Source organism: Acidovorax sp., assembly GCF_046294525.1.
In the GTDB taxonomy this organism is placed as follows: Bacteria; Pseudomonadota; Gammaproteobacteria; order Burkholderiales; family Burkholderiaceae_C; genus Acidovorax.
The window spans coordinates 110,504-224,988 of record NZ_JBKBKQ010000002.1 but is presented as its reverse complement, the minus strand read 5'-3'; the positions used below and the strand labels follow the sequence as shown (position 1 = coordinate 224,988).

The window sequence follows — 114,485 nt, the reverse complement described above, 5'->3', positions numbered from 1 at the left end:
GCCAACGCGGCACGGGCGCCGAGGCGGGCATGGTCTTGCACCGCAAAATGGTTGATGTGCTCCGGGTCGAAATAGTAGAACGGCACGTTGGGGTGTTCGCCATAGCCCTGGCGGTCCGGGGTTTCGACATACAGCACGCCGGTGGGTTTCAGCAGGGTGGCGGCTTGCGCCATGCCTTCGAGCGGCGACCATAGATGTTCCAGTACGTGGCTGAGCAGCACGGCGTCGGCCTGGCCTGCCAAGTTGGCGGGCAGGTCGTCCAGCGACCCCAGCCGCGCATCGAGGCCGCTGGCCTGCAGGGCCGCAACGCAGCGCGGATCGGGGTCGAGTGCCACCCGGCGCACATCGGGGCGCAGCCCGCTCAGGACCTGTAGGAAGTCGCCACTGCCCGCGCCAATGTCCACCAGTGTTGCACTGGGCGGCAATTGCGGGAGAAAGCGGTGCGCCCGCTCCACCAGCGGGGCCTGGGCCTGCGGCGTCAGGCCGGCCCTGACCTCGTGCGTCGCAGCGTAGATGGAGTTGCGCCGGTAGTGGGCCAGGTAGTCTTGGGCGGTGGCTTCCGAATCTGCATAGACGAAGCCACAGCCCTGGCACAGAGTGATCCGGGTGTAGCGCGGCAGGGTCGAGTCATCGAACAGGGCGTAGCGCATGGTGCGCAGAACGCGCCCCTGGGCGGCGCCGCAGGCTGGGCAGGTGCGGCTCATCGCTTACGTTGCGGGCAAAGGCTGCACATACAGCACAACGTCGAAGGAGTTGTGGGCATGGGCACGCAGAAAGTAGCGGTGACGAGGCAGCCAGCGCTGAAGGAGCAGCGGGATCTCCCACAAGTGGCGGTAGTGGTGGTACACCGCGATGGCGAGGCCGGGCTGGAAGCGGCGGATCAGTTCCGAGGCGCCCTCCAGCGCGTCCGGTTCTGCGCCTTCGATGTCCATTTTCAGCAGGCTGGGGGCGAAGGCCGGCAATGCTTCGTCGAGGCCCAGCGCTTGCACCTGCACCGCGCCATCGGCGCGCACATGGCTGGAGCCTGCCCCTTGCGCCTCGAAATGCAGCAGGCACGCGTGGCGCGCCACCGCACAGGGCAGGCAGATGGCGGGAATGCGCTGGTCGCGGACGAGCGACACCAGCTGGCGATAGTTCCGCGGGTCAGGCTCCAGGCACAGGGCCTGGTCGATGGCGTAGCCCGCAGCCTGTGCTGCCAGCAGGGTGTCGCCATCGAAGGCACCGCAATCCACCAGACGCAGTGGGGTGGGCCAGCGCGGCAGCGATGCGGGAAAGTACTGGCTGGCCTCTGGCGCGCCCAGCGCCGCATACCGGCCTTCGGCGCGCAGGGCCACGATGCCCTGCAGAACGGCGCGGCTGGCATCGTCGGCCAGCACCGCGCTCAATGCATTCAGGTCTGCGGTGTGCTCCGCATAGACACGCGGGTCTGTAAGCCAATAACTGTCAGGCAATGCATCGGGGAACCAGCGGCAGACGTCCACCAGTGTGTGCACGGGGCCGAACCCTTGCGCCTGCAAATCCTGCTGCACCTGGGCCACGGAATGCGCGGGGTTGTGAATGGCGATGACGACGGGTGGCGTGGCGCCCCGCGCGTGCCGGGCTGCCAGCCAGTGCTGGGGCGATACGACGGGCAGGCCTTCCAGCACGCTGCCCGGTTGCGCCTGGCGGTCTAGCAGGGCCAGCACTTCCATGCCCCGTTGGCGCAGCGCACGCACGGTGCGCAGGCCCATGCCTCCGGCGCCATAGACCAGTACGGATGAAGGTTTGTCGGCTTGGCTAAGGTTCATGGCGGAGTCTCGATCGCCATCGCCTGGCGCAGTTCTTCGGCCGGGAGGAAGGGGTAGAGGTCTTCAAGTGACGGCGAAATGATCGACCCATCGGGCAACTGCCGTGAGCTCATGCGCGGCTCGAAGCCTTGCTGGCCGTCTAGCATGGCTTCGATGATGGCGGGGCCGGGCTCGGCCAGTGCGGTTTTTAGCGCTTGGGCAAACTCCGGGCCGGCAATGCGGTGTGCAGCCAAACCATAGGCGGCGCCAAGGCGCACGTAGTCGGGCAGCGTGACACCACTGGACGGGCTTTCGCCGGAGGTGCGCTTGAAAAAGTTCTGCTGGCTCGACCGGATGGAGAGGTAGCCGTCGTTGGCCAGCACGACGATCTTGATGGGCAGTTGATAGTGCGCGATGGTCTGCAGCTCCTGGATGTTGAGCTGTGCGCTGCCGTCGCCAGCCAGGCAGATGACGCGCTGCCCCGGGCTTGCGAAGGCGGCGCCGATGGCGGCCGGGATGTCATAGCCCATGGAGGCCGAGCCCGAATTGGAGAACAGGCGCATGCCAGAGCGGATGGGGCCGACCTGGAAGGGAATGATGCAGGCGCTGGCGTTGCCGGTGACAAAAATGTCGTTGTCCTGTGCGTGGGCAAACAGGGTTTCGATAAACCAGTAAGGGTTGATACGCTGGTCGCGCAGGCTGTGCAGGTGCGGGGCGACCAAGGGGTAGCGCCGGCGCCGGTCGGCGATCCATTGCAGCCAGCCTGCGCGGTGCTGCGGCAGGGGCTGGCGGCGCTCATTTGCGCGTGCCAGCAGCACGGGTGCGATGTCGCGCAGATCCGCCACAAGAGCCTGATGAGGGCTTATTGTGGGTTTACGCATTTCTGCGGGATCAATGTCGATTTGAACTATGCGGGCATTGCGCGCAAAGCTATCAAAATTGTAGCTGGTCTGGCGGATGTTGAGACGGCTGCCCAGCACCACCAGCAGGTCGGCGTTTTGCAGCACGAAGTTGCCTGCGCGGGTGCCTATGGTGCCGGGGCGGCCGGCAAAGAGGGGATGGGTGCTTTCAATGGTGTCATGCGTCCAGCCGGTGGCCACAGGCACTTGCAGGAGTTCTGCCAGGGTCAGCAAGGTTTGCTGTTGGTCTGCGAGGCGCACGCCCGTACCCCAGAACAAGAGGGGGCGCTGCGCGGCCTGGATCTGGTCGAGAATGTCGTCCGCAGCGGCTTGCAGCGCTTGCGCGCTGACAAGGCGGCCCTCGATAGCGGGTAAGCTGCCATCCCACGGGGGGCATTGGTCGGGGTCGATGTCTGCGGACTGTACGTCGATGGGAACGTCGATCCACACCGGGCCGGGTCGGCCATGCTGGCTCAGAGCCCAGGCGCGCTCGAGGGTGGCGGGGGCGTCTTGCGGATCAAGCAGGCTGATGACGTCTTTGCAGACCGGGCGGGCCATGGCGGCGATGTTCACTTCCTGGTCTCCCAGCTGGCGCAGGCCGGGCACCGGGTTGGAGACGAGGTGGGTGGCGCGTTTGACCTGGCCCGAAATGACCAGCATGGGAATGGAGTCGGTGAAGGCCCCATAGACGCCATTGAGCGCGTTGATGCCGCCCGGCCCGGTGGTGACGTTGACGATGCCCGGCTGGTTGTGCATGCGTGCATAGCCTTCGGCGGCCATGGCGCAGGCTTGCTCGTGGTGGCAATAGACTGGCACCAAGCGCCCTTCGTGGGCGAAAGCGTCGTTGAGAAACATGGCGCCGCCGCCGGTCAGCGTGAACACATGGCGGGCCCCCAGGTCGGCCAGACGGCGGGCGATGAACTCGGCAACTCTCATGATGTGGCAGGAAGGGGTGACAGGGGGTGGTGGGTGGAGGCTGCACTGCGTGCCCATTGCAGCATATCGGCAATGGCGCTGTGGCGGTCAATGACAAGGGAGAGGCCGTGGGATTGAGCCAGGGTGGTGTCGGGCCAATAGGCGGATGGGTCGGCCCCGTCGGCTGGGCCGCCCATGATCCGGGGGACCGGGCCGCCAGCCTGGGCAGCAATTTCTGCGGCCAGTGCGGCAATGCTGACGGGTTGCGAGGATCCGATGTTGATCGCCTGACCCCGCAGGGGGCTGGCGAGCAAGGCCAGCAGCCAGGCGGCCAGATCGGCGGGGTGCATATAAGAGCGGACGGGCGTGCCATCGCCCTGCACGATGATGCTTTGACCAGTGGCAGCATCCCGTACGAAGTTGCCTGCGGCAAAGTGCTGATCGAGCGGCAGCCCCGGCCCAAGGAAGGCAAAGGGCCGAGAAATGCAATAGTCTGCGCTGGCGCAGGCCACCAGGGCTTCGGCCATGCGCTTGGCGTTGCCGTATGCGGACATGCGTTCCAGCGGGTGCGGGGCGCCGGTGGCGATGTGCGCCTCCTGGGTCGGGCCCATGGAAAGCCGCCGCGCCCCATACACCGCACCACTGCTGACGAGGTGCAGGTGCGCTCCACTGCGCTGTGCCAGGGCCAGTGCACCGAAGGTGCCGTCCAGAATGACCTGCGCGGCCTTCAGCGGGTTGTGGGCGTAGTCGCGGCTGTCGGAGCTGGCGGCCATGTGCAGCACGTGGGTCGTGCCTGGGTGGATGGGTAACTGAGCGAAGTCTTGCGCTCCGCCGCGCAGCCAAGTAAGCCCTGGATCGCTGGTGGACTGGCGCCGGCGGCTGACGCATTGCGCGGTGAGGGCGATGCCGCGCTGGCGCAGGCGCTGCAATGCCAGTTGCACCCACTGTCCAAAAAAACCGGTGGCCCCTGTGATGAGCAGGCGCGCACCTTGCAGCCCGGCCCAGCGTGTCGCGGGGGTAGCGTCCAGCGCGCGGTCGAGCAGATCGCCGGTCGCCATCAGTCGCTCCAGGCCGTGCCCAGATAAGCGGCGATGGTGCGAGCCATGTAGTCGATTTGCACGCTGTCGATGCCGGGCCAGATGCCGATCCAAAAGGCCTGCTCCATAAGGATGTCGGCCTGCGTCAAGGGGCCGACCACGCGGTAGTGGTGCTGGGCGAAGTAGGGCTGGCGCGTCAGGTTGCCCGCAAACAGCAGGCGGGTGCCTATGCCTTGTTGCTCCAGGTAGGCCGTGAGGGCGTTGCGGGTGCAGGGGCCACCGGGCTTGAGCACCATCAGGAAGCCGAACCAGGAAGGGTCGGCACCGGGCAGCACTTCGGGCAGCAGCAGGTGCTGGTCGGCACCGTGTGCCCGCAGCGCCTGGGCCAGCGCGGCATGGTTGCGCTTGCGCGCTTCAATGAAGCCGTCTAGCCGCTGGAGCTGGGCAAGACCTACGGCCGCCTGCATGTCGGTGATTTTGAGGTTGTAGCCGGCGTGGCTGTAGGTGTATTTGTGGTCGTAGCCTTCAGGCAGTTGGCCCAGCTTCCAGCAAAAGCGTTTGCCGCAGGTGTTGTCTTTGCCGGGCGGGCAGTAGCAGTCGCGGCCCCAGTCGCGGAACGATTCGGCGATTTTCATGAGCAGCGGGTCGCGGCTGAAGACGGCGCCGCCTTCGCCCATGGTGATGTGGTGCGCGGGGTAGAACGACAGCGTGCCGATGTCGCCAAAAGTGCCGCACGGTTGCCCGTTCAGCGTGGAGCCGAAGGCGTCGCAGCAGTCCTCGACCACCCACAACCCATGCTGGCGGGCGATGCGCATGATTTCGCGCATGTCCATGGGGTTGCCCAGTGTGTGGGCCGCCATGACGGCCTTGGTGCGTGGCGAAATGGCCGCCTCGATCAGCGCCGGGTCGATGTTGCCGGTGGCCAGGTCCGAGTCCACAAAAACGGGCACCAAGCCGTTCTGGAGAATGGGGTTGACCGTGGTGGGAAAACCGGCGGCCGCCGTGATCACTTCGTCGCCCGGCTGCAGCGCGCGCAAGCCCAACAGAGGTGAGGTCAAGGTGGACAGCGCGATCAGGTTGGCGGACGACCCAGAATTGACGGCGATGGACCGTACTGCGCCGAAGTAGCGCGCGATGTCCTGCTCGAACTGGTCGGAATACCGGCCGGCCGTGAGCCACAGGTCCAGGCTGGCGTCCACCAGGTTCTCGGCCTCGGGCTCGCCCACCACCTTGCCGGACGGCGGAATCTTGCTTTTGCCGGCCTCGAACGGGGCTCGGTTCAGTTGTGCGCCGCGTGCGTGTTCACGGGCATTCTGGCGCGCAAAGGCGCGTAGCAGGCGGTCGGCCTCGATCCAGGGCAGACGGGCTGTTGCCTCCAGAGCGTCCACGGGAAGCACTTCGAGCTTCTGCAGGCCGCGTGCGGCATCGTCCGCGCCCAGCGGTTGGCCGGCAGGAAGGGCGAAGCCCATGGCATGCTGGCCGATGACCTGGCACACGATGAATTCGCGGCCGTCGCGGTGCTTGGCGCGGGAATGGTGGAGGGTGGCGCCAGTGGCGGGGGTAATGTCTGCAACTGCCATTTTTGTCAATTCGGCGCCCGATCAGCGCGCGGAAACGTAAGAACGTCCCTGGGTGTAGTGCTCGATCTGCCGCAGGGTCTCGGCGGTGGTCTCGGCAGGCTGGCCCTTCAGCCAGGCGCGCTGCCAGTCGATGGTCGCCAGTACGGCCTCGCGCGCCGTCCAGCGGGGAGACCAGCCCAGTTCCTGGCGGGCCTTGGCGCTGTCCAGCATCAGCGTTCCCGCCTCGTGGGGTTGTTGGCCTGCGGGTGGGTACTGCACGGCCGCGCCATCGCCCCATTGCACGGCTGCCACTTCGGCCAGCCAGCGCGTTGTGCAGGCATCGCCTGCAGGGGGTCCGAAATTGTAGGCCTGGGCATAGGAATCGCCCTGCTCATGCAGAATGCGTGCCAATCGCAGATAGCCCGACAGTGGTTCCAATACATGCTGATAAGGGCGCACGGAATCTGGTCGGCGCACAAGTGCAGGCTTGCCGCTGGAGAACGCGTCCATCAAGTCGGGCAGGAGGCGATGGGCTGCTCCATCGCCTCCACCAATCACATTGCCAGCGCGAGCGCTTGCCACCCGAATCCCCGTCTTGGGCCCGAATGAACTGCGCCAACTGGCCAGCAGAATTTCCATGGCAGCCTTGCTGGCTGAGTAGGGGTCATGTCCCCCCAGCACATCATTTTCTCGATAGCCCCAGGCCCATTCGCGGTTCTCATAGCACTTGTCGCTGGTGACGCCAATGATGACAGCAGGGCGGCCATGGCGCGCCATCGCTTGCAAGACGTTGAGCGTGCCCATGACATTGGTGTTCCAGGTCTGCTCGGGCAGGGCATATGAGTCCAACACGATGGCCTGTGCAGCCAAGTGCAGCACCACGCTCGCGTTGGTTTGTTGCACAGCCGCATGCAGCGCTGCCTGGTCGCACACGTCACCACGCAAGTCCGTGAAGCCACCTTTGCCCAACATCGGCCACAAAGCTTGCCAAGCCGGCGATTCATAGGCCGGAGCTGGCAGGCTGAAGCCTGTCACCTCGGCACCCATGTAATGCAGCCAAGCCGCAAGCCACGCCCCCTTGAAGCCGGTGTGGCCGGTCAACAGAACCCGGCGGGCATGCCAGAATTCCCGATCCGCCACGCTGTCAGAACCGCCATGATTCATGCAAACGGCCTCAACTCCAGGTTTTCCATGGTGCAGAGCTGGCGGACCATAGTTCTTCCAGTCGGATCTTATCGCGCAGCGTGTCCATGGGCTGCCAGAATCCCGCATGCCGGAAGGCCGCCAATTGGCCGTCACGCGCCAATGATTCGACGGGTTCGGCCTCCCACATGCAGTCCTTGGCAGGGATGCGCGCCAGCGCCTTGGGCGAAAGCACAAAGAATCCAGCATTGATCCAGCCGCCGTCGCCGATAGGCTTCTCGACGAAGCCACGCACATCGTCACCGTTCAAATCAACGGAGCCGAAACGTCCGGGTGGCTGCACTACCGTCACAGTCGCCTCACGCCCCTGTGCGCGATGGAAGGCCAGGAGGGCACGGATGTCGATGTCGGCCACACCGTCACCGTAAGTCAGGCAGAAGTCTTCGTGGGGATCGAGATAGTTTGCCACACGGCGCACGCGTGTAGCCGTCAGTGTGTCCTCGCCGGTCTCCACCAAGGTCACTTTCCAAGGCTCGCCCACTTGGCGGTGAATCTCGATGCCACCATCACACAGGTCCACCGTGATATCAGAGAGATGCAGGCGCTGGTTAATGAACCATTCCTTGATCTGGTAGCCCTTGTAGCCCAGGCAAACGATGAATTCATTGACACCATGCGCCGCGTAGATTTTCATGATGTGCCAGATGATCGGCATACCACCGACCTCGACCATGGGCTTGGGTTTCGCAGTGGTTTCCTCAGATAACCGAGTGCCTTTGCCTCCCGCAAGAATGATGGCTTTCATTGTTCGATACCACAGATGAATGGGGGAGCCTTGTAGTATATGTCGCATGACTAGGGATGTAGGCCCTGGAATGCCAACCCCTCTTTGACGATGCCGATCTACCTCCTCTACGCTCTACTGGCTGCTTTTGCGACGGGTGCCAACATAGTTTCTCAGGACGCACTGCTGCGCCTTTACGACGGGCCAGGACATCTATGGGCCTCCGTATTCTTTGGCACTGCTGTGGGGCTGGTGCTGAAATATGTTTTGGACAAGCGCTACATCTTCCGTTTCAGGGCACGTGATGCTGCGCACGATGGCCGCACCTTCGCCCTGTACGCCGCCATGGGATTGGTGACAACGGCCATCTTCTGGGGCTTTGAATTTGCCTTTCATGCTTGGTTCGATGGAGCGCGCAGCATGCGCTACCTGGGCGGCGTCCTCGGCTTGGCGCTGGGCTATGCCGCCAAATACCAGATGGACAAGCGCTACGTGTTCACTGGGTCGGCGGCATGATTCCCATCCGCTCCTGGGGGCGGCTGAATGCGGGTGCGCATCACGTTGTTCCGCTGCACGACCCGGCGCGCGTTCCGCACGAACTGCGGACACACGGCCCCGGAATCGCCTACGGCAACGGACGCAGCTATGGCGACGAATGCCTCAATCCCGGCGGGGTCTTGTGGCACACGGCCGGCCTGGACCGTCTGAGCCACTGGAACCCGGATACCGGAGTGCTGACCTGCGAGGCCGGTGTGCTCCTGCAAGACATCCAACGCCTTTGCGCGCCCCGCGGCTGGATGCTGCCTGTCACGCCGGGCACTCAGCTGGTAACGGTGGGCGGCGCTATTGCCAACGACGTGCATGGCAAGAATCACCACGCCCTGGGCAGCTTTGGCGACCATGTGCTGCGGCTATGGCTGGCACGCAGCAACGGCGATCTGATCGAATGCAGTCCCACACAGCAATCATCATGGTTTGCCGCCACCGTGAGCGGAATGGGGTTGACCGGCGTGATCGTGGGCGCCGAACTGCAACTGCGCCGCGTGGCCGGGCCATGGCTGGATACCGAAACCATTCCGTACGGCGGCCTCGACGAGTTCTTTGCACTGGCCGATGGCAGCGAGGCGGGTTGGGAACACACCGTGGGGTGGATCGACTGCCTTGCGGGTAGTTCTTCTTCGGACATACGTGGCATCTTCATGCGGGCGAACCCCTCGGTGGCCACAAGGGGGCCGATGCCTCGGGCAGCAGAGCGGCGCATGCCATTCACACCGCCCGTCTCGCTGGTCAACCCGCTGACGCTCCGGCCTCTCAATGCCTCCTACTACCATCTGCAGCGCAGGCGGGCGGGCCAGGCACTGCAGCACTACGAGCCATTTTCATACCCGCTGGATGGCTTGCTGGAGTGGAATCGCATGTACGGCCCGCATGGCTTCTACCAATACCAGAGTGTGGTGCCTTCCCATGCGAGGCGGGACGCCACCCATGCCATGCTGCGCGAGATTGCGCGCAGCGGCGAGGGTTCTTTCCTGGCGGTTCTCAAGACGTTTGGCCAGCGCAGTGCGCGGGGCATGTTGAGCTTTCCCCGGCCAGGAACCACTCTGGCACTGGATTTTCCCAACCGGGACGAGCGCACCTTGCGCTTGTTCGACCGCCTGGATGCTATCGTCCTGGAAGCGGGCGGTGCCCTGTATCCGGCGAAGGACGCGCGCATGCCGCGTCACGTCTTTGAGGCAGGCTATCCACGCTTGCATGAATTTTTGCCGATGCGCGATGCAGGCATGTCATCCGCCATGTCGCGACGGCTTCTCGGGAGTTGAGTTTGAAGCCATCCGATTCGCAGCCTGCGCAGACACTCTCACAACCAAGGCGCATCGTCATCGTGGGCGCTACTTCAGCCATCGCCGAACATTGCGCGCGCTTGTGGATACAGGATGGCGCCGTCGATTTGATGCTCATCGGGCGCAACGACGAGCGCTTGCGCCGTGTGGCCGACGATCTTGCCGTACGTTCGCCCGCATCCCGTATCGAGTGCCTGAGGGCTGACTTTAGCGATGACGCAGCCATCGAGCGTGCCGTAGCCACGGCCTGCGCCCGGGGAAAGCCCGATGTCGTACTGATCGCACACGGCGTGCTGCCCGACCAGGCGGCCTGCCAGGCCGATTTGCATGCATGCCACAATGCCCTGGCAATCAATGGCATCTCGCCCGCATTGTTTGCCGAAGCGTTTGTCTCTCACATGCACAGCGCTGGCCCGGCCAGCCTAGTTTTGATCGGCTCGGTAGCAGGAGATCGAGGCCGACAGTCCAACTACGTCTATGGGTCAGCCAAGGGCTTGCTGGACCGCTATGCGCAGGGTTTGCGGCACCGGCTGGCCTTGGGCCGCAGCTCCCTCAAGGTCATACTGGTCAAGCCAGGCCCCACAGCCACGCCCATGACGGCACACCTGGTCGCGCAGGGCCAGTCGCTGGCGCCGGTGGAGGCAGTGGCCCAGGCAATCTCTACGGGGGTGGCGCAAGGCCGTGCCGTGATTTACGCACCGGGCAAGTGGCGCATCATCATGCTGGTGATTCGCTGCTTGCCCAGCATGATCTTCCATCGACTGAAAATCTGAATGATGGGAATGGATATGGCGTGCGCTGAAATACCAATGGGCCGATGCCAATATGCGCCCTGTGAACCGGTTGCCCCTTGGATGGCGCCGGCCGTCATGGATGCCATCAGGGAACTGCGATGAACCAGTTGCCTGGACTGTGGAAACTGGTGCGGCCGCGGCAATGGATCAAGAACAGTTTCGTACTCGCGCCACTCGTGTTTGCAGGAGAGTTTGCGAACCGCCATGCCATTGGACAGGCGCTGCTTGCAATGGTGCTGTTCTGCGTGGCGTCCTCAGCGGTGTACATCGTCAATGACATCCGGGATATTGAGCGCGACCGACGCCATGCCAAGAAGCGCCACACCCGCCCACTGGCCTCGGGCGCTGCGTCGGTGCCGGCCGCACTGGCGCTGCTTGCCGTGCTGTACGGCGCGCTGGTGCTGGGCTGGTTCGTGCAACCAGCCGCCGTTGCCGTGATCTGCGGCTACCTGGCGCTCAACCTGGCCTACAGCTTCTGGCTCAAGCACCAGCCGGTACTGGACATCTTCAGCATCGCTTTCGGCTTTGTGCTGCGTGTGTATGCGGGCGCGCAGGCCCTGGCCGTGCCCGTGTCGTCCTGGATGTTCGTCACCACGCTGTGTCTTGCGCTGTACCTGGCAGCCGTCAAGCGGCGGCAGGAGTTGAGCCAGAGCGGCAGCGAGGGACGTGAAGTGCTGCAACGCTATACCGTCGCATTGGTGGACCGGTATGCCGAGATGGCAGCCACAGGGGCGCTGGTGTTCTACAGCATGTTTGTCATGTCAACACAGCCCGCGCTGGTGATTACCGTGCCGGTGGTGTTGTTCGGACTGTTTCGGTACTGGTACGTGGTCGAAAAACTCGAGGGCGGCGAATCACCAACCGACGCCTTGCTCTCCGACGGGCCGCTGCTAGCGACAGTGGTGATCTGGGTGGGCGCGTGCATGTGGGTTTTGTGGCCTGCCGCTCAGGGGTAACGGATGGACTGGTCTTATGCCCTGACACCGTTCCTCGCCTGGCTGGTGGCGGGTGTGCTGAAGTTCGGCATCAACAGCCTGCGCCATGGCAAGTTGGCATTCGGCCTGATTGGCTACGGGGGCTTGCCAAGCAATCACAGCGCCATTGTCAGCAGCATGGCCATGCTCATCGCGCTGCGTGACGGCATCCAGCATCCAGCTTTCGGGGTGGCGCTGACGTTGGCTTTCATCGTGATACTGGATGCGGCCAGTCTGCGCCGCCAGGTCGGCAAGCAGGCACAAGCCATCAACCGCTTGGCGCAGCAGGATGAAACCCACATCCCCTTGCGCGAACGCATGGGGCATTCTCGTTTGGAAATTGCCGCTGGAATCGCCGTGGGCATCGGCGCAGCAGCAGCGGTCCATTCGCTTGGAGTTGGTTAAGTGCGCACCCGTCAGTACCTATCGCTTTTGCCTCCACGCTTTTGGGTCACACGCACACCCTCTATGGCCATGTTCCGGTCCACAGCCTTGCACATATCGTAGATCGTCAGCAAGGCCACTTGTACAGCGGTCAGCGCTTCCATCTCCACCCCCGTCGGCCCTACCGTTTCGACGGTAGCAGTACATTGCACGGCCTGACCGGAGGGCGCCAGTTCAAACTCAACCGCCACCCGCGTCAAGGCCAAAGGGTGGCACAAAGGAATGAGGTCGCTGGTCTTCTTGGCAGCCATGATGCCCGCGATGCGGGCGACGCCCAGCACGTCCCCTTTCTTTGCGGTGCCGGCCTTGATGATGGCTAGCGTAGCGGGGTGCATCTCGATGCGGCCGTTGGCGACGGCGATGCGGTGGGTGGCGGGCTTGGCGCTCACATCCACCATGTGGGCCTGGCCCTGGGCGTCGAAGTGGGTGAGGGTGGGTGCAGTGGCTGGGTCGGGCTTGGACATGGGGATCGGATCAGGGAAGGCAATTTCTTGGTAACCAGTTGAATCGCCGGGAAACACTGGAGTGTCAGGGCATCATACGGTCCATGCGGAAAATCCCAAGCAAGGCGGCCTTCCCTGACAGCACCGAGCGGGCGCGGTTGCGTGCGGCGCTGGCACCCCTGCTGCTTGCCCTGGCTTGCAGCGTGGCGCTCGTTCTTCCCGTGCGCATGGCCCATGCCCAGTTGCCCACGCTGGGCGATGGCAGCGAACTCACCACCAGCGGCGAACGCCGCCTGGGGGACCGTATCATCCGCGAACTCTACCGCGACCCGGACTACATCGACGATGCCGTGCTGTCCGAGTATGTCCAGGGCCTGTGGCTGCCGCTGATGGACGCGGCGCGCAAGCGCGGTGAACTGTCGCCGGAGCTCGACGAGCGCTTTGCCTGGGAGATCCTGCTCGGGCGCGACCGCACGGTGAACGCCTTTGCGTTGCCCGGCGGCTACCTAGGTGTTCATCTGGGACTAATCGGCGTGGTTACTACGCGCGACGAGCTGGCCTCGGTGCTAGCCCACGAGCTCAGCCACGTCACGCAGCGCCACATCTCACGCCTGATCACGCAGCAGAGCAAGCAGACGCCGCTGCTGCTCGGTGCCATGATCCTTGGGGCACTTGCAGCCAGCAAGAATCCGGGGGCGACGCAGGCCCTGGTAGTGGGCGGGCAGGCGTTGGCGATGCAGAACCAGCTCAACTTCTCACGCGACATGGAACGCGAGGCAGACCGCATCGGCTACGGCTTGATGGCGCCTGCGGGGTTTGCGCCGCAGGGTTTTGTGACCATGTTCGACAAGCTGCAGCAGGCCAATCGGCTCAACGACAACGGTTCGTGGCCATACCTGCGCAGCCACCCGCTGACGACTGAGCGCATGGCAGACATGCAGTCGCGGATCCCCCCGAGCGGTCCCGCGGCCGCCGCCACTTCCACAGCGAGCCTGGAGCACGCCATGGTGGCGGCGCGGGCGCGCGTGTTGTCCAACCCTGGAGTGGACGCACTCAGGCAGTGGATGGCGGAACCCCAGAGCACCGGCTTTGCCAGCCAGCCCGCGTCACGCAAGGCTGCCGCGCTGTATGCAGCAGCCTTGGGTGCAAGCCAGCTGCGCGACTTTGGGGCTGCGCGCACAGCAGCCCAGGGGCTGGACGATGCGGTTCGGCAGGACGCGGCCGCGCAGCGCCTAGCGCGCCTTCTGAGGGCTGAGATTGAACTGGCTGCCGGCGACGCAGAGACCGCATTGAAGACTCTGGCCGAAGCACCCGCTGCGCCAGCCCTGCGCCGGCCTGAACTGGCGCTGCGCACGCAAGCGCTGCTGCGCGTCGGCAAAGCGAGTGAGGGCACGGGCGCGTTGCAAACCTGGGTTGCGACGCATCCTCGTGATGCGAGCGCTTGGCAGTGGCTGGCTTCAGCCTGGCAGGCACTGAATCAGCCCCTGCGCGCCGTACGCGCCGAGGCCGAGGCCCACGCTGCGCGGTACGACTACGCAGCCGCCGTCGATCGATTCAAGGCGGGGCAGGAACTGGCGCGGCGCGGCGGTGCTGGGGCGGACCACATCGAAGCGTCCATCATCGACACCCGCTTGCGGGCGACGGAGCTACTTCTTCGCGAACAGGCCGCCGAGCGCTGATTCGATCAGCACGCCCAGCAGCGAATAGATGAGCGAGCCCAGTAGCGCCGCGCCAAAGCCGGTGACGTGAAAGCCGTCCAGCACCCCGGCCGCTGCCCAGAACATGAGCGCGTTGATCACAAATAGGAACAGACCCAGGGTGACGATGGTGACAGGCAGCGTGAGCACCACCAGCACGGGCCGCAGCACCACGTTGAACAGGCCAATGACAAAGGCCGCAATGAGGGCCGACGTGAAACTCTGCACCTCCACACCGCTGTAGACGTAGGCCACGAACAACAGGGCGGCGGCGCTGAGCAGCCATTTGATGAGAATTTTCATTGGCAAAGAATAGCACCGGGCATCATCCTCGTGCACTGGCAGCGAGGCTGCGCCCTCCTTTGACCCTGCCTGAAGCGGTTACTCCACGGCCAGAGCCCAGAACGCGCCGCAGCCAGTGAGCAGGCTGCCCAGCGTCCCCGGCACCGACCCCCAGCGGGGTGTGGCCGGCTTCGGGGTGGCTGCAGAAGCCTGGACCGTTGCATCCATCTTGGGGCGGCGTGCGTCCAGCACCTGGGCAGGTGTCGCCTCTTCAGCTTGCAGCTGGTCGGTGAGTTCGGCCAGCGGTCCTTTGGCGATCACTGTAGACACCGTAGCGGCGGCCACAGGCAGCTGGGGAATGATCTGCGCAAACAGCTTGTCGGCCCACTTCGTGCGCCAGTTCTCGCGGGCGCTGTGGCTGACCCATTTGCTGATGCGGTGAGTCATGCGCGGTGCGCAGGCCACCAGCACCCAGCGGGTTTGGGCGGCCGCCTCGCGCGCAAGCAGTGGGGCAAGGATTTGCTGCGCATAGTCTGCGTCGTCCACGTACACGATGACTCTGTCCATAGCACCTCCAAAAGCTCATACGCCAGAAACAAAAAGGGGCACCAACACCTGCTGCCCCTTTTTAATAGTTGTCAGCCCCCGGTCGACCCGCCCATGAAAAGCGGCCGCGCCGAGGGGTTATCAAGCTGTCAGCCCTGTGCGGGCGTTGCGGCTGCACGGCGTGCCAGCACGGCCTTGCCAGCGGCCAGCACCAGCAGGGCGCCCACAATGTGCGAGCCCCAGTACAGGGCATCGGAGATGACGGCGATGCCCTTCTCGTCCACACCGCCCCACTTGGGCATCCAGTCCACGATGGCGGGGTTGACGAACGCAGGGTCGGTCACCAGCATGCCGCCCGCAATCCAGCCCAGCAGCATGCCGCCCAGCGTGATGATCATGGGGAAGCGCTCCATCAGCTTGATGACCAGTTGGCTGCCCCACACGATGATCGGGATGGAGATCAAGAGGCCCAGCACTACCAGCAGAAGCTGGTGCTCGCCAGCGTTCTGTGCGGCGCCGGCAATCGCGATCACGTTGTCCACGCTCATGACCAGGTCGGCCACGATGATTGTTTTGATGGCAGCCAGCAGCTTGTCGCTGCCTTGCACATCGCCGTGGCCTTCTTCGTCAGGTGCCAGCAGCTTGATGCCGATCCAGACCAGCAGTAGTGCCCCAACGAACTTGAGGAAGGGCAGTGCCAACAGCGTCATGGCAAAGGCGATAAGGATGACGCGCAGGATGATGGCGCCAGCGGTGCCCCAGATGATGCCCTTGGTGCGCTGCGCCGGGGGGAGCTTGCGGCAGGCCAGGGCGATGACGACGGCGTTGTCGCCCCCCAGCAGGATGTCGATGATGATGATCTGGCCGAGTGCGATCCAGAATGCAGGCGAAGCCAAAAAGTCCATAAATTCCTCAGTATCAATGGGCACAAGGGCGGGCCGGCTGCCACTGTAGCGCCGAGTCTGCCCTGCGGATAGAGGGCCTGCGATGGGCGGACCAAGGACGTGCCGCGGGGGCAGAGGATGCGTGGGGACGGCCTTGATCAGCCCACAACGGGCCCATCAAAGGTCTTGCTCGGCCCCATCCGCACCGCAGGGATGGGATGTGGCCCGGACCGCCGGAAGCGATGCTTCGCTTCGTACTGACGACGGTGCCGTTGCCGCGCCCCGGCGGGCGCATGGGCATGCGCCGGGGAGCACGTCGGGAGCTACTCCCCTTCGAAGCAGCGATTGGAACATTGCCCGCGCAGCCGCGCAAGGCCGCAGTGATTGTGGATAGTGCGTATGCAACGAACGCTGCGGCTGCGGCGCCAGCCCCCGGCCATTTGGGGCAAAAGCCGCGATGCAGACCCGGGCACCCAAACCGTACCCGCCCGAGCTGGCGGCTATGATGCGGGCCCTTTGCGCCCCCGCGTCCCCATGGCTGCCATCCACATCACCGACATCGAAGCTGCGATCAACCATTGGCGCAGCCGCGCTCCGTCGCCCGATGGCGTGGCACTGGCGCCCGAGTTGCGGGCACTGGGCGAGGCCTACGCGCTGCTGGTATATGCCCACCAGGATGCGGTGGACGAAAACCATCTGGTACCTGCTGCGCTTGCGGCGTGGCAGGCCTGGTACGACACTACGCCCGACACGCCCTGCATCGCGATCTGCTCCACCAGCCAAGGCGATGACCTGTGCAAAGGCTGCGGCCGCACCTTTGATGAAGTACAGCTCTGGCCCGGGATGTCGCCTGCAGAAAAACGCACGGTATGGCGCCGCATCACCCTGGAGCATTCGGCCTGGCGCTTCAACCGCTACGCAGAGCGCGCGGCGGAAGGTCCGACGTCCGGGTCTGTGCCGCTGCGTGCCGGCACGACAACGTCCTGAGCGCCGCCCTACGCGCCAGCCCCCCGGCGCCCAGCCAAACCCCGGGCTGTACGCGCAGCCCGCAAACCGTTAAGGTGGCCGCACCATGCTGCGTCTGACCCAAGCCCCTAACATCGCCATCGCCACGCTGTGGGCCGACCTGCTCTGCGAGGCGGGCATGACGGCATCTGTGCAGCGGCAGTACCTGGGCGCTGTGGCCGGGCACCTGCCACCCGACCAATGCCTGCCCGAGATCTGGCTTGACTACGACGAACACGCGCCACGGGCGCGCGCGCTGCTGCAGGAGTTGCAGGACATCCCGCAGCGCCGCTGGGCGTGCCGGTGCGGCGAAACGGTCGAAGGCGGCTTTGAGCAGTGCTGGCACTGCGGCGCCCTCATGCCTCCGGACTGAATACGCTATCGATTAAATAGCTATTAGCGCTTATCAAATAAGCGCTAGAGCCGTTTTTCGCCAAATGTTCCGATCACTTCCAACGCACCGGCTCGACATGCACGCTCCCGAGGCTGCTGCCTAGCATGAGGGCGCCTTCCTGCACCGTGGCCTGCAGTTGCATGCTTCGTTCGGCCAGCTGAGCCAGGGCTTGCGAAGCGTCGGTGGGGATGCGCCAGACTTGCAGCTTGTCCAACCGTGACAGCTTGCTCTCAATGCCCTTCCACCAGATCTCGGCGGCGTGGTTGAAGCAGTAAACGATGACCGAATCAGCCTTGCTGCAGGCCTTGGTCAGCGGCTTGTCTTCGGGCTGGCCCACCTCGATCCAGACGCGCTTGCGACCGGTGAAGTCGGTGAGCGAAGCGTCGGGGTCGTCCGGATCCGACAACCCTGCACCAAAAGCCAGGGTGCCGTCTCCATTGCACAGGTCATTGAGTTGGTGCGCCTGGATGGCCAGCGCCGCCAGCCGGACCATCATGCGCTCGTCGGTTTCGCTGGGGTGCCGCGCCAGGGTGAGGGCGTGATCGGCGTAGTAGCCGTGGTCAATGTCGGCGATCTGCAGGTTCGCCTTGAAGATGGTGGATTTGATGGCCATGCGAGTAAAAAGGATGAGGTGTGACGTCGGCGCGCGAGCACATGGAGCTCGATCGGCTTCCGCTTACACCGAGAGCTCAAGCCGCTACAGGTCTGCGAGGCTTCCAGCGCAGGGCAGGTTTTTCTACCCCGTGCCAAGACATCACTGCCAGCGCCAGCGCACCCAGCACGCTAAGTGCGAATGCAACCGGAAAACTAAGCTGGTTCGCAAAGCTCCATATCACCAGTTGCTGCACCGGGAACCCGTAAATGTAGAGCCCATAGGAGAAATCGCCAAAGCGCCCCGCGCTAGCAAATCCCGAAGTGCGGCAACTGCCCCAGATCACCGCCAGAGCTCCAGCCGCCCACAGCGGCGCCTGGCCACCCAGTAGCGGCGGTCCCCAGCGAAACCACACCCCGCACGCTACCACCACCGCTGCGGCTGCCAGGGCGGCGCGGGGTCTCCATAGGTGCTGCCACTGCGCCAGCACCGCGCCCAGTGCAAAGATGATGGCGTACTGCAAAGCGAACGACCATTCGGGAACTGTGAGCCCGCTGTAGCGCCAGTGCAGCGCCGCAGCCAGCAGCGCGAATACGACCAGGGAGGCCCATCTCCAGCGCAGCACGCCTACGGCACCTAGCAAGGCGAGCCCAGCGTAGCAGCCCACTTCCAGCGGAATGGTCCACAGTGGCCCATTGACAGACCCCGGGTGCGGGCTGGATGTAAACACTCCCGGCAAACTGGTATGCGTGCTGAGCACTAAGTTGGTCAGATGCTGTCGCGTCAGCGGATGGAAAAAATACTCCGTCAATGGCAGCTCTGTCAGCAGCGGGCCCAGCACCAGCACTGCCAGCAGGACGACCACCGCGAGCCCCGGCCAGATCCGCAGCGCCCGGCGCAAAGCAAACCGCCCCAAATGCGGGTCGGCCCGCCACGACTGACTAACCAAGCACCCACTGATCGCGAAAAACATGACCACGCCCACAGCGCCAGGCTCATTGCCAAAGAACAGCGGGCTCGGCCGGCCCATCAGCGCGAACTGATGGCTCCAGATCACCAGCAGCGCCGCCAGCATGCGCAGCGCATCGAAGTTGTTTGCGCGATGGACCGTGCTGCTAGCCTGCGGGGGGCGCCGGTCCTTTAAGCCCTGGGGCAGCACGTGGGGGTCAGACTCGGCGCGCCAGCACAGCCGCCTTGCCCACATAGCTGCCCGGCGTCATCGCCAGCAGGCGGTCCTTCTCAGTCTGGGGGATGTCCAGCGACTGGACCAAGCCATGTAGCGCTTCGGCCGTCACGGTCTTGCCGCGGGTGACTTCCTTGAGCTTTTCGTAGGCGCCCTGCACCGCATAGCGGCGCATCACTGTTTGGATGGGCTCGGCCAGCACTTCCCAGGCAGCGTCCAGGTCTTCGGCCAGGGCTTCTTCGTTGATTTCGAGTTTGTTCAGGCCGGTGAGCAGCGAGGCGTAGGCCAGCGCGGCGTAGCCCAGAGCCACGCCCATGTTGCGCAGCACGGTGCTGTCGGTCAGGTCGCGCTGCCAGCGGCTGATGGGCAGCTTTTCGGACAGGTGCTTGAGCAGTGCGTTGGCCAGGCCCAGGTTGCCTTCGGCGTTCTCGAAGTCGATGGGGTTGACCTTGTGCGGCATGGTGGATGAGCCGATCTCGCCGGCCTTCAGCCGCTGCTTGAAATAGCCCAGGCTCACATAGCCCCAGATGTCGCGCGAGAGGTCGATCAGGATGGTGTTGGCGCGCGCCACGGCGTCGAACAGCTCGGCCATGTAGTCGTGCGGCTCGATCTGGATGCTGTAGGGCTGGAAGGTCAGGCCCAGGCCCAGGGGCTCGGGCGTTTCGATGACCTTCTTGCTGAAGGCTTCCCAGTCAAACTCGGGCCAGGCAGACAGATGGGCGTTGTAGTTGCCCACGGCGCCGTTCATCTTGCCCATGATTTTGACGGCGGCGATCTTCTCGCAGGCCGTCTGCAGGCGCATCACCACGTTGGCCATTTCCTTGCCCACGGTGGTGGGGCTGGCGGTCTGGCCGTGGGTGCGGCTGAGCATGGGCACGTCGGCAAAGGCGTGGGCCATCTCGCGCAGCTTGAGCACGATGCGGTCCAGGCCCGGCAGGATGACCTGGTCGCGGCCCGAGCGCAGCTGCAGCGCGTGGCTGGTGTTGTTGATGTCCTCGCTGGTGCAGGCAAAGTGCACAAACTCGGACGCCTTTTCCAGCTCGGGGCGCGCCTCAAACTTGCTCTTGATCCAGTATTCGACTGCCTTGACGTCGTGGTTTGTTGTTTTTTCGATCTCCTTGATGGCGGCGGCGTCCGCCTCGGAGAAGTTCTTGATCAGGCCCAGCAGGTAGGCGCGTGCGCCGGTGGTCAGGGGTTTGAACTCCGCAAAGCCTGCGTCCGACAGGGCGATGAACCAAGCCACCTCGACCTGCACGCGGCGGTGCATGTAGCCGTGCTCGCTCATGATGGGGCGCAGAGCGGCAAGTTTGCTGGCATAACGGCCGTCAAGCGGCGACAGGGCGGTGATGGTGGACAGGCTCATGGCGCGTCATTGTAGGCGGGGCGTGCCGGGAGCCCGCCCTGGTCGCGTCAGCTTGGGGTGGGCGCCTGCCGATAGAATCCAAAGCAACTTGTTCAGCTATCCCGCGCACGGGAAGACCCACCATGAAATTGATCGGAGCCATCGCCAGCCCCTACGTCCGCAAGGTGCGGATCGTGATGGCCGAAAAAAAACTCGACTACCAGTTTGTGCAGGAGAACGTCTGGGCGGACGACACCCACATCGCCACCTCCAACCCGCTGGGCAAGGTGCCCTGCCTGGTGATGGAAGGCGGCGAGGCGGTGTTCGACTCCCGGGTGATCGTCGAATACCTCGACACCTTGTCGCCCGTGGGCAAGCTGATCCCGTCGCAGGGCCGTGAGCGGGCCGAGGTCAAGACCTGGGAGGCGTTGGCCGATGGCGTGATGGACGCGGCCATCCTGGCCCGCCTGGAAGCCACCTGGGCTCACCGCAAGGACAGCGAACGCAGCCAGGCCTGGATCGACCGCCAATTGGTCAAGGTCAACGACGGCCTCAGGTCCATGAGCCAGGGCCTGGGCGACAAGCCTTATTGCAGCGGCATTCACCTGAGTCTGTCCGACATCGCCGTGGGCTGCGCCCTGGGCTGGCTGGAGTTCCGCTTCCCCGACATCGCCTGGCGCAGCGAGTACCCCAACCTGGGCAAACTGCTTGACAAGCTGATGCTGCGCCCGAGCTTCGCGGACACCAAGCCAAACTGAGCCCGTAGCGGCGCACGCAGGCTGCGGCGTCGCCCCCCGGCCTGCCGTATGCTCGGGCCCTCATGAACGAAATGGTTCAAACACCTCCAGACGCCCGCCCTCCTGCACCGCGCGCCCCTCGGCCTCGTGCGGTGCGCAGCGCAGCGGCTGCCCCTGCTGTTGCAGGCCCCGACCGGGTCCGCATCAACGACCCCGACCGCACCATGGCCAACATCCTGCAGGTGGCCACGGCGGAGTTTGCGGACAAGGGCCTGGCCGGGGCACGCATCGACGAAATCGCCGCGCTGACCAACACCAGCAAGCGCATGATCTACTACTACTTCGGTAGCAAGGAGGGCTTGTACGTCGCCGTGCTGGAGGAGGCCTACAGGCGCATCCGCCGCATCGAGGCTGAGTTGCACCTCGAAGACCTCGCGCCCGAGCAGGCGTTGCGCACTCTGGTGGGCTTCACGGTGGACTACCAGCTTGCCAACCCCGATTTCATCCGGCTCGTGATGAACGAGAACATCCACCGCGGAGAGTTCATCAGCCAGTCCACCACCATCCAGGAACTCAACATCCCCGTCATCCACGCAGTACGCGACGTGTACGAACGCGGCGTCGCGGCGGGCGTGTTCCGGCCCGATGTGGACCCGGTTGATCTGCACATGTCCATCTCGGCGTTGTGCTTTTTCAATGTGTCTAACCGGCACACTTTCGGCGCCATTTTCAAGCGCTCGCTCGACACGCCCGCCGCCACGGCGCAACGCCGTGAATCGATCATCGAAATGATCGTGCGCTTCCTGCGGCCCTGACCCTCCCGGCCCGGACGGACGCGCGCCAGCGCGTACCAAGAAGTCTCCCGCTCCTCACACCGTCGCCCCATGGGCGCCCCCCGCAAGGCCGCACCCTGCCATGACAAGCTATACAGGGTTTGCACCAACGCAAAATACTAACCAGTTCGTACAAAATTATTTCAGCTTTCCGCAATACAACGACTGGAGACACCATGTTTGCACTGGCCGACCGCGTGCTGCGGGGATACACCCGCGTGCTGGATGCACTGTCCGGCCTGTGTCTGGCGGTGATGGTGGTGCTGGTGTTTGGCAACGTGGTGCTGCGCTACACCCTGAACTCCGGCATCACGGTATCGGAAGAGCTTTCGCGTTGGCTGTTTGTGTGGCTGACCTTCATGGGCGCCGTGGTGGCGCTGCGCGAACACGGCCACCTGGGCACCGATGCGCTGGTGGCGCGCCTGCCCGCCGTGGGCAAGAAGGCCTGCCTGGTGCTGGCGCAGCTCGCCATGCTGTATGTGTCGTGGTTGCTGCTGAGCGGCAGCTGGGCCCAGATGCTCATCAACTGGGAAACAGAAGCGCCCGTGACCGGCGCCTCGGTGGGCATCTTCTACGCCAGTGGCGTGCTGATGGGCGGGTCGGGGATTGCCATCTTGCTGCACGACCTGCTGCGCACGCTGTTCGTTCCGCTGGCTGAGCACGAGCTGGTCATGGTGCAGGAGAGCGAAGAACTGGCGGCCCTGGCGCACCGCTCTGCGGGCACCGATGCATCCCACGAAGCGCCCGGCAGCCACCGCCCCTGAACCCTCCGCACAGGCTCTCCACCATGACCGTCACCATCTTCCTCGGCTCCCTGCTGCTCGCCATGGCGATCGGCATTCCCATCGCGTTTGCGCTGCTCATCAGCGGCGTGGCGCTGATGTGGCACTTGGACCTGTTCGATGCGCAGATCCTGGCGCAGAACGTGATCAACGGTGCCGACAGCTTTCCGCTGCTGGCCGTGCCCTTCTTCATGCTCGCGGGCGAGATCATGAATGTGGGCGGCCTGTCCAAGCGCATCGTGAAGCTGGCACTCACGCTGGTCGGCCACGTGCCCGGCGGACTGGGTTATGTGGCCATCATGGCGGCAGTGATCCTGGCTGCCGTGTCGGGCTCGGCCGTGGCCGATGCTGCAGCGCTGGCCTCCCTGCTGCTGCCCATGATGGTGGCAGCAGGCCACAACAAGGAGCGCTCGGCCGGGCTCATTGCGTCGGCCGGCATCATCGCCCCGGTAATTCCACCGTCCATCGGTTTCGTGATCTTTGGCGTGGCAGCCAACGTATCTATCAGCAAGCTGTTTCTGGCAGGCATCGTGCCGGGCATCCTGCTGGGCTTGGCGCTGGCCCTCACTTGGTGGTGGCTGGTGCGGCGCGAAGATGTGGCGCCCCCCAAGCGCGCCACCCGCGCCGAACTGGGCGTGGCCCTGCGCGAAGCCGTGTGGGCGCTGGGCCTGCCCATCATCATCCTGGTGGGGCTGCGCATGGGTGTCTTCACCCCCACCGAAGCCGCCGTGGTGGCCGCCGTGTATGCGCTGTTCGTGTCCATGGTGGTCTACCGCGAGCTGAGCTGGCGCCAGCTGGCCGACGTCTTCCGCGCCTCGGCCCGCACCAGCGCGGTGGTGATGTTCCTGGTGGCGGCCGCCATGGTGTCCGCCTGGCTGATCACCGTGGCCGACCTGCCCTCCAAGGTCATCGGCATGCTGAAGCCCTTCATGGGCAACCAGACGCTGCTGCTGATCGCCATCATGCTGCTGGTCATGGTGGTGGGCACGGCGATGGACATGACGCCCACCATCCTCATCCTTACACCGGTGCTGATGCCTGTGGTCAAGGCCGCAGGCATCGACCCGGTGTATTTCGGCGTGCTCTTCATCATCAACAACGCCATTGGACTCATCACGCCGCCGGTGGGCACGGTGCTCAACGTGGTGGCCGGGGTAGGTCGCATTTCCATGTCGCAGGTCACCCGGGGTGTCATGCCGTTCATGCTGGCCCAGTTGGTCGTGATGTTCCTGCTGGTGCTGTTCCCCTCCATCGTCATGGTGCCGCTGCGCTGGCTGAGTGGTTGACCCCGTCTGCGCCCCGGCCCTTTTCTTTCCGCTCCGTTTCTGCCCCGCCTAAAAACCCAAGGAGACATTTCCATGAAGCTGCTCAAAACCCTGTTCGCCACGGCCCTGGTTGCCACCTCGCTGCTGTCCGCCGCACATGCCCAGGAACGCACCATCAAGTTCGCCTTCCAGAACCAGAAGGACCACCCGCAGGCGCAGGGTGCACAAAAGTTTGCCGACCTGGTGGCGGCCAAGACCAATGGCCGCATCGCCGTCAAACTCTTCCCCGGCGGCACGCTGGGCGGCGACCTGCAGACCGTGTCGGCACTGCAAGGTGGCACGGTGGAGATGACGGTGCTCAACGCCGGCATCCTGTCCGCTCAGGCCAAGGAATTTGGCATCTACGACTTCCCGTTCCTGTTCGCCACACCGCAAGAGGCTGACGCCGTGACGGACGGCCCGTTCGGCAAGAAGCTGCTCGACAAACTGCAGGCCAAAAATCTGGTGGGCCTGGGCTACTGGGAGCTGGGTTTCCGCAACCTCACCAACAGCAAGCGCCCGATTACCAAAGCCGAAGACATTGCAGGGCTCAAGATCCGCGTGATCCAGTCGCCGATCTACATCGACCTCTTCAACGCGCTGGGCGCCAATGCCGTGCCCATGCCTTTCCCCGAGCTGTATACCGCCATGGAACAGAAGGCCGTGGACGGCCAGGAGAACCCGTTCTCCACCATCCTGTCGTCCAAGTTTGCCGAGGTGCAGAAGTACCTCACTGTGACGCGCCACATGTACAACCCCCAGGCCGTGCTCGTGAGCAAGAAGTTCTGGGACAGTCTGAACCCCGCTGACCAGAAGGCGCTGAACGAGGCCATGGCCGAAGCCACGACCTTCCAGCGCGGCGTGTCGCGCGTGCAGGCCAACGTGGCGCTCGAAGACCTCAAGAAGGCGGGCATGCAGGTGTCCGAGTTCTCGCCCGCCGAGCTGGACAAGCTGCGCGCCAAGGTGAAACCCGTCGTTGAAAAACACAGCGAGAAGGTGGGCGCCGAGACCGTGCAAGAGGTCTATTCCACGCTGGCCAAACTGCGCGGCGGCAAGTAAGCCACCGCCGCCACCCCTGTGCTGCCGTGCGGTGAACACACCACCAACCCGGCAGCGCGCTCACCCCGTATTCCGCCCGCCCCATGAGCCTCCAGCTCCTCGATCCCCCGGTCATCCCCACCACGTCCACCATGTCCACCATGTCTTCCACTAGCCCCCGCAAGGTGCTGATCGGGCTGATCGGTGCCGGCATCCAGAAGTCGCTGTCGCCGGCCCTGCACGAAGAAGAAGCACGCCACCACGGCATGCGTCTGCACTACCAGCTCATCGACCTGGACCGCTCGGCCTCCTCGGTGGAGCATCTGCCCACGCTGCTGTCGGCGGCACGCATCATGGGCTATGCAGGTTGCAATGTGACCTACCCCTGCAAGCAGGCCGTCATCCCGCACCTTGACAGCCTGTCGGAGGAAGCACAGGCCATGGGCGCCGTGAACACCGTGGTCATCCAGGGCGGAAAACTCGTGGGACACAACACCGACGGATCGGGTTGGGCCTGGGGCTTTACCCGCGCGCTGCCCGGTGCCGACCTGCGCCGCGTGGTGCTGCTGGGAGCGGGTGGCGCGGGCGCTGCGATTGCCCATGCCGTGCTGCGCCTGGGCGCCGAGCACCTGAGCATCGTCGATGCGCAGCCTGAGCGTGCGGCACACCTGGCGGCCGACGTGAATGCGCTCTATGGGGCCCGTGCCGAAGCGGCTGACATCCAAACAGCCATGGCGCAAGCCACCGGCCTGATCCACGCCACGCCCACCGGCATGGACAAGCTGCCCGGCCTGCCGCTGGATGTGGCGCTGTTGCGGCCCACGATGTGGGTGTCCGAGGTGGTGTATTTCCCGCTCGACACCGCGCTGGTGCAGGCCGCGCGCGCACTGGGCTGCCGCGTGTCGGACGGTGGCGGCATGGCCGTAGGCCAGGCCGTGGGCGCGTTCAAGCTGTTCACCGGCGAGGCGCCCGACGCGGCACGCATGGACGCACATTTTCGCCGCCTGGTCAGCGCCCGCTGACCCGTTCCGTGCACGACAACACAAGGAGCTGAACCCATGAGCACCCCGATGGTGGCCACCCGCGAAGCGCTGGGCGACATGCCCAACCCCCTGGGCCTGCAGGGCATCGAGTTCATCGAATACGCCACCAGCCGCCCGCAGGCGCTGGGTCAGGCGCTAGGGCGCATGGGCTTCCAGCCCGTGGCACGCCACCGCTCGCGCGAAGTGCTGCTGTACCGCCAGGGCGACATGAACATCATCGTCAACGCCCACCAGGACACCGAACGCACCGGCGTGCATGCGCCGCCCGCACTCACCGAAACACCGGTGCTGGCCGCCATCGCCTTCCGCGTGGGCAATGCGGCCGCAGCATTTCGCCGCGTGCTGGAATTGGGCGCGTGGGCCGTGCACACCGAGGTCGAGGTGATGGAGCTGAACATCCCCGCCATCCACGGCGTGGGCGCGAGCCGCATCTATTTTGTGGACCGCTGGAAGGAGTTTTCGATCTACGACGTGGACTTTGTGCCCATCCCCTCCGTCAGCCCGCACCCGCCCGCACTGCAGGGCCTGCATCTGTTTGGCGTGGTGCAGTACATCGGCCTGGGCCGCGCAGCAGACTGGATTCACTTCTACGCGGAGTTGTTCGGCTTTGCCGAGCTGGCACCCGACCAGTCGTTTGGCGTGCTCACCCATGGCCGCATTTTGGCCAGCCCCTGCGGCACGCTGCACTGGCAGCTGATTGAACCGCTGGTCGATGCGCTGGATGCCGACCACGAGGAGCTGCTGCAGCGCGTGGCCTTTGGCACGCCCGATGTGCTGGCGACCGTGAATGCACTGCGCGCGCGCGGCGTGGAGTTTGTCGAGTCGCCCAAGGGCGTGCACACCGGCACGCGCGGCGCATTGACGCGTGCCGATGCGGCCTCGCCCAGCTTCGAGCTGGTGCGCAGCGCCCGCTGAGCCTGGAGACCGCCCATGCGTCAATCCACCATGCAACGCAACGTCGCCGATTTCGGCATGGACACCATCAGCTTGGCCGGCCCGCTGGAGGCCAAGCTCGCCGCCGTCAAGGCCGCAGGCTTTGGCCAAATCATGCTGGCCGCGCGCGACATCGTGGGCCATCCGCAGGGCATCGAAGCCGCTGTGCACGCGGTGCGCAACAGTGGCCTGCGCGTCACGGGCTTTCAGGTGCTGCGCGATTTCGAGGGCCTGTCGGGCCACCTGCACAGCTACAAGGCGGACATTGCCAAGCAGATGATCCTGATGGCGCGCGACCTGGGCGCACCCGTGCTGCTGGCCTGCAGCTCCACGTCATCGCACGCCACGGCGGATGCCGAGGCCATTGCGCGCGACCTGCGCAAGCTGGCGCTGCTGGCGTTGCCACACGGCATCCGTGTGGCGTTTGAAGGCCTCTCGTGGGGCCGCCACATCAACGAGGTGCACCAGGCGTGGGCGGCCGTGGAGCAGGCCGATTGCCCCAACCTCGGGTTGGCCATCGACTCGTACCACCAGTTCGCCACCAGCACGCCGCTCTCGGCCCTGGAGGATGTGGACCCGGCCAAGATCTACCTCGTGCAGCTTTCGGACTTCATGTGGCAGGAGACCCGCACGGTGCAGGAGCGCATCGAGACCGCGCGGCACTTTCGCGTGTTCCCTGGCGAGGGCGTGCACAGCCAGGCGCTGGCCGAGCTGGTGCGCACGCTGGACGGCATGGGCTACCAGGGCGACTACAGCTTTGAAGTCTTCAACGACGACTACCAGCAGCTGCCGCTGCCCTATGTGGCGCAACGGGCGTGGAACAGTGCGCTGTGGCTGGCCGAAGGCGTGCTGCGGCGCGCGGTGCCGCTGCCGGGGCATCCGCGCATCCGTGCGGCCGGATAAAGGCCCATACCAAGGCCCAGGCTTTCAGCTGTTGGCGCGTTTCTTCAGCCAGCGCATCAGCGCGCCCACCACGGGCAGCTTTTCATACAGCTCTTCGGCCGCGTCCCAGTAATCGCGGTGCAAGGTCACCAGACCTTGCTCGTCGAGCACCAGGTGCGAGGCGCCGCGTACGGTCTGGGTCTCGCCCTTGTCAAAGTTTTTGAACGCAAACAGAAAGTCCCAGGTCAGAAAGCACTGCTGCCCCTGCACCACCCGGCCCGTGACCACGAAACGCGGCTGCTCCAGTGCCTCGAACATGTGGGCAAAGATGCCCTGGATGGCAGGCACGCCCGCCACCTCGTTGAACGGGTCTTTGAAACGCGCCTGGGGCGCGTAGAACTGACCGATGGTCGCCACATCGGCGGGCGACAGGTTCTCGAAAAACGCAATGACGCGTGTGACGGCTTCTTCGGTGGCGGGGGCGGTGTAAGGGGGCTGCATGGAAACTCAGAGTCCCGTGAACTTGCGGACGGCTGGAAAGTACCACCGGTAGGGGAGCAGCCGCAGCAGCTTCATCACGCGCGTAAAACGCTTGGGAAAGTGGATGTCGAACTGCCCGCGCGCCCAGCCCTGCAGGATGGCGTCGGCTGCCGCTTCGGGCGAGATGAGCGCAGGCATGGTGAAGTCGTTGCCCGCCGTGAGCGGCGTGGCCACAAAGCCGGGGTTGATCACGCTCACGCCCAGGCCCAGGTCGTGCAGGTCCAGGTACAGCGCCTCGGCCAGGTTGATGAGCGCGGCCTTGGTGGGGCCGTAGGCCAAGCTCTTGGGCAGGCCCCGGAACCCCGCCACGCTGCTGATGAGGCTCACATGCCCTGGGCGACTCGCCTGGGCAGCGGTGAGCATGGCGGGCAGCACGGCGGCCAGTACATGCAGTGCGCCGTTGTAGTTGATCTGCTCGTGGCGCAGCATCACGGTCAGGTCGAAGTCGGTCGCGCGCATGTCGCGGTAGTAGCCCGCGCAGTAGCACACCAGGTCGGGTGCGCCAGCCGCCAGCACCTGCGCGGCGGCGGCTTGCACCTGGGCGGGCTCGCCCGTGTCAAAAGCCAGCGCCGTGCTGCCGGGGTGCTGCACCACAAAGGCATTCAGTGCATCGCCGCTGCGGGCCGAGACGATGACCTGCGCGCCGCGCGCATGCAGCGCCGCCGCCGTGGCCCGGCCAATGCCGCTGCTGGCCCCGATGAGCCAGGCCCGGCGGCCCTTCCAATCGCGCAAGGGGGGGTTGAGTTTCATGGTGCGCGCTTGGTAAAGGACAGGGTGATTTCGCCGAGCCGCACGCCGAACTTGCTCATGGTGGCGCGGTTGAGCATCACGCGGTCGTCGATGAGGTACATCCAGTCGTCCAGATCCACGTTGTAGACCTTGCCGTCCACGGGCAGGGCCAGCGTGTAGTTCCAGCGGAAGGCGTTACCGCGCGTCTGGCCGTTGGCCGTGCCCACCACATCGTCGGCAGTGCCGGTGTAGCGGCCGTCGGCATGCTTCACCAGGCGCCAGATGCGGCGCTGCGTGGTGCCGTCGGAATAGGTGAAGGCTTCATCCAGCACGCCCTCGTTGCCCTGCCAGCTGCAGTCCATCACCACGGTGAAGCGTTTGACGATCTGGCCGCTGCGGTCCTGGAAGATGCCGTAGGCGTCGATCTTGCCGTTGAAATACTGGGCCAGATCGAGCACCGGTTTTTCGCTGGCGTAGCTATCGAGGTTCTGGCTGGCGCAGCCGGACAGCACCACGGGCGCGGCCACAGCGGCCGAAAGGAGGAGGCGTCTTTGCATCATGGTGGTGGGCCTTGGTCGGTTCGAATTTAGACAAGCGCTGCGCCACGCGGGCGCCGCAGGATGAGGAGATAAAGCGCTGCCGCAGCGGTGAGCTTGAGCACGCAGGGCAGCACGGCATAGGCCAGCCCCAGGGTGTGCAGGCCGTCGTCGCTGCGTGTGCCCGGCGTGTAGCCCCACCAGCCCAGCAGCGGCAGCGCCAGGCCTGCGGCCAGTGCCAGGTTGAGCTTGGTGGCAAAGTTCCACCAGCCAAAGTAGGCGCCCTCGTGCTGGCCGCTGTCGCCCTCGGCGGCAATCACGCCGGCGAGCAAGGCGCTGGGCAGGGCCAGGTCGGTGCCCAGCGCCACGCCCGACAGCGCACAGACGATGAGGAACGGCACCACATCACCCGCGCCCAGAAACGCGGTCCACACAAACACGGCAATCGCCAGCAGCATGCCCGCCAGCCAGGTGCGCGCCAGGCCCCAGCGCGCCACGGCGCGCAGCCACAACGGAATGGACAGCGCAGCGCACACAAAGTAGGCCGCGAGGAACATCGGCTCCTGCGCGGGCGGAGCCTGCAGGCGGTCCTGGATGAAGAACAGCACCAGCGTGGCCGGGATGGCGCTCGCAATGCCGTTGAGCATGAACACCGCTAGCAGGCGGCGGAAGGCGGGCCGCCCCCAGGGCCGCCACAGGCTGGCGCGTTGGGGCGGGCGGTACACGCCGGCCACGGCGCCCGCGTGGCTTTGGGGGCGCGGGGCGCGCGTCCACGCCCACCAGCCCAGCAGCAAGGTGGACGCAAACACGCTGAGCATGACCGGCAGGCCCAGCAGCGCGGGCAGTACCGACGCCGTCACCACGCCCACCAGTGCAGCACCCTCGCGCCAGGCCACGATGCGGCCGCGCTGCAGCTCGTCGCCGCCCAGGCGTGCGCCCCAGGACTGGTGCGCAATGCCCAGTTGGCTGTAGGCCGTGTAGGTGATGAGCAGCGCCACCAGTGCCCACGCAATCAGCGCATCGGGCCCGCGCACCTGCGGGAAGAACAGGCTCGTCAGCCCCAGCGTCAGCACCACCGCCGACATCGCGCCCACTGCCAGCACGGCGCGCACCGAGCGGCCAAAAAGGTAGTCCGACAAGCGGCCAAGCAGCGGGTCCGACACCGCATCAAACAGCCGCGCCGCCAGAAGCACCCAGCCCAGCGTGGCCAGTGGCATGCCGAACTCGCGCGCATAGTGGTTGGGCAGAAGCACGTACAGCGGCAGCGCCACAAACGCCAGCGGCAGGCCCAGCAGCCCATAGGCCAGGCCTGCGCTGGCGCGGATGGGCTGCGTGAAGGTCATGGTTGGCCTGCAGTGCGGGTGGCGGCCAGCAGCTGTTGCCGAAGGCTGGGCTCGGAGGTCTGGGGCGAGAGCCAGATGCCGAAGAAGAGGCGCGAGAACTCGGCGTCCGCCACCTCACCCACCACGCGCCCACCCATCTTGAACGTAGCACCCACGCCGGGCTGGTGGATGCCCAGCAGGCGGTCGCCCGATGTCACGTCCGGCAGTGCGGCCTGCAGGGCCTGCTGCCAGCGCGCGGCCTGCTCGGGTATGAAGCTGCCCGCGCGGCGCATCTCTTCCAGCGACCGCTTGGCGATGGCCTGCGCTGAAAAGTCGCGGTGGTAGGTCAACTCCAGGGCCAGGGGCTGCGCGCTGTAGTTGGCAGCGTCAAAACCGGGGGACACCCACAGCCGCGCCCTGTACACCTCAAAACCCAGAAAGCGCAGCACGCCCTGGCCCGACAGGCGCAGGCCGGACAGCGGGGCCGCAGCGCCATGTTCGGCCGCGTGCGCCGGTCGCGGTTGCTGCGCCATGGCAAAACTTGAATAAAAACACGTACTAGCGCTTACCAATAAAGCGCTGATAGCTATGCTTTTCATAGCATCAGTCCTTGACCAAGGTGTATTGCACCAGGTCGATATTGCGCATCGCAAACGCCGCTTCGCAGTACGCAAGGTAGAACTCCCAGATGTGCATGAAACGCTGGTCAAACCCCAGCTGCAGGATTTGCGTGCGCTGTGCCAGAAAGCGCTCGCGCCAGCGTTTGAGGGTTTCGGCGTAGTCCGGGCCAAAGGCGAACTCGTCCACCACACGCAGGCCCGCCGCCTCGGCCTCGCGGCGGAATTCGCGCGGGCAGGGCAGGCAGCCGCCGGGGAAGATGTATTGCTGGATGAAGTCGGTGGAGCTGATGTAGCGGTCGAACAGGCTGTCGTCGATGACGATGCTCTGGATGCAGGCCTTGCCACCGGGCTTGAGCAGGCGGTTCACCGACTCGAAATAGGTGGGCCAGTATTCGCGGCCCACGGCCTCGACCATCTCGATGGAGCAGATTGCGTCGTACGGGCCGTCCTGGATGTCGCGGTAATCCTGCAGGCGCAGGTCGGCATGCTCGGCCACCCCTTGCTGCACCATGCGCTTTTGCGCAAACGCGAGCTGCTCGGTGGAGAGCGTCACCCCCGTCAGGCGGGCGCCGAATTCCACGGTCGCCATCTCGGCCAGCGCGCCCCAGCCGCAGCCGATCTCCAGCACCCGGGAACCGGACTCCACCCCCGCCATGCGCAAGGCGCGGCGCACCTTGGCGTGCTGCGCGGTGCGCATGTCACCGCCCGCATCGCCCTCGAACCAGGCGGACGAGTAGTTCATCGTGTCGTCCAGCCAGAGTTCATAGAACGCGTTGCCCAGGTCGTAGTGGGCGTGGATGTTTTTCTGGCTGTTGGCGCGGGTGTTGCGGTTGAGCAGGTGTTTGATGCGGTACAGCAGCCGGCCCGCCCAAGTGCCATAGATCACGCCTTCCACCTGCTGGCGGTTGGCGATGAAGAGCTTGAGCAAGTCGGTGAGGTGCGGCGTGGTCCAGTCGCCCGCGATGTAGCTCTCAGCAAAGCCGATGTCGCCGGACTTGAGCGCGGCGCTGCACACGTTCCAGTTCTTGAGCGTGATCGCGGCCGAGGGGCCCTCACCATGGCCGAAATGCTGCAAGGTGCCGTCGGGCAGCTGCACCGTGAGGTGGCCATGCTGCAGACGCTGCAGCAGCTTGAGCGCCGTGCGGGCGGCAGCCGGGGTGCCTGCGGGCAGGGCCAGGGCGGTGCGGGGGGCGGTGGTGGAGTTCATGGCGGCGTTCTCGTTCGTCATGGAATTCAGCGGGTCACGATGGATGCAGGCGCCTCGGGCTTGCGGTGAAAACGCACGCGCTTGAGCCACAGCTGCAGCGCGTGCCAGTGGATGCGGGCAATGACGGCCAGAGTCATCGCGGGGTAGCCCCAGAGCGCCTGGCGCAGGGTTTGGGGGGTGATGGGCTGGAGGGTGCCGCTCACGCTGGTCTGGATGAGCGGGCCTGTGTCGTCGTCGTGGTCGATGCGCACCACGGTGCGGCCTGCATCCTGTGCACTGGCTTCGGTGCGCATGAAGCGGAAACGGTAGCCACCGCTCACCGCGCAGAACGGCGACACATGGAACACCTTGCGCGCCTGCTGTTCCACGCCGTACTGCGGCGCATCCAGCAGGTAGCAATGGCGCTCGCCAAAGGTGTTGTTCACCTCGACCACGATGGCGCGCAGGGGGCCGTCCGCACGGTGGCAGTACCAGAAGCTCACGGGCTTGAAGGTGTAGCCCAGCACACGCGGGTAGCAGTGCAGCCAGACCTCGCCCGTGGCGTCGGTGATGCCTTCGGTGTGCAGAAGCTCGTCCAGCCAGGCCAGCGCACCGCCCTGCGCGGCGCTGCGGCCGTCGCCGTGGTCCACGTCATGGAAGCTGATGGCACCGCTGCGGTTCACGGCTAGCGGAGTTTGGGCACCCGACAAGCTGCGCATCGGCAGCATCAAAAAAAACGTGGGGTAGGCGAACGCATGCCGCCGGGGCCGCAGCCGCGTGTGGCGCACCTGGCCGAAGCCGATGAGGGGCGCTGCGGTGGGGGCCGGGGCGTGGCTCACGCGGCCTCCGCCAGGGGAGCGGGCAGGGCCGCCCGCAATTGCTCGGCCACCGCCAACCCGGATTTCAGGCCGTCTTCATGGAAGCCATAGCCCGTCCAGGCGCCACAGAACCAGGTGTGCTGCTGCCCTTGCAGCTTGCCCACCTGCTGCTGGGCACGGATGGCGGCCATGTCGAACACCGGGTGGGCGTACTCGTAGCTGCCGATCACGTGCTCGGGCGCAATGTCGCGCACCGGGTTCAGCGACACGACCACGGGTTGCGCAAACGGCACGGGCTGCAGCTGGTTGATGAGGTAGTGCAGGCACACGCGGGCCGACTCGCGGCTGCGCTGCTGGGCGCGCTCGTAGTTCCAGGCGGCCCAGGCGGCGCGGCGCTGGGGCAGCACAGACGTATCGGTGTGCAGCACGGCGCGGTTGGCCTGGTAGCGGATGGCGCCGAGCACGGCGCGCTCCTGATTGGTCGGCTGGGCCAGCAGCGCGAGGGACTGGTCGGAGTGTGTGGCCAGCACCACCTTGTCAAAGTGTTCGGTGTGGCCTGCGGTCACCACGCGCACACCGGCGGCGTCGCGTTCGATGCGGCGCACGGGGGTGTTCAGGCGCTTGTCGGCAATGCCCGCCACGATCTTCTCTACATAGTGGCGCGCGCCGCCGGACACCGTCCACCACTGCGGCCGGTTGCTCACCTGGATCAGGCCGTGGTTGTGGCAGAACCGGATCATGGTGGCCACGGGAAACTTCAGCATCTGGTCGGTGGGGCAGCTCCAGATGCAGCCCAGCATGGGCAAGAAGTACCAGTCGCGGAACGCGTCGCCAAAACGGTGCTCGCGCAGGAAGTCGCCCAGGGGCTGCATCAGCGCGGCCTCGGCCTGCTTTTCGGCAATGCGCGTGCAGAGCTTGTTGAAGCGCAGCAGGTCGCGCAGCATGCCCAGAAAGCGCGGGTTGACCAGGTTGGAGCGCTGGGCGAATACGGTGCTGAGGTTGGTGCCGCTCCACTCCAGCGCGCGGCCACCGCCGAGGGCTGCGGGCACCTGCACCGAAAACGACATGTCGGATTGGGCCGTCTCCACGCCCAGCTCAGCCAGCAGGCGGATCAGGTTGGGGTAGGTGCGCTCGTTGAACACCAGAAACCCGGTGTCCACGCCGTGGGTGACGGGGGTGCCCGACGCATCGGGCAAGGTGACATCGACGGTGTGGGTGTGGCCACCGAAGTAGTCGCCGGCCTCAAACAGCGTGATGTCCGCCTGGCCGCGCAGCTGGTGCGCGACGGAGAGCCCAGAGATGCCGGAGCCGATGATGGCGATTTTCATGGCCGGCCCCCTCTGGCCGACTCACGGAATAAAAAGGTTGCGAAGCGTCCCGAAACGAATAAGAGAGGGAGGGAGGAGAAGCGCTCCAGGAGGTCAGTCGGAACCCAGGGGCCCGAAAGGCTTCGCAACGTTAAAACTGTACGGCGCACCTTGGCGTCGCGCAAGGAATAGAGTGAGGCCACTCGCGCGAAGTTCCAGGCCTGAAACCGGTTTTTTTTAAAGAAACGTAAAGAAAACATGGCGGTCACCGGGGTGTGGGGGCGGCAAGCTGCTGCTCGATAGCCCGCACCAGGCCTTTGTTGTCTAGCGCCGTCAGGCTGGAGTACTGGTCCACCACCTTTCCGTCACGCGCCAGCAGGTATTTATGAAAGTTCCAGCGCGGCGCCGTGCCCGACAGCTCGGCCAGTTGACGGAACAGGGGCGATGCTTCTGCCCCCTTCACGCTGCTCTTGGCAAACATGGGGAATTTCACGCCGAAGGTGTTTTCGCAGAAATCAGCGATCTCCTTGTTGCTGCCTTTTTCCTGGGAAAAATCGTTGGACGGAAAGCCGAGCACCACCAGACCCTTGTCCTTGTAGCGGGCATACAGCTCTTCCAGCCCCTTGTACTGACCGGTAAATCCACAGAAGCTGGCCGTGTTGACAACCAGCACCACACGCCCCGCGTACTGGCACAAAGACTGGGGCTTTTCATCCTGAAGGCGAGGGAACGTGTGCTGCAGGGTGGCGGGGCAGGTGGCAGGGCCGTCGGCCGTCTGCGCGATGGCCGGCAAAGATGCAGCGAACGTGACGACGGCCAGCAGGGAGCGAAGGAGGGGTTTCATAGGGGCCTCGACGGAAAGTGCGCTCAATTTAACCGTTCCATCATTTTTTGTCCACATGAGTTTTTATTTGTACTAAGCGGTTTACGTCACAAATTCTGGATTGACATTGGAGCCGTGCGTACGCGGACACACGCTTGCAAGCACACGCGACGGCAACGAGGAGGGGGGGGTAGAAGGCGACGGACCGCAGAGGCGCAACCACGGGCGCTCTGGCGGGCGATGAGCTGCAGCGGCCGTGGACAGGGCGCTGGGCGTGGTCAGTACCAGGAGCCCGGCGGACTTGGAAATCGTCGGCTGCAAATTGACCGCAGCGGCCCCTTTTCGCCGTCTTTTTGCCCCATAGCCGGGCTATAGGGCTGCGAACCCGGCAAAAACTGTCCTCACTGGGGGTCAATTTTTGCTTTCGACGCTCCGAAGTCCGACGGGCTGCTAGGCCAGGCTGAGCAGGCGTTCCAGCGGGAGCTTGACACGCACGTCCTTGAAGGCCACCACGCCGGTGATCTTCCAGGGTGGCATGCCGGATTCGCGGGGAATGGGCTCGCCCGTGGGCATGCCGTCGCGATTGGTCACTACGGCCACGCGCGGAGTGGTGGCGGTGGTACCGCGGCGCACCACCACGCCGACTTCCTGGCTGGCCAGACGCACGAAGGCGCCGGGCGGGTAGACGCCGAGGGTCTTGACGAGGGCAGCGCCCATTTCGTCCACCTGGTGTTCCTCGTCGTAATAGCTGGCCTGCATGGCGGCCGTGACGGGCATGGGCAGGCGGGCCACGCGCGGGGCCAGGCGGGCGCCAAAGATGTCGGCGCGCTGCACCAGCCGGGCCATTTGCTGGGCCTCGGTCTTTTTGGCCAGCGGGCCGGGGGTACGGTGGTGGTGGCAGCGCACGGCCTCCAGCCACAGGGGGTCGGCCACGCCGAGCTGGCGCAGCAGTGCCTCGGAGCGTGCGGCATGGTCTTCCACCGCGGCGATCTGCGCGGCCGTGAGGGGGTGCGTCTGCTGCGCGAGCTGGTCCTGCAACTCGGTCATGGCGATGTTCATGCTCAGCCCCGCGTGCCCGACCTGCTGCACCCGCGCCTCGGGCCAGCGCAGCATTTCCCGCGCGACCACCATGCACACGCAGCTCACCAGCATGGCGTGTGTGGCACTGTACATGCGCGTTTCCTGCGCGGAAAGATAGATCAGTGCCAGCAAGGTGGCGTCGGGGGTCTGCTCCACATGGCGGGTCAGCTCGTCGTGCAGCGCCTGGAAACGCGCGCCAAAGTCGCCCGCCGTGGGCGACCGCAGCAGTTGGGTAGCGCGCAGCTGCAGCTCAGGCCAGTCCGGCGGCAGGCGGCCGGCGCGGGTGCGGCTGTCCTGCTCGGCGGCGGTCATCTTCATGGCCGCGATCTCGCCCAGGCTGGTATCGGCAATCAGCATGCGCTGCAACTGCGCGAGGTAGGCGCGGTGGCTGCCGCCGGACTCATCCGTGTCCACGCACAGCGCGCGCCCGCGGGCCACCAGGCTGGCCAGTTCTTCGCGCGTGCGGATCACATAGCCCTTCTGGGCCAGCAGCACGCCGTCGGACCCGCGCAGCACAAAAGGCAGCGGGTGGCCGAGCTGGATGGATTCGATGTTGAGGCTGACGAGGTTCATGTGCGGCTTGCATTATCCAACGCGCACACCTGTGGCCAAAGTCCGCGCAACGCAGAGGATTGCCCGGCTTTTCAAGGGACAGCAAGGCCCTGCGCCTTGCCGTCCCCCTCCTACGGCCTAGGGAACCGGAGCGGTGGGCGCTGGGGAACCCGGCGGTTCTGCCCGCGCTGCGCCCGTGTCGGGCGCGGCGTGACGGCCCCGGATGCGCCGCAGCAGCCTGCCAAAGCTCTGGCCCACGTCATCCACTCCGGTGAAGACGGCGGGGATGACTAGCAGGCTCAACAGCGTGGAGGTGATGAGCCCCCCGATCACCGCCACCGCCATGGGCGAACGGAAGCTGGCATCCGCCGCACCAAAGCCGATGGCGATGGGCAGCATGCCCGCGCCCATGGCCAGCGTGGTCATGATGATGGGCCGCGCGCGCTTGTGGCAGGCGTCAATGAGCGCCTCGAAGCGCGTCATGCCATGCTCGCGCCGCGCCAGGATGGCGTACTCCACCAGCAGGATGGAGTTCTTCGTGGCAATCCCCATCAGCATGATGAGCCCGATGAGCGACGGCATGGAAAAGCTCTTCTGCGCAATCAGCAGGCCCACAAAAGCCCCACCCAGCGACAGAGGCAGCGCCGCAAGGATGGTCACCGGGTGCAGGAAGTCCTTGAACAGCAGCACCAGCACGATATAGATACAGAGGACGCCGGTGAGCATGGCCAGGCCGAAGCTGGCAAACAGCTCGCCCATCATTTCCGCGTCGCCAATCGTCACCTGGCGCACGCCGGGCGGCAGGTTGCGGATGGAGGGCAGCGCCTCCACGGCCTTGGTCACCTCGCCCAGCGGCAGTCCAGACAGCTCGATCTCGAAGTTCACGTTGCGCGCGCGGTCATACCGGTCCACCACGGCCGGGCCGCCGCTGAACTCCAGCGTGGCCACCTGGCCGAGCATGACCGGGCCTTTGCTGCCCTGCACCGGCAGGCGCTCCAGCAGCGAGAGGTCGCGCCGGGCCTCGTCCTGCAGCTTGACCACGATGGGCACCTGCCGCGATGCCAGGTTGAGCTTGGGCAGCGACACGTCATAGTCCCCCACGGTCGCGATGCGCAGGGTTTCGGCGATGGCGCTGCTGGTCACACCCAGGTCGGCGGCACGCGCAAAGTCGGGCCGCACCGCGATCTCCGAGCGCACCAGGCTGGCGGTGGACGACACGCTGCCCAGGCCCGGTATGGAGCGCAGGTCTTTTTCCACGGCAAGCGCAGCGCTTGTCAGCGCTGCGGGGTCGTCTCCGGTGAGCACCAGCACGTACTTCTCGCCCGACCCGCCCAGGCCCACCTTGCTGCGCACGCCGGGCAGCGTCTCCAGCGCGGCACGGATCTGGTTCTCGATGCCCTGCTTGCGCGGACGCTCGCCACGCGTGGCAAGCAGGATGGTGAGCGTGGCCTTGCGCGTTTCGGCGTTGGCGCTGCCCATGAAGGGGTCGCCCCCCGCCGTGCCGCCGCCAATCGTGGTGTACACGCTTTGCACATGGTCCACCTGGGCAATGCGCTGGCGCGCGTCCTCGGCCACGGCGCGGGTCTGGGCCAGCGTGGCGCCGGGCGGCAACTCCAGGTACACCTGGGTCTGCGAGTTGTCGTCGGGTGGGATGAAGCCTGTGGGCAGCAGCGGGATCAGCGCCAGCGAACCTATGAAGAATGCCGCCGTGCCCAGGAAGGTGATCCACCGGTGCTTGATGCACCACGCCGCCCAGCGCAGGTAGGTGGCCATCCAGCGCGGGTCCTTGTGCTCCCCGACGATGGGCTTGAGCAGATAGGCCGCCATCATGGGCGTCAGCACGCGCGCCACGACCAGGCTGGCAAACACTGCCAGCGATGCGGTCCAGCCGAACTGCTTGAAGAACTTGCCCGCGATGCCGCTCATGAAGGCCGTGGGCAGGAACACCGCAATCAGCGTGAAGGTGGTGGCGACCACGGCCAGGCCGATCTCGTCGGCCGCTTCCATGGCGGCCTGGTAGGGCGACTTGCCCATGCGCAGGTGGCGCACGATGTTTTCCACCTCCACGATGGCGTCGTCCACGAGGATGCCCACCACCAGCGACATGGCCAGCAGGGTGATCACATTGATGGAAAAGCCCAGCAGATGCATGCCAATGAAGGCCGGGATGATGGACAGCGGCAGGGCAACGGCCGACACGAATGTGGCGCGCCAGTCACGCAGAAAGATCCACACCACCAGCACAGCCAGCAGCGCACCTTCATACAGCAGGTGCATGGAGCCGTCGTATTCCTCCTGCACGGGCTGCACGAAGTTGAAGGCCTCGGTCACCTCCAGGTCGGGGTGCTGCTCGCGCAGTTCCTTCAGCGCTTCCTGCACGGCCGCGCCTACCTCCACCTCGCTGGCGCCCTTGCTGCGCGCCACTTCAAAGCCCACCACCGGCTTGCCGTTGAGCAAGGCCATGGCACGCGGCTCGGCGATGGTGTCCGTGACGGTGGCCACCTGGTCCAGGCGGATGTGCCTCCCGTCCGACAGCGCGAGCGTGAGGCCTGCCAACTCTTGAGCCGACTGCACCGTGGCCAGCGTGCGTACGGGCTGTTCGCTGCCGCCCAGGTCGGTGCGGCCGCCCGCGCTTTCGGTCTGCACCAGGCGCAGCTGACGCGACACATCGGCCGCCGTGGCGTCGAGCGCCTGCAGCTTGACGGGGTCCAGCGCCACGTGCACCTGCCGGTCCACGCCGCCCACGCGGGTGACCGCGCCCACGCCGCGCACCGACAGCAGCTTCTTGGCGACGGTGTCATCCACAAACCAGGACAGCGCCTCGTCGTCCATGCGGGCCGATGCGATGGTGAAAGCCAGAACGGGCTGCGCGGCCAGGTCCATCTTGGTCACGATGGGGTCGCGCACGTCGCCAGGCAGGTCGCCGCGCACGCGGGCCACGGCGGAGCGCACGTCGTCCAGCGCCTCCTGCGTGGGCTTCTCCAGCCGGAACTCAGCCGTGATGGTCGCGCCGCCGTCCTGCACCTTGGTGTAGATGTGCTTCAGATCCTGCAGCGTGGCGATGCTGTTTTCGATCTTGCGCGCCACGTCGTTTTCCAGCTGCGCGGGCGATGCGCCGGGCAGCGCCACGGTCACGGAAATGGTGGGCAGGTCAATGTCCGGAAAGTTCTGCACCTTCATGGCGTTGAAGGACAGCAGTCCGCCGAAGGTCAGCAGCACAAACAGCATCAGCGCCGGTATCGGGTTCTTGATAGACCAGGTGGATACATTCATGAAGAACGCTCCTTAATTGATAGCTTCTAGCGCTTGTCCAGTAAGCGCTAAGGCCGTTTTTTGCTTGAAATCGGGCGTCATCGACGTGGGGGACGACCCGGCTGCAGGGGTCGTGCCGCTGACCACGCGCACCAGATCACCGTCGTTCAGGAACCCCGCGCCGCGCACCGCCACGGCCGCGTTCGCGTCCAGGCCCGCAAGGATCTCCACCCGGTCGGCAACGCGGCGGCCGGTCTGCACCTTGCGCATCTGCACGCGCTGCTCGCCGCCCACCACAAACACGTAAGAGAAACCGTCACGCACGACCAGCGACTCCTGCGGCACGGTGAGCGCATCGCTCGTGCCCAGCCCGAAGTCGCCGCGCGCGAACATACCGGCGCGGAAGTCGGTGCCGGGCGGCAGGTCCACGTACACCAGCGCATTGCGGGTCTGCGGGTCCACCGTGGGCGCGACCATGCGCACCGTGCCTTCGGCCTTGGCGCCACTGTCGGCCACCACCTGGACCTTGGCGCCAGGCTGGATGCGTCCCAGCTCGGTGGAAGTGACCTCGGCGCGCCACTCCAGCCGGCCCTTGCGCACCATGCGGAACAGCTCGGTGCCCGCGCCCACCACCGCGCCCACGGTCGCGGAGCGGGCCGAGATGACGCCGCTGTCGGGGGCCACCACCTGCGTGTGCTTCAGCCGCAGCTGCTGCGCATTGAGCGTGGCCTGCGCGGCCTCCACGCGGGCCTGGGCGGTTTTCTCGGCCGTGGTGAACTGCTGGATCTGCTGCTGGCTGAGCGCGCCCGTGGCCTGCAGCGAGCGTGCACGGTCGGCATTGGCCGCAGCCTCGGCAGCGTTGGCCTGGGCTTCGAGCAGACTGGCACGCACCTGGGCCACCTCGGCCTGCACGGTTTCGGCCGCAAAGGTGGCCAGCACCTGCCCGGCCTTGACCACGTCGCCCACGTTCACGCGCACGTCGGTGAGCCGCAGGCCATTGCTCTCTGCGCCGACGCTGGCCTCCTGCCAGGCAGCCACGTTGCCATTGGCCGCCAGGCGCACGGGCACGGCGGTGCGCTGCGGCTGCGCCGTGGTCACCGTCATCGCAGGCCGGGGCTGGCTCGCCTTGGGCTCGTCGGCCGCACGCGAAGTGCCCGAATACACCAGCGCCCCGCCCGCAGCCAGCACGCACGCAGCGATCACGGCCAGGGTGGCGGGAGACAACTTAAAGGAGAAAGAGGAATGTTGCATTTGCATCGGTCCTGAAGAGTTCATATCAGCCATGCAGCCGAGCTGCGTGGGGTCCACAACGGTTGAAACTGGCGCATCGCAGACCAGGGCAGCCGAGCAAGGGCCGCCCCGCAGCGATGGCTGTGCCCCCTGGGGGGAAGGCGCGAAGCGACTCAGGGGGGTACTCACGGCTTCCACCCACCGCCCGCCGCCCGGTACAGCGCCACCCAGGCCGCCTGGCGTTCGTGCTGCAGGGCGATCACCGCGTTTTCCGCCGCCAGCGAGGTGCGACGCGCATCCTCCAGCTCTACCAGACTGGCCAGCCCGCCGCGCCAGCGCGCCTCGGTCGCGTCGAACGACGTGCGGTAGCCCGCCGCTGCGGCCCGCGCACTGGTGTTGCGCTCGGCAGTGCTCTGCAGCCGCACCAGCGCCTGCTCCACCTCGCTCACGGCCTGGCGCACGCGGGCGCGGTACAGGGCCACGGCTTCGTCGTACCGGGCCTGGGCCGCATCCACCTGCGCCGCGCGGCGGCCGCCGTCAAACAGCGGTACGCTCAGCGCCAGCGGGCCCAGGGTCCAGGTGTTCAGGTCCGTCGTGGCACCGCCCGTGCGCACCCACGCCGTGCCGATGGACCCGCTGAGTGCAAGGCGCGGGTAGCGCTGCGCCTGGGCACTGCCTACGTCGGCGCTGGCCGCGGCCACGTCGCGCTCGGCGCTGTATACGTCGGGACGCTGCGCCAGCACCTGGGCAGGCAACACGTCCACAGTGAACAGCGCATCCGGGGCAGGCCGGGCGGGCGATGCCGCCAGGCGTGTGCGCAGGGCGGGCTCCTCCAAGCCGGTGAGCGCGACCAGCGCCTTGAGCTCCACGTCGCACTGCATGCGCTGCTGGGACACGCGCGCCTGCGCCTCGGCCGCGCTGGCGCGGGCCAGGGCCGCCGTGGCGGGCGCGGTGAAGCCGGCGCGCTCGCTCAAGTCCGACAGCCGGGAAGTTTCGGCGCGCGACTGCGCATCGCGCTCGGCCACACGCAGCTGCTCCAGGCAGGTGCGCAGGCTGCTGGTCTGCTGGGCCACCTCGGCAGCCACGCTCACGCGCGCCTCGTGCCACAGCGCCTCGGCACCCGCCAGGCGCTGGTTGGCCGCAGACTGGGCAGCGGCGTTGCCGCCAAACAGGTCGATCTCCCAACTGGCCTGCAGGCCCGCCTGGGCCGTGGTGGCAATGGCCGCCACCTGTTCATTGAAGCCCCGGCTGGCATTGGCCTGCCCGTCCACTGCGGGCAAAAGTGCCGATCGTGCCGTGGCCTGCGCTGCGCGGGCCTGTTCGATGCGCGAGCGTGCCTGGGCAATGCCGGGACTCACGCCCTGGGCGGCTTCGATCAGCTCAACCAGCAACGGGTCGTCCAGCTGGGACCACCAGTCGGACAGCCCCTGCAGGGAGCCCTGGTGTGGCAGCGGTGCTTGCCAGCTGGTGGGCACGGGGGCCACCACCTGGGAAGGTGGCGCCGTGGTGGCGCACGCGCTCAGCACCAGCGGCACGCAAGCCGCCAGAAGGAATCGGTTGCTCAACTTCATGTGTTGTTTTCCTTGTCTGAAGAGGGAAGGTGGCGCCGGGGCGCGGGCCTCGGGTGGGTCTGGCGGCGGCGCTCCATCTCGCCGTGCACCATGCTCAGGGCAAAGCCGGTGAGCCGCTGCACCCATGCGTCCACCGCGCCCGCGCCCGCCAGCTGCGGCGCCACCGCGACCAGCGGGTCCTGCTGCGTCCACAGCTGCATGACCAGGCCGGCCAGCGAAAACGCGAGCACGTGCATATCGTCGTCCACCTGTTTCACGCCCATGTGACGGCACAGTACCTGCAACAGCGCCAAGTGTGGGGCGCGGCATTCACGCTCGATCAGTTCGGGCCATACATGGGTGGGGTCGAGCAGCTCGCGCACGTGCAGGCGCAGCGACTGGGTCACCAAGCCTTCGTGCTTGAGGGGCTCCAGAAACCCTGCAAAGTAGCAGTGCAGCGCCTCTTGCAGGCTCAGGGCCGGGTCCGAAAAAACGGGGATCAGGTCGCTGCCGCTGCCAAACGGCTCGTAGAACGTGGCGGTGTACAGGCGGGCCTTGTCGCCAAAGTGGTACGCGATGGCCGCGACGTTGGTACCCGCAGCCTCGGCAATGGCGCGCACCGAGGTCTGGGCAAAGCCGCGCTCAGAGAACAGCTGGAGCGCCGCCTGCAGCAGCCGCGCGCGGGTGTCTTCTCCGTCACTGCGGGCCGTGCGCTGCGCGGCGGGAATGGGCGAGGGGAGGCCAAAACTCATGGCCCCGGATTAAACCACTCTAATTCAAACGTTTGTTTGAATTGACAAAAAATTTCAAATGAGAAGGATTTGCATGCAATGACACCCGTGCCTAGTCCACTGAATCCCAGAAATCGGCGGACCAGCGACTCAACTGCCGAACACGGCGCGCCACAGCGCGAGCACCGCCTCTCGCTCGGCCTGCAGCGTGGGCGGCGTGACCTGAGTGGGCGCCTCGTCCAGGCGGGCACGGTGCTGCACGCGTCGCAACTCGCGGTAGGCATCCGCCGCGGTCTGACCCATGCCGGGCGCAAGCAACCCCACCTGCTCGGCCCGCTGCAGCAGGGTGATGTTGCCCCGGTTCTCGCGCAGCTCGGGATGCACGGCCGAGTAGGCCAGCACCAGGTACTGCACCACAAACTCCACGTCCACCATGCCGCCGGGGCTGTGCTTGACGTCGAACTGCCCGTCCCGCACGGGGTGGGCGCTGCGCACCCGCTCGCGCATGGTGGTGATCTCGTCGCGCAGCGCGGCAGCGTCGCGCTCGGACGTGATGACGGCCTCTCGCACCGCATCGAACCGGGCCTGCAGCTCTGCGCTGCCCAGCACAAAACGCGCCCGTGTCATCGCCTGGTGCTCCCAGGTCCAGGCAGTGTTGCTGCCCCGGCGCTCCTGGTAGTTGGCATAGGCCTCGAAACGCGTCACCAGCAGGCCCGAGTTGCCGTTGGGCCGCAGCGCGGTGTCGATCTCGTACAGGTCACCTTCGCCGGTTTTTACAGTGAGCCAGTTGATGAGCTTGCGCACGAAGGCGGCGTACACCTCGGGGGCGCGCTCGTCGTCGTCGTCGAACACGAAGACGATGTCCAGGTCGCTGCCGTAACCCAGCTCTTTGCCGCCCAGCTTGCCGTAACCGATGATGCCGAACTGGGGTTCGTCGCGGTGGCGGTTCTTGAGGCGGCTCCAGCACCATTGGCTGGTGACGCGCAGCACGCTGTCGGCAAGGGCGCTCAGGTCATCCGCCACTTGCTCCACCGTGATGCGGCGCTCCACGTCCCGCGCCAGCGTGCGGAAGGTCTCGGCATGCTGCGCGCGGCGCAGCAGGTTGAGCAGTGTCTCGTCGTCGTCTTCGCCAGTGGACTGCAGCGACGCCAGGCGCAGGGCCAGCTCGCGCTCGAAATCGGCCACCACAAACCGTTCGGCCAGCAGCGCATCGCCCACCAGTTCGTCGATGACGCCGGGGTGCTGCAGCAAGTAGCGGGCAGGCCACTTGGCCGCGCCCAGCAGGTGCAGCAGTTGCTCGTGCACGGAGGGGCGCTCCAGCAGCAGCGCCAGATAGCTTTCGCGCCGCAGCAGGGGTTCGAGCCAGTTGATCAGCCGCAGCGCGGCTTCTTCGGTGACCCGGCCCTCATTGAGCCATTGCGCGGTGCGCTGCACCAAGCGGAACAACCGCGCGCGGGCCTCATCGCGCAGGCCTGCCACACGGGGGTGGTTGCGCCACTCGGCCACGCGTTCGCGAAAGCCAGCCGGCAGCTGCTCCAGCAGGCCTTCCAGCTCCGGTGGCGGGGGCGCTGCCGCCCTGGGGCCACCGCACCCGCCGCCGTTGCACTGCTTCTTGCCCGCGCCCCCCAGCAGGGTGTCGAACTCCTGCGCCACCAGCTCGCGGTGCGCATCCAGCTCGTGCAGAAACTTGCAGCAGTTCTCAAAACCCAGGGTGTGGGCAATCCAGGCCAAGTCGTCGTCGCGCGTGGGCAGCACATGGGTCTGCTGGTCATCCAGATACTGGATGCGGTGCTCCACGCGACGCAAGAACACATAGGCCTGCGCCAGTGCATCAGCCGTTTCCTGCGGCATGAGGCCGGCCTGGGCCAGGCGCTGCAGGGCGTCCAGCGTGGGGCGGCGGCGCAGCTCGGGGAACTGCCCGCCGCGCACCACCTGCAGCAGCTGCACGGTGAACTCGATCTCGCGGATGCCGCCGCGAGAGAGCTTCACGTCGTTGGCGCGCTCGGGGTGGCCGGCGCTGCGCTTGGCGGCGTGGTCGCGGATCTGGCGGTGCAGCACGCGCAGCGCGTCGAACACGCTGTAGTCCAGATAGCGGCGGAACACAAAAGGCAGCACCACGCCACGCAGGGCCTGCACCTCTGTCCCTGCCACGCAGTCGCGCGGCGCCACCACGCGGCTCTTCAGCCAGGCAAAGCGCTCCCATTCGCGCCCCTGCACCTGCAGGTACTCTTCCAGCGCCGACAGGGATACCGCTGGCGGACCCGAGTTGCCGTTGGGCCGCAGGGCCAGGTCCACGCGGAAGACAAAGCCGTGTTCCGTGGTGTCGCCCACCAGGCTGTAGATGGCCTTGACGGCGCGCGCGAAGTATTCGTGGTTGGATATGCGGCCGCGTCCATCGGCCGCGCCAGCGGTCTCGCCGTCCTGCTCGTAGACGTAGATGAGGTCGATGTCGCTGGAGACATTCAGCTCGCGCGCACCGAGCTTGCCCATGCCGATGATCCACAGCTGCACGGGCCGGCCGTCGGGGTCGCAGGGTGCGCCATGGCGCTCATCGAGTTCGCTTCGCGCCTGGTGACAGGCCTTGTCGAGCGCCAGCTCGGCCAGCTCGGTCACGGCGGTGGTGATATCGGCCAGCGGCGCACGGGCCTCGCAGTCGAGCTGGATCAGGCGCTCCATGACCAGTTGCCGGAGCACCCGCAGCGCGGTGCCGGTGTCGCACCCGCGCGCCCGCAGCGCTTCGTACGCCTGCTCCATCATGGGCCATCGGGGCACCCCGGGAGGCAGCAGGGCCAGATCGTTGTCGTAGCGCCGCCGAAGGCGCTGGTAGAAGCGCGAGTGCGCCGCACCCAGCTCGAACGCTGCCTCGGGACTGCAGGGCGTTTCAGGGCGCGGTGGGGACATGGCAGCTCTCGGGCGCAACAAACATAAGGACACCGGTTTGTAGTGAACCCGCGCCAGGGCTGCGGGTCATAATTCCTGCCACATTCAATCCCACCATGATCGATCCCACCTCACACCCCACACGCCTGCTGAAAATAGTGGCAGGTCTTGCGCGGTGGTCACTGGGTTTGCTGCTGGCCTTCTGGCTGCTGCTGACCATCGCCTGGGGGGCTCTTCACGGCTGGATTGTGCCGCGAATCGGTGATTTCCGCCCGCAGATCGAGGCGCATGCCGCACGGGCTCTGGGGGTTCCCGTGCAGATCGGCGCCATCTCCGCGCGCACCGAGGGCCTGATCCCGTCCATCGAGCTCATCAACGTGTCGCTGCTGGACGCTGCGGGCCGCGCCGCCTTGCGCCTGCCGCGCGTGGTGGTTGGGCTGTCGCCGCGCTCGCTGCTCAACGCCGGGTTTGAGCAGCTTTACATCGAGGGGCCCGAGCTGGACGTGCGGCGTACACCCGACGGACGCATCCAGGTGGCGGGCCTCGCGTTCTCCGAGAGCCAGGGCGATGACAGCGCCGCTGCCGACTGGCTGTTCTCGCAGGGCGAGGTTTTCATCAAGGGCGGCACCGTGCGCTGGACCGACGAACAGCGCCGCGCGCCGGAGCTGGCACTGGAGCAGGTGGACCTGCTGCTGCGCAACGGCAACTGGCGCCACCACATGCGCCTGGACGCCACGCCCCCTGCTGCATGGGGTGACCGGTTCACGGTGGTGGGCCAGTTCCGCGCGCCACTGCTGCGCGCCCGCGATGGCGACTGGCGGCATTGGAGCGGCCAGGTCTTCGCCCACTTTGCGCGGGTGGATGTCTCCCAGCTGCGGCACCACGCGGATGTTGGCATTGAGGTGAGCCAAGGCCGCGGCGCCCTGCGCGCCTGGGCCGATGTGCAGCGCGGGCAGATCGTGGGCGGCACGGCTGACCTCGCGCTGGCCGACGTGAACACCACACTGTCGCCGGAACTGCAGGCGCTGGTCCTGCCATCCATCCAGGGTCGGCTGGGCGGGCGCCGGCTGAACGGGGGCTTCGAGTTTTCCACCCAGGGCCTGCTGTTCCAGACCGATGACGGCCTGACTTGGCCGGGCGGCAACCTGCGCCTGGTGCATACGGCCGCCACGGGCAAGGTGCCTGAGCAGGGTGAGCTGCGTGCCGACAAACTGGACCTGGCCGCGCTGGCCGAGATCGCCAGCCGCCTGCCGCTAGGCCCCACGACCCACCAGGCCATACGCGCCTATGCGCCCAAAGGCGTAGTCGATGAGATCCAGGCCACCTGGAAGGGGCCTCTGGATGCGCTGCAGCAATACCAGCTGCGCGGACGCATACGCGGACTGGCGCTGGCGGGCGAGCCGGGCGGCACCGCCACCCCCACCCACATGGGCCTGCGGGGCGCCACGGTGGACCTGGACATGAACCAGGCAGGCGGCAAGGCGGCTCTCACCATGGCGTCCGGCGCTCTGGTGCTGCCGGGCGTGTTCGAAGACCCCGTGTTGCCCCTGGACCGCCTGAGCGCCGATGTGCGCTGGCAGCTGGACGGCGACCGCATTGCCGTGCAAGCCAACGATGTGCAGTTTGCCAATGCCGACGCGCAGGGCGAGGCCCGCGCCACCTGGCACACCAGCGACGCTGGGAAGGTGGCACACAAGTCGCGCTTTCCCGGCGTGCTGGACCTGACAGGCACGCTGAACCGCGCGGACGGCACCCGGGTGCACCGCTACCTTCCGCTGTCGATACCCGAGGACTCTCGCCACTATGTGCGCGACGCGGTGGTGGCTGGCACCGCAAGCAACGTGCAGTTCCGCGTGAAGGGTGACCTGCACCACCTGCCGTTCGACGACCCCAAGCAGGGGGAATTCCGCATTGCCGCGCGGGTGAAGGACGTGACCTATGCCTATGTTCCGCCCTCTATCCAACCTTCCAACACCCTGCCCTGGCCCGCGCTGACCGAGCTGGGCGGTGAACTGATCTTCGACCGCTCATCCATGCAGGTACGCGGGGCCAGCGGCACGTTTGCGGGACGGCAGGGGCTGCGCCTTTCCAAGGTTGAGGCGCGCATTCCCGACCTGGCCCACACCGTGGTGAGCGTGAACGCCGACGCGCGCGGCCCGCTGGCAGAGTTGCTGGGCCTCATGGCTACTTCTCCGCTGGGCGGCATGACCGGCCATGCGCTGGACCAGGCCAGCGGCAGCGGCAACGCCGACTTCCAGTTGCGCCTGAGCCTGCCCATCAGCGATATCAACCGATCGCGCGTGCAGGGCAGCGTCACGCTCGCGGGCAACAACGACCTGCGCATCACTCCCGACACGCCCGCGCTAAGCCGCGTGCGCGGCGTGGTGCAGTTCAGCGAAACCGGATTTGCGCTGAACAACGTACAGGCCCAGGCCCTGGGGGGCAGCGTGCGGCTGGAGGGCGGGATGCGCGCGCTCGCTGCCAACGCACCGGCCACCGAGTCGGCCGTGCAGGTGCGCGCGCAGGGCACAGCCACGGCCGAAGGCCTGCAGCAGACCCCGCAGCTGGGCATGGTGGCGCAGCTGGCCCGCCGCGCCACGGGCAGCGCGCCCTACACCGTGGCCCTGTCGTTTCGCCGCGGGGTGCCGGAGCTGCAGGTCTCCACCAACCTGCAGGGCCTGGCCCTGGCGCTACCCGCCCCTCTCGGAAAATCCGCCGACAGCACGCTGCCGCTGCGGTTTGAAAACCAGGTGCTGCGCGAATCACTCACCGGCCCAGCCGGGGGCAACGGGGCCACGCAGACGCCCCTGCGCGACCAGCTCACGCTGGACCTGGGTGCCCTCGGCTCGGCCACCTACGTGCGCGACCTGGGGGGCAGCCAGCCCCGCGTGCTGCGCGGCGCCATCGGCCTGGGACTGGCGGCCGGGGAGTCCGCCCCACTGCCGGCCCAGGGCGTTGCCGCGAACATCAACCAGGGCAAAGTGGACGTGAACGCCTGGGAAGAAGTGCTCAACCAGGCGTCCGCCGCCGAGCCCGCAGGAAGCACGGCCTCAAGTGCCAGCGCCACCGCTCCGCACTCCAGCGTCGCGGAAGACTACCTGCCCACCACCGTGGCGCTGCGCGCGCGCGAGCTGACGCTGCAGGGCCGTACGCTGCACAACGTGGTGGCCGGCGCCTTGCGCGACGGCGGCATCTGGCGCGCGAACCTGGACGCGACCGAACTCAATGGCTATCTGGAGTACCGCCCCCCCGGCTCGCCCGACCACGCCAACGGCCGCCTGTTTGCGCGCCTATCGCGCGTGAACATGCCGCAAAGCGAAGTCAACCAGGTGGAGTCCCTGCTGGATGAACAACCTGGCACCCTGCCCGCGCTCGACATCGTCGTAGACGATTTCGAACTGCGCGGCAAGCGCCTGGGTCGGGTCGAGATGGAAGCGCAGAACCGGGGCGGCGACGGTGCGCAGCGCGAATGGCGCCTGTCCAAGTTCAACATCCTGTCGCCCGAGGCCCAGTTCACCGCCAACGGCAACTGGGCCGTGCTCAATGCCGCAGGGCTGGGCCCGCGCACGCCAGAGCGCCGCACGGTGCTCAACTTCAAGCTCGACATCCGTGACTCGGGCGAGTTGCTCACGCGCATGGGCATGGCCGACGTGGTCAAGCGCGGCAAGGGCCGCATGGAGGGGCAGGTGGCTTGGCTGGGCGCGCCTTTCAGTCCCGACTATCGCAGCATGACCGGGCAGATCAACCTGAACATCGAGTCGGGACAGTTCCTCAAAGCCGACCCGGGCCTCGCCAAGCTGCTGGGGGTGCTGAGCCTGCAGTCGCTGCCGCGCCGCCTCACGCTCGATTTCCGCGATGTGTTCAGCGAAGGCTTTGCGTTTGACTTCGTGCGCGGAGACGTGCGCATCGAACAGGGCGTGGCCACTACCAACAACCTGCAGATGAAGGGCGTGAACGCGGCTGTGCTGATGGAGGGCAGCGCCAACATCGACCACGAAACCCAGGACCTGCGTGTCGTGGTGGTGCCCGAGATCAATGCCATGACAGCCTCGTTGGTGGCCACGGCCATCAACCCCGTGATCGGATTGGGCAGCTTCCTGGCCCAGGTGTTCCTGCGCGGCCCGCTCATCGAGGCCGCCACGCAGGAGTTCCGCATCGAAGGCACCTGGGCTGACCCGCGCATCGTGCGCGTGGCCCGCCGCGGACGCGAAGCTGCACCGGCCGCTGCGCCCGGCAGAGCGGCCGACACCCCACCCAGAACCGGAGAACCATCATGAAAGTCGCCGCCATCCAGATGGTTTCGGGGCCCCGGCTGGAGGCCAACCTGCAAGCGGCGCGCGCGCTGCTGGAGCAGGCCGCCGAGCAGGGCGCCGAGCTGGCCGTGCTGCCCGAGTACTTCTGCACCATGGGCTTCAAGGACACCGACAAGCTCGCCCTGCGCGAGGCGCATGGCGAGGGCGTGATCCAGCGGTTTCTGTCTGACACGGCCCGCGCGCTGCAAATGTGGATCGTGGGCGGCACGCTGCCGCTTCAGACCACCACGGCCGACCGTGTGCGCAACACCACGCTGGTGTTCGACCCGGCGGGCCAGTGCGTGGCACGCTACGACAAGATCCACCTGTTCCACTTCGACGATGGACGCGAGCAGTATTTCGAGAACCGCGTGATTGAGGCCGGCGCCACGCCCGTGCAGTTTGCGTTGCAGGCGCGCGACGGCGACCGCTGGCAGGTGGGCCTGTCCGTGTGTTACGACCTGCGTTTCCCCGAGCTGTACCGCGCACACGCTTTGGCCGGCGCCGATCTGATGCTGGTGCCCAGCGCCTTCACCCGCACTACGGGCCAGGCCCACTGGGAAGTGCTGCTGCGTGCGCGCGCCATCGAAAACCTGGCCTATGTGCTGGCCCCAGCCCAGGGCGGCGCACACGACAATGGCCGGCACACCTGGGGCCACAGCATGCTGGTCGATCCCTGGGGCCAGGTGCTGGCAGAGCGGGAAGAGGGCGAGGGCGTGGTGCTGGGCACCCTGGACCGAGGGCGGCTGCGAGCGGTGCGCCAGCAGCTGCCCGCCCTCACGCACCGCGTGCTGTGACCGGAGCGGCACGGCCCACCCTGCTGCAGCGCTGGCGCCGCGCCTGGAGGCGCTGGTCGCTGTGGACCGCGCTGGTGCTGCTGGTGGTGTCCATGCTGGCCACCATGGTGTGGCTGGCAGGGCGCTACGAAGCCAGCCAAGTGCAAAGCCGGCTGGAGCGCGACACGGCCGATGCCGTGTCCGACATCCGTGTGGCGCTGACCCGCAATCTGCAGAGCCTGCAGGCCCTGCACGCAGGCGACCCCGGCACGCTGGCCTGGGACATCGAAGCCCACGAACTGCTGCGCAACCACCGTGAGCTGGTGCGGGTGGAATGGCGAGAGCCCTCCATGCGGCTGCGCAGCTACGCGCAGTCGCCCTACCGCCCCGTGGCCTGGGACGCGCGCCTGCGCGAAAGCCACCAGTCCGACTCGGCCATTGCATGCGCCAATGCGCGCCGCCTGAGCAGCCCGGCCTACTCCAGCAGCTACTTCCAGCCGCACGGCGACGGCCTGGGCTCAGAGATGATGGAGCTGTGCCTGCCGCTCACCGCGGGCGGTCGACCCACCGGCTTTCTGGTGGCCACCTATTCGCTGCAGGACGTGCTGACCAACCTAGTGGCCCACAACCTCACACGCAGCCAGGAAGCCTCGTTCACCGAACCCGACGGCACCCGGCTGGCCGTGCTGGGCGCGGCGCGGCGCGGCTCGCGCATGTTTACCGCCCAGCACCTGCTGGACCTTCCGGGCACCACGCTGGTCCTGCGCATGGACACCTGGCACACCGCGCCCAGCGTGTTCCCCAACGTGCTGACGGCACTGGTCACGGCCATGTCGATTGCGCTGGTCACGGTGATGGTGGTGCTGGTGCGCGACAACCGCCGCCGCCTGCGGGCGGAGCGCGACCTGGCCGAAGCGCTGGCGTTCCGCAAGGCCATGGAGGATTCGCTGGTCACCGGTCTGCGCGCGCGCGACCTGCAAGGCCGCATCACCTATGTGAACCCCGCCTTTTGCGCCATGGTGGGCTTCAACGCTCAGGAGCTGCTGGGCCAGAGCGTGTCCGCTCCTTACTGGCCGCCCGAGCTGGTGGATGAATACCGCCAGCGCCAGGAGATCCGGCTGGCCGGGCACACGCCCCCCCGAGAAGGTTTTGAGTCGGTATTCATGCGCAAGGACGGCACGCGGTTTCCGGTGCTGATCATCGAAGCCCCGCTTATCAATGCGCAGGGGCAGCACACGGGCTGGATGAGCGCGTTTCTCGACATCAGCGAGCAGCGGCGCGTGGAGGAACTCTCCCGAGCGTCGCAAGAGCGCCTGCAGGCCACGGCGCGGCTGGCCACGGTGGGCGAAATGGCCTCGCTGCTCAGCCATGAGTTGAACCAGCCCCTGGCAGCCATCTCCAGCTACGCCACCGGCTCCATCAACCTGCTCGACACCGCAGCACCCCCTCCCGGCGCCGCTGCCGGTACTGACGCCACGCCGCTGCAGGACGTGCGCATGGCCATGCAGCAGATTGCGCGGCAGGCGGAGCGGGCGGGCAAGGTCATCAAAAGTGTGCACGACTTTGTGCGCCGTCGCGACCAGGCCCGCGAAACCGTGCACGCGCAGCAGCTGCTCGACGCCATCCTGCCGCTGGTGATCCTGCAGGCGCGCAAGCTGGGCGTGCGCGTGCACACCGCGGTAGAGCCCGACCTGCCCCCCCTGCTGTGCGACCGCACCATGGTCGAGCAGGTGCTGCTCAACCTGGCCCGCAACGCCATGCAGGCCATGGACGACCCGGCCCTGCGCACGCGCGTACTCGACATCCGCGTGCGGCGCGCTGCATCCAGCCCTCACGGCGACTGGGTGGAATTCACCGTCACCGACGAAGGATCGGGCATCCCGCCCGATGTGGCCGAAAAGCTCTTCACACCCTTCTTCACCACCCGCCAGGAAGGCATGGGCCTGGGCCTGAGCATGTGCCGCACGGTCATCGAGCAGCATGGCGGTTACCTCGGGTTTGCACCCCATGAGCCGCGTGGTACGGTATTCACCTTCACCCTGCCCCTCGCCACAGCCAAACCCCTGCCTGACGCCTGATGGAACCCGTATCCAACGCCACCGTATACATCGTGGACGACGACGCCAGCGTGCGCGAGGCGCTGGCCTGGCTGCTGCGGTCGCGGCGGCTGCCCAGCGAATCGTTTGACAGCGCCGAGGCATTCGACGCCATGCTGCAAAGCCGCCCCGCCCAGCGCCAGCCCTGCTGCCTGCTGCTGGACGTGCGCATGCCCGGCATGAGCGGGCTGGCCTTGTTTGACCTGCTGGCCGTGCGCGGCGACTTGGCCACCATGCCGGTGATCTTTCTCACCGGGCACGCCGATGTGCCCACGGCGGTGGACACGGTCAAGCGCGGCGCATTTGATTTCTGCGAGAAGCCGTTTTCCGACAACGCGCTGGTCGACCGCATCGAACAGGCCCTGGCGCAGTCGGCGCAGCGCCTGGCCGCGCTGCGCGAGCGCAGCGATCTGCAGGTGCGCCTTGGCGAACTGACCGACCGCGAGCGCGATGTGATGGACCTTGTGGTGGCAGGCCTGCCCAACAAGCTGATCGCCGATCAGCTTGACATCAGCGTGCGCACGGTGGAAGTGCACCGCTCACGCGTGTTCGACAAGATGCAGGTCAAGTCCGCCGTGGAACTGGCCAACCTGCTTCGCACGGGAAGCTAGGGCGATCCCCCTGAGGCGCTTCGCGCCTTCCCCCTTCTCTCGAATCTCTGCGCGATTCGGGAAGGGGGACGATGCCTTCGCTGCGGGGCGGCCCTTGCTCGGCATCCCGCGCATGGATCGCCACCATTCATACACCGGGGCCCTGCGCGAGGCTTTACCCGCGCGGCCGCTCGCCCACAAAGATCTCCACCCGGCGGTTGCGTGCGCGACCGTCGTTCGTGTCGTTGGACGCAATCGGGTAGCGCGAACCCACGCCGTCGATGGCGATGCGGCGGCTGTCCACGCCGCGGGCGGCCAGGTAGCTGCGCGTGTTGGCGGCGCGGTCCACCGACAGGGGGTTGTTGATGGCGTCGCTGCCCGTACTGTCCGTGTGGCCCACGATGCGTACGTCGGCGTACGGGTTGCTGCGCAGGCTGGCCGCGAACTGGTCGAGCACGGGGGCGAAGTTGGGCTGGATGTCCGAGCGGCCCACGGCAAACGAGATATCGCTCGGGATGTTGAGCATGAGCTGGTTGTCCGCCGTCTGCGTGACGGCAATACCGGTGCCGCGTGTGGCCTGCTCCATCTCGCGCTTCTGGCGCTCCATGTTCTGCGACCAGATGTAGGTGCCCAGGGCGCCCACACCTGCACCCACCACGGCGCCCGTGCCGGCGCTGCCGCCGGTGGCCGAGCCGATGACGGCGCCGGCGAGGGCACCCACACCTGCGCCCGTGGCGGTGCGGCGCTGGGTGTCGTCCATGCTGGCGCAACCGGTGGCCAGAATGACCACGGCCGTGGCGCCCATGAGAAGGTGTTTGCGCATGTGTGTGCTCCTTTGTGCAAGTGATTGACTTGGCTCCATGGTGGTGTGGCGCGGCCGCTGGCGCCATCGGCCCAGGGACTCAGGGGCTGTAGGACCAGCCCCACACTTGCGCTTCAGTCGTTCACTCGGTCACACGTGCTGCGCAGTGTGGCACGCGGCATGCGGCATGCCTCATGCGGGCGGGCGGGGGCTTGCACCATCGTCCTTGGGCTGGTCGGCGCCCGCAGCAGGTTCTTGCGGACTCTGCAGCTCGCCGCCCTTGCGGCCGGAGAACATCGTCCACCACACAATGGCCACCAGCAGCACCAGCGCCAGCAGCGCTTCAAGCAAAATCAGCCCCATGACATCGACTCTCCTGCGCCTTGTTGCGACGGCGCTGATTGTAGGAACGGTGGCCGCCTGCTCCACGCCGCCTTCCCCGCCAAGTCCCTCCCGCCCGGGGGTCATTGCGCCACCACCCGCCACAGGCACCGTGGTGTGGCCCGGCGACACCGGGCCCTTGCCGCCGCCCATGGCGCAGCCCAAGAGCCGCTGGATCCCCGTGCGCTGGGCCGAGCTGCCTGGCTTCTCCGACGATGCCCTGCACGAGGCCTGGAACGCCTGGATCAAGAGCTGCGAACGCCCCGTGCCACCGTTCACCGCCTTGTGCGGCGACGTGCGCCGCCTGAGCATTGCGACCGGGGAGGAGCAGCGCGCCTGGCTCATCGCGCGCCTGCAGCCCTACCGCATCGAAGCCACCGACGGCAACGCCGACGGCCTGCTGACCGCCTACTACGAGCCCATGATCGACGCCGCCCGGCAGCCCGGCAACGGCTACACCGTGCCGGTGTACCGCACGCCCGCCACGCTGGGCAGCCGCAAGCCCTGGTACACGCGCCAGCAGATCGACACCCTGCCCGAGGCCCAGGCCGCGCTGGCGGGGCGCGCCATTGCCTGGCTGCGCGACCCGGTCGAGTCGATGGTGCTGCACATCCAGGGTTCGGGCCGTTTGCGCATCACCGAACCCGACGGCTCGGTGTCGCTGGTGCGCGTGGCCTACGCGGGCACCAACGACCAGCCCTACCAGAGCGTGGGTCGCTGGCTTCTGGACCAGGGCCTCACGCGCGATGCCACCTGGCCCGGCATCCGCGCCTGGCTGGCGGCCAACCCGCAGCGCACCAATGAGCTGCTGTGGAGCAACCCGCGCTACGTGTTTTTCCGCGAAGAGCCGCTGAGCGGCCTGGACGCCGAGTTCGGCCCGCGGGGCGCGCAGGGCGTTCCCCTCACGCCCGGCCGCTCCATCGCCGTGGACCGCCAGAGCATCCCCTACGGCACGCCCGTGTGGCTGGCCTCCAGCGGCCCGCAGGTGCAGCTCAGCCGCATGGTGCTGGCGCAGGACACGGGCAGCGCCATCCTGGGCGCCGTTCGGGCCGACTTCTTCACCGGCTGGGGGCCGGAGGCTGGCGACATTGCGGGGCGCCTGAAGCAGAACCTGCGGCTGTGGGCGCTGTGGCCACGGGCAAATTTTTAGCTTTTTAGGGCCCCAGCGCTTGCTGGAAAAGCGCTAACAGCTATCAAAAACGAAGCAATCAAACTCAAGGGCAAGGCGTGCGCACTGCATCCGTCTCCACCCGGGGCGGTGCAGAAGACGCCGCCACCGGCCCCTTGGGCGGCGCACTCACCGTGCGCAGCTGGTCACCCTGTACCTGGTACTCGTACTCCCGTGTGGACCCGATCATCTCGGTGCGGAAGCTGCTGCCCGCCATGGTGGTGGCATAGGCGCCGGGGCGCGTGACCTCGTACCGGTAGGTGGTGACGGCCATGCCCTTGCTGGTGAGGCAGGTGGATTCGAACTGCGTCTCGCGAAAGCGCAGCGTGCAACGGCCCGACGTGTCTTCGGCCTTGGAGCCGTCCTGCGTATACAGCACGATGCGGGCCGCCCGCCAGCAGCCGAGCAAGGCCGGATCAGACGGAGCGGCGTGCGCCCAGGGGGCGGCAGCGGCCAGGGCAAGCAGGGCGAGGCGCAAGGAACGGTTCATGGGACAAGAAATGCAAAACGGTCGGACACCCGCCCTGCAGCACCAGGGAGTTATGCAGGGCATCCCCAGCCGGGCGAAGCTGCGATGGTAGGGCACCGACGCCGCCAACACGCCAACGCGCGGACGAGGGAGGGTGGGGAGTGGTGTAGGTGCGCGGCTACTCCACCGTCCAGCGCGTCACGCGCGGCGGCGCATCGCCCACATGGAAAGCCAGCTTGCGGTCCCGCAGCGCCACGTCGGACGCCGTCACGCGGTCAAAGCGGCGCAGGTGCTCGGTCCACGACTCGTCCTCGATGCGCTCTACGTAGCGCGCGGGCTGGCTGATGTCGTGCAGGAGCTGCCAGCCCAGGGCGCCCTGGCGCAGGCGGCTGCGGCGGCTTTCCTGCATCACGGCGCGGAATTCCGTCGCACGGTCGGGGTCGATGAAATATTCGATGGTGACCACCACATGGCCCGCGCCCGGCGGCACCTCGGCCACGGGCGCCTTGAATGCGCGCGAGGGGCTCAGGTCTTCTTCCATGCTGCGGTCGGCCACCAGACGCTGCACCAGCAACATGGCCAGCACCCCGGTAATGGCGGCAATGCCGAGGCTGACGTGCACATCGCTCCAGGTCGCCACCTGGCCCCACACCGCCGCGCCCAGCGCGGTGGAGCCCATGATGGCCATCTGGTAGATGGACATGCCGCGCGCCCGCACCCAGTTGGGCAGCGCCAGCTGGGCCGACACGGACAGCGAATTGGCAGTGGTGATCCACGCCATGCCAGCCACCACCATCGCGGGCACCGCGACGTACACATTGGGCGCCACGGCCATCACGCCCGTGGCGGCGGCCTGCAGCGCCGTGCCGCGGATCACCAGCACATCGCGCGCCATGGCCTGGCGCAGGCGCGGCAAAAACATGGCCGCCGTGATAGCGCCCGCGCCCATGCTGGCCAGCAGCAGCGTGAACGTGCCCGCGCCGCCGCCCTCCAGCCCTTTGGCCAGCAGCGGCAGCAGGGCCAGCAACGCTGTGGCATGCAAAAAGAAGATGGAGATGCGCCACAGCACGGCGCGCATGCGCGGCGACTGGCGCACGAACTGCACGCCCACGCGCATGGCGCTGGCGAGCCGCTCGCGGCCCAGGGGGCTGGGGGTGTGCACGCGCTTCCAGCGCATGATGACCAGGCCCGAGAGAATGGACAACGCCGCGTTGAGCACAAACACCCAGGCGCTGCCCGCGCTGGCGATGATGGCGCCCGCCAGCAGCGGACCGATGATGCGCGAGGCGTTCATGGCCACGCCGTTGAGCGCGAGCGCCGCCGGCAGCTGCTGGCGGCTGACCAGCTCGGGCACGATGGCCGCAAACACCGGCCAGCGCATGGCCAGGCCGATGCCATTGGCAAACGTGAGGGCCAGCAGCAGCGGTGCCGTCATGCCCCCGGCCAGGATGGCCACGCACAGCACCAGCGCCACCGCGGCTACCCAGAACTGCGTGGCGATGAAGTAGCGGCGCCGGTCCAGGATGTCGGCCAGCGCGCCACTGGGCAGTCCCAGCAAAAAGACGGGCAGGGTGGAGGCGGTCTGCACCAGCGCCACCAGCACGGGCGAGGTGGTCAGCGTGGTCATGAGCCAGGCGGCCGCCACGTCGTTCATCCACATGCAGGTGTTGGCCGCCACCCAGGTGAGCCACAACATGCGGAACACCGGCACCGACAAGGGCGCAAAGGGGGAGAGCGAGGCCGCCGGGTTCAGTGCGGCCGTGCCACCGCCCAACTGCGCGGCGACGGATTCCTCGGTGCCCTGCGCGCGCGCGGCGCGGTCGGCGGCCGCCGCGTCGGGGGGCGGCGGTGCGCCCGGGGTCAGGCCCGGTGAAGAATCGGGGGAAGGCGGGGGTGCAACGCTGCGCGTGCTTTCGTGGGACGGCGAAGGGGGCATGTCTGCACATTGTGCGACGGTTGGAGCAGGGGCGGGTGCGCCGGGCCCAATAGCCATGGGCGTGTCTCCACCACGCGGACCTGACGCGCGTGGAGCCCTTGTCTTCAGGGCGCGTCGTGCGGCGCGGCAGAGGCCTGCGCCCCGGCATGCCGTGTCTGCCGCAACAGCAGCCAGGCCATGATCGCAAGCGCCAGTACACCCGCCAGCAGCACACCCCACAGCACGGCGCTGCGCGTGAAGAGGCCGCCACTGCCCGCCGCTGCGGGCACCACCGCGCCGCCCGGCGGCGGGCCGGCGGTGATGTCGGCCCGGGCCACATCGGCCTGCGCCAGAGGGAAAGCGTTCTCCTGCCCCGGCTGGTAGCCCGGCACCAGGCTCGGCAAGGGTAGGAAGGCGCTGGTCAGCGCCTGCGCACCGGGCAGCCCGGCCGCCAGCGTGAAGGGCCCGGGCCCGCTGGCCAGGAACACCAGCTGCGCGGGCTCGAACTGCAGCGCGATGGCGGGCGCGGCGGCAAAGCCAGCGGTCTTGGCATCGGCTTCGATCTTGAGCTCGCGCACCGAGGCGCCGCCCAGCTCCACCGGGCCGCTGGCCTGCTCCGTGCCGCCAGTCACCATCTTGTAGACCACGGCGCTCGCCAGCGGCGACCAGGGTTGCTCGCGGTGGTTGCGACCCAACACGCGCACGGGGATGAGCACGTTGCCGCCGCTGTCCTGGGGCGTGATCTGGAGGGCCGCCACCGGGGTGGCAAAGGGCAGCGCCAGCACCAGTTCGCGCGGGTTGTTCAGGGCCACCGCCGCCACGCTGGCGCGGATGCGCTCGCGCGCCGCGGGGCCGCGCGCCGTGGCCAGCGTGGCGCCGCGCAGGGTCACACCAGCGTCGCCCCAAGTCACGCGCAGGTAGTGGTCCTTCAGGTCGGCCCGGTGCAGATCGATTTGTTCGTTGCCCAGGCGGGCCGGCGCTGTGGGTGTGGCGCCGGTATCGGCGCGGTAGAGCACGGTCTCGGCCAGCGGGCGCCAGGTTTTCAGGTCCCGGCTGGCCTGCACGCGGAAGGTCACGGGCTGGCCGGTCGGCAGGTCGGCATCCAGCGCCATGCGCACCACGGGCTGCTGCAGGCTGCGCGCATCCAGCAGCGCGCCTTGCACGGGCTGGGCGGCCTGGTCGCCCGCAGTGGTGCCGGCCGCGCCGGGGGTGTCGATCTGCACCACCCGCTGGCCGTGGCGCTCCTCGATGCGCAGCGACAGGCCTTCCAGCCCGGCCGGCCCCGCCGATCCCTTTGCGCCCAGGATGGGATAGGCGGGCAGCACCACCGATTCCTCGGGCGCGCTGGCCGCCGCCACGGCGGTGAGGGCCATGGGCACGGGCTGGTTCGCGCCGTTGAACAGGCGCACGTCGGCAAGGCCCGGGCTTTGCAGGCGCACCAGCACCTCGGCCGGCAGCACGATGCGCTGCAGGGGCGCGTCGCCGGCCGGCGTCACGGGGATGCGGATGGCATACGAGGCCGCGGCGTGGGCGTCGGCCCCAGCGTGGGCTGCACCGGCGCCGAGGGCCGCGGCAGCCGCGGCCAGCACCGCGCGGAAAGCAAGGGACCAGCGAAGGAACACAGGGGTCATGAGGGCATCTCTTCGTGCGCCGGGGCCAGCGGCGGTGCGGGGGGCGTGGGCGCGGGCGAAGCGGCGGGGGCGGCCGCCTTGGGCGGCAGGGGCGCGAAGTAGCCCACCACCAGCATCAGCACGCCCACGGCGATGAAGGCAATGATGCGTTCGGCCCCGCCGGCATTGGACAAATCGATCACCAGCAGCTTGACCACCACCAGCCCCAGCAGCCCCGCGCCCACCAGCCACAGCGGGCGCTGCGCGCGGCGGTGGGCCAGCACCATCATGCTGAGCGCCAGCAGCGTCCACAAGATGGCGTAGCCGGTCTGCACCACAAAGCTGTTGAAAAGCGCCCAGGCATCCCAGCGCACGGCAAAGAAGTGGTGGGCCACACGCAGCCACACGGTGTTGATCATGACGAAGGCCAGCAGCGCCAGCGCCACCAGCGCCTTGCGCCCCGTCACCCAGCCCGAGCGGGCTGGCGGCGGCAGCGCCGACAGCAGCACGCGCCGCCAGAACACCAGGCTGCCCAGTGCCAGCGCCAGCGTGAGGTCGGTGGGGTTGAGCAGCGGGATGTACGGCAGCGGCGCGGTGTGGCCCGAGGAATGCACGGCCGCCAGCAGCGCGCCCCAGAACACCAGCACCGCCAGGGGCAGGGCCGCCCACCAGTAGTAGGCCGGGGCGTGCGGGTTCAGCGGCCAGGGCAGTGCCGCGGCGGGCTGGTTGCCGCGGCCGGCCCACAGCGCCAGCAGCATCAGCGCCGCAATGGCGCTGACCAGCACCACCACGCCGGCCCACGAGGTGCGCCACAGCTCGGCCCGGGCGATGCCGGACCACAGGCAATCGGCCAGCAGCAGGGTGACCAGCCACGCGGTGGCGGCGTGGAGGCCGCCGAAAGGCGGGTTGGCGGCCTTCGGCGTGGCATCCGCCTGCAGGCGGTCGGTCTGCCGCAGCATCCAGACGTGCAGCGCCAGCACCACCAGCCACACGGCCCAGGCGGGCGTGGCCAGCACGCGGTGGCCGTCGCCGGCCTGCGCCACAAAACCCAGCGCCAACACCACGATGGTGGCGCGCGCGGGCCAGGTGGCCACTGCCCAGCGGGTGCGCAGGCCCAGCACCATCGACAGCGCGGCGCTGACCACAAAGGCCAGCATGCCCAGCAGCTGGGCGATGCGGTCGGTGAACACCGGCACGGGCCACTGGCCGGCTTCGGCGGCGGGCACGCTGCGCGTGATCTCCAGCCACCAGGCCACGCACCAGAAGGCAAAACCGTAGAGGTAGGCGGGGGTGGACAGCTGCGATTCCACCCGCGCATAGCCCTGGGCCCAGGCCGAGCCGCTGTGCGGCAGCGGCTGGCGCAGCCACCAGGCCAGCAGCAAGGCAGGCAGCGCGATCAGCAGCGCGCCCAGGAAGGCCGGGTTGGCCAGCGGCAGCGTTGCCACGCTGTCCACGCTGCCCGTGAAGGCCAGCATGGCCACGCCCTGCAGCAAGAGGCCGAAGGCGCGCGGCATCCAGCGCGCCTGGCGCATGCCCACCCAGAAGGCGCCCGCGCCTTCGAGCGCCCACACCGCCGAGGTCCATTGCGCGTCCAGCGCCAGCGGCACGGCCAGCGTGGCAAAGCCCACGCCGATGGCAATGAAGCATTCGACCAGCAACCGGTTGCCGGGCTGCGCACGGCGCGCGAGCACGGTGGCGGTCACCAGGTACAGCGCGGCAAAAGCCAGGGCCGAAAACGCTGCGCCCAGCTCGAAGGGCTGCACCAGGCCCGCCTGCAGCCCGAAGCCCAACAGCGGCGTGCCGAAGACCAGCATGCTGTCCACGGCGTTGCCCAGCTTCGTGGGCGTGTTGCGCGCGTAGAGGATGGCGGTGGCCAGGTAGATCAGCAGAAAGCCGGCGAGGAAGGGCTGCGTGCTGGCATAGAACTCGGGCACGTACTTGAGCGCACCCCAGGCCGTGGCCACGCCAAAGGTGGCCACAAAACCCACGACGTTGAGCACGCGCCAGGAGCGCTGGTAGGCGATGAAAAGAATCGCCAGGTTGAGCAGCGTGTAGTAGCTGAACAGGCCCACGTGGCTGCCCTGGCCGGTGGACAGCAGGATGGGCGCCGCGAAGCCGCCCGCGAAGGCCGCCACCGCCAGAGAGCGCGAGTTTTGCAGCAGCGCCAGCGCGCAGCTGGCCGCGCAGACAGCAATCATGAGCGCGAAGGCCAGCAGCGGCGGCAGCAGCCCGTACAGCCGGAAGGCGGCGAACACCGTGAGGTACATCACCGCCACGCCGCCGCCCTGCAGCGCCAGCGCAAAGCCGGGCTTGGCAGCGCGCTGGCGGAAACCCACCACCAGCAGCGCAATGCCCACGGCCGCCACGGCGGCCAGGCGCAGCTCCACCGGGAACAGCCCGGCCGACGCGGCGTACCGCGCAAGGAAGGACAGGCCAATGAACAGGATCACCAGGCCCACGCGCACGATGGTGTTGCCGCCCAGGAACCAGTTCTTGGCCGCGAGCACGGCCTGCTCGACGGGGCTGGGGCCACGGGGGGCCACAGGGGGCCGGGCCGCGGGAGCGGGTGCGGTTGCTGGGGCTTGTGCAGCGGCGGGCGACTGGGCCGCAGGCAGGCCGTTGGGCTGGAGCGCGCCCGCCCAGAACGCATCGTCGGCGTCCTCGGGCTGCGGTGCCCGGGTGGTCGGCACGGCGGGGGTCGGCTTGGCACTGACGGGCGCAAGCACCGCGGCCTCCGCCGGCTCGGCCGCAACGCGGTCTTCCTCCTGGGGCTTCGCCTGCGCTCCGGGCTTGCCAGCCTGGGCCTGCAGTTCGGTGCGCACGGCCGAGCGGACGGCCCAGCGCAGCGACAGCCCGGCAAAAAAGCCCAGGATGCCGCCGACAAACGGCCCCACGTCCCCGTAGCCCCCGAACCAGGAGCCCAGCACCGCGCCCCAGAAAATGCCCCAGATGATCATGCTGCCCGCTCCCCTCTTGAGGTGCCCCGCCGGCGGCCCGGGGTTCCGGGCGCGCAGGGGCCATTCGTCATTCGAATTTGGTGGTCCCCACCCGGCCACTGGGCCCGCGGTGGTCCAGCAGGCTTATACAACACACGGGTGATCTGCGCCCCGATTTCGAATAAAAACAGGCTCTAGCGCTTATCCATCAAGCGCTGACAGCTACATTTTTCGCAGCACGCAGCTGCGCTATTTGGCCCGCGCCAGATGCGCCAGGTGCGCCAGCGGCAATGCGCCGCCCGCCTTCACCTCGCCCAGCGAGAAGCTGGTGTGCATGTCCTTCACATTGGGCAGGTTCAAGAGCACGTCGCGCGCAAACTGCGAAAAGCTGTCCAGGTCGCGAGCCACCACCTGCAATTCGAACGTGCCGGTGCCGCTGATGTAGTGGCAGGACACGACCTCCGGGATCTGACGGATCGCCTCTTCCATCTTGCGTGTGAGGTTGCCCGTGCTGCGGTCCGCGTCCAGCCGCACGAAGGCCAGCACGCCCAGGCCGATCTTGTGGCGGTCAATCTGCGCGCGGTAGCCGGTGATGAAGCCCTGCTCCTCCAGCGCCCGCACGCGGCGCCAGCAGGGCGCGGCCGACAGGCCCACGCGCTGGGCGAGTTCGGCGTTCGTCAGACGAGCGTCAGCCTGCAACTCACCCAGGATGGCGATGTCGAATTTGTCGAGAGTGTTCACAAAGTAGGGTTCGCAAGAAAGATCCTTTCTCAGAATAGCCTAAACACGGCACAGAACGCAAAGACATATCTGCGACGCAGACATACACTTACCCGCACACTAGTGCTGCAGCCCTAAACGGGCTGCGTTGCGCTGCCCAGGTGCCCCCACAAGGAGCACATCCCTACAAAAAGCCATTGGAGACATAGCCATGAACGCGCCCCTGCCCGAAAGCATCCGCAAGGCCCTGGAGACCGTCACTCTCGACGACAAATATTCGTTAGACAGTGGCCGGGCGTTCATGAGCGGGGTGCAGGCCCTGGTGCGCCTGCCCATGCTGCAGCGCCAGCGCGATGCCATGGTGGGCCTGAACACCGCCGGTTTCATCAGCGGCTACCGCGGATCGCCGCTGGGCACGTATGACCAGGCGCTGTGGGCGGCCAAGAAGCACCTGGCGGCCAACAACATCGTCTTCCAGCCCGGCGTGAACGAAGAGCTGGGCGCTACGGCCGTCTGGGGCACGCAGCAGCTGGACCTGTACCCGCAGAGCAAAAAGTTCGACGGCGTCTTCGGCATCTGGTACGGCAAGGGCCCGGGCGTGGACCGCTGCTCGGATGTGTTCAAGCACGCGAACATGGCGGGCACGGCGCAACACGGCGGCGTGATCGCGATTGCGGGTGACGACCACATCAGCAAATCGTCCACCGCCGCGCACCAGAGCGACCACATCTTCAAGGCCTGCGGCCTGCCGGTGTTCTTCCCGAGCAGCGTGCAGGAGATTCTGGACATGGGCCTGCACGCGTTTGCCATGAGCCGCTTCTCGGGCGTGTGGTCGGGCATGAAGACCATCCAGGAGGTGGTGGAGTCTTCGAGCAGCATCAACATCGACCCGGACCGCGTGAAGATCGTGATGCCCGAGGACTTCGTGATGCCGCCCGGCGGCCTGCACATCCGCTGGCCCGACGCGCCGCTGGAGCAGGAAGCGCGCCTGATGGACTACAAGTGGTACGCGGCCCTGGCGTACATCCGCGCCAACAAGCTCAACTACAACGTCATCGAAGGCAAGAACGACCGCTTCGGAATCATTGCCAGCGGCAAGGCCTACAACGACACCCGCCAGGCGCTGGTGGACCTGGGCCTCGATGACGACACCTGCCGCCAGCTCGGCATCCGCGTGCACAAGGTCAACGTGGTGTGGCCGCTCGAAGCGACCATCACGCGCGACTTTGCACAAGGCCTGCAAGAGATCCTGGTGGTGGAGGAAAAGCGCCAGGTCATCGAATACCAGCTCAAGGAAGAGCTCTACAACTGGCGCGCCGACGTGCGCCCCAACGTGCTGGGCAAGTTCGACGAGCCCGAGGGCGATGCGACGGGCGGTGAGTGGAGCATGCCCAACCCCAGCCAGAACTGGCTGCTGCGCGCCAAGGCGGACCTGACCCCCGCCATCATCGCCAAGGCGATTGCCAAGCGCCTGAAGAAGCTGGGCGTGCCTAGCGACATCATCGCGCGCATGGACGCGCGCATCAGCGTCATCGAAGCCAGTGAGCGCGGCATGGCCGAGCTGAAGGTGGACACGGGCGAGCGCGCACCCTGGTTCTGCAGCGGCTGCCCCCACAACACCAGCACCCGTGTGCCCGAGGGCTCGCGCGCCGTGGCCGGCATCGGCTGCCACTACATGGCCAACTGGATGCCCGACCGCAACACGTCCACCTTCACGCAGATGGGCGGCGAAGGCGTGACCTGGGTGGGCCAGGCGCCATTCACCACCGACCAGCACGTCTTTGCCAACCTGGGCGACGGCACGTACTTCCACAGCGGGCTGCTGGCCATCCGCCAGAGCATCGCGGCGGGCACCAACATCACCTACAAGGTGCTCTACAACGATGCCGTGGCCATGACCGGCGGCCAGCAGGTGGGCGAGCGGCCCGAGGGCCACTCGGTGCTGCAGATCATGAACAGCCTGAAGTCTGAGGGCGTGGCCAAGCTGATCATCGTGACCGATGAGCCGCAAAAGTACGACGGCGTGGCGCTGGCCGAGGGTGTGACGGTGCACCACCGCGACGAACTCGACACGCTGCAGCGCCAGTTCCGCGAGATCAAGGGCTGCACGGTCATCATCTACGACCAGACCTGCGCCACCGAAAAGCGCCGTCGGCGCAAGCGCGGCACGCTGGCCACGCCCGACAAGACCGTGGTGATCAACGAGCTGGTTTGCGAGGGCTGTGGCGACTGCTCGACCAAATCCAACTGCCTGTCGGTCGAACCGGTAGAGACGGAATTCGGCCGCAAGCGCCGCATCAACCAGAGCACCTGCAACAAGGACTACTCGTGCGTCAACGGCTTCTGCCCGAGCTTTGTGACGGTGGAAGGCGGCAAGCTCAAGAAGCCCAAGAAGGAAAAAAAGGGCGACCTGTCGGCGCTGCCCTCCATTCCTGAACCCGTGCTGCCGGTGGCCGAAGCGGCCTGGGGCATCGTGGTCGGCGGCGTGGGCGGCACGGGGGTGATCACCATAGGCTCGCTGCTGGGCATGGCGGCGCACCTGGACGGCAAGGGCGTCATCACGCAGGACGCTGGCGGCCTGGCGCAAAAGGGTGGCGCCACCTGGAGCCACATCCAGATCGCCAACCGCCCCGAGGCCATCTACACCACGAAGGTGGATACGGCCAAGGCGGACCTGGTGATCGGTTGCGATTCCATCGTGGCGGCCCACAAGTACACGCTGACGGTGATGCAACCGGGCCGTACCTTTGTGGCGCTGAACACCCACGGCACGCCCACGGCGGCTTTTGTGACCAACCCGGACTGGCAGTTCCCCGGGGCCAACTGCGACGCGGCCATTGCCACGGCAGTGGGCGCGGGCAATGTAGGCAGCTTTGACGCTGAGCAGGTGGCTACCCAGCTGCTGGGCGACAGCATCTACACCAACCCGCTGATGCTGGGCTACGCCTGGCAAAAGGGCCGCGTGCCACTCACCTTGGCATCGCTGATACGCGCCATGGAGCTCAACGGCGTGCAGGTGGATAACAACAAGGCAGCGTTTGAATGGGGCCGCCGGTGCGCGCACGATCTGGCGTCGGTGCAGGCACTGTTCCAGGCCGCGCAGGTGATCCAGTTCGTGAAGAAGCCCTCGCTCGCCGAAGTGGTCGCCAAGCGCGTGGAGTTCCTCACCGGCTACCAGAACGCTGCTTACGCTGCCGACTACCAGGCCTTTGTCGAAAAGGTGAAGGCGGCAGAAGCCAAACTGGGCACCAGCACGAAGTTGTCCGAGGCCGTGGCCCGCTACCTGTTCAAGCTGATGGCCTACAAGGACGAGTACGAAGTGGCGCGCCTGCACACCGACCAAGCCTTCACGGACAAGATAGCCAACATGTTCGAAGGCGACTACAAGCTGGTACACCACCTCGCGCCGCCGATGACGGCCAAGAAGAACGACAAGGGCGAGCTGGTCAAGCAGCCCTTCGGCCCCTGGATGCGTAGCGCCTTCGGCCTGCTGGCCAAGATGAAAGGCTTGCGCGGCACGGCGCTGGATGTGTTCGGCAAGACCGAGGAGCGCCGCATGGAGCGCGCCCTGATCGTGGAATACCGCGCCTGCATCGATGAACTGCTGGCCCGCCTGAATGCCGACAACTTGGCCCTGGCGGTGGAGATTGCCCGCATTCCCGAAGAAATCCGGGGCTATGGCCACGTGAAAGAGCGCCACCTGAAAGCGGCTCGTCCCAAGTGGGACGGCCTGATGGCCCAGTGGCGCAGCGGGGCTCCAGCGGCGCAGCGCCAGGCTGCCTGACTGCAGAGGGCGGGGTGACGTCCGACCCGCCCTTAGCTCATTCACTATCAAAATAGTAGCTGCTAGCGCTTATTGGATAAGCGCTAGAGGCACTTTTTATATGAAATTCATGTAGTCTCCGCCGCCCCGCGCCGCTGTGAGCAAACACCCGGCGTCGCCTTGGGTCTTAGCGCGTGCGGCTTGTGGCGGGGGCCCGCATACAATGCCCTGTTCTGCTCCGGCTGCGGCTTGTGCGCACGCCGGCCGCGGTTGTGTAAAAAATTGACCATCCATTTGTGGAGTCCCGTCCGTGTTTATTTCTTCTGCTTTTGCCCAGACCGCACCCGCCGCAGCTGCCGGCGGCGGCGACATGATGTCCTCGCTCACGAGCATGCTGCCTCTGGTGCTGATGTTCGTGGTGCTGTACTTCGTCATGATCCGCCCCCAGATGAAGCGCCAGAAGGAGCACCGCGCCATGATCGACGCCCTGGCCAAGGGTGACGAAGTGGCCACGGCCGGCGGCATCATGGGCAAGGTCACGCGCCTGTCCGAAGGCTCGCTGCACATCGAGATCTCCGAAGGTGTCGAGGTGCAGATGCAGCGCAGCGCCGTGGTCCAGGTCCTGCCCAAGGGCTCTGTCAAATAACCGTCTGCCCGCGGGGCGTGTGGATTGAAAAACTGTGAAAGGGCGGCAGGCTTGCGAGCACGCCGCCCTTTGAAGCTTTCCGAGAGGTAAGAGCGCGATCATGAACCGATATCCGGTCTGGAAATACGCGATCCTGGTGGTCGTGCTGCTGGTGGGGCTGTTGTACACCCTGCCCAATTTCTTTGGCGAGGCGCCTGCGGTGCAGGTCTCGTCGGCCAAGGCCACCGTCAAGGTGGACGCCGCCGTGCAGCAGAGGGTGGAAGAGATCCTCAAGTCTGCGGGCGTGACGCCCGACTTTGTGGCGCTGGAAGGCACCTCGGTGCGTGCGCGTTTCGATACGCCGGACAACCAGCTCAAGGCCAAGGACGCCATCCAGAAAGCCCTGGTGCCCGACGAGAGCGATCCGTCGTATGTGGTGGCGCTGAACCTGGTGTCGCGCTCGCCGCTGTGGCTCAAGGCGTTGCACGCCAACCCCATGTACCTGGGGCTGGATCTGCGCGGCGGGGTGCACTTCATGCTGCAGGTGGACATGGAGGCCGCGCTGACCAAGAAAGCCGAGTCGTATGCCGGCGACCTGCGCACCACGCTGCGCGACAAGAACATCCGCCACGGCGGCATCAGCCGCGATGGCCAGGCCGTGGACATCCGGGTGCGCGACGAAGCGACACTCACGGCTGCGCGCAACCTCATCAGCGACCAGTTCACCGACCTGCAGACCACCAGCAGCCCGGATGGCAGCGAATTCAAGCTGCGCGCCACCATCAAGCCCGAGGCCACGCGCCGCGTGCAGGAACAGGCACTCAAGCAGAACATCGTCACGCTGCACAACCGTATCAACGAACTGGGGGTGGCTGAGCCCGTGATCCAGCAGCAAGGACTGGACCGCATCGTGGTGCAATTGCCCGGCGTGCAGGACACCGCCCAGGCCAAGCGCATCCTGGGCCGCACCGCCACGTTGGAAGTGCGCCTGGTGGACGAAGGCACCGAGGCCCGTGCCGCAGAGACCGGCCGGGGACCTGTGCCGTTTGGCTCCGAGCGCTACCTGGAACGCAGCGGCCAGCCGGTGATCGTCAAGAAGCAGGTCATCCTGACCGGCGAAAACCTCACCGACGCCCAGCCCGGCTTTGACAGCCAGACGCAGGAACCCACCGTAAACCTCACGCTGGACGCCAAGGGCTCGCGCATCTTCCGCGACATCACGCGTGAGAACGTAGGCAAGCGCATGGCCATCATCCTGTTCGAAAAGGGCAAGGGCGAGGTGGTGACGGCCCCCGTGATCCGCACCGAAATCGGCGGCGGACGCGTGCAGATCTCGGGCCGCATGACCACGGCCGAGGCCAACGACACGGCGCTGCTGCTGCGCGCCGGCTCGCTGGCCGCGCCCATGGAGATCATTGAAGAGTTCACCATCGGCCCCAGCCTGGGCGCCGACAACATCGAGCGCGGCATCGACAGCGTGGTCTGGGGCATGGTGGCCATCGCGGTCTTCATGTGCATCTACTACGCGCTGTTCGGCGTGTTCTCCACGGTGGCGCTGGCCGTCAACGTGCTGTTGCTGATTTCCATCCTTTCCATGCTGCAGGCCACGCTCACGCTGCCGGGCATTGCAGCCATGGCGCTGGCCCTGGGGGTGGCCATCGACTCGAACGTGCTGATCAACGAACGCATCCGCGAGGAACTGCGCGCGGGCGTGGCGCCCCAGGCCGCCATCCACGCCGGCTACGAGCGCGCCTGGGCCACCATCCTGGACTCCAACGTGACCACGCTGATCGCAGGCCTCGCGCTGCTGGCCTTTGGCTCCGGCCCGGTGCGCGGTTTTGCCGTGGTGCACTGCATCGGCATCTTGACCAGCATGTTCTCGGCCGTTTTCTTCTCGCGCGGGCTGGTAAACCTGTGGTACGGCCGCAAGAAGAAGCTCAAGAGCGTGTCCATCGGCCAAGTCTGGAAGCCCGAAGCCGCAAACGCCGGCTCCGTGGTCGCCAAGAACCAATAAGGAGAAGGACATGGAGTTCTTTCGGATCAAAAAAGACATCCCGTTCATGAAGTACGCGTTGGTGCTCAACGCGATCTCCTTCATCACTTTCGCCCTGGCGGTTTTCTTCCTGGTCACGCGCGGGCTGCACCTGTCGGTGGAGTTCACGGGCGGCACCGTGATGGAGGTGGCATACACCCAGAGCGCGGACATCGCCAAGGTGCGCGACACGGTCTCGGGCCTGGGCTATTCGGACGTGACGGTGCAGAACTTCGGCACCTCGCGCGACGTGATGATCCGCCTGCCCGTGCAAAAGGGCGTGACATCGGCCCAGCAGAGCGAGCGCGTGCTGGAGGCCCTGAAGGCTGCCGACCCCGAAGTGACCCTGCGCCGCACGGAATTCGTTGGCCCGCAGGTGGGCGAGGAACTCGTGCAGGGCGGGCTGATGGCGCTGGGCATGGTGATCCTGGGCATCGTGATCTACCTGGCCGTCCGCTTTGAATGGAAGTTCGGCGTGGCCGCGGTGATCGCCAACCTGCACGACGTCGTCATCATCCTGGGCTTTTTTGCATTCTTCCAGTGGGAGTTCTCGCTGGCGGTGCTGGCGGGCGTGCTGGCGGTCCTGGGCTATTCGGTGAACGAGTCGGTGGTGATCTTCGACCGGATCCGCGAGGCCTTCCGCAAGTTCCGCAAGATGAGCACGCCGGAAGTGATCGACCACGCCATCACCAGCACGATGAGCCGCACGATCATCACCCACGCCTCCACGGAGGCCATGGTGCTGTCCATGTTCTTCTTCGGCGGCCCCAGCCTGCACTACTTTGCGCTGGCGCTGACCATCGGCATCGTGTTTGGCATCTACTCGTCGGTGTTCGTGGCGGCCGCCATTGCCATGTGGCTGGGCGTCAAGCGCGAAGACCTGGTCAAGCCCACCAAGAAGGACGAAGATCCGAACGACCCCCAGGCTGGAGCCATCGTCTGACCCGCTAATATCTACCCATGCAGCCCCCCACGCCCTCTTCCGTCCCGCAGCGCCGACTGGCCCGCCAGGCACGACAGCGGTTTGTGGAGGGCCTCTGCACGGGTCTGCCGGACCTGAACAAGACGGTGCTGGATTTCGTCACCACGCTGATGACCCAGACCGGCACGGCGCGCGAGATGCAGACGCGCCGCGACACCTGGATGGCCTATCAGCAGCACGGCGCCGCGTGGATCGACCGCACAGGCAAGGCCCTGCGCGAAGCGCTGGCTCCGCATGTGAGCACCTCCCGCGGCGCACAGATGGCCGCAGGCCCGGGGCTCAGCCAGTTCGAGCTGCTGAGCGACGACGTGGTGGAGAACAAGATCATCGCCTCGCGCATGGCGCTCACCGTGAGCGAGCAGGTGAGCAACCAGTTCGACACCCTGCGCCAGCGCACGCAAAGCCTGGAAGGCCAGGACCTGGACAACAGCGACATCCTGCGGCCCGACACTGTGTGCCTGCTGCTGGTGGAGCAATGGATCGAAGCCGGCCTGCCGCGCAACGACCTGCTCACTGTGGTGGACCCGCTGCAGCGCGAGTTGGCCAACCTGCTTCAAAAGCAGTATCAGGCCGTGAACGTCTTCTACGTGGAGCAGGGCATCACCCCGCAGAACGACCTGAAGTCCCGTGTGCGGCGTACGGCCACCGGCGGGGCGCCCGGCGTGGGCGGCAGTGAATCTGGCGCAGGCGGCCTGGCGTCGCAGGCCCTTGCACAGACGCGCGAGGCCATGGCGGCCGCCGCTGCGCGCGGGGGCATGCATCCCCAACACCCTCAACACCCCGCTCTGCGCGGCAGCCCCGGGGCCTACCCACCCGGCCAGCGCATGCAACAACAGCCACCCCCCGGCGGCTATCCGCAGCGCGGCATGCCCACGGCGTTTGCCACAGGCATGACCCCGCTGTCCCGCGCCCGCCAACGCGCGCAGGGTGTGATGGGGCAGTTGCGCCGCCTGCTCACACAGCCGGCCACGGGCTTCGACATGGTGAATGCGCCGCCCGCATCGGCCGCGCTCGCCCATGCCCTCACGGCGCACCGCGTGCAGGCCGACACGTACTACAGCGGCGTGGGCACGCTGATGGAAGACTACAGCCCCGCGGCCGTGGTCCAGCTGGTCGGCACCGTGCGTGAACGCTCCACGGAGCTCAAGAAAAAAGCCAGCACCGCCGGCGAAAAAGCCATCATCGAGGTGGTGGCGCTCATGTTCCAGAGCATCCTGGCAGAAGACCGCATCCCGCCTGCGGTGCGTGTGTGGTTTGCGCGCCTGCAGGTGCCCGTGCTGCGCGTGGCCCTGGCCGAGCCAGAGTTCTTCAGCAACCTGGACCACCCTGCACGCAAGCTGATCGACCGGATGGGCGCCTGCGTGATGGGTTTTGATGCCACGTCCATCAACGGCAGTGCGCTGGAGGCGGAGATCCGCCGCGTGGTGCAGGTGATCGAGCAGTATCCCGAGACGGGCCGGCGCGTGTTTCAGCTCGTGTACGACGAGTTCGAAAAATTCCTCTCCAAGTTCCTCACGGAGAAGCAGGCGACCTCGCGCCTGGTGAGCGTCGCGCAGCAGGTGGAACAGCGCGAGACGCTGGCCATCCAGTACACGATCGAACTGCGTACCATGCTGCGGGACATGCCGGTGCGCGACGAGATCCGCGAGTTCCTCTTCAAGACCTGGGCCGAGGTCCTGGCCCTGTCGGCCGTGCGCGACGGGCCCCAGCATGCCGACACCGTGGCGCTCAAGCGCACGGCGGCCGACTTGGTGTGGGCGGCCAGCGCCAAGCCCAACCGCAGCGACCGCGCCCAGGTGATCCAGAACCTGCCAGGCCTGCTGCAGCGCCTGCGTCAGGGCCTGGTGCTGATGAACGTGACCGGCGAAGCACAGGACGCACAGATCAAGGTGCTGACCGACACCCTGGCCGACGCGTTCCTGTCCAAGACCGCGTCCATTCCGCAAGCGCACATTGATGCCATGGCCAAACGGCTGGCCAACCTGGAAGACTTCATCAACGACGCCACGCTGGGCGATATGCCGCTCAATGCCGACAACATCGAGATGATGCTGGGCATTGATGCGTCGTCCATCCATGTGGTGGCCGACAACGGCGCGCCGGTGGACGATGCCATGGTGGCCTGGGCACAGGAGCTGCAGCCGGGCACCTGGTACACGCTGGACCACAACGGCGCCTCGGCGCAGGTGCAATACGCCTGGCAGAGCCAACGCAAGCAACTGCACCTGTTTGCTGCGGTGGACGGCAGCAGCTACCTGATCCAGCTGCGCCGTCTTGCGGCCTACCTGCAGGCCGGCCTGCTGGTGCCCCAAGACGAAGAAGGCCTGACCGTGCGCGCCACACGCGATGCGCTGGCCAAGCTGGACGCGAACCCCGAACGGCTGCTGGATTGATCGCCCCCCGCGAAGGGTGGCCGCGCGACGGCGCGAACTACGCGGCGCCTATGCGCTGAAACAGCCCGCCCGGCAACCGGGCCACCCGGCCTTCCAGCTCCAGCTCCAGCAGCGCCACTTGCAGGGATGCCGCATCCATGCCGGTGCGTGCCACGAGGGCGTCGATACCTACAGGGTCAAAACCCAGCGCTTGCAGCAGGGGACTTTCCACCGCCAGTTCAGCAGCATTGCCCTCGGCCTCCACTTCCTCCCTCTCGTCGGACTGCGTGCTGCCCGCCTGCGCCTGCAGGCCCTCGGACGCAACCATGCGCAGTTCTTCCAGCACATCCTGCGCCGACTCGACCAATTTGGCACCCTGGCGGATCAACGCGTGACAACCCCGCGACTGCGGCGCGTGGATCGAGCCTGGGATGGCAAACACCTCCCGTCCCTGCTCGATCGCTGTGCGGGCGGTGATCAACGAGCCGGAGGCGAGTGCCGCTTCCACCACCAGCGTGCCTTGCGAGAGGCCCGAAATGATGCGATTGCGCTTGGGAAAGTTGGCGGGCAGCGGCGGTGTACCCAACGGGTATTCGCTTACGAGCAATCCTTGGGTAGCAATCCGACGGGCCAAGTCCAGGTTCTTGCGCGGGTAGACACGGTCGAGCCCCGTGCCCACCACCGCAATGGTGGCCGGCGCGGCAGCACTGCCGTGCCGCCCCGGTGCCGATGCATCGAGCGCACCTTCGTGCGCCGCCGCGTCCACCCCCAGCGCCAGCCCCGACACGATGGTGAGCCCCGCACCGTGCAGGGCCCGCGCAAACTGCCGGGCGTTGTCTGCGCCCTGGGCCGTGGGGTTGCGACTGCCCACAATGGCCAGGCAGTTGTGGCGCGGAAAGGGCTGGCCTTGCAACAGCGAACGCGGCCCCACCAGATAAAGCAGCAGGGGTGGATCTTCCGTGTCCAGCAGCGCCTGGGGGTAGCGCGGATCACCCAGGGTGACCACCGCCCGCGCTGGCGCGTCGGCAGCCTCCGAAGCCGGCGATCCCCCCAGCCACTGGAGCGTGGTCTCCAGCAATTCCGCCCAGGTGGGCGGAACCTCGCACAGCGCGCGGGCCTGCGCAGCCGTCACACATACGCGCAGCGCGGCTTCGGGCTGCGCGAAGATACTGAGGGGCAGACCAAACCGGGCCAGCAGACGGCGGGCCGCGCCGTTGCCCACACCAGGCGAAAGGGTCAGCCGCAGCCACCCTCCGAGCTCTTCACGGTCCATGAGATGCAAAGGTCAGCGCCGAAGCGAAAACGGCGCAGGGCAGATGTCCACCCTGCACCGCTGGCCTGTTGAGCCTGTGGTTGATATTTACTCGGGGTTGACCAGTCGGTCGCCCACGCGCACACCAGTGCGCACGTCCAGGATCAGCACATAGGACACGCGTTCAAATGTGCGGAACACCATGGCCATGCCGTTGGATTCGCTGGGGAGCTTGATCATTTCCTTGGAGTCGCTGGTCGAGTCCTTGATGCGCTCGCCCTTGGTCAGCAGGTTCAGCACGTGGCCGGCCTCCATCCCGTCGCGTGCGCCCTTGTTGATGGCGACCACCTGGTTTTGCGCGGCGAACGAGACGGATGACCCGCCATAGATCGACACCACGCGAGCGTCTACCGGGTTTTGGGGCGCGCGTGGCGTGTAGCTCATGAACCCACGGCCCGGCTCCGCCAGCAGACGGTCGCCTGCGCGGATCTCTTCCTTGGTGCCGGAGATATCGACCGTGGCGGGCACCTTGTCCTTGGTGAAGCCGCCCTTGCCGTCCGGCACATCTTCAGTGGTCTCGCCGCGGATCAGCTCGGCCTTGCCCAGGTACTGGGCTTCGTAGCCCAGTATCTCGCCGCTGGCGGGGTCCTTGAGAGGAATGGCGTTGCGGTAAACGCGGTAGTAGCGCTGTTCGCCCGGGGCCACCCGCAGGGGGGCGGTATCGATGCCGCGGGCATAGGCCCGGTCGCCATGGGCCATGAGCACACGCTCTTCCACCGTGGCGACGATACGCGGCGCACGCTCCAGCACCTCGGCATCCACCACCAGCGGCTCGACCAGGAAAGGCTCGATGAGGTGGGGCTTCAGCGTGGGCAACGCCGTGCCCATCAGCGTGTCGCTGCGGGTACGGGGAGACACACGCACGGTTTCAGACTGGCCGGGGGGACTGGTGCGCAGGCGGGCGTGGGTGCCGTCCTTTTCCAGGTACAGCGTCTGGCCCGGGAAGATCAGGTGGGGGTTGGGGATGGCGCTGAGGTTCATGCCCCACAGCTCGGGCCAACGGTAAGGGCGCTTAAGGTACATGCCCGAGATGCCCCAGAGGGTGTCGCCGCGCTTGACGGTGTAGCGGTCGGGCGCATTGGGCGCCAGTTCAGACAGAGGAATGCCGCGCTCGGAAACCTGCTGGGCGGTGGCGCGCTGGCTGCTGGTGATCGGGTAGTTCTGCGCTTGCGCCGATCCGGCGGCCAATAACGCGCCAGCGATGATGGTGAGCGCGCCCAGGGCGGTCCGCCGCACGCTGGTGAATGCCGTCATGTTGTTCCTTTTCTCATGCATTGTGAAACGCCCCCTCACTGGCGCCATGACGCAGGCGGTATGCGTACGTCTGGACAGCTACGTTACAAATCAACTGAGATTCTCTGCTCAAGCCCTTGATTCGGCAACGATTATTGGCTTTTCGGGCTGCAGCACGCCGCAAAAGTGGCGAAAATAGCGACATCTCTTACTTGCATCCATGGCAATCCTCCCCATTCTCTGTTACCCGGACCCCCGGCTTCACAAGGTCGCGCGCCCTGTGGAAGCCGTGGATGACCGCATCCGGGCCCTCGTTTCCGACATGCTCGCCACCATGTACGACGCCCACGGCATCGGCCTGGCCGCCACCCAGGTGGACGTGCATGAGCGGCTGGTGGTAATCGATGTCTCGGAAGAGCGCAACGCCCCCCTGGTGCTGATCAACCCCGAGATCGTCTGGGCCAGCGCCGAGAAGCACCTCAACGAAGAAGGATGCCTGTCGGTGCCCGGCATCTACGACGGCGTGGAGCGTTTTGATGCCGTGCACGTGCGTGCGCTGGACGCGCAGGGTGAGTCCCGTGTCATCGAGGCCGACGGCCTGCTCGCCGTGTGCATCCAGCACGAGATGGACCACCTCATGGGCAAGGTGTTTGTGGAATACCTCTCGCCCCTCAAGCGCAATCGCATCAAGACCAAGATGGTCAAGCAACAGCGCGAGGCCCGCGCGTGATCTCTGCAGCACCCTGCCCCCCGTGCGGCGGCAGAGTGGTGACACGCGGGGTGCTCTTTGTGCCCACCCTGGTCCTGGCGCTGCTGGCCCTGCTGCTGTCGGGGTGCGCCTTGCCCGCCAAGGTGCCGCTCGGCAGTCCCCAGGCCGATGTGATCGCCCGCCTGGGCCCGCCCACGGCCGTGTTTGCGCTGCCGTCGGGCCAGCGCCTGCTGTACTCCGAGCTGCCCGCCGGTTTTGCCGCGTACAACCTGGACTTCGACGCCTCGGGTCGCCTGGTGCGCAATGAGCAGGTGCTCACCCAGTCCCGCTTTGAAAACATTCCCACGGGCACCTGGACCCGGGCGGACGTGGAGCGCACGTTCGGCCCGCCCCTGCTGCTGGAGCGTGTGGCGCGGTTCGACGGCGACATCTGGACGTACCGCTTCCGGCAAAACTCCGACCCGCGTCTGGCGCATGTGCACATTGATCGCGCGGGCATCGTCCGCATGGTGATGTTCACCGACGAGCTGCCACTTTTCGACAACGCGCGCGATTGAAATGCAGCACCCTCCGAGTCGCCTGCGGCGCCTTGCCCCTGTACTTCGGGAGGGGGGCGCACCCAGTGGCCTGGCAAAGCAAGCTCCAAGGGTGCACTGGCTGGGGCCGCGCCGGATGCAATCGGCGTGGGTCACGCACAGTTCAATCGGTCACTGAAACAGAATCCTCGCGGCCAACCCCATGAAAGTCATTTTTGCCGGCACGCCCGAGTTCGCCCGCGCAGCCCTGCAGCGCCTGCTGGCGGCGGGCTTCACCGTACCCCTTGTGCTCACCCAGCCCGACCGCCCCGCAGGCCGGGGCATGAAGCTGCAGGCGTCGCCCGTCAAGCAATGCGCGCTGGACCACGGCATCGCCGTGGCGCAGCCCCGCAGCCTGCGGCTGGACGGCAAGTACCCTGAAGATGCCGCTGCCGCGCGCGACGCCCTGCTGGCCGCCCAGGCGGATGTCATGGTGGTCGCGGCTTACGGGCTGATCCTGCCGCAATGGACGCTGGACCTGCCGCGCCTGGGGTGCCTGAACATCCACGCCAGCCTGCTGCCGCGCTGGCGGGGGGCCGCGCCCATTCACCGCGCCATCGAAGCGGGTGACGCGGAAACCGGCATCACCATCATGCAGATGGACGCAGGGCTGGACACCGGCGACATGCTGCTGACGGAGCGCACTGCCATCCGCCCCACCGACACCACGGCCACGCTGCACGACCGCCTGGCCGATCTGGGCGGGCGGCTGATTGTGGAAGCGCTGGAAATGGCCGCATGCGGCGGTCTGACGGCCACCCCCCAACCCGAAGAGGGGGTGACCTACGCCCACAAGATTGAAAAGTCCGAAAGCGCCATCGACTGGTCGCTGCCTGCAGTCGTGATCGCGCAGCGCATCCGCGCGTTCGATCCGTTTCCAGGCGCCAGCACCGAAGCCAACGGCGAGGTTGTCAAGATATGGTCTTGCGAAATTGATAGCAGCCAGCGCTTTACTGACAAGCGCTACGGCCATATTTTGCTTGCAGACGAGGCAGGCATCACCGTGGCGTGCGGCGATGGGACTGCGCTGCGGCTCACGCAGCTGCAGCGCGCTGGCGGCAAGCGACTGGCGGCAGCGGACTTTCTGCGGGGTTTTGCACTGGTGCCCGGCACCGTGCTCGGCAACTGCACCACCGCACCGTCGGCTCCATGAGCCGCGTCGCCGCCGTTCGGCGCACGGTGCGCCACCCCTCGTTCCGTATGGCCGCCATGGACATGGCGGGCACATCCCTGGGCATTGGAGCCTGGGGGCTGGTCACGGGCGTGGCCATGGTCAAGAGCGGCATGCCCGTAGGCTTGGCGGTGTTCATGTCGCTGGTGGTGTATGCGGGCAGCGCACAGCTGGCGGTCATTCCGCTGCTGGCGGTGGCCGCGCCGCTGTGGGTGATCTGGCTCACCGCCGCGTGCGTGAACCTGCGTTTTGTGATCTTCAGCAGCATGTGGCGCAGCTATTTTGCGCACCTGCCGCTGCGCCAGCGTCTCGCGGTCGGCTACTTCAGCGGCGACGTGATCTATGTGGCCTTCATGAAGCGCTTCCCCGAACCCAGGCCGCAGCCAGAGCAGATTCCGTACTTCTGGGGCGCGGCTAGCAGCAACTGGCTGGCGTGGCAGGTGCCGTCGCTGGCAGGCATCTTTCTGGCCAATGCCGTGCCGCTGTCATGGGGCCTGGGCTTTGCGGGGGTGCTGGCCCTGCTGGGCGTGCTGCTGTCGCTGCTGTTCGACCGCGCCACCTGGCTGGCCACGGGCGTGGCGGCCACGGCTGCGATTGCGGCATTCGCGCTGCCGCTCAAGCTCAACATCCTGGTGGCCATTGCCGCCGCGGTGGCTGTGGGCCTGCTCATCGAGGCGGTGGACCGCCGCCGCCAGCACCCTGAGCTATTGCTGGTGCCGGCAGAAAGCGAACTGCCTGCCGATGAGCGCGAACACGTGGCCAAGGGCGAGGTCGTGCCCGTGCGCGAGGAGCGCCACCCATGACCGCATTCAACGGGTCCTGGCTGTACCCTGCCGCAGCCATCATCGGCCTGGCGGTGATCACCGTCATCTCGCGCGCCTTCTTCATGATTCCGGAGCGCGAGTTGCCGTTGCCCGACTGGCTCAAGCGCGGTCTCAAGTACGCACCGCTCGCCGCGCTCACCGCCGTGATCGCACCCGAGATCCTGATGACGCAGGGCGAGCTGATCGACACCCTGCGCGACGCCCGCATTCCGGCAGTGCTATGCGCCAGCGCGTACTACTTCTGGCGGCGCGGCATCCTGGGGACCATCGTGGTCGGCATGGTGGTGTACCTGCCGCTGCACATCGGCTGGGGCTGGTAGGCCGCCACGCTGGCGGACGCGCGTTCAGGCCCTCGCCCGGCGCAGCCATGCTTTTTCCAGCTCCAGCAAAACCAGCACGGCCAGCCCCGCCCCGGCGCACAGCAGCACATCGCCCGGCGGCAGCGCACGGGTGCCAAACCAGCCCTGCATGAAGGGTGCATAGGTGAACAGGGCCTGCAGCCCCACCACCGCCGCCACGGCCGCAAGCACGCGCGGGGTGCCCCGCACGCCCACGCCGGTGAACGAGGGCGCCTTCAGGTAGCGCACGCTGAACAGATAGAACACCTCCATGGCCACCAGCGTGTTCACGGCCAGGGTGCGAGCCTGTTCGACGGACGCGCCGGCCGCAAGCGACGCTTCGTACATGCCGAAGATGCCCAGCGAAAACAGCGTGGACACCAGCGCGATGCGCCACACCACAAAGCGGCTGAGCATGGGCTCGCCGGTGGGGCGGGGGCGGCGCTGCATCACGTCGGGCTCGGTCGGCTCAAACGCCAGCACCATGGCCAGCGCCACCGAGCTGACCATGTTCACCCACAGGATCTGCACCGGCAGGATGGGCAGCGCCAGACCGAAGAGCACCGCTGCGAGCAGTGACATCGACTCGCCGCCGTTGATAGGCAACAGGAAGGTGATGGTCTTGCGCAGGTTGTCGTACACGGTGCGGCCTTCCTCTACCGCGTGGGCGATCGAGGCGAAGTTGTCGTCGGCCAGTACCACGGCTCCCGCCTGCTTGGCGGCCTCGGTGCCTTTGCGGCCCATGGCCACGCCCACGTCGGCCTGCTTGAGTGCCGGTGCATCGTTCACGCCATCGCCCGTCATGGCCACCACCTCCCCACGCGCCTGCAGGGCACGCACCAGGCGCAGCTTGTGCTCGGGACTGGCGCGCGCGAACACATCGATGTCCTGCACCACACTGCGCAGCGCCACGTCGTCCGGGGCTTCAATCTCGGGGCCGGTCATGGCACGCAGATGCTCGCCCATGCCCAGCTGCGTGGCGATGGCGCTGGCCGTCACGCCGTGGTCGCCGGTGATCATCTTCACGCGGATGCCGGCCGCACGGCAGCGGGCCACGGCCGCCATGGCTTCCTCACGCGGCGGATCGATGATGGCCACGAGGCCCAGCAGCGTGAGCCCCTGTACGGCGCCTGGCAGCGCAAGCGTCGTGGTGGACTGAAGCGAACCGCGCGCCAGCGCCAGCACGCGGCGGCCCGCCCGCGCCTGCTGGTCGATGGCGGCGTGCCAGTAGGAATCCTGCAGCGGCACTGCCGCCCCATCGTCGGTCAGCTGTTGCGTGCACATGGCCAGCACACGCTCGGGCGCACCCTTGAGCAGCAGGTCGTGCGCTGCGCCAGCCCCCTCAGCCGCAGCGTGTGCGGTGGCCATGTAGCGGTGTTCGGATTCGAATGGAATGGTCCCGGTGCGTGGGCGCTCGCGCGCCAGCTCCACCGGGTCGATGCCGGACTTCATCGCCAGCGTCAGCAATGCCCCCTCCGTCGGGTCGCCCGCCAGCTGCCACTGGCCCCCCCCGTGGTGCAGGCTGGCGTCGTTGCACAGGGCTGCGGCCTCGGCCAAGGCCAGCAGCACAGGTGCTTCACGGAACAGTTCGGCCGGCTGCAGGTGGTGGCCGGCCGATTGCAGCGCGCCTTCCGGCGCATAGCCAGCCCCTTGCACATCAATCACCCGGTCGGCCAGCACCACCTGCTGCACCGTCATCTCGTTGCGTGTGAATGTGCCGGTCTTGTCGGAGCAGATCACCGTCACCGATCCCAGCGTCTCCACCGCCGGCAGGCGGCGGATGACCGCATGGCGCGCCGCCATGCGCTGCACGCCGATGGCCAGGGTGATGGACATGATGGCGGGCAAGCCCTCGGGGATGGCAGCCACCGCCAGGCCCACGGCCGTCATGAACATGTCCGCCGCCGGCATGCCGCGCACCAACGTGCCGAAGGCGAACAGGGCAGCTGCCGCGCCAACCACCGCGAGGGTCACCCACCGCGCCAACTGGCCCATCTGGCGCACCAGCGGTGTGGTCACGGGCTCCACGGTCTCCAGCAGCCGGCCGATGCGGCCCATCTCGGTGGCGGCGCCCGTGGCCACGACCACGCCGCGCGCCTGGCCCTGGGTCACCAGCGTGCCCGCGTAGCCCACTGCCAGCCGGTCGCCCAGCGCGGCGTCGGCCGCAACAGCGGGCACCGCCTTCTCCACCGGCACCGATTCGCCGGTCAGCGCCGACTCATCCACCCGCAGCTGGTTCACCTCCAGCCAGCGCAGATCGGCGGGCAGACTGTCGCCGGATGCGACCTGCACGACGTCGCCCGGCACCAGGCCCGCAGCGTCAATGTCCTGCAACCGGCCATCGCGCCAGACGGCGGCATGCGGAGACAGCAAGTGCCGGATGGCCTGCAGGGCCTTCTCGGCCTTGCCCTCCTGCAAAACACCGATCAACACGTTGAGCAGCACCACGGCCAGGATGACTGCGGCGTCCAGCGTGTGGCCGATCCATGCGGTGACCGCCACGGCGGCCAGCAGCACCAGGATCAGCAGGTTGTTGAACTGGCCCAGCAGCCTGCGCGCCAGGCCGGGGCCCTGCGCCATATGCAGGCGGTTGGCGCCGTGGCGCTGCAGGCGGTCCGCAGCCTCCTGCGCGCTCAAGCCCTGGGGCGCGGCCTGCAGCGCATCCAGTACCTGTTCGGGCGTATGGGCATGCCAGGAGGCTTTGGCATCGACAAAGGGCGGCGGGGGAGAAAGTGACATGGCGAGCGGCTTTCCCGAAAGGTGACAAACAACGATAGCCCAGCAGGCTCGCCCTGTGCGCCGCGCGGCACCGGGCGCGCATGCATCTTTGATGCGGATCAAGCCGGTGCGCGATGGCCTGGGGTGTAGATGCGGAGCCCGGGGCGAGGGGCGCGTCCATGGCCCGTCCTAAAATGGCAGCCCTTTCCACGTGCCCCTCCAGGAAGCTTTCCCTCCATGAACATCCTTCGCTTTTCCGACCTGTGCGCCCAAGGCAAGGCCCAAGGCCAGCGCGTCTTCATCCGTGCCGACCTGAACGTGCCGCAGGACGATGCCGGCCGCATCACCGAAGACACGCGCATCCGCGCCTCGATCCCTTGCATCCGCATGGCGCTGGATGCCGGTGCGGCCGTGATGGTGACCAGCCACCTGGGCCGGCCCACCGAAGGCGAGTTCAAGCCCGAGGACTCGCTGGCCCCCGTCGCCCAGCGCCTGGGTGAATTGCTGGGGCGCGATGTGCCGCTGGTGGCCAACTGGGTGGACGGCGTGACCGTGGCGCCCGGCCAGGTGGTGCTGCTGGAGAACTGCCGCCTAAATGTGGGCGAAAAGAAGAACAAGGAAGAGCTGGCCCGCAAGATGGCCGCCCTGTGCGACATCTTCGTGAACGATGCGTTCGGCACCGCCCACCGCGCCGAGGGCACCACCTACGGCATCGCGCAATTTGCGCCCATCGCCTGCGCGGGCCCGCTGCTGTCGGCCGAGATCGATGCCCTCACCAAGGCCCTGGCCCAGCCCCAGCGCCCGCTGGCCGCCATCGTGGCGGGCTCCAAGGTGTCCACCAAGCTCACCATCCTGCAAAGCCTGGCCGACAAGGTGGACCAGCTCATCGTGGGCGGCGGCATTGCCAACACCTTCATGCTGGCCGCGGGCCTGCCCATCGGCAAAAGCCTGGCCGAGCCGGACCTGCTGGACGCCGCCAAGGCCGTGATGGCCGCCATGAAGGCGCGGGGCGCCGAAGTGCCGATCCCCACCGACGTGGTCGTGGCCAAGGCCTTCGCCGCCGATGCCCCTGCCACCGTGAAGGCTGCGGCCGACGTGGCCGAGGACGACCTGATCTTGGACATCGGCCCCGAGACGGCCGCCCGCCTGGCCGCACAGCTCAAGTCGGCCGGCACCATCGTGTGGAATGGCCCCGTAGGCGTGTTCGAATTCGCGGCGTTCGAAAACGGCACGCGTACCCTGGCCACAGCGATTGCCGAGTCGCCCGCGTTCAGCATTGCCGGTGGTGGCGACACGCTGGCCGCCATCGCCAAGTACGGCATCGAGCAGCAGGTGGGCTACATCTCCACCGGCGGCGGCGCCTTCCTGGAAGTGCTGGAAGGCAAGACCCTGCCGGCCTTCGAAATCCTGGAAAAGCGGGCCAGCGCCGCGCCGGCTGCCTGACCGATGGATGGATCACCCTGCAACCCTGATGGAAGAAACCCCGCCGTGTCCATGACCTTCACCGACATGCTGCGCGACGCCACCGCGCGCAACGACTCCCTGCTGTGCGTGGGGCTGGACCCGGAGCCCACGCGCTTCCCCGCCGGCCTGCAGGGCGACCCGCGCAAGATCTACGATTTCTGCGCCGCCATCGTGGACGCCACCGCCGACCTGGTGTGCGCCTTCAAGCCCCAGATCGCCTACTTTGCCGCTCACAGCGCCGAAGACCAGCTCGAACGCCTGATGCAGCACATGCGCGCCAACGCGCCGCATGTGCCGGTGATCCTGGACGCCAAGCGCGGCGATATCGGCTCCACCGCTGAGCAATATGCCAAGGAGGCATTCGAGCGATATGGCGCCGATGCGGTCACGCTCTCGCCCTTCATGGGGTTTGACTCCATCGAGCCCTACCTGGCCTACCACGGCAAGGGCGCCTTTTTGCTGTGCCGAACCTCCAACCCCGGCGGCGACGACCTGCAGAACCAGCGCCTGGCCAGCATCGACGGCCAACCGCTGATGTACGAACACGTGGCACGTCTAGCGCAGGGCCCCTGGAACAAGAACGGCCAGCTCGGACTGGTGGTGGGCGCGACCTACCCGCAGGAGATCGAGCGCGTGCGCAGCATAGCACCCACGCTGCCCTTGCTGATCCCTGGCGTCGGTGCCCAGGGCGGCGATGCCGTGGCCACGGTGCGCGCGGGCCTGCGTGCCGACGGTCCCATCATCGTGAACTCCTCGCGCGCCATCCTGTACGCCTCCAAAGGCGAAGACTTTGCCGCCGCAGCCCGCGCCGAAGCCTTGCGCACGCGCGCCGTGCTGAACGACGCCGCCCAGGGCTGAGCGCCAACCCACCGACCCCCGCCGCACAGCCATGCAGCTCAAGTGGCTGGAAGACTTCATCGTGCTGGCGCAGGAGCGCAGCTTCACCCGCGCCGCCGAGTTGCGGCATGTGACGCACCCCGCCTTTGGCCGCCGCATCCGCGCGCTGGAGGCCTGGGCGGGCACGCCGCTGGTGGAGCGGGGCGGGGGGCCTGTCACCCTCACGCCTGCGGGGCAGAGTTTTCTGGACACTGCCGGGCAGATGGTGCGCAACCTCACGCAGTCGCACGAGGAACTGCAGAGCCTGGCCGGGCGCCAGGCCCGCACCGTGACCCTGGCCACGGGCCGCACGCTGGCGCGCACCGTGGTGGCCGACTGGCTGGTGCGCCTGCAGCCCATCCTGCAGGGCGGCGAGTTGTGCATCCGCACCCGGGCACTGGCCGACACCGTGGCCATGCTGGAGCGCAGCGAGGCCGACTTTTCCCTCGTCTACCATCACCCCACACTGGCCGTTCGCCTGGACGCGCGCCAGTTCATGCACCTGACCGTGGCATCTGACCGCCTGGTGCCCGTGTCGCGCGCCACGGCGCAGGGGCAGGCGGTGCATCGCTTTGGGCCCGACGCCACGCGGGTGCCTTACCTGGCCTACGCGCCCCAGCTGGCGCTGGGCCGGCTGGTGGAGGACCACCTGGCCCAGAACCCCCATGCGCCAAGGCTGCAGCGGGTGGTGGAATGCGACTCGGCCGACGCGCACTATGAATACGTGCAAAAAGGCCTGGGCGTCGCCTGGCTGCCCTGGTCGATGGTGCACGCCGACTGCAAGGCCAAGCGCCTTGCCCCGGCGGGTGATGCGCGCATGGAAGTGCGATTCGACGTGCGCCTGTACCGTCCCAAGCGCCGCCTGGGCCCGCAGGCCGAGGCACTGTGGAAGGCGCTGGCGCAGCGCTGAACCTCGGCGGCTCCTCTCAGCGGGGCACAGGGTTTTCATCAGGACGCTGAACCACATTGGCACAAACTGGTGCCGCTTCGGCACCAAGCTGGCAGCTGGGGCTTCGCACAATCGGGCCACATCCCCCCGATCCACGATGAGGAATCACCCCATGCAACCCACACTCCCCCTGCGCCGCGTAGCGCTCCTGTGCGGCCTGGCCCTGCTGGGCACCGCGGCCCCCGCGCTTGCGCAAGACACCTACCCCAGCAAGCCCATCACCATCGTCGTGGGCTACCCGCCCGGCGGCAGCACCGACCTGACCGGCCGCACCGTGGCGACCGAGCTGAGTGCCAAGCTGGGCGTTCCCGTGGTGATCGAGAACATCGGGGGCGCGGGCGGCGCCATCGGCGCGCAGAAGGTGGCCAGCAGTGCGCCCGACGGCTACACCTTTCTGGTGGGCGCCAGCAACGAGATCGCCATCAACAAGCTGGTGACCAAGAAGGTGAAGTACGACGTGAAGGACTTCACCGCCATCGGCCTCATTGCCTCGCAGCCGCTGGTGCTGGTGGCATCCACCGGCGCGGGCGTGAAGAACCTGGCCGAGTTCACGCAGAAGGTGTCCAGGAACCCCGGCAAGTTCAGCTACGGCAGTTCGGGCGTGGGCACCTCGCTGCATCTGGCAGGCGAGATGGTCAAGGAGCAGGGCAAGCTGTTCATGACGCACATCCCCTACCGCGGCGTGGCGCCGCTCACCAACGACCTGCTGGGCAACAACCTGGAGTATGGCGTTTTCGTGCTCTCCAGCGGCCTGCCGCACATCAAGAGCGGCAAGGTGATTGCCTTGGGCACCACCGAGGCCAAGCGCTCGGCCATCACGCCCGACATCCCGGCCCTGGCCGAGTCGCCCCAGTACAAGAACGTGGACATTGGCGTGTGGTTTGCGCTGATGGGCCCGGCCAACCTGCCCAAGCCGGTGTTCGACAAGGTGAAGAAGGCGTTGAACGACAGCCTGCAGTCGCCCGAGTTCAGGAAGAAGATGGAAGCCAGCGGCTCCACCGTGGCCTCGCCGGACGTGAACATCAACCAGTTCCTGGCGACCGAAGTGGCCAAGTACAAGAAGATCGTCGAATTCGCCAAGATCGAAGAATGAGCCTCGCCACCGACATGAACGCACGCGCCTCCCTCACTTTTGAGCTGCCCGCTCCCGACATCGGCGCCTGGCGCGCCGGCAACACCGGCACCGAGGGCGTGTGGCACTTTGACAGCGGCCAGCCAGGCCGCCATGTGATGGTGAGCGCCCTGGTGCACGGCAACGAGCTGTGCGGCGCCTGGGCCTTGAAGGGCTTGCTGGAGGCGGGCGTGCGCCCGCAGCAGGGCACGCTGACGCTGGCGTTGTGCAACCTGGAGGCGTTTGACCGCTTTGACGCTGCGGACCACGACGCCTCGCGCTTCACCGACGAGGACCTGAACCGCCAGTGGATCGACGCGCGCATGGACGCGGCCGACACGCGCGAGCGCCGCCGCGCCGCCGCGCTGCGCCCCTGGGTGGCGCGGGCCGACTGGCTGCTGGACATCCACTCGATGCACGAGCCCGGCGCGCCGCTGCTGCTGACCGGCACGCAGCCGCGCAACCTGGCGCTGGCCAAGGCCATGGCGGCGCCCGAACACATCGTGGTGGACGCGGGTCACAAGGACGGCGTGCGCATGCGCGACTACGGCCGCTTCGGCCTGCCCGATGCCGAGGGCGGCGACACACGCTCGCTGCTGGTGGAGTGCGGCTTTCACGGCGACCCGGCCAGCCGCGCCGTGGCGCAAGACCAGTGCGTGCGCTTTCTCGCGCAATCGGGCGTGGTGGATGCCGACGCACTGGCGCGGCAGCTGCCCGGCTGGCGCGGCCCCGACGCGCCCCGCCAGTGGGCGCTGGAGGTGACCGGGCCGGTCGTGGCCACCAGCAGCGCCTTCCGCTTCACCGAGCCCTTCACCGGACTGGAGGTGATCCCGCGCGCAGGCACGGTGATCGCCTGGAATGGCGATGGCAGCGACGGCGTGCCCGTGACCACGCCGTATGACGACTGCGTGCTGGTGATGCCCTCGGTGCGCCAGGCGCGTGCCGGCGTGACCGTGGTGCGGTTTGCACGGCGGCGGGTGCTGTAGCCCAGGGCTGCGCCGAACTATCTTTTTGATAGCTATCAGCGCTTAACCATCAAGCGCCAGAGGCCGATTTGGCTTGAAATCGTGATTGCAGGCGCGGCCCCAGCACCACGCAGGCCAGCGCCGCCACCACCAGCGCGATGCCGGCCCACTGCCAGGGTGCCACGCCTTCGTCCAGCAACAGCCAGCCGGCCGTGAGGCCCACCACCGGCACGGCCAGGCTGAAGGGCGCCACTCGGTTGGCGGGGTAGCGCTGCAGCAGGTTGGTCCACAGCGCATAGCCCACGATGGTGGCCGCCCAGCCCAGGTAGGCCACAGCAGCCCAACCCAGCAGGGGCACTGCCGCCAGCGTCTGCCACTGCAGCCAGCGCGCGGCGTCTGGGTCAAACGCCCACGACAAGGCCACGAAGGGCAGCACCGGCACGGCGCTGCTCCAGATCACAAACGCCAGCGGGTCATACCCCGGGGTTTGCTGCTGCGCCACGCGCGCGACGATGTTGGACGACGCCCACATCGCCGCGCCGCACAGCGTCAGCAGCAAGCCGGCCATGGTGGTGGCCGCCGCGGCGCCCACGCCAGCACCCGGGCCCACATAGTTCATTGCAAAGCACACCAGCCCCAGCGCAGCCAGCACCATGCCCCAGCGCAACGGCGGGCCGGGCCGTTCGTGCAGCACGGCAAAACCGAACAACGCGGTGAAGAACACCTGCGTCTGCAGCAGCACGCTGGCCAGCCCCGCCGTCATGCCCACCTTGAGCCCGATGAACAAAAAGCCGAACTGCCCCACGCCCTGGAATAGCCCGAACAGCAGCACCCAGCGCCAGTGCACGCGTGGCGGGCGCACCAGCAGCACCAGCGGCAGGGCCGCGCACAGGTAGCGCGCAGCGCCCAGCTGAAAGGGGCTGAAGCTGCGCAGCCCCCACTTCATGGCCACAAAATTCACACCCCACAACACGACCACCACCAGGGCGGCGAGCAGGTCGCGGGCGCGCAGCGGGCCCGCGCCGTGCGAAGAGAGCGGCGCCGTCACCGGGCAGCGCGCGCAGCGTCGATGTGCGCCTGTGCGCGTTGGGCCAGCGCGATGTCGCCCGGGGTCTCTGCATTCCACGTGTCCACGGGGCGGGGGTTCTCGCTGGAATCGACCCCGGTGTAGACGGCCACGCAGTGCACCACGTCCTGCAGCGGTGCACCATGGATGGAACCACTGCGCACCTCCACAGCCAGGCTCATGCGGGCGTCGTCTGTGGCCGTGAGGCGGGCATGCACTTCCACCAGGTCGCCGGGCCGGATGGCGCGCACAAAGTCAGCCCCGCCCACAAATTCGGTGATGCACGCACCCTTGGCCCAGGCGCTGGCGCACGCATAGCCAGCCTCATCCACCCACCGCAGCACGGTGCCGCCCGGGATTCTGCCGGCCTGCAGCGGGCCGTTCTGGGGCGCCAGAAAGCGCAGGGTGATCGAGTGCATGCAGAACGCTCCGGGCGGTGGTGAAGGGGGCCATTATTCTCCAGCCGAGCATTCGCCGCTGGCATGGCCCCATGCGCGCCGGGAGCCCCTGCGCGCAGGCTACCCCCCGTTGCCGCATGCCAAGCATGTCCCGCAAGCACTTCAATATTGATAGCTGTCAGCGCTTGATGGATAGGCGCTAGAGGCTATTTTGATTCAAATTTTCTGGACAGCCGCTTGCAGGGCAGCCGCGTCCATCTCTGCCAGCTCTGCCAACTCATGCGCCGTGAACACCCGCGAGCGCGTGTGAAAGGCCTTGCCCTCGGGCCCTTCGAGCGAGAACGTGCCGCCCGTGCCCTCGACTACATCGATGATGAGCTGCGTGTGTTTCCAGGTCTCGTACTGCGCACGCCCGATGTAGAACGGGCAGCCGCCGATGTCACCCAAGTACACGTCGCCCGCGCCCATGGTGATCTCGCCGGGCAGATAGCAACTGGCCGCGCTGTTGTCGCAGCAGCCTCCCGACTGGTGGAACATCAGGTCGGTGCCGTGCTTGGATTGCAGAAAGGCCACCAGCTCCAGCGCAGCAGGGGTGGCAATGACTTTTTCGACCATGGGGTGTCTCCAGCGAGCGATGCAAAAGATGCCAACGCGGCTCGTTGGAACAACGCGCCGCCAGCAGCGTGTCCTGCGGTTCACAGGCCGTTTCTGGCTAGGCGTCTCCGTCGCAGACAGTAGCAACGCTACGGCAAGACGAAGCAACGACGCCAGGGACGGTCTGTGGACCGCCACCCCTCAGAAGAAGCCCAGCTTGTTTTCTGAGTACGACACCAGCAGGTTCTTGGTCTGTTGATAGTGGTCCAGCATCATCTTGTGCGTCTCACGCCCAATGCCCGATTCCTTGTAGCCCCCAAACGCTGCGTGCGCAGGGTACGCGTGGTAGCAGTTGGTCCACACACGGCCGGCCTTGATCGCGCGGCCCATGCGGTAGGCCACGTTGCCGTTGCGGCTCCACACACCGGCGCCCAGGCCGTACAGCGTGTCGTTGGCAATCGCCAGCGCTTCGGCCTCGTCCTTGAAAGTGGTCACGGCCAGCACGGGGCCGAAGATTTCTTCCTGGAAGATGCGCATCTTGTTGTGGCCCTTGAACAGCGTGGGCTGCACGTAGTAGCCGCCTTCCAGGTCGCCGCCCAGGTGGGCCTGGCCGCCGCCAGCCAACACTTCCGCGCCTTCCTGCTTGCCGAGGTCGAGGTAGCTCAGGATCTTGGTGAGCTGCTCCTTGCTGGCCTGCGCGCCCATCATGCTGTTGGTGTCGAGCGGGTTGGCGTGCTGGATGGCGGCCACGCGCTTCAAGACGCGTTCCATGAACTTGTCGTAGATCGATTCCTGAATGAGTGCGCGGCTGGGGCAGGTGCAGACCTCGCCCTGGTTGAACGCGAACAGCACCAGGCCTTCAATCGCCTTGTCCAGAAACGCATCGTCCTTGTCCATCACGTCGGCAAAGAAGATGTTGGGGCTCTTGCCGCCCAGCTCCAGCGTGGCGGGGATCAGGTTGTTGGCAGCGGCCTGCGCGATCACGCGGCCGGTGCTGGTGGAGCCGGTGAACGCTATTTTTGCAATGCGCTTGCTCTGCGCCAGCGGCATGCCCGCCTCGCGGCCGTAGCCGTTGACGATGTTGAGCACACCGGGCGGCAGCAGGTCGGCAATCAGCTCGACCAGGATCAGGATGGAGATGGGCGTGGACTCTGCAGGCTTGAGCACCACGCAGTTGCCCGCGCCCAGCGCCGGGGCCAGCTTCCACGCGGCCATCAGGATGGGGAAGTTCCACGGAATGATCTGGCCCACCACGCCCAGCGGTTCCTGGATGTGGTACGCCATGGTGTTCTCGTCGATCTCGCTGATGCCACCTTCCTGCGCGCGCACGCAGCCCGCAAAGTAGCGGAAATGGTCCACGGTGAGCGGGATGTCGGCGTTCAGCGTCTCGCGGATGGCCTTGCCGTTGTCCACGGTTTCGGCGTAGGCCAGGCGCTCCAGGTTTTCTTCGATGCGGTTGGCGATCTTGAGCAGGATGTTGGCGCGCGTGGCCGCATCCGTCTTGCCCCAGGCGTCGGCGGCGGCGTGGGCGGCGTCCAGGGCCAGTTCGATGTCTTCAGCGGTGGAGCGGGCTGCCTGGGTGTAGACCTTGCCGCTCACGGGCGTGATGACATCAAAGTACTGGCCCTTGACGGGGGGCACGAATTTGCCGCCGATGAAGTTGTCGTACCGGGGCTTGTAGGTGATCTTGGCGCCAGCGGCGCCGGGGGCTGCGTAAACGGTCATGGTGTTTGTCTCCTGCGGTGGTTGTGTGCATCGGGCGGACTCGGTGGAGCCTGTCCGATGCCAACCCCTTACTCAAAACACATGCCAGCAGGCCAGGGGGCGCGAAGTGTTGATTTCATTGGATTTTTTCGGCCGCCCAGGGTGCACACCTGTTGCAGCCATCCGCATCGCAGTGTGCCGGGCCGCGACACCTGTCACGAAATGGAACAGTTGGCACACCGCTTGCGCTCACACCCTTGCCCCGCACCGACGAGCCCGCCATACTGGCCCACACACCACAAGCGGGCCGCCCTGAGCCCGCACGGAGACAAAGCGTGCGCCCCAACACCTCCCCCGTCGCCCTGCGACAGGCCCGCCAGCACCTGCTGGACTCTGGCCAGTGCCCCAGCGGCCTGGTGGACGAGCGCCTGGCGCGCTCCTGGTCGCGCAGCATGGCGGCCGGCCTGCTGCCCACCGGGCGGCCGCAGGCCATCGACCACCCCAGCAGCGGCACGCTGCGCCAGGTGCTGGCCAGCAACCCCGAGTTGCTCGCGCATTCGCGGCCGGTGATGGAATACCTGTTCGAGCAAGTGCGCCACAGCCAGAGCGTGGTGGTGCTGGCCGACCGGCGCGGCATGCTCATGCACACGCTGGGCGACCCGCACTTTGTGGACAAGGCCGAGCGCGTGGCGCTGACCAGCGGTGCCTCCTGGCACGAGGCGCACCGGGGCACCAACGCCATCGGCACGGCGCTGGCCGAGGCCTGCGCGGTGGAGGTGCATGGCGGCGAGCATTTTCTGGAGCGCAACAACTTTCTTACCTGCGCGGCTTCGCCCATCCTGTCGGCCACGGGCGAGCTGCTGGGCATCCTCGACATCTCGGGCGACTACCGCAACGGCCACGCCCACGCGCTGGGCCTGGTGAGCACGGCCGCCCGCATGATCGAAAACCGCCTGCTCGCTGCCACCTGCAAGCGCAACATCCGCCTGCACCTGCACAGCGCGCCCGAGGGCATTGGCAGCGTGGCCGAGGGCATCGTGGCCGTGTCGGCCGACGGCTGGATCGTGGGCGCCAACCGCGTGGCCCTGGCGCAGCTGGGCTTGCATACGGGCGATGTGGGCGCCACTTTGCTGGAGCAGGTGCTGGACGTGCGGATGGACGACCTGCTCTCGCACCACAAGCGCCGCCCCCAGCAGCCGCAGGCCTTGCGCACACTGCAAGGCGCCTTGCTGTTTGCACAGGTGCAGATGGACACCGCCTGGGTTGCCACGCCCACACGGCCCGCCGTTGCGACGACTGCTGCGCCCCAGCAAGACGCCCTGGCCCAGCTGGACACCGGCGACGCCCGCTGGCGCGCTGCCGCCGACAAGGCGCGCCGCGTGGTGGGCAAACCGATTGCGGTGCTGGTGCAGGGCGAGTCGGGCGTGGGCAAGGAGGTGTTTGCGCGCGCGCTGCACGCCAGCGGCCCGCGCCGCGATGCGCCGTTTGTGGCCATCAACTGCGCGGCGATTCCCGAGCACCTGATCGAATCCGAACTGTTCGGCCATGTGGCCGGTGCCTTCACCGGCGCGCGCAAGGAGGGCCACCTGGGCCGCCTGCGCGAGGCCCATGGCGGCACGCTGTTCCTCGACGAAATCGGCGACATGCCGCTGGCTCTGCAGACCCGCCTGCTGCGCGTGCTGCAAGAGCGCAGCGTGACGCCCGTGGGCGCCAGCAAGGCCGTGCCGGTGGACTTTGCGCTGGTCTGTGCCACGCACAACCAGCTCATGCAGGCGGCGGAGCAAGGGCGCTTTCGGCAAGACCTGTACTACCGCATCAACGGCCTCACGGTGCAGCTGCCCGCGCTGCGCGAGCGCAGCGACTTTGTGGCGCTGCTGCAGCGCCTGCTGGCCGACCTGGCGACGGAACAGGGGCTGGGTTTTGAGGTGCAGGTGGCGCCCGACCTGCTGGCCCGCCTGGCCACCTACCCCTGGCCTGGCAACCTGCGCCAGCTGGCCAATGTGCTGCGCACCGCCTGCGCCATGCTGGCCGAGGGCGAAGACACCCTGGGCTGGGAGCACATGCCGGACGACCTGGTGCAGGCGCTCACGGCCGCCCCAACGCCGACGCCTGCACAGACCGAAACCACCGCGCCCCCGATCGCGCTGAACCTTCAGCAGCTCTCCCAGGCCGCCATCGACCAGGCGCTGCAGGCCGCGCGCGGCAACATGTCGCAGGCGGCGCGCCAGCTGGGCATCAGCCGGCAGACGCTGTACCGCAAGCTGGGTGGGCGCACCACACATTCGCTACAAATTTAATAGCTATTGAGGCAATACCATCAGGCGGTAACGGCCATTTTTTCTTGAAACGGCAGCGCCAGCCGCGCCCGCAGCCCCGCGCCCGGCGCGCTGTGCAGCTCCAGCCGCCCGCCATGGCTGCGTGCCACGCGCTCCACGATGGCCAGGCCCAGGCCTGCACCTGGCGGGCCGGTGCGCGCCGTTCCGCCACCGCGAGCAAAAGGCTGGCGCATGCGGTCGATGTCGTTGGCTCCGATGCCGGGGCCCTGGTCCTGCACCTCCAGCCACACGCTGTTGGCATCGGCCCCGGTGCGCAGCACCACGGGCGGCTGGCCGTGGCGCCAGGCGTTTTCCACCAGGTTGTCCAGCGCGCGGCGCAGGGCCTGGGGGCGCACGGGCACTTCGGGCAAGGCACCCAGCTCCAGCCGCACGGTGCGCCCATGGTCGGCCTGCGCCTCGGCCACGGCCTGGGCCAGGTCGTTGAGCGATGCGGGGGTGGGCGCCTCGGCCTCACCGCTGCGCGCGAACTGCAGGAACTGGCCCACGATGCCGTCCATCTCGTCGATGCTGCGCGCCATGCTCGCGGCCAGCGGTGCATCAACCTGCGCACCGGCAATCTCGACACCCAGGCGCAGCTTGGTCAGCGGGGTGCGCAGGTCGTGCGACACGCCCGCCAGCATCAGCGCACGCTCGTGGTCGGCAGCGGCCAGGCTCTGCGCCATGTGGTTGAAGCTGCGGGCCACGGTGGCGATTTCTTCGGGGCCTGCTTCCGGCAGCACGGCAGGGGGCTGGCCCTGCGCCAGCTGGCGCGCGGCCCCCACCACCTGCGCCAGCGGGCGGTGGATGTGGCGCTGCAGCCACCACGCGCCCAGCAGCGCAAGCAGCATGCTGGCCAGCGTGGCGGCCAGCCAGGCGCCGGTGAAGGTGCGCGTGGGGAACACGCTGGGCAGGTTGAGCCAGTAGCTCTCGGGGCCATCGGCACCCGCGTGTTCCACACGCAGGGCCAGCATGCCGGCGCTGTCGCGGCGCCACAGGGGCTGGGGGGCGGTGGCGGCATCGTCTGCGCCCAGGCGGCGCGCCACGGCCCGCACAAACTGCCGCTCCATGGGCGAGAGCAGTGCGCGCCGCGCAGCGCTCTCGGGCGCCACGGGCGGGGTGGCCGCCACGGCCTGCTGGTTGAACGCATCGACAAACGCCGCCCGCTGCGCCGGGGGCAGCGCCTGCAGCCCCGCACGCAGCGCGGCCACGTTGCGGGCCACGCCATCGGCCACCAGCGCCACGCGGGGCTGGAAGATCATCTGCCGCACCAGCACGGCGGCCACCAGTTGGCCCAGCACGATGAGCGCGGCCATCAGCAGCAGGTTGCGCCCGAGCAGGCTGCGCGGCCAGAGCCCCCGGCGGGCGGTGGCGATGGGCGCCGTCATGGCTGCGCCCCTCCTGCGGGCGCGGCGCCGTCGGGCACAAACACATAGCCCACGCCCCACACGGTGCGGATGTGGCGTGGCTGCGCCGGGTCGGCCTCGATGATCTTGCGCAGCCGCATGATCTGTACGTCGATGCTGCGGTCGGTGGCGGCGTGGTCAGGCCCATAGGCCAGGGCCAGCAGCCGGTCGCGGCCCAGGGGGCGGTGGGGGTTCTGCGCCAGGGCCAGCAGCAGCGCGAATTCGCCGGTGGTCAGGGGCATGTCCTCCCCCCGGCGCTCCAGCCGCCGCTCGGCAGGCCACAGCACAAAGTCGCCAAACGCCAGGCGGCTCAACACGCCCTGCGGCCCGGTGTGCGCGCCCAGCAGGCGCTGGCGCCGCACCATGGCCTGGATGCGCGCCAGCAGCTCGCGCGGGTTGAAGGGCTTGGGCAGGTAGTCGTCCGCGCCCATCTCCAGGCCCACGATGCGGTCCACCGGGTCGCCGCGCGCAGTGAGCATCAGGATGGGAATGGTCTCGCCCTGCGCACGCAGGCGGCGGCAGATGGCCAGGCCATCCTCGCCCGGCATCATCACGTCGAGCACCAGCACATCAAAGCGCTCGCGCTGCAGCAGCGCATCGAGCGGGCCTGCGCCCTCGACGGTGCGCACGGTGTAGCCCTGGTCGCTCAGGTAGCGCTGCAGCAGGGCGCGCAGTTCGGGCTCGTCGTCGGCGACCAGGATCTTGGCGAGGGGGGCGGTCATGGGGGAGGAGGTTGGTGGCCAGGCAAGGTGCAGGCCCAGTCCCGATGGTACGGCGCACACCACCCGGGCCACGCCCGCACTCCAGCGCCCCGGTGATGACAGCCTGTGACAGCCCCCTGCGCGTTTGTCATGCTTTGTCATGACTTGGCGCCGTGCTGCAACCATTGGCGGGTCTGTGGATGCGACAGTCAGTCATCGGCAGCCCCGCCACGATCGCAGGAGTCTTTCCCATGCCCTCCACTGTCCATCGCACGCTCACCCCTTTCACCCGCTACACCCTCACGGCCGTGGCTACCCTCGCCCTGGCCGCCCCGGCGTGGGCACAGGCCCCTGCATCCGACGGCGCGCAAGGCGGCGGACGCCTGCGCGCGCTCATCGCACAGAAGCAGGCCCAGGCGCAGGCCGCCGCCCTGCCCACCGGCGTGCAGCGCATTGCCGATGTGCCTTACGGCAGCGACCCGCGCCAGCGCATGGACGTGTACCTGCCCACCCCTTCCTCCTCCACCGCCAGCGCCGTGCGCGCGCCCGTGGTCTTCATGGTGCATGGCGGCGGCTGGCGCCATGGCGACAAGGCCATGGGCCGCGTGGTGCAGGAGAAGGTGGCGCGCTGGGTGCCCCGGGGTTTTGTGCTGATCTCGGTGAACTACCGGCTCTTGCCCGACACCCCCGTGGACCAGCAAGAGCGCGACGTGCAGGCCGCGCTGATGGCCGCACAGCAGCGCGCCACCACCTGGGGCGCCGACCCCAGCCGCTTCATCCTCATGGGCCACTCGGCCGGCGCGCACCTGGTGGCGCTGCTCAACGCCCGCGCGCCGCAGGCCCTGCGCGAGGGCGCCTGGCCCTGGCTGGGCACGGTGGTGCTCGACAGTGCGGTGATGAATGTGCCCGCCTACATGCGCGCCCCCCACATGCCGCTGTACGACGACGCGTTTGGCGCCGACCCGACCTACTGGCGGTTGCTGTCGCCCTGGCACCAGTGGACGGCGGGCGCCCCGCCGATGCAAATGGTGTGCTCCACCGAACGCGCCGACCAGCCCTGCCACCAGGCCGAAGCCCTGGCCCGCCACGTGCACGGCCTGGGCGGCCGCGCCGAGGTGCTGCCGCAGGACCTGAGCCACGGCGAAATCAACGCCCAGCTGGGGCTGGAGAGCCCCTACACCCGGGCCGTGGAGGCCTTCATGGGCTCGCTGGATGCCGAGGTGGCGCGGCGCCTGCCGTGATGGTTTGCGCAATCACTACTAATTTGATAGCTTAAAAGGCACGCCCATTGAGCGCAAACGGCATTTTTTACTACAGTCTTGACCGCAGGTAGGGCGCCAGGTACCGCCCTGTGTGGCTGGCCGGGTTCGCTGCCAGCTCCTCGGGTGTGCCCACGCCCACCACGGTGCCGCCGCCCGCACCGCCCTCGGGGCCCATGTCGATGAGCCAGTCCGCCGTTTTGATCACGTCGAGGTTGTGCTCGATGATGACGATGGTGTTGCCCGCGTCACGCAGCTGGTGCAGCACCTTGAGCAGCAGGTCGATGTCGGCAAAGTGCAGGCCGGTGGTGGGTTCGTCCAGGATGTAGAGCGTGCGGCCCGTGTCGCGCTTGCTCAGCTCCTGCGCCAGCTTCACGCGCTGCGCCTCGCCGCCTGAGAGCGTGGTCGCGGCCTGGCCCAGGCGGATGTACGACAGGCCCACGTCCAGCAGCGTCTGCAGCTTGCGGGCGATGGTGGGCACGTCCTTGAAGAAGGCCGCCGCGTCCTCCACCGTCAGCTCCAGGATCTGCGCGATGTTCTTGCCCTTCCACAACACTTCAAGCGTCTCGCGGTTGTAGCGCTGGCCGTGGCAAATGTCGCAGGGCACGTACACGTCGGGCAAGAAGTGCATCTCCACCTTCACCACGCCGTCGCCCTGGCAGGCCTCGCAGCGGCCACCGCCCGAAGACTGCGACACGTTGAAGCTGAAACGACCCGGCCCGTAGCCGCGCTCCTTGGCGGTGTTGGTCTCGGCCATCAGCTCGCGGATGGGGGTGAACAGGCCGGTGTAAGTCGCAGGGTTGCTGCGCGGCGTGCGGCCAATGGGGCTTTGGTCCACATTGATGACCTTGTCGAAGTACTCGATGCCCACGATCTCTTCGTGCGCTGCCGGCTCCTCGTGCGCGCGGTGGATTTGCCGCGCCACGGCGGCATACAGCGTGTCGTTGACCAAGGTGCTTTTGCCCGAGCCCGAGACGCCCGTCACACAGGTGAGCAGCCCCACCGGGAAGTCCACCGTCACGCCCTTGAGGTTGTTGCCCGTGGCGCCCACCACGCGCAGCGCCTGCACGGCGCCCTGGCGGGCGTGGTGTTCGGCCATGCGTTCGGCGCGGCGCTTGCTGGCCTCGGTCTGCGGAAAGCGCGACTTGGCTTTGGCCTCGACCACAGGTGCGGGCTGGTCCAGCACCGGCAGCCAGGGCGTGCGGCGCTTGGGTACGGCAATCGCGCGCGTGCCCGACAGGTACTGGCCCGTGAGCGACTGCGCATTGGCGCGCACCTCGTCGTAGGTGCCCTGCGCCATCACGCGCCCGCCGTGCACGCCCGCACCGGGACCCATGTCGATCACATGGTCGGCGGCGCGCATCATGTCCTCGTCGTGCTCCACCACGATCACGCTGTTGCCAATGTCGCGCAGGTGCTGCAGCGTGGCAATCAGGCGGTCGTTGTCGCGCTGGTGCAGGCCAATGCTGGGCTCGTCCAGCACATACATCACGCCCGTCAGGCCCGAGCCGATTTGCGACGCCAGGCGGATGCGTTGCGCCTCTCCACCGCTCAGCGTTTCGGCGCTGCGGTCCAGGCTCAGGTAGCTCAGGCCCACGTCGTTCAAAAACTGCAGGCGCGTGGCGATCTCGCGCACCACCTTGTCGGCAATCTCGGCCTTGGCGCCGGTGAGCTGCAGGGCCTTGAACCAGGCATGGGCGTCGCTCAGCGTGGCGTGGCTCACTTCGTAGATGGCGCGGGCCTGTGGGCCTTCGCCCACCTTCACGTGGCGGGCCTCGCGGCGCAGGCGCACGCCATGGCATTCGGGGCAGGGCTGGGTGCTGCGGTAGCGGGCCAGGTCTTCGCGCACCACCACCGAGTCGGTCTCGCGGTAGCGCCGCGCCATGTTGGGCAGGATGCCTTCGAACGGGTGCTTCTTGGTGTAGACCTTGCCCTTGTTGGCGCCGCTGTCGAGGATGTAGCTGAACGCGATTTCGTCCTCGCCCGAGCCGTGCAGCACCGCATGCTGCACAGTGGCCGGCAGCGTCTCAAAGGGCGCCTCCACATCAAAGCCGTAGTGCCGCGCCAGGCTCTCCAGCATCGCAAAGTAGTAGCCATTGCGCCGGTCCCAGCCCTTGATGGCGCCGCTGGCAAGGCTGAGCGTGGGGAAGGCCACCACACGCGCGGCATCAAACACCTCGCGCTGGCCAATGCCGTCACACGCCGGGCACGCACCCATGGGCGAGTTGAACGAGAACAGGCGCGGCTCCAGCTCGGCCAGCGAGTAGCTGCACACCGGGCAGGCGAACTTGCTGCTGAACAGGTGCTCCTGCCCCGTGTCCATCTCCAGCGCCAGCACGCGGCCGTTGCCGTCGTGGCCGCCCACGCGCAGGGCGGCCTCGATGCTCTCGGCCAGGCGCTGCTGCAGGTCGGCGCGCACCTTCACGCGGTCGATCACCACGTCGATGTCGTGCTTCTCGGTCTTCTTGAGTGCGGGCAGGCTCTCGTGTTCGTAGATCTGCCCGTCCACGCGAAAGCGGACGTAGCCCAGCGCCTGCATCTGCGCAAACAGCTCGGTGAACTCGCCCTTCTTCTCGCGCGCCACGGGGGCCAGGATCATGAGCTTGGTGTCTTCGGGCAGGGCGAGCACCGCGTCCACCATCTGGCTCACCGTCTGCGCCGCCAGCGGCAGGCCGTGGTCGGGGCAGAACGGCGTGCCCGCGCGGGCGTAGAGCAGGCGCAGGTAGTCGTGGATCTCGGTCACCGTGCCCACGGTGGAGCGCGGGTTGTGGCTGGTCGCCTTCTGCTCGATGCTGATGGCGGGCGACAGCCCTTCAATCAGGTCCACATCGGGCTTGTCCAGCCGCCCCAGGAACTGCCGTGCGTAGGCTGACAAGCTCTCCACATACCGCCGCTGGCCCTCGGCATACAAGGTGTCGAACGCCAGGCTCGACTTGCCCGAGCCTGACAGCCCAGTGATCACCACCAACTGGTTGCGCGGGATGTCCAGGTCGATGTTCTTGAGGTTATGGGTGCGCGCCCCCCGGATGCTGATGCGCTGCTCGCGCAGGGCACGGGCGAGGTAGGTGCCGTCATCGCCCGGGCGGGCGGGGCGGTCTTCAGCGGCGGCGGGGGGCTGGGTCACAGGCAGGCTCGGTCAGGAAAACCCACCATGATAGGCGAGGCCGCAGACAGGTGCTGGCCGCTACCGTTAGCCGCCGCACGGGCGTCTAGCGCCCTTCCCACGGAGGCTCGCTTAGGCTGGATCGCCCCGCATAATGCCTCCCCGCATGCCTGCCTTCCACCCCCTGCCCTCCACCCTGTTCGACACCGGCCTCCTCACCGGCACCGAGCCGTTCGAAGCGTGGCGCGACAGCATTTCGGTTCTGTTTGACGTGGCCCCTGTGCACGTTCGGGGCGGGGGGTCAGGGTTCCGTGCAGCGGTGCAGGCCACGCACCTGGGGCAGTTGCTGCTGGGGGACCTGCACTTCGGCGGGCAGCAGTTTGCACGTTCGCAATCCCGCCTGGCGCGCGACGGCCTGGACCACTACCTGGTGCAGTGGTACCGCAGCGGCGGCTTTGTGGGCCAACGGGACGGGCGTGCCGACATCGCGGTCAACGCCGGGGACATTGTGGTGTTTGATCTGGCCCGCAGCCAGGCCACACTGGCCCGGCCATCGCATGTGATGAGCCTCATCGTGCCACGCGCCCTGGCGGAAGAGGTGATGGGCCCGGGGCCTGCGCCAGACCTGCACGGCACCGTGCTGCGCGCGGGCTCGCCGCTGGCCGGTTTGCTGGGCGATCACCTGCTGTCGCTGCACAAACGCCTGCCGTCCATCGCGCTGGCCGACGCGCCCGCCGTGTCGCTGGCCACGGCGCAGATGGTGGCTGCCTGCGTGCGACCCAGCGCACGCACCATGGCCGAGGCCCGCGGGGGGCTGCAGGCCGTCACGCTGGATCGCATTCAGCACTACATCACACGCCGTCTGGGCGCGCCGCTGTCGCCCGAAGTCTTGTGCGAGACCTTCGGGATCTCACGCGCGGCGTTGTACCGCATGTTTGAACCGCTGGGCGGAGTGGCCCACTACGTGCAGCAGCGGCGCCTGCTGATGGCCTACCACGCGCTCGCCAACCCGGCCAATCGCCGCCTGCGCGTGGCCGAGGTGGCCGCGCGGGCCGGGTTTGCCAGCAATGCGCATTTCAGCCGCGCCTTCCGCGCCGCGTTCGACGTGGCGCCATCAGACGTACGGCCGCCGGCCCCCCGCAACCCCTGGGGAGCTGGTGACGCGCCTACGGCGGACGGGGATGGGCAAGCAAGCTCGGCCGAATACGCGGCGTGGGTGCGCAGCCTGCAGGGCGCCTTCGGCACGGTGTGGTGACCCCGGCAGGCCTGCGCTGAGGGCGCGCGTAGGCCGCAACAGGCAGTCAACAAAAGCGCCAACGCGCAGTCAAAAGCCCCCGTGCCCGGACTTCTAGCATCGATGGCATGCCTCTGTCCGGTCTACCTCCCGTTCGCAACCCTGGCTCCGCACACACGCCCGAGCCAGGAGCCGCCCGCAGCTGCTGGGCACTGGCTACCTGCGCGGTGGCGGTGGCGGCCCTGTCGGCATGTGCCGAGGTGCCCTTGCGGGTGGACCCAGACCGCGGGGGCGCCAGCGCGGCGCCGAACGCCACCGTTCACTCCACCCCAAATGCAGCGACTCACACCATCTCCCACACTGTGTACCGGCCTTTGCACTCTGACGGGCCGGAGGGCCCCACCCCTGCCGGCACCTCGCCCGCGTTCCATGCGGGCGCCCAGGGTACCCCGCAGTCCCGCTGGCACCTCAGCCCCCCCGCGAGCCCACCGCACAACGCGTCCCACATCCCCACGCCCCTCGATCACCCTTGGGCGCTCGGCCTGCTGACCATGCTGCTGGCCTGGATGCTGTGGCTGGATCGACGCGCCCGGTCTGCGGAGCCACCTGGCCCCTGAGGCCCACCGGTGCCGGCCAACCCGGCAATGGGCGAAAATCCCGCCTTTGCTTTAAACGGGCCTCACGCACACCGTGCCGGATTCCTCCTCCCTGTCCGCTGCTGCCGCTTCGCGGCTTCCTCCTCCCAGCACCCACATGACCGCCCTGGAGCGGCGCTCCAGCCTCAGCCTCGCGCTGATCTTTGCGCTGCGCATGCTGGGGCTGTTCCTGGTCTTGCCGGTGTTTGCGCTGGAGGCGCGCAAGTACCCCGGCGGGGACGACCCCGCGATGGTCGGCCTGGCCATGGGCATCTATGGCCTGACGCAGGCTCTGCTGCAGCTGCCGCTGGGCATGGCCTCGGACCGGTTCGGCCGCAAGCGTGTGATCGTGCTGGGGCTGCTGGTGTTTGCCGGAGGCAGCCTGCTGGCCGCGTTGGCAGATTCGCTCACAGGCCTGCTGCTGGGCCGGGCGCTGCAGGGCGCGGGCGCGGTGTCGGCTGCAGTGACGGCGCTGCTGGCCGACCAGACCCGCGACGGCGTGCGCACCAAGGCCATGGCATTGGTGGGCGGCAGCATTGGGTTGATGTTTGCGCTGGCACTGGTGCTGGCGCCGGTGCTGACGGCGCACATCGGGCTGGCGGGCCTATTTGGCCTGACCTGCGCGCTGGCCCTGGTGGGGGTGGCCGTGGTGGTGTGGTGGGTGCCGCCCGAGCCGGCACAGCACAAAGATGCACCCCGAGGCCGCCTGGCCGACGTGTGGGCACACCCGGACCTTGTGCGCCTGAACCTCGGGGTGTTTGTGCTGCACACCGTGCAGCTGGCCATGTGGGTGGCCGTGCCTGCCCTGCTGGTACAGGCGGGTCTGGCGCGCGATCACCACTGGCAGGTGTACCTGCCCGCCGTGGTGCTGTCGTTTGCCGCCATGGGCGGGCTGTTTGCGCTGGAGCGGGCGGGCCGCCTGCGGGCCGCCCTCCTAGGCGCGATTGCGCTGGTGCTGGTGGTGCAACTGGGTCTGGGCGCACTGGCGGTGAGCGGCGTGGCGCCCACGCTGTGGGTGCTGGGGCCGCTGATGTTCGTGTTTTTCTGCGGATTCAACGCGCTGGAGGCCAGCCAGCCCAGTCTGGTGTCACGCATGGCACCGGCAGCCCTGCGCGGGGCGGCGCTGGGCAGCTACAACACGCTGCAGTCGCTGGGCCTGTTCGCAGGGGGAGCGCTGGGCGGCGCGCTCGTGAAGTGGGCTGGCACACCCGGCCTTTTTGTGGCCACCACGGCGCTGGTGGCCGTGTGGCTGGCGCTGACCTGGCCGCTGCGGCCCGTGGGGCGCGGGGGCGGTTAAGGCCTGCCAGGCGGGGTTGAGCGGAGGGGTCTCGCGCCACCGCAGAGACGGCAGGATGCGGCACAATGGCGCGCTTGGCGCCCGGAACCCTTCCCCAAAGTCCGGCGCTTCCTTGTTACCTTTGAAGGCACGAACAGCACCATGGCATCCATCAACAAAGTCATCATCGTCGGCAACCTGGGCCGCGACCCTGAAATGCGCACTTTTCCCAGTGGCGACCAGGTGGCCAACGTGACGATTGCCACCACCGACAAGTGGAAAGACAAGCAGACCGGCGAAATGAAGGAAGCCACCGAGTGGCACCGCGTGGTCTTCAACGGCCGACTGGCCGAAATCGTGGGCCAATACCTGCGCAAGGGCTCGCAGGTGTATGTGGAAGGCAGCCTGCGCACCCGCAAGTGGACCGACCAAAGCGGCGTTGAAAAGTACAGCACCGAGATCCGCGCCGACCAGATGCAGATGCTGGGCAGCCGCCAGGGCATGGGCGGTGGCCAGCAAGGTGGTGGCGGGTATGACGATGGCGGCTATGGCGGCGGCGATCAGGGCGGCTACGACCAGGCACCCCGCCGCGCCGCGCCCCCGCCACGCCCCATGGCCGCACCGGCCCAGCGACCCGCGCCAGCGCCCGTTGCGCAGCCGCCCCGGGCGGCATCGGGCTTCGACGACATGGATGACGATATTCCGTTCTGAAGCACTTCGGGGTTCTTTACTGAATCCCTGCCTCTCTCCAAGGCCTGCACCGTTGTGGTGTGGGCCTTTTTTGTTGGCCGCGTGATCGCGGTGCGGACGCTGAAAGGACGCTGCACTGCGCAGGCCACACCACTTCAAACGTAGCAACTCGCAACAGGCAGCGGGTGCCGCAGCCCCCTCCAAAGCGCGCCTTTGACCTCACCGCACGCCGTCCTAACGCGACCACTGGATGTGGCACCTCTCCATTTTGTCCAGTGCAGCGCGGCCGCCACGGACCAACAACTTTTTACATTCGATACGCCAATTTCGCAGATCATCGCGGCCTTGTCGCCAAAGAGGCTCAACACCCGGCGGCATGCAGTACCAAAAATCACTATTTCAAACTGAAGAGAGAGAGGGTCGCAATGCCTGGATTCGTCCGCAAGATTTTGATTTTCATCACCGGCTATGCGTGGCTGTTGCTGCTGGCCGGCCCCGGCCTGATCGCGCTGTCGATCTACAGCGGCTGGAAGGCGGAAGGCGACCATGCCTATGCCGCGCGCGAAAGCCTGCAGAGCGTGTCAGGCACGGTGACGCAGGCCTCCGAGGTCACCGTCAAGCGCAAGCGCCGCTCCACCAAGAAGTACTACGAGATCAGCGTGCAACCGGACACCCCCGGCGCCGAAGTCCGCAAGCTGCGCATCGACTACAGCACGCCTCAGCAGCTGGTGGGCAACCTTATTGACGAGAAGATCACGGCCCTGGTGGACAGCAGCGACAACAGCATGGTCTACCAAGTGTCGGTGGGCAGCACCGCCGTCATCAGCTACGAAACCACCAAGCAGCGCCTGCAGGCCGAGGCCACGTCGTCGGCCAAATCCTTCAGCGGCGCCGGCACGTGGATCTTCGCGATCCTGCTGACACTGGTGGGCGCCGCGGGCGTGTGGTCCAACCGCAAGCTGCGTGCCGCGCAAGAAGCCCATCTGGCCGCCGCCTGAGGGGCACACCCAATAACAAAGAGAGGGAGGGAGGGGCGCCCCATGGTGCTCCCCCCTCAGTTGCAGTACCTAGCTAACCGAGGAAAAAACCGCCATGCAACCCAACGCATTGACCCCCACCACTCCCGAAGGCGCACCGTTCGAGCGGAGCGATTTCATCGTCTCCACCTACAAGCACCTAGGCCTGGCGATGCTGGCCTTCGTCGTACTGTCGGCCGTGCTCATGGTGTCCGGCTTCTCGGGCGCCACGGCCAAGATGCTGATGGCCAGCGGCAACAAGTTCATCTGGCTGGGCGTCATGGGAGCCTTCATGCTGGTGGGCTGGCTCGCATCGCACCTGGCGGACAACGCCGAGAACCCCCAGACGCAGCTCATGGGACTCGGCCTGTATGTGCTGGCCGAAGGCCTGATCTTTGCGCCTCTGTTCGGCATTGCCCAGCTGGTGGCTCCCGGCGCCATTGGCGCGGCGGGGTTCATCACCCTGCTGCTGGTGGGTGCGCTCACCTGGACGGCCTTCACCACCAAGACGGACTTTTCCTTCCTCGGCGGCATCCTCAAGGTGGGTGGCCTGGTGGCGCTGGGCACCATCATTGCCGGCGCCATCTTCGGCTTCAAGCTGGGCATCTGGTTCTCCGGGATCATGGTGCTGTTTGCTGGCGCATGCGTGCTGTACGACACCTCGCGCATCATCCACGACTATCCAGCAGACCGCCCAGCCGGCGCCGCGCTGCACCTGTTTGCCTCCATCGCGCTGATGCTCTGGTACGTGCTGCGCATCCTGATCAGCCTGGCGACCAGCGACGATTGAGCTGCCGCCTCGCCCCCGCAAAAAAGCCGGAGCAATGCTCCGGCTTTTTTGTGCTTCCGAGCTGACCTCTCAGTGGCCCTGGCGCAGGAGGCGCCACGCGCGAGACAGGTAGGTCAGGCGATGTGCGCCCGCGTTGCCGATGGCACCGTTGCAGCCCGCACAAACTCCGGCAGGAAGGTCCGCCGCGTGCCGTTGGGAAACTCAACCGTCACAGCATGGGTGCTGGCCTCGACCACCTGGCCTGCGCCATAGCGCCGCGCACGCACGGCCTGGCCATCCACAAACCGCGGGGCCGGTGGGGACGGCATCTCCAGCGGCACTTCGATGGGCTGATCCGGCGTCGCGGCCGCGCTGGCAAACGGCAACAGAGCGGCGATGCGCGCGCAGTTGTCGCAGCAACCACAGGCATCGAAGTCGGGCGTATCGCCCAGCGCGGTCAGCACCCCGTGCCAGCGGCAGCGGCCGCCCTGCGCATAGGCGACCATCGCTTCCAGCGTGGCGCCGTCCTGCTCACGGCGGTCACGGTAGCCCGTGAGCAGCTGGTCCAGCGTCGGGTAGCGGCCCGACATGAAGAACTGCTGCAGTGCGCGGTCTTGTCGGATATACAGCAAGGTGCAGCGGGCGTCATTGCCATCGCGACCAGCACGCCCCGCCTCCTGGTAGTAGGCGTCGATGCTGGCAGGCATCTGGTAGTGCAGAACGAAGCGGATGTCCGGTTTGTCTATGCCCAGGCCGAAAGCGTTGGTAGCCACCATCACGCGCACCTTGCCGTCCATGAAGGCGTCCTGCACCCGGGCGCGTTCGGCGGCGGACAGACGGCCGTGGTACAGGCCCACGCTTTCGCCGGCAGCGGCCAGCTTGTCGTGCAGTTCCTCGGCACATTTCACGGTGGAGGTGTAGACGATGCCCGCGCCTTCGCTCTCGGCCACCAGGGCCAGTGCGCGCGGCAGCCGGTCCGCCGTGCGCGCCAGGGGCTCCACGGTCAGGTGAAGATTGGACCGGAAGGCGGCCGTCTGCACCACGTTGCTGGCGGCAATGCCGAATTGCGCAACGATCTCCTTCATCACCGCGGGCTTTGCAGTGGCGGTCAACGCCAGCACCGTGGGCCGCCCCAAGGCACGCACGGCGGGCGCTATCTCCAGAAATGCAGGCCTGAAGTCATGGCCCCACTGCGACAGACAGTGCGCCTCATCCACCACCAGCGGGCTCACCGTCTGCCGGGCCAGTGCAGCGGTCAGCGCGGGGTCGGCGATCTGCTCGGGCGTCGTCAGGACGATGCGCGCACTGCCGTCTTCAATGGCCGCGCGTGCCGCGGCCAGTTCGTCGCTGCCGATGGCGCTGTTGACCTGCACGGCCGCAACACCCAGGTCTTGCAGCGTGTCGCACTGGTCCTTCATCAAGGACACGAGCGGCGACACCACCACGGTGATGCCGGGCAGCAGCAGCGCAGGCAGCTGGTAGCACAGTGACTTGCCCGCGCCGGTGGGCATGACGGCGAGGGTGCTGGCGCCCTGCAGAACACGCTCGACGACCTCCAACTGGCCGGGCCGCAAACGCTGGAAGCCGAATACCGTCTTGAGGGTTTTGTGGATGCGAGCATGGCCGGGAGTTGCGGGAGCAGGGCGGCTGCGGCGGGAGGGCGATCTGCTGGCTGCAGAGTGTGCGGTCTTCATGGAGTCTGGATTCATCGGCTGCCGTGTGGCAGGCGCCGATCGCCATCATGAACAAGGCCTCTGCATCAGCACCGCCGGACTCGCACGCGTGGCCGTGTCAGACGGAACGCGGTATCGGCACCGCCGTCACAGCCAAAAATATTCAGCAAAAACCGCCTCTATCGCTTACTGGATAAGCGCTATTAGCTATCAATTAAGGAGCAAACCACTTCCAAGCCCCGAGCCATGCCGCATCAGGGAGCGGCCCCTTCCACCCCCGCGATCACGCCGCCGCCCAAGCAAACATCGCCGTCATACAGCACCGCACTCTGTCCGGGCGTCACGGCCCATTGGGCGTCGGCGAACTGCAGCGCAAAGCCGTCTGGCACAGCCTCCAGCGCGCACGCCGCGTCCTGCTGGCGGTAGCGCGTCTTGGCGGCATAGGTGCCGGGCATCGGGGCCTGGCCAGCACACCAGCTGGCGTCCTGCGCTACCAGGCGGTGCGACAGCAGCCAGGGGTGGTCATGCCCCTGCACCACGCGCAGCGTGTTTCTCTCCAGGTCCTTGCGGGCCACGAACCACGGTTCATGCACACCGCCACCGCGCTGCGCGCCCTTCTCCTTCACGCCGCCAATGCCCAGCCCCTGACGCTGGCCCAGCGTGTAGAAACTCAGCCCCACATGCTGGCCCAGCTTGCGGCCCCGGTCATCCAGGATGGGGCCCGGCGCATGACTGATGTAGCGGTTCAGAAACTCGCGGAACGGCCGCTCGCCGATGAAGCAGATGCCGGTGGAATCTTTCTTCTTGGCATTGGGCAGGCCGATCTCTTCGGCGATGCGGCGCACCTCGGTCTTGTGCAGCTCGCCCACAGGGAACAGGGTCTTGGCCAGCTGCGCCTGGTTCAGACGGTGCAAAAAGTAGCTCTGGTCCTTGGAGGGGTCCAGCCCCTTGAGCAGCTCGAACAGGCCGGAAGTCTGGTTCTGGCGCACGCGCGCGTAGTGGCCCGTGGCGATCTTTTCGGCACCCAGGCGCATGGCGTGGTCAAGGAACGCCTTGAACTTGATCTCGGCGTTGCACAGCACGTCCGGGTTGGGCGTGCGGCCCGCCTGGTACTCGCGCAGGAACTCGGCAAACACGCGGTCCTTGTAGTCGGCCGCGAAGTTCACATGCTCGATCTCAATGCCGATCACGTCGGCCACGGCGGCCGCGTCCACAAAGTCGATGTTGGACGAGCAGTACTCGCTGTCGTCATCGTCTTCCCAGTTTTTCATGAAGATGCCGACCACCTCATGACCCTGCTTTTTGAGCAGGTAGGCGGTCACGGCCGAGTCCACGCCGCCGGAGAGGCCGACGACAACGCGCTGTTTGGTAGGGGAAGTCATTGCCCCGATTGTATTTTTCAGGTCGCATTCGCCTTGCGCGGCCGCACAGAACGCGTAGCCACCAAGAGGTCATACAGCTGCTGCGCGGCGGGCGACAAAGATTTGCCCCTGCGTTTGATAAGACCCATCTGGCGCGTGACGATGGGCTCCACCAGCGGAATGCTCACCAGTGTGGGGTGATCCTTGCCCGGCATGGCCAAGCTGGGCACGGCCGCCACGCCCAGGCCGGCCTCCACCAGGCCCAGCAGCGTGGTCACGTGCTTGGCTTCGTACAGGCACTGCGGGCGGTCGGGTACGTTGGCCAGCGCCAGGTCCATGAGCAGGCGGTTGCCCGAGGTCTTGCCCACCGACATGAAGTCGTGTTGACCCAGCTCGGCCCAGCTCACCTTCTTGCGCCGCGCCAGCACATGGTCGCGCCGGCAGGCGGCCACAAAGCGCTCGGCCAGCACGGGCTTGAACTCGATCTCGGCCTCCTGGCTGCCGATGAAGTTCAGGCCAAAGTCCGCATCGCCCTGCGCCACGGCCACCAGCACTTCGTTGGCGCTGGCGTCGTGCACCTTCACGCGAATCTTGGGAAACCGCTCGTGGTAGCGCTTGACCACCTGCGGCAGAAAGTAATACACGGCCGAGGGCACGCAGGCAATCGTCACCTCGCCCATGCGCCGCGCGGCCACGTCGCCCAGGCCCATGAGCATGCCGTCCAGGTCGTCCAGCCACACGCGGGTCTTGCGCGCAAAGTCGCGGCCCACGGCCGTGAGCGTGACGCGGCGCGTGGTGCGGTCGAGCAGGCGCACGCCCAGGGCTTCTTCGAGCTTGTCGATGCGGCGGCTGAACGCGGGCTGCGACAGGTGGATGGCCTCGGCGGCTGCACGAAAGCTCTGCAGCTCGGCCACGGCCGCAAAGGCCTGAATGTCGGCAAGGTCGAATTTGTTGTTCATCGGGCGTCCTTCATGTGCGCTTGAGGGTGCATGCAGCGTTGCAAGCCGTGCATCAAACGATCAGAACATTGCAATTCACGGCCGTGATTGGAGCATGTACAAGCTGCCTGAGCCTATTGCACAACATGCATCAATCATTGCCAACAATGCAATTCACAGATCAGCGAAGGCACAGCACCATGCCGATCCATGAGCACCAACATTCCTTGCGTTCTGATGCGTGGCGGCACTTCCCGAGGCCCGTTCTTCCTGGCCGACTGGCTGCCGCGTGACCCTGAGGCCCGCGACCGCACGCTGATTGCAGCCCTGGGATCGCCGCATGAGCTGCAGATTGACGGTCTTGGCGGCGGCAACTCGCTGACCAGCAAAGTCGCCATCGTCTCGCGCTCCACGCAGCCCGACTGTGATGTGGACTACCTGTTTGCCCAGGTCAGCGTGCAGGAAGCCCGCGTGGACACACGCCCCAACTGCGGCAACATGCTGGCCGGTGTGGGGCCCTTCGCCATTGAGCAGGGGCTGGTCCCCGCAGACCGCGAAGGCCGGACCACCACCGTGCGGGTCTACAACGTGAACACCCGCTCCCGCATCGACGTGCAGGTGTGCACGGCGGGCGGCCAGGTGCACTACGACGGCGATGTGCGCATCGACGGCGTGCAGGGCACGGCAGCCCCCGTGCTGATGAACTTTCTGGACGCATGGGGCGCGGTCACCGGGCAGATCTTTCCCACCGGCCAGCGCATCGACACCATCCAGGACCTGCAGGTCACCTGCATCGACGCAGCGCAGGTGATGGTGCTGGTGCGCGCCGCCGACCTGGGCCTGCGCGGCGACGAGACACCTGCCGAGCTGGACGCCAACACCGCCTTGCTCACTCGTCTGGAGGCTCTGCGCCTCGAAGCGGGCCAGCGCATGGGCATGGGCGATGTGACCCACAGCGTGCTGCCCAAGCCGGTGATCGTGTCGCCGGGCACATCGCCAGGCAGTGTGGTGTCGCGCTACTTCACCCCCCACCAGTGCCACCGCTCCCACGCGGTGACGGGCGCCATCGGCGTGGCTGCTGCATCGGTGCTGCCGGGCACGGTGGCCACCGACGAACGGCATGCACCCAGCGCCGGGCTGCGCCGCGTGGAGGTGCAACACCCGGCAGGCCGCATCCAAGTGGAGGTGGAGCTTAGCGAGGTGGATGGCCAGTTCAAGCTGGTGCAGGCCGCACTCATACGCACGGCCCGAAAGATCCTGCAAGGAACGCTGTTTGTGCCGGAAACCACCCTGGCGCATTAGCTTTTTCAACGCTTCAATTCCAACCACTAGACAGGAGACAAAACCATGAAGAACCGCATTCAACCCCTCGCGACGCGCCGCACAGCGCTGGCCGCCGCCACGCTGGCACTGGCCTCCAGCGCGTTGTGGGCCATTGGCACCGCCCACGCGGCCTTCCCCGACAAACCCATCACGCTGGTTGTGCCCACCGCCGCAGGTGGCGGTAACGATGGCATGGCGCGCGTGGTGGCGCTCAAGCTCTCCACCCTGCTGGGCCAGCAGGTCATCGTGGAGAACAAGGCCGGGGCCAATGGCGCCATTGCGGCCGAATACGTGGCCCGTGCGGCACCCGACGGGCACACCATTTTGTTTGGCTACATCGGCACCCATGGCATGAGCCCCGCGCTGCAGAAGCTGCGCTATGACCCCATCACGCAGTTCGAACCCATCGGCATGGTGAGCTATTCGCCCACGCTGATGGTGGTGAACCCCAAGGTGCCTGCCAAGACGGTGAGCGAGCTGGTGGCGCTGACCAAGACCAAGCCGCAGGACTTCAACTACGCATCGGCCGGCAACGGTACGGCCCCGCATTTCTCGGCCGAGATCTTCAAGCTGGAAAGCGGCGCCCAGATGGCCCATGTGCCCTACCGGGGCGCGGCGCCCGCCATAAACGACACCATGGCCGGGCAGACGCAGGTGATGTTCCCCAGCCTGTTCTCGGCCTACCCGCATGTCAAGAACGGCAAGCTGCGTGCGCTGGCCCTGGCCGGGCCCAAGCGCTCTTCGCTGCTGCCCGATGTGCCTACGCTGGAAGAGGCGGGCGTCAAGGGTGTGGAGATCACCCAGTGGTACGCCCTGTTTGCCCCTGGCAAGACGCCCCGCCCGGTGATTGACCTGCTCAACAAGACCTTGAACACAGCACTGACCGACAAGGACGTGGTGCGCCGCATCGAGGAGCAAGGCGCAGTGGTGGACACCAGCACGCCCGAGCAACTGGCCCTGACGGTTAAGCAGGAAATCGCCAAATGGAAGGGTGTGGTGGTGAAGGCTCAGCTCACACCGGACTGAGAGACACAAGGAACTCTTCACGGAGAGCTAGCGACCTCCAATGGCCGCATCGCGTAATTCGTGAAAGGTATCCCGGGGAGGGGCAGCAGGCCGAAAAAAGCGCGGCCTACCTGGATTTCAACGATAGGAGACATACATGAAAAAAATCATTGGCGCGGCCTGCGCCGCCTTGGCCGGCCAATGTGCCATGGCACAAACATCGGGTGTGACGCTTTACGGGGTGGTGGACCTGGGCCTGCGCAACGGTAGCGGCCTCTCCGCGTCGAACGCACCCGCAGCGGGCTCAACCAGCACCCTGGGCAGCGGCATCCACACCACCAGTCGATGGGGCCTGCGGGGCTCTGAAGACCTGGGCGGCGGGGCCAAGGCGCTGTTCCACTTCGAAAGCGGCCTGAACGCCGACACCGGAGCACCTGCCAACGCCACCAAATACTTTGACCGTGCTTCATGGGTGGGCCTGCAGAGCCGTTGGGGCACGCTGGCACTGGGCCGCCAGACCACGACGCTGGCAGATGCGATCTCACCGGTCGATCCATTGGCCATGCGCTTTGCCAGCTTCAACCCCAACATCGGCGTGGCGGCATTGAGCCAGCACGGTCTTGGCATCCAATACGGCAGCGCGGGCGCCACGTCGGGCTCTTACCGGCTGGACAACTCGCTGAAGTACACCGGCCGCTTCGGCGGCTTCACCGCCAGGGCTATGTGGGGCATCGGAGAGGTGGAATCGCAGGCGTCTGCTCTGTCATCGCACGGCGTGGGGCTGGCATGGGCCGGCAACGATCTGGTGGTGTCGGGCGCCTACCAGAGCTTCAACGATGCGAACAAGCGCTCGCTGGATGGCGCGACACTGGGCGCCTCCTACCAGTGGGGCAATGTGCGCCTGGCCGCCAATGCAGGCCGCAACAAGGCCGAGACAGCGGCAGGCCGCTTCACCGTGCAGCGCGTGTTGTCCGCTGGTGGTACCTGGGCGGCCACGCCGTGGGTGGACCTGACAG

The 114,485-nt window shown here is 67.1% G+C and carries 95 protein-coding genes (2 of these 95 running past the window's edge); 46 read left to right on the top strand and 49 right to left on the bottom strand.

The window, feature by feature from the left end:
- The 7 genes from ACK4HJ_RS03410 to rfbF all read right to left on the bottom strand — a co-directional run.
- A protein-coding gene (locus tag ACK4HJ_RS03410; RefSeq protein ID WP_409827722.1) for a class I SAM-dependent methyltransferase crosses the window boundary here: on the bottom strand, positions 1-704 show its 5' portion. Its footprint begins 493 nt before the window's first position; 704 of the gene's 1,197 nt are visible here — the first part of the coding sequence; it begins with the start codon at positions 702-704; its stop codon lies off the left edge, out of view.
- A gap of 3 nt (positions 705-707) precedes the next feature.
- Positions 708-1,787, bottom strand: a complete 1,080-nt coding sequence (locus ACK4HJ_RS03405; RefSeq protein ID WP_409827721.1) for an FkbM family methyltransferase — start codon at positions 1,785-1,787, stop codon at positions 708-710.
- Positions 1,784-3,601: a thiamine pyrophosphate-binding protein gene (locus ACK4HJ_RS03400; protein ID WP_409827719.1), complete on the bottom strand. Its 1,818-nt coding sequence runs from the start codon at positions 3,599-3,601 to the stop codon at positions 1,784-1,786. Before ACK4HJ_RS03400 ends, ACK4HJ_RS03405 begins: the two co-directional genes overlap by 4 nt.
- Positions 3,598-4,638 carry an NAD-dependent epimerase/dehydratase family protein gene (locus ACK4HJ_RS03395; RefSeq protein ID WP_409827718.1) on the bottom strand — a complete coding sequence of 347 codons (1,041 nt, stop codon included), beginning with the start codon at positions 4,636-4,638 and terminating at the stop codon, positions 3,598-3,600. The genes ACK4HJ_RS03400 and ACK4HJ_RS03395 overlap by 4 nt, the downstream gene beginning before the upstream one ends.
- Complete coding sequence (gene rfbH, locus ACK4HJ_RS03390; RefSeq protein WP_409828088.1) at positions 4,638-6,005, bottom strand: lipopolysaccharide biosynthesis protein RfbH; 1,368 nt, start codon at positions 6,003-6,005, stop codon at positions 4,638-4,640. The genes ACK4HJ_RS03395 and rfbH overlap by 1 nt, the downstream gene beginning before the upstream one ends.
- A 213-nt stretch (positions 6,006-6,218) precedes the next feature.
- Positions 6,219-7,448 carry a CDP-glucose 4,6-dehydratase gene (rfbG, locus tag ACK4HJ_RS03385; RefSeq protein ID WP_409827716.1) on the bottom strand — a complete coding sequence of 410 codons (1,230 nt, stop codon included), beginning with the start codon at positions 7,446-7,448 and terminating at the stop codon, positions 6,219-6,221.
- Positions 7,351-8,124 carry a glucose-1-phosphate cytidylyltransferase gene (gene rfbF, locus ACK4HJ_RS03380; RefSeq protein WP_409827714.1) on the bottom strand — a complete coding sequence of 258 codons (774 nt, stop codon included), beginning with the start codon at positions 8,122-8,124 and terminating at the stop codon, positions 7,351-7,353. Before rfbF ends, rfbG begins: the two co-directional genes overlap by 98 nt.
- Positions 8,125-8,214: 90 nt before the next feature.
- Between rfbF and ACK4HJ_RS03375 the strand changes: the two genes are divergently transcribed.
- From ACK4HJ_RS03375 to ACK4HJ_RS03355, 5 genes are all read left to right on the top strand, one after another.
- Positions 8,215-8,619 (top strand): GtrA family protein, encoded by a 405-nt coding sequence (locus tag ACK4HJ_RS03375; protein WP_409827713.1) that lies wholly within the window; start codon positions 8,215-8,217, stop codon positions 8,617-8,619.
- Entirely contained in the window at positions 8,616-9,923 is a 1,308-nt protein-coding gene (locus tag ACK4HJ_RS03370) for an FAD-dependent oxidoreductase (RefSeq protein WP_409827712.1), read from the top strand. The genes ACK4HJ_RS03375 and ACK4HJ_RS03370 overlap by 4 nt, the downstream gene beginning before the upstream one ends.
- 2 nt (positions 9,924-9,925) lie before the next feature.
- Positions 9,926-10,717: an SDR family NAD(P)-dependent oxidoreductase gene (locus ACK4HJ_RS03365; RefSeq protein ID WP_409827710.1), complete on the top strand. Its 792-nt coding sequence runs from the start codon at positions 9,926-9,928 to the stop codon at positions 10,715-10,717.
- Positions 10,718-10,836: 119 nt separating this feature from the next.
- Positions 10,837-11,694, top strand: a complete 858-nt coding sequence (locus tag ACK4HJ_RS03360; protein WP_409827708.1) for a decaprenyl-phosphate phosphoribosyltransferase — start codon at positions 10,837-10,839, stop codon at positions 11,692-11,694.
- Between the two features lie 3 nt (positions 11,695-11,697).
- On the top strand, positions 11,698-12,117 hold the full coding sequence (locus tag ACK4HJ_RS03355) for a divergent PAP2 family protein (RefSeq protein ID WP_409827706.1): 420 nt from the start codon (positions 11,698-11,700) through the stop codon (positions 12,115-12,117).
- Positions 12,118-12,128: 11 nt separating this feature from the next.
- Here the strand turns inward: ACK4HJ_RS03355 and moaC are convergent, their stop codons facing one another.
- Entirely contained in the window at positions 12,129-12,620 is a 492-nt protein-coding gene (gene moaC, locus ACK4HJ_RS03350) for a cyclic pyranopterin monophosphate synthase MoaC (protein ID WP_409827705.1), read from the bottom strand.
- 83 nt (positions 12,621-12,703) lie between these two features.
- Between moaC and ACK4HJ_RS03345 the strand changes: the two genes are divergently transcribed.
- Entirely contained in the window at positions 12,704-14,278 is a 1,575-nt protein-coding gene (locus ACK4HJ_RS03345) for a M48 family metalloprotease (RefSeq protein ID WP_409827704.1), read from the top strand.
- Here ACK4HJ_RS03345 and ACK4HJ_RS03340 read toward each other — a convergent pair.
- The 3 genes from ACK4HJ_RS03340 to ACK4HJ_RS03330 all read right to left on the bottom strand — a co-directional run bounded on the left by ACK4HJ_RS03340 (position 14,246) and on the right by ACK4HJ_RS03330 (position 16,029).
- Positions 14,246-14,599: a phage holin family protein gene (locus ACK4HJ_RS03340; RefSeq protein ID WP_409827702.1), complete on the bottom strand. Its 354-nt coding sequence runs from the start codon at positions 14,597-14,599 to the stop codon at positions 14,246-14,248. The genes ACK4HJ_RS03345 and ACK4HJ_RS03340 overlap by 33 nt on opposite strands.
- Positions 14,600-14,677: 78 nt before the next feature.
- Positions 14,678-15,145: a hypothetical protein gene (locus tag ACK4HJ_RS03335; RefSeq protein WP_409827700.1), complete on the bottom strand. Its 468-nt coding sequence runs from the start codon at positions 15,143-15,145 to the stop codon at positions 14,678-14,680.
- A 128-nt stretch (positions 15,146-15,273) separates the two neighbouring features.
- Positions 15,274-16,029, bottom strand: coding sequence for a TerC family protein (locus ACK4HJ_RS03330; protein WP_409827699.1), 756 nt, complete (start codon positions 16,027-16,029; stop codon positions 15,274-15,276).
- A gap of 513 nt (positions 16,030-16,542) precedes the next feature.
- On the opposite strand from ACK4HJ_RS03330, the gene ACK4HJ_RS03325 reads away from it, so the two are divergent.
- Together ACK4HJ_RS03325 and ACK4HJ_RS03320 are read left to right on the top strand one after the other, a co-directional pair.
- The gene (locus ACK4HJ_RS03325) at positions 16,543-16,995 is read left to right on the top strand and encodes a DUF3717 domain-containing protein (protein WP_409827697.1); all 453 of its coding nucleotides are present in this window, start codon (positions 16,543-16,545) and stop codon (positions 16,993-16,995) included.
- Positions 16,996-17,080: 85 nt separating this feature from the next.
- Positions 17,081-17,386 carry a DUF2007 domain-containing protein gene (locus tag ACK4HJ_RS03320; RefSeq protein WP_409827695.1) on the top strand — a complete coding sequence of 102 codons (306 nt, stop codon included), beginning with the start codon at positions 17,081-17,083 and terminating at the stop codon, positions 17,384-17,386.
- A 73-nt stretch (positions 17,387-17,459) separates the two neighbouring features.
- Here the strand turns inward: ACK4HJ_RS03320 and ACK4HJ_RS03315 are convergent, their stop codons facing one another.
- The 3 genes from ACK4HJ_RS03315 to purB all read right to left on the bottom strand — a co-directional run bounded on the left by ACK4HJ_RS03315 (position 17,460) and on the right by purB (position 20,545).
- The gene (locus ACK4HJ_RS03315; RefSeq protein WP_409827693.1) at positions 17,460-18,020 is read right to left on the bottom strand and encodes a YaeQ family protein; all 561 of its coding nucleotides are present in this window, start codon (positions 18,018-18,020) and stop codon (positions 17,460-17,462) included.
- 76 nt (positions 18,021-18,096) lie between these two features.
- Positions 18,097-19,158, bottom strand: coding sequence for an acyltransferase family protein (locus ACK4HJ_RS03310; RefSeq protein ID WP_409827691.1), 1,062 nt, complete (start codon positions 19,156-19,158; stop codon positions 18,097-18,099).
- Between the two features lie 7 nt (positions 19,159-19,165).
- Complete coding sequence (gene purB / locus ACK4HJ_RS03305; protein WP_409827690.1) at positions 19,166-20,545, bottom strand: adenylosuccinate lyase; 1,380 nt, start codon at positions 20,543-20,545, stop codon at positions 19,166-19,168.
- 122 nt (positions 20,546-20,667) lie between these two features.
- On the opposite strand from purB, the gene ACK4HJ_RS03300 reads away from it, so the two are divergent.
- The 8 genes from ACK4HJ_RS03300 to ACK4HJ_RS03265 all read left to right on the top strand — a co-directional run bounded on the left by ACK4HJ_RS03300 (position 20,668) and on the right by ACK4HJ_RS03265 (position 28,097).
- Positions 20,668-21,282, top strand: a complete 615-nt coding sequence (locus ACK4HJ_RS03300; protein ID WP_409827688.1) for a glutathione S-transferase N-terminal domain-containing protein — start codon at positions 20,668-20,670, stop codon at positions 21,280-21,282.
- Between the two features lie 62 nt (positions 21,283-21,344).
- Entirely contained in the window at positions 21,345-22,076 is a 732-nt protein-coding gene (locus tag ACK4HJ_RS03295; protein ID WP_409827686.1) for a TetR/AcrR family transcriptional regulator, read from the top strand.
- A gap of 194 nt (positions 22,077-22,270) precedes the next feature.
- Positions 22,271-22,858 (top strand): TRAP transporter small permease, encoded by a 588-nt coding sequence (locus ACK4HJ_RS03290; RefSeq protein WP_409827685.1) that lies wholly within the window; start codon positions 22,271-22,273, stop codon positions 22,856-22,858.
- Between the two features lie 23 nt (positions 22,859-22,881).
- Positions 22,882-24,162 carry a TRAP transporter large permease subunit gene (locus ACK4HJ_RS03285; protein WP_409827683.1) on the top strand — a complete coding sequence of 427 codons (1,281 nt, stop codon included), beginning with the start codon at positions 22,882-22,884 and terminating at the stop codon, positions 24,160-24,162.
- A gap of 72 nt (positions 24,163-24,234) precedes the next feature.
- Entirely contained in the window at positions 24,235-25,239 is a 1,005-nt protein-coding gene (locus tag ACK4HJ_RS03280) for a TRAP transporter substrate-binding protein (protein WP_409827681.1), read from the top strand.
- An 83-nt stretch (positions 25,240-25,322) separates the two neighbouring features.
- The gene (locus tag ACK4HJ_RS03275) at positions 25,323-26,240 is read left to right on the top strand and encodes a shikimate dehydrogenase (protein WP_409827680.1); all 918 of its coding nucleotides are present in this window, start codon (positions 25,323-25,325) and stop codon (positions 26,238-26,240) included.
- 36 nt (positions 26,241-26,276) lie between these two features.
- Entirely contained in the window at positions 26,277-27,176 is a 900-nt protein-coding gene (locus ACK4HJ_RS03270; RefSeq protein ID WP_409827678.1) for a VOC family protein, read from the top strand.
- 15 nt (positions 27,177-27,191) lie between these two features.
- Complete coding sequence (locus ACK4HJ_RS03265) at positions 27,192-28,097, top strand: sugar phosphate isomerase/epimerase family protein (protein ID WP_409827677.1); 906 nt, start codon at positions 27,192-27,194, stop codon at positions 28,095-28,097.
- A gap of 24 nt (positions 28,098-28,121) precedes the next feature.
- On the opposite strand, the gene ACK4HJ_RS03260 is transcribed toward ACK4HJ_RS03265, so the two are convergent.
- The 15 genes from ACK4HJ_RS03260 to glnE all read right to left on the bottom strand — a co-directional run bounded on the left by ACK4HJ_RS03260 (position 28,122) and on the right by glnE (position 47,253).
- A complete protein-coding gene (locus ACK4HJ_RS03260) occupies positions 28,122-28,577 on the bottom strand; it encodes a nuclear transport factor 2 family protein (protein ID WP_409827675.1) in 456 nt (151 codons plus the stop codon).
- 6 nt (positions 28,578-28,583) lie between these two features.
- The gene (locus ACK4HJ_RS03255) at positions 28,584-29,366 is read right to left on the bottom strand and encodes an SDR family NAD(P)-dependent oxidoreductase (protein ID WP_409827673.1); all 783 of its coding nucleotides are present in this window, start codon (positions 29,364-29,366) and stop codon (positions 28,584-28,586) included.
- Positions 29,363-29,905: a DUF3833 domain-containing protein gene (locus ACK4HJ_RS03250; protein ID WP_409827671.1), complete on the bottom strand. Its 543-nt coding sequence runs from the start codon at positions 29,903-29,905 to the stop codon at positions 29,363-29,365. The genes ACK4HJ_RS03255 and ACK4HJ_RS03250 overlap by 4 nt, the downstream gene beginning before the upstream one ends.
- Before the next feature lie 26 nt (positions 29,906-29,931).
- Positions 29,932-31,224, bottom strand: coding sequence for an MFS transporter (locus tag ACK4HJ_RS03245; protein ID WP_409827670.1), 1,293 nt, complete (start codon positions 31,222-31,224; stop codon positions 29,932-29,934).
- Positions 31,221-31,736, bottom strand: a complete 516-nt coding sequence (locus ACK4HJ_RS03240; protein ID WP_409827669.1) for a chalcone isomerase family protein — start codon at positions 31,734-31,736, stop codon at positions 31,221-31,223. The genes ACK4HJ_RS03245 and ACK4HJ_RS03240 overlap by 4 nt, the downstream gene beginning before the upstream one ends.
- Before the next feature lie 70 nt (positions 31,737-31,806).
- Positions 31,807-33,030 (bottom strand): class I SAM-dependent methyltransferase, encoded by a 1,224-nt coding sequence (locus ACK4HJ_RS03235; RefSeq protein WP_409828087.1) that lies wholly within the window; start codon positions 33,028-33,030, stop codon positions 31,807-31,809.
- Between the two features lie 26 nt (positions 33,031-33,056).
- Positions 33,057-33,848: a DUF1365 domain-containing protein gene (locus ACK4HJ_RS03230; protein ID WP_409827667.1), complete on the bottom strand. Its 792-nt coding sequence runs from the start codon at positions 33,846-33,848 to the stop codon at positions 33,057-33,059.
- Entirely contained in the window at positions 33,845-35,155 is a 1,311-nt protein-coding gene (locus ACK4HJ_RS03225) for an NAD(P)/FAD-dependent oxidoreductase (protein ID WP_409827665.1), read from the bottom strand. Before ACK4HJ_RS03225 ends, ACK4HJ_RS03230 begins: the two co-directional genes overlap by 4 nt.
- Positions 35,156-35,399: 244 nt before the next feature.
- Entirely contained in the window at positions 35,400-35,978 is a 579-nt protein-coding gene (locus ACK4HJ_RS03220) for a glutathione peroxidase (protein ID WP_409827663.1), read from the bottom strand.
- Positions 35,979-36,407: 429 nt separating this feature from the next.
- Positions 36,408-37,610: an HD-GYP domain-containing protein gene (locus ACK4HJ_RS03215; RefSeq protein WP_409827662.1), complete on the bottom strand. Its 1,203-nt coding sequence runs from the start codon at positions 37,608-37,610 to the stop codon at positions 36,408-36,410.
- 117 nt (positions 37,611-37,727) lie between these two features.
- Positions 37,728-40,862, bottom strand: a complete 3,135-nt coding sequence (locus ACK4HJ_RS03210) for an efflux RND transporter permease subunit (RefSeq protein WP_409827660.1) — start codon at positions 40,860-40,862, stop codon at positions 37,728-37,730.
- A gap of 12 nt (positions 40,863-40,874) precedes the next feature.
- A complete protein-coding gene (locus tag ACK4HJ_RS03205) occupies positions 40,875-42,092 on the bottom strand; it encodes an efflux RND transporter periplasmic adaptor subunit (RefSeq protein ID WP_409827658.1) in 1,218 nt (405 codons plus the stop codon).
- Positions 42,093-42,256: 164 nt separating this feature from the next.
- A complete protein-coding gene (locus ACK4HJ_RS03200) occupies positions 42,257-43,642 on the bottom strand; it encodes an efflux transporter outer membrane subunit (protein ID WP_409827657.1) in 1,386 nt (461 codons plus the stop codon).
- Positions 43,639-44,373, bottom strand: coding sequence for a TetR/AcrR family transcriptional regulator (locus tag ACK4HJ_RS03195; RefSeq protein WP_409827655.1), 735 nt, complete (start codon positions 44,371-44,373; stop codon positions 43,639-43,641). The genes ACK4HJ_RS03200 and ACK4HJ_RS03195 overlap by 4 nt, the downstream gene beginning before the upstream one ends.
- A gap of 129 nt (positions 44,374-44,502) precedes the next feature.
- Positions 44,503-47,253: a bifunctional [glutamate--ammonia ligase]-adenylyl-L-tyrosine phosphorylase/[glutamate--ammonia-ligase] adenylyltransferase gene (gene glnE, locus ACK4HJ_RS03190; protein ID WP_409827653.1), complete on the bottom strand. Its 2,751-nt coding sequence runs from the start codon at positions 47,251-47,253 to the stop codon at positions 44,503-44,505.
- Between the two features lie 95 nt (positions 47,254-47,348).
- Here glnE and ACK4HJ_RS03185 point away from each other — a divergent pair, with 95 nt between their 5' ends.
- From ACK4HJ_RS03185 to ACK4HJ_RS03170, 4 genes are read left to right on the top strand one after another with little or no spacing between them, the layout of a single operon-like run.
- Complete coding sequence (locus ACK4HJ_RS03185; RefSeq protein ID WP_409827651.1) at positions 47,349-51,509, top strand: YhdP family protein; 4,161 nt, start codon at positions 47,349-47,351, stop codon at positions 51,507-51,509.
- Entirely contained in the window at positions 51,506-52,321 is an 816-nt protein-coding gene (locus ACK4HJ_RS03180) for a carbon-nitrogen hydrolase family protein (protein WP_409827649.1), read from the top strand. The genes ACK4HJ_RS03185 and ACK4HJ_RS03180 overlap by 4 nt, the downstream gene beginning before the upstream one ends.
- Positions 52,318-54,378 carry a two-component system sensor histidine kinase NtrB gene (locus ACK4HJ_RS03175; protein ID WP_409827648.1) on the top strand — a complete coding sequence of 687 codons (2,061 nt, stop codon included), beginning with the start codon at positions 52,318-52,320 and terminating at the stop codon, positions 54,376-54,378. The genes ACK4HJ_RS03180 and ACK4HJ_RS03175 overlap by 4 nt, the downstream gene beginning before the upstream one ends.
- On the top strand, positions 54,378-55,007 hold the full coding sequence (locus ACK4HJ_RS03170) for a response regulator transcription factor (protein WP_409827646.1): 630 nt from the start codon (positions 54,378-54,380) through the stop codon (positions 55,005-55,007). Before ACK4HJ_RS03175 ends, ACK4HJ_RS03170 begins: the two co-directional genes overlap by 1 nt.
- Positions 55,008-55,161: 154 nt before the next feature.
- Here the strand turns inward: ACK4HJ_RS03170 and ACK4HJ_RS03165 are convergent, their stop codons facing one another.
- Together ACK4HJ_RS03165 and ACK4HJ_RS03160 are read right to left on the bottom strand one after the other, a co-directional pair.
- Positions 55,162-55,809, bottom strand: coding sequence for an OmpA family protein (locus tag ACK4HJ_RS03165; RefSeq protein ID WP_409827645.1), 648 nt, complete (start codon positions 55,807-55,809; stop codon positions 55,162-55,164).
- A gap of 171 nt (positions 55,810-55,980) precedes the next feature.
- Positions 55,981-56,151, bottom strand: a complete 171-nt coding sequence (locus ACK4HJ_RS03160; RefSeq protein WP_409827643.1) for a hypothetical protein — start codon at positions 56,149-56,151, stop codon at positions 55,981-55,983.
- Here ACK4HJ_RS03160 and ACK4HJ_RS03155 point away from each other — a divergent pair.
- The gene (locus tag ACK4HJ_RS03155) at positions 56,150-57,319 is read left to right on the top strand and encodes a murein transglycosylase A (RefSeq protein WP_409827641.1); all 1,170 of its coding nucleotides are present in this window, start codon (positions 56,150-56,152) and stop codon (positions 57,317-57,319) included. The two genes, ACK4HJ_RS03160 and ACK4HJ_RS03155, sit on opposite strands and share 2 nt — an antisense overlap.
- A gap of 64 nt (positions 57,320-57,383) precedes the next feature.
- Here ACK4HJ_RS03155 and ACK4HJ_RS03150 read toward each other — a convergent pair whose 3' ends face one another.
- From ACK4HJ_RS03150 to ACK4HJ_RS03130, 5 genes are all read right to left on the bottom strand, one after another.
- On the bottom strand, positions 57,384-57,827 hold the full coding sequence (locus ACK4HJ_RS03150) for a hypothetical protein (protein WP_409827639.1): 444 nt from the start codon (positions 57,825-57,827) through the stop codon (positions 57,384-57,386).
- Between the two features lie 157 nt (positions 57,828-57,984).
- Entirely contained in the window at positions 57,985-59,742 is a 1,758-nt protein-coding gene (locus ACK4HJ_RS03145; RefSeq protein WP_409827637.1) for an MFS transporter, read from the bottom strand.
- A gap of 104 nt (positions 59,743-59,846) precedes the next feature.
- Complete coding sequence (locus tag ACK4HJ_RS03140) at positions 59,847-61,352, bottom strand: DUF3999 domain-containing protein (protein WP_409827635.1); 1,506 nt, start codon at positions 61,350-61,352, stop codon at positions 59,847-59,849.
- On the bottom strand, positions 61,349-64,288 hold the full coding sequence (locus ACK4HJ_RS03135) for a DUF2339 domain-containing protein (protein ID WP_409827633.1): 2,940 nt from the start codon (positions 64,286-64,288) through the stop codon (positions 61,349-61,351). The genes ACK4HJ_RS03140 and ACK4HJ_RS03135 overlap by 4 nt, the downstream gene beginning before the upstream one ends.
- Before the next feature lie 228 nt (positions 64,289-64,516).
- Positions 64,517-65,008, bottom strand: a complete 492-nt coding sequence (locus tag ACK4HJ_RS03130) for an Lrp/AsnC family transcriptional regulator (RefSeq protein ID WP_409827631.1) — start codon at positions 65,006-65,008, stop codon at positions 64,517-64,519.
- A gap of 190 nt (positions 65,009-65,198) precedes the next feature.
- On the opposite strand from ACK4HJ_RS03130, the gene ACK4HJ_RS03125 reads away from it, so the two are divergent.
- The 5 genes from ACK4HJ_RS03125 (at position 65,199) to ACK4HJ_RS03105 (ending at position 74,782) form a co-directional block, all read left to right on the top strand.
- Positions 65,199-68,771 (top strand): indolepyruvate ferredoxin oxidoreductase family protein, encoded by a 3,573-nt coding sequence (locus ACK4HJ_RS03125; RefSeq protein ID WP_409827629.1) that lies wholly within the window; start codon positions 65,199-65,201, stop codon positions 68,769-68,771.
- Between the two features lie 289 nt (positions 68,772-69,060).
- Complete coding sequence (yajC, locus tag ACK4HJ_RS03120) at positions 69,061-69,396, top strand: preprotein translocase subunit YajC (RefSeq protein WP_409827628.1); 336 nt, start codon at positions 69,061-69,063, stop codon at positions 69,394-69,396.
- Positions 69,397-69,496: 100 nt separating this feature from the next.
- Complete coding sequence (secD, locus tag ACK4HJ_RS03115; RefSeq protein WP_409827626.1) at positions 69,497-71,389, top strand: protein translocase subunit SecD; 1,893 nt, start codon at positions 69,497-69,499, stop codon at positions 71,387-71,389.
- Between the two features lie 10 nt (positions 71,390-71,399).
- A complete protein-coding gene (gene secF, locus ACK4HJ_RS03110) occupies positions 71,400-72,350 on the top strand; it encodes a protein translocase subunit SecF (protein WP_409827624.1) in 951 nt (316 codons plus the stop codon).
- A 17-nt stretch (positions 72,351-72,367) separates the two neighbouring features.
- On the top strand, positions 72,368-74,782 hold the full coding sequence (locus ACK4HJ_RS03105; RefSeq protein WP_409827623.1) for a DUF1631 domain-containing protein: 2,415 nt from the start codon (positions 72,368-72,370) through the stop codon (positions 74,780-74,782).
- Positions 74,783-74,819: 37 nt separating this feature from the next.
- Here the strand turns inward: ACK4HJ_RS03105 and dprA are convergent, their stop codons facing one another.
- Together dprA and ACK4HJ_RS03095 are read right to left on the bottom strand one after the other, a co-directional pair.
- Complete coding sequence (gene dprA / locus ACK4HJ_RS03100; protein ID WP_409827621.1) at positions 74,820-76,034, bottom strand: DNA-processing protein DprA; 1,215 nt, start codon at positions 76,032-76,034, stop codon at positions 74,820-74,822.
- Between the two features lie 87 nt (positions 76,035-76,121).
- On the bottom strand, positions 76,122-77,327 hold the full coding sequence (locus ACK4HJ_RS03095) for a LysM peptidoglycan-binding domain-containing protein (protein ID WP_409827619.1): 1,206 nt from the start codon (positions 77,325-77,327) through the stop codon (positions 76,122-76,124).
- A gap of 199 nt (positions 77,328-77,526) precedes the next feature.
- On the opposite strand from ACK4HJ_RS03095, the gene def reads away from it, so the two are divergent.
- The 5 genes from def to ACK4HJ_RS03070 all read left to right on the top strand — a co-directional run bounded on the left by def (position 77,527) and on the right by ACK4HJ_RS03070 (position 80,905).
- A complete protein-coding gene (def, locus tag ACK4HJ_RS03090; RefSeq protein WP_409827617.1) occupies positions 77,527-78,036 on the top strand; it encodes a peptide deformylase in 510 nt (169 codons plus the stop codon).
- Positions 78,037-78,095: 59 nt separating this feature from the next.
- The gene (locus ACK4HJ_RS03085; RefSeq protein ID WP_409827615.1) at positions 78,096-78,572 is read left to right on the top strand and encodes a hypothetical protein; all 477 of its coding nucleotides are present in this window, start codon (positions 78,096-78,098) and stop codon (positions 78,570-78,572) included.
- A 181-nt stretch (positions 78,573-78,753) separates the two neighbouring features.
- Complete coding sequence (gene fmt / locus ACK4HJ_RS03080; protein ID WP_409827614.1) at positions 78,754-79,743, top strand: methionyl-tRNA formyltransferase; 990 nt, start codon at positions 78,754-78,756, stop codon at positions 79,741-79,743.
- On the top strand, positions 79,740-80,564 hold the full coding sequence (locus tag ACK4HJ_RS03075; RefSeq protein ID WP_409827613.1) for an AzlC family ABC transporter permease: 825 nt from the start codon (positions 79,740-79,742) through the stop codon (positions 80,562-80,564). The genes fmt and ACK4HJ_RS03075 overlap by 4 nt, the downstream gene beginning before the upstream one ends.
- The gene (locus tag ACK4HJ_RS03070) at positions 80,561-80,905 is read left to right on the top strand and encodes an AzlD domain-containing protein (protein ID WP_409827611.1); all 345 of its coding nucleotides are present in this window, start codon (positions 80,561-80,563) and stop codon (positions 80,903-80,905) included. Before ACK4HJ_RS03075 ends, ACK4HJ_RS03070 begins: the two co-directional genes overlap by 4 nt.
- A 24-nt stretch (positions 80,906-80,929) precedes the next feature.
- Here the strand turns inward: ACK4HJ_RS03070 and ACK4HJ_RS03065 are convergent, their stop codons facing one another.
- Positions 80,930-83,662, bottom strand: coding sequence for an HAD-IC family P-type ATPase (locus tag ACK4HJ_RS03065; protein WP_409827609.1), 2,733 nt, complete (start codon positions 83,660-83,662; stop codon positions 80,930-80,932).
- 216 nt (positions 83,663-83,878) lie between these two features.
- On the opposite strand from ACK4HJ_RS03065, the gene ACK4HJ_RS03060 reads away from it, so the two are divergent.
- From ACK4HJ_RS03060 to ACK4HJ_RS03040, 5 genes are all read left to right on the top strand, one after another.
- The gene (locus ACK4HJ_RS03060) at positions 83,879-85,084 is read left to right on the top strand and encodes a phosphoglycerate kinase (protein WP_409827607.1); all 1,206 of its coding nucleotides are present in this window, start codon (positions 83,879-83,881) and stop codon (positions 85,082-85,084) included.
- A gap of 51 nt (positions 85,085-85,135) precedes the next feature.
- Positions 85,136-85,963, top strand: coding sequence for an orotidine-5'-phosphate decarboxylase (pyrF, locus tag ACK4HJ_RS03055; RefSeq protein ID WP_409827605.1), 828 nt, complete (start codon positions 85,136-85,138; stop codon positions 85,961-85,963).
- Positions 85,964-85,994: 31 nt separating this feature from the next.
- Positions 85,995-86,891 (top strand): LysR family transcriptional regulator, encoded by an 897-nt coding sequence (locus ACK4HJ_RS03050; RefSeq protein ID WP_409827603.1) that lies wholly within the window; start codon positions 85,995-85,997, stop codon positions 86,889-86,891.
- A gap of 151 nt (positions 86,892-87,042) precedes the next feature.
- Positions 87,043-88,023: a Bug family tripartite tricarboxylate transporter substrate binding protein gene (locus tag ACK4HJ_RS03045; protein WP_409827601.1), complete on the top strand. Its 981-nt coding sequence runs from the start codon at positions 87,043-87,045 to the stop codon at positions 88,021-88,023.
- Positions 88,020-89,027, top strand: a complete 1,008-nt coding sequence (locus tag ACK4HJ_RS03040) for a succinylglutamate desuccinylase/aspartoacylase family protein (protein ID WP_409827599.1) — start codon at positions 88,020-88,022, stop codon at positions 89,025-89,027. The genes ACK4HJ_RS03045 and ACK4HJ_RS03040 overlap by 4 nt, the downstream gene beginning before the upstream one ends.
- A gap of 49 nt (positions 89,028-89,076) precedes the next feature.
- Here ACK4HJ_RS03040 and ACK4HJ_RS03035 read toward each other — a convergent pair whose 3' ends face one another.
- The 4 genes from ACK4HJ_RS03035 to ACK4HJ_RS03020 form a co-directional block, all read right to left on the bottom strand.
- Entirely contained in the window at positions 89,077-90,054 is a 978-nt protein-coding gene (locus ACK4HJ_RS03035; protein ID WP_409827597.1) for an EamA family transporter, read from the bottom strand.
- The gene (locus ACK4HJ_RS03030; protein ID WP_409827596.1) at positions 90,051-90,491 is read right to left on the bottom strand and encodes an acyl-CoA thioesterase; all 441 of its coding nucleotides are present in this window, start codon (positions 90,489-90,491) and stop codon (positions 90,051-90,053) included. Before ACK4HJ_RS03030 ends, ACK4HJ_RS03035 begins: the two co-directional genes overlap by 4 nt.
- Before the next feature lie 195 nt (positions 90,492-90,686).
- Positions 90,687-91,085, bottom strand: coding sequence for a DUF779 domain-containing protein (locus ACK4HJ_RS03025; protein ID WP_409827594.1), 399 nt, complete (start codon positions 91,083-91,085; stop codon positions 90,687-90,689).
- A gap of 180 nt (positions 91,086-91,265) precedes the next feature.
- Positions 91,266-92,789 (bottom strand): aldehyde dehydrogenase family protein, encoded by a 1,524-nt coding sequence (locus ACK4HJ_RS03020; protein WP_409827593.1) that lies wholly within the window; start codon positions 92,787-92,789, stop codon positions 91,266-91,268.
- Between the two features lie 314 nt (positions 92,790-93,103).
- Between ACK4HJ_RS03020 and ACK4HJ_RS03015 the strand changes: the two genes are divergently transcribed.
- The gene (locus tag ACK4HJ_RS03015) at positions 93,104-95,065 is read left to right on the top strand and encodes a sigma-54-dependent Fis family transcriptional regulator (protein WP_409827591.1); all 1,962 of its coding nucleotides are present in this window, start codon (positions 93,104-93,106) and stop codon (positions 95,063-95,065) included.
- Positions 95,066-95,085: 20 nt separating this feature from the next.
- Here ACK4HJ_RS03015 and ACK4HJ_RS03010 read toward each other — a convergent pair whose 3' ends face one another.
- Positions 95,086-96,468: an ATP-binding protein gene (locus ACK4HJ_RS03010; protein ID WP_409827589.1), complete on the bottom strand. Its 1,383-nt coding sequence runs from the start codon at positions 96,466-96,468 to the stop codon at positions 95,086-95,088.
- The gene (ompR, locus tag ACK4HJ_RS03005; RefSeq protein ID WP_409827587.1) at positions 96,465-97,208 is read right to left on the bottom strand and encodes a two-component system response regulator OmpR; all 744 of its coding nucleotides are present in this window, start codon (positions 97,206-97,208) and stop codon (positions 96,465-96,467) included. Before ompR ends, ACK4HJ_RS03010 begins: the two co-directional genes overlap by 4 nt.
- A 230-nt stretch (positions 97,209-97,438) precedes the next feature.
- Between ompR and ACK4HJ_RS03000 the strand changes: the two genes are divergently transcribed.
- Positions 97,439-98,428 carry an alpha/beta hydrolase gene (locus ACK4HJ_RS03000; protein WP_409827586.1) on the top strand — a complete coding sequence of 330 codons (990 nt, stop codon included), beginning with the start codon at positions 97,439-97,441 and terminating at the stop codon, positions 98,426-98,428.
- Positions 98,429-98,498: 70 nt separating this feature from the next.
- On the opposite strand, the gene uvrA is transcribed toward ACK4HJ_RS03000, so the two are convergent.
- The gene (uvrA, locus tag ACK4HJ_RS02995; RefSeq protein ID WP_409828085.1) at positions 98,499-101,576 is read right to left on the bottom strand and encodes an excinuclease ABC subunit UvrA; all 3,078 of its coding nucleotides are present in this window, start codon (positions 101,574-101,576) and stop codon (positions 98,499-98,501) included.
- 139 nt (positions 101,577-101,715) lie between these two features.
- Here uvrA and ACK4HJ_RS02990 point away from each other — a divergent pair, with 139 nt between their 5' ends.
- From ACK4HJ_RS02990 to ACK4HJ_RS02970, 5 genes are all read left to right on the top strand, one after another.
- Complete coding sequence (locus ACK4HJ_RS02990) at positions 101,716-102,804, top strand: helix-turn-helix domain-containing protein (RefSeq protein WP_409827584.1); 1,089 nt, start codon at positions 101,716-101,718, stop codon at positions 102,802-102,804.
- A gap of 732 nt (positions 102,805-103,536) precedes the next feature.
- Positions 103,537-104,715, top strand: coding sequence for an MFS transporter (locus ACK4HJ_RS02985; protein ID WP_409827582.1), 1,179 nt, complete (start codon positions 103,537-103,539; stop codon positions 104,713-104,715).
- A gap of 141 nt (positions 104,716-104,856) precedes the next feature.
- Positions 104,857-105,405, top strand: coding sequence for a single-stranded DNA-binding protein (gene ssb, locus ACK4HJ_RS02980; protein ID WP_409827581.1), 549 nt, complete (start codon positions 104,857-104,859; stop codon positions 105,403-105,405).
- A gap of 404 nt (positions 105,406-105,809) precedes the next feature.
- Complete coding sequence (locus ACK4HJ_RS02975; protein WP_409827580.1) at positions 105,810-106,382, top strand: hypothetical protein; 573 nt, start codon at positions 105,810-105,812, stop codon at positions 106,380-106,382.
- Between the two features lie 94 nt (positions 106,383-106,476).
- Positions 106,477-107,190 carry a Bax inhibitor-1 family protein gene (locus tag ACK4HJ_RS02970; RefSeq protein ID WP_409827578.1) on the top strand — a complete coding sequence of 238 codons (714 nt, stop codon included), beginning with the start codon at positions 106,477-106,479 and terminating at the stop codon, positions 107,188-107,190.
- A gap of 113 nt (positions 107,191-107,303) precedes the next feature.
- On the opposite strand, the gene ACK4HJ_RS02965 is transcribed toward ACK4HJ_RS02970, so the two are convergent.
- The 3 genes from ACK4HJ_RS02965 to ACK4HJ_RS02955 all read right to left on the bottom strand — a co-directional run bounded on the left by ACK4HJ_RS02965 (position 107,304) and on the right by ACK4HJ_RS02955 (position 111,162).
- On the bottom strand, positions 107,304-108,863 hold the full coding sequence (locus ACK4HJ_RS02965; RefSeq protein ID WP_409827576.1) for a RecQ family ATP-dependent DNA helicase: 1,560 nt from the start codon (positions 108,861-108,863) through the stop codon (positions 107,304-107,306).
- Positions 108,864-109,096: 233 nt separating this feature from the next.
- Entirely contained in the window at positions 109,097-110,224 is a 1,128-nt protein-coding gene (gene mnmA / locus ACK4HJ_RS02960; protein WP_409827574.1) for a tRNA 2-thiouridine(34) synthase MnmA, read from the bottom strand.
- A gap of 17 nt (positions 110,225-110,241) precedes the next feature.
- Positions 110,242-111,162: a LysR family transcriptional regulator gene (locus ACK4HJ_RS02955; protein WP_409827572.1), complete on the bottom strand. Its 921-nt coding sequence runs from the start codon at positions 111,160-111,162 to the stop codon at positions 110,242-110,244.
- Between the two features lie 189 nt (positions 111,163-111,351).
- On the opposite strand from ACK4HJ_RS02955, the gene ACK4HJ_RS02950 reads away from it, so the two are divergent.
- From ACK4HJ_RS02950 to ACK4HJ_RS02940, 3 genes are all read left to right on the top strand, one after another.
- Positions 111,352-112,443: a 4-oxalomesaconate tautomerase gene (locus ACK4HJ_RS02950; RefSeq protein ID WP_409827570.1), complete on the top strand. Its 1,092-nt coding sequence runs from the start codon at positions 111,352-111,354 to the stop codon at positions 112,441-112,443.
- A gap of 45 nt (positions 112,444-112,488) precedes the next feature.
- Positions 112,489-113,490, top strand: a complete 1,002-nt coding sequence (locus ACK4HJ_RS02945) for a Bug family tripartite tricarboxylate transporter substrate binding protein (RefSeq protein WP_409827568.1) — start codon at positions 112,489-112,491, stop codon at positions 113,488-113,490.
- A gap of 136 nt (positions 113,491-113,626) precedes the next feature.
- Positions 113,627-114,485: the 5' portion of a porin gene (locus ACK4HJ_RS02940; RefSeq protein WP_409827566.1), read on the top strand. The gene runs 206 nt beyond the window's last position; only the first 859 of its 1,065 coding nucleotides appear in the window; its start codon is at positions 113,627-113,629; its stop codon lies off the right edge, out of view.

Bases quoted from the DNA above. Each gene is read 5' to 3' on its own strand.
- ACK4HJ_RS03210 (WP_409827660.1), bottom strand. From the start codon at position 40,862: ATGAATGTATCCACCTGGTCTATCAAGAACCCGATACCGGCGCTGATG.
- ACK4HJ_RS03045 (WP_409827601.1), top strand. From the start codon at position 87,043: ATGCAACCCACACTCCCCCTGCGCCGCGTAGCGCTCCTGTGCGGCCTG.
- ACK4HJ_RS03155 (WP_409827641.1), top strand. From the start codon at position 56,150: ATGACATCGACTCTCCTGCGCCTTGTTGCGACGGCGCTGATTGTAGGA.
- ompR (WP_409827587.1), bottom strand. From the start codon at position 97,208: ATGACCGCCCCCCTCGCCAAGATCCTGGTCGCCGACGACGAGCCCGAA.
- ACK4HJ_RS02990 (WP_409827584.1), top strand. From the start codon at position 101,716: ATGCCTGCCTTCCACCCCCTGCCCTCCACCCTGTTCGACACCGGCCTC.
- ACK4HJ_RS03165 (WP_409827645.1), bottom strand. From the start codon at position 55,809: ATGCGCAAACACCTTCTCATGGGCGCCACGGCCGTGGTCATTCTGGCC.
- ACK4HJ_RS03275 (WP_409827680.1), top strand. From the start codon at position 25,323: ATGAGCCTCCAGCTCCTCGATCCCCCGGTCATCCCCACCACGTCCACC.
- ACK4HJ_RS03395 (WP_409827718.1), bottom strand. From the start codon at position 4,638: ATGGCGACCGGCGATCTGCTCGACCGCGCGCTGGACGCTACCCCCGCG.
- def (WP_409827617.1), top strand. From the start codon at position 77,527: ATGGCAATCCTCCCCATTCTCTGTTACCCGGACCCCCGGCTTCACAAG.
- ACK4HJ_RS03150 (WP_409827639.1), bottom strand. From the start codon at position 57,827: ATGAACCGTTCCTTGCGCCTCGCCCTGCTTGCCCTGGCCGCTGCCGCC.
- ACK4HJ_RS03160 (WP_409827643.1), bottom strand. From the start codon at position 56,151: ATGGGGCTGATTTTGCTTGAAGCGCTGCTGGCGCTGGTGCTGCTGGTG.
- ACK4HJ_RS02945 (WP_409827568.1), top strand. From the start codon at position 112,489: ATGAAGAACCGCATTCAACCCCTCGCGACGCGCCGCACAGCGCTGGCC.
- ACK4HJ_RS02955 (WP_409827572.1), bottom strand. From the start codon at position 111,162: ATGAACAACAAATTCGACCTTGCCGACATTCAGGCCTTTGCGGCCGTG.
- ACK4HJ_RS03315 (WP_409827693.1), bottom strand. From the start codon at position 18,020: ATGGCCATCAAATCCACCATCTTCAAGGCGAACCTGCAGATCGCCGAC.
- ACK4HJ_RS03295 (WP_409827686.1), top strand. From the start codon at position 21,345: ATGAACGAAATGGTTCAAACACCTCCAGACGCCCGCCCTCCTGCACCG.
- ACK4HJ_RS03280 (WP_409827681.1), top strand. From the start codon at position 24,235: ATGAAGCTGCTCAAAACCCTGTTCGCCACGGCCCTGGTTGCCACCTCG.
- ACK4HJ_RS02950 (WP_409827570.1), top strand. From the start codon at position 111,352: ATGAGCACCAACATTCCTTGCGTTCTGATGCGTGGCGGCACTTCCCGA.
- purB (WP_409827690.1), bottom strand. From the start codon at position 20,545: ATGAGCCTGTCCACCATCACCGCCCTGTCGCCGCTTGACGGCCGTTAT.
- ACK4HJ_RS02985 (WP_409827582.1), top strand. From the start codon at position 103,537: ATGACCGCCCTGGAGCGGCGCTCCAGCCTCAGCCTCGCGCTGATCTTT.
- ACK4HJ_RS03220 (WP_409827663.1), bottom strand. From the start codon at position 35,978: ATGAAACCCCTCCTTCGCTCCCTGCTGGCCGTCGTCACGTTCGCTGCA.
- ACK4HJ_RS03265 (WP_409827677.1), top strand. From the start codon at position 27,192: ATGCGTCAATCCACCATGCAACGCAACGTCGCCGATTTCGGCATGGAC.
- ACK4HJ_RS03195 (WP_409827655.1), bottom strand. From the start codon at position 44,373: ATGAGTTTTGGCCTCCCCTCGCCCATTCCCGCCGCGCAGCGCACGGCC.
- ACK4HJ_RS03025 (WP_409827594.1), bottom strand. From the start codon at position 91,085: ATGGTCGAAAAAGTCATTGCCACCCCTGCTGCGCTGGAGCTGGTGGCC.
- fmt (WP_409827614.1), top strand. From the start codon at position 78,754: ATGAAAGTCATTTTTGCCGGCACGCCCGAGTTCGCCCGCGCAGCCCTG.
- rfbF (WP_409827714.1), bottom strand. From the start codon at position 8,124: ATGAAAGCCATCATTCTTGCGGGAGGCAAAGGCACTCGGTTATCTGAG.
- ACK4HJ_RS03000 (WP_409827586.1), top strand. From the start codon at position 97,439: ATGCCCTCCACTGTCCATCGCACGCTCACCCCTTTCACCCGCTACACC.
- ACK4HJ_RS03345 (WP_409827704.1), top strand. From the start codon at position 12,704: ATGCGGAAAATCCCAAGCAAGGCGGCCTTCCCTGACAGCACCGAGCGG.
- ACK4HJ_RS03200 (WP_409827657.1), bottom strand. From the start codon at position 43,642: ATGAAGTTGAGCAACCGATTCCTTCTGGCGGCTTGCGTGCCGCTGGTG.
- ACK4HJ_RS02965 (WP_409827576.1), bottom strand. From the start codon at position 108,863: ATGAAGACCGCACACTCTGCAGCCAGCAGATCGCCCTCCCGCCGCAGC.
- rfbG (WP_409827716.1), bottom strand. From the start codon at position 7,448: ATGCGGGATTCTGGCAGCCCATGGACACGCTGCGCGATAAGATCCGAC.
- pyrF (WP_409827605.1), top strand. From the start codon at position 85,136: ATGACCTTCACCGACATGCTGCGCGACGCCACCGCGCGCAACGACTCC.
- ACK4HJ_RS03225 (WP_409827665.1), bottom strand. From the start codon at position 35,155: ATGAAAATCGCCATCATCGGCTCCGGCATCTCTGGGCTCTCCGTCGCG.
- ACK4HJ_RS03340 (WP_409827702.1), bottom strand. From the start codon at position 14,599: ATGAAAATTCTCATCAAATGGCTGCTCAGCGCCGCCGCCCTGTTGTTC.
- ACK4HJ_RS03070 (WP_409827611.1), top strand. From the start codon at position 80,561: ATGACCGCATTCAACGGGTCCTGGCTGTACCCTGCCGCAGCCATCATC.
- ACK4HJ_RS02975 (WP_409827580.1), top strand. From the start codon at position 105,810: ATGCCTGGATTCGTCCGCAAGATTTTGATTTTCATCACCGGCTATGCG.
- ACK4HJ_RS03360 (WP_409827708.1), top strand. From the start codon at position 10,837: ATGAACCAGTTGCCTGGACTGTGGAAACTGGTGCGGCCGCGGCAATGG.
- ACK4HJ_RS03255 (WP_409827673.1), bottom strand. From the start codon at position 29,366: ATGAAACTCAACCCCCCCTTGCGCGATTGGAAGGGCCGCCGGGCCTGG.
- secD (WP_409827626.1), top strand. From the start codon at position 69,497: ATGAACCGATATCCGGTCTGGAAATACGCGATCCTGGTGGTCGTGCTG.
- ACK4HJ_RS03335 (WP_409827700.1), bottom strand. From the start codon at position 15,145: ATGGACAGAGTCATCGTGTACGTGGACGACGCAGACTATGCGCAGCAA.
- ACK4HJ_RS03300 (WP_409827688.1), top strand. From the start codon at position 20,668: ATGAAATTGATCGGAGCCATCGCCAGCCCCTACGTCCGCAAGGTGCGG.
- ACK4HJ_RS03400 (WP_409827719.1), bottom strand. From the start codon at position 3,601: ATGAGAGTTGCCGAGTTCATCGCCCGCCGTCTGGCCGACCTGGGGGCC.
- ACK4HJ_RS03235 (WP_409828087.1), bottom strand. From the start codon at position 33,030: ATGAACTCCACCACCGCCCCCCGCACCGCCCTGGCCCTGCCCGCAGGC.
- ACK4HJ_RS03245 (WP_409827670.1), bottom strand. From the start codon at position 31,224: ATGACCTTCACGCAGCCCATCCGCGCCAGCGCAGGCCTGGCCTATGGG.
- ACK4HJ_RS03325 (WP_409827697.1), top strand. From the start codon at position 16,543: ATGGCTGCCATCCACATCACCGACATCGAAGCTGCGATCAACCATTGG.
- ACK4HJ_RS03375 (WP_409827713.1), top strand. From the start codon at position 8,215: ATGCCGATCTACCTCCTCTACGCTCTACTGGCTGCTTTTGCGACGGGT.
- ACK4HJ_RS03135 (WP_409827633.1), bottom strand. From the start codon at position 64,288: ATGATCATCTGGGGCATTTTCTGGGGCGCGGTGCTGGGCTCCTGGTTC.
- ACK4HJ_RS03040 (WP_409827599.1), top strand. From the start codon at position 88,020: ATGAGCCTCGCCACCGACATGAACGCACGCGCCTCCCTCACTTTTGAG.
- ssb (WP_409827581.1), top strand. From the start codon at position 104,857: ATGGCATCCATCAACAAAGTCATCATCGTCGGCAACCTGGGCCGCGAC.
- ACK4HJ_RS03030 (WP_409827596.1), bottom strand. From the start codon at position 90,491: ATGCACTCGATCACCCTGCGCTTTCTGGCGCCCCAGAACGGCCCGCTG.
- ACK4HJ_RS03250 (WP_409827671.1), bottom strand. From the start codon at position 29,905: ATGATGCAAAGACGCCTCCTCCTTTCGGCCGCTGTGGCCGCGCCCGTG.
- ACK4HJ_RS03270 (WP_409827678.1), top strand. From the start codon at position 26,277: ATGAGCACCCCGATGGTGGCCACCCGCGAAGCGCTGGGCGACATGCCC.
- ACK4HJ_RS03105 (WP_409827623.1), top strand. From the start codon at position 72,368: ATGCAGCCCCCCACGCCCTCTTCCGTCCCGCAGCGCCGACTGGCCCGC.
- ACK4HJ_RS03050 (WP_409827603.1), top strand. From the start codon at position 85,995: ATGCAGCTCAAGTGGCTGGAAGACTTCATCGTGCTGGCGCAGGAGCGC.
- moaC (WP_409827705.1), bottom strand. From the start codon at position 12,620: ATGTCCAAGCCCGACCCAGCCACTGCACCCACCCTCACCCACTTCGAC.
- ACK4HJ_RS03320 (WP_409827695.1), top strand. From the start codon at position 17,081: ATGCTGCGTCTGACCCAAGCCCCTAACATCGCCATCGCCACGCTGTGG.
- ACK4HJ_RS03180 (WP_409827649.1), top strand. From the start codon at position 51,506: ATGAAAGTCGCCGCCATCCAGATGGTTTCGGGGCCCCGGCTGGAGGCC.
- ACK4HJ_RS03240 (WP_409827669.1), bottom strand. From the start codon at position 31,736: ATGGCGCAGCAACCGCGACCGGCGCACGCGGCCGAACATGGCGCTGCG.
- glnE (WP_409827653.1), bottom strand. From the start codon at position 47,253: ATGTCCCCACCGCGCCCTGAAACGCCCTGCAGTCCCGAGGCAGCGTTC.
- ACK4HJ_RS02970 (WP_409827578.1), top strand. From the start codon at position 106,477: ATGCAACCCAACGCATTGACCCCCACCACTCCCGAAGGCGCACCGTTC.
- ACK4HJ_RS03020 (WP_409827593.1), bottom strand. From the start codon at position 92,789: ATGACCGTTTACGCAGCCCCCGGCGCCGCTGGCGCCAAGATCACCTAC.
- ACK4HJ_RS03355 (WP_409827706.1), top strand. From the start codon at position 11,698: ATGGACTGGTCTTATGCCCTGACACCGTTCCTCGCCTGGCTGGTGGCG.
- ACK4HJ_RS03215 (WP_409827662.1), bottom strand. From the start codon at position 37,610: ATGAACCTCGTCAGCCTCAACATCGAATCCATCCAGCTCGGCCACCCG.
- ACK4HJ_RS03405 (WP_409827721.1), bottom strand. From the start codon at position 1,787: ATGAACCTTAGCCAAGCCGACAAACCTTCATCCGTACTGGTCTATGGC.
- ACK4HJ_RS03140 (WP_409827635.1), bottom strand. From the start codon at position 61,352: ATGACCCCTGTGTTCCTTCGCTGGTCCCTTGCTTTCCGCGCGGTGCTG.
- ACK4HJ_RS03260 (WP_409827675.1), bottom strand. From the start codon at position 28,577: ATGCAGCCCCCTTACACCGCCCCCGCCACCGAAGAAGCCGTCACACGC.
- ACK4HJ_RS03125 (WP_409827629.1), top strand. From the start codon at position 65,199: ATGAACGCGCCCCTGCCCGAAAGCATCCGCAAGGCCCTGGAGACCGTC.
- ACK4HJ_RS03370 (WP_409827712.1), top strand. From the start codon at position 8,616: ATGATTCCCATCCGCTCCTGGGGGCGGCTGAATGCGGGTGCGCATCAC.
- ACK4HJ_RS03185 (WP_409827651.1), top strand. From the start codon at position 47,349: ATGATCGATCCCACCTCACACCCCACACGCCTGCTGAAAATAGTGGCA.
- ACK4HJ_RS03010 (WP_409827589.1), bottom strand. From the start codon at position 96,468: ATGACGGCGCCCATCGCCACCGCCCGCCGGGGGCTCTGGCCGCGCAGC.
- ACK4HJ_RS03285 (WP_409827683.1), top strand. From the start codon at position 22,882: ATGACCGTCACCATCTTCCTCGGCTCCCTGCTGCTCGCCATGGCGATC.
- ACK4HJ_RS03330 (WP_409827699.1), bottom strand. From the start codon at position 16,029: ATGGACTTTTTGGCTTCGCCTGCATTCTGGATCGCACTCGGCCAGATC.
- ACK4HJ_RS03205 (WP_409827658.1), bottom strand. From the start codon at position 42,092: ATGCAACATTCCTCTTTCTCCTTTAAGTTGTCTCCCGCCACCCTGGCC.
- ACK4HJ_RS03290 (WP_409827685.1), top strand. From the start codon at position 22,271: ATGTTTGCACTGGCCGACCGCGTGCTGCGGGGATACACCCGCGTGCTG.
- ACK4HJ_RS03095 (WP_409827619.1), bottom strand. From the start codon at position 77,327: ATGACGGCATTCACCAGCGTGCGGCGGACCGCCCTGGGCGCGCTCACC.
- ACK4HJ_RS03170 (WP_409827646.1), top strand. From the start codon at position 54,378: ATGGAACCCGTATCCAACGCCACCGTATACATCGTGGACGACGACGCC.
- ACK4HJ_RS03060 (WP_409827607.1), top strand. From the start codon at position 83,879: ATGAACATCCTTCGCTTTTCCGACCTGTGCGCCCAAGGCAAGGCCCAA.
- ACK4HJ_RS03065 (WP_409827609.1), bottom strand. From the start codon at position 83,662: ATGTCACTTTCTCCCCCGCCGCCCTTTGTCGATGCCAAAGCCTCCTGG.
- ACK4HJ_RS03075 (WP_409827613.1), top strand. From the start codon at position 79,740: ATGAGCCGCGTCGCCGCCGTTCGGCGCACGGTGCGCCACCCCTCGTTC.
- mnmA (WP_409827574.1), bottom strand. From the start codon at position 110,224: ATGACTTCCCCTACCAAACAGCGCGTTGTCGTCGGCCTCTCCGGCGGC.
- dprA (WP_409827621.1), bottom strand. From the start codon at position 76,034: ATGGACCGTGAAGAGCTCGGAGGGTGGCTGCGGCTGACCCTTTCGCCT.
- secF (WP_409827624.1), top strand. From the start codon at position 71,400: ATGGAGTTCTTTCGGATCAAAAAAGACATCCCGTTCATGAAGTACGCG.
- ACK4HJ_RS03145 (WP_409827637.1), bottom strand. From the start codon at position 59,742: ATGCCCCCTTCGCCGTCCCACGAAAGCACGCGCAGCGTTGCACCCCCG.